This window comes from Pseudomonas sp. TH39(2020), assembly GCF_016650715.1.
Taxonomy (GTDB): Bacteria; Pseudomonadota; Gammaproteobacteria; order Pseudomonadales; family Pseudomonadaceae; genus Aquipseudomonas; species Aquipseudomonas mandelii_C.
In genome coordinates this window covers 401,013-516,355 of the sequence record NZ_JAEKFF010000002.1, presented here as the reverse complement: position 1 = coordinate 516,355, position 115,343 = coordinate 401,013, and the positions used below count along the sequence as shown (strand labels likewise).

At 59.1% G+C, this 115,343-nt stretch carries 90 protein-coding genes and 13 pseudogenes (2 of these 103 cut by a window edge); 37 read left to right on the top strand and 66 right to left on the bottom strand.

What is annotated here, in order from left to right; genetic code table 11:
* The 14 genes and pseudogenes from JFU47_RS02305 to JFU47_RS02240 form a co-directional block, all read right to left on the bottom strand.
* Positions 1 to 442: the start of an ATP-binding protein gene (locus JFU47_RS02305; RefSeq protein WP_201180550.1), read on the bottom strand. It extends 2,381 nt beyond the left edge of the window; only the first 442 of its 2,823 coding nucleotides appear in the window; the start codon lies at positions 440 to 442; the stop codon falls past the left edge of the window.
* A 325-nt stretch (positions 443 to 767) separates the two neighbouring features.
* Positions 768 to 1,907, bottom strand: coding sequence for a tyrosine-type recombinase/integrase (locus JFU47_RS02300; protein WP_342215340.1), 1,140 nt, complete (start codon positions 1,905 to 1,907; stop codon positions 768 to 770).
* 533 nt (positions 1,908 to 2,440) lie between these two features.
* Positions 2,441 to 2,756, bottom strand: a pseudogene (locus JFU47_RS02295) (DUF932 domain-containing protein); the annotation flags it as partial.
* 99 nt (positions 2,757 to 2,855) lie between these two features.
* Entirely contained in the window at positions 2,856 to 4,292 is a 1,437-nt protein-coding gene (locus JFU47_RS02290; RefSeq protein WP_201180469.1) for a hypothetical protein, read from the bottom strand.
* 80 nt (positions 4,293 to 4,372) lie between these two features.
* Positions 4,373 to 5,521, bottom strand: a complete 1,149-nt coding sequence (locus tag JFU47_RS02285; RefSeq protein ID WP_201180468.1) for an iron-containing alcohol dehydrogenase — start codon at positions 5,519 to 5,521, stop codon at positions 4,373 to 4,375.
* A gap of 171 nt (positions 5,522 to 5,692) precedes the next feature.
* Entirely contained in the window at positions 5,693 to 7,066 is a 1,374-nt protein-coding gene (locus JFU47_RS02280) for a sigma 54-interacting transcriptional regulator (RefSeq protein WP_201180467.1), read from the bottom strand.
* A 243-nt stretch (positions 7,067 to 7,309) separates the two neighbouring features.
* Positions 7,310 to 8,086, bottom strand: a pseudogene (locus JFU47_RS02275) (LysR substrate-binding domain-containing protein); the annotation flags it as partial.
* A 384-nt stretch (positions 8,087 to 8,470) separates the two neighbouring features.
* Positions 8,471 to 8,809: pseudogene (locus JFU47_RS33470) on the bottom strand (methyl-accepting chemotaxis protein); the annotation flags it as partial.
* A gap of 798 nt (positions 8,810 to 9,607) precedes the next feature.
* Positions 9,608 to 12,031 carry an efflux RND transporter permease subunit gene (locus tag JFU47_RS02265; protein ID WP_201180465.1) on the bottom strand — a complete coding sequence of 808 codons (2,424 nt, stop codon included), beginning with the start codon at positions 12,029 to 12,031 and terminating at the stop codon, positions 9,608 to 9,610.
* A gap of 52 nt (positions 12,032 to 12,083) precedes the next feature.
* Complete coding sequence (locus JFU47_RS02260; protein WP_201180464.1) at positions 12,084 to 13,187, bottom strand: WD40/YVTN/BNR-like repeat-containing protein; 1,104 nt, start codon at positions 13,185 to 13,187, stop codon at positions 12,084 to 12,086.
* A gap of 69 nt (positions 13,188 to 13,256) precedes the next feature.
* Complete coding sequence (locus JFU47_RS02255; protein ID WP_201180463.1) at positions 13,257 to 14,618, bottom strand: DUF1329 domain-containing protein; 1,362 nt, start codon at positions 14,616 to 14,618, stop codon at positions 13,257 to 13,259.
* Between the two features lie 15 nt (positions 14,619 to 14,633).
* Positions 14,634 to 16,283, bottom strand: coding sequence for a DUF1302 domain-containing protein (locus JFU47_RS02250; RefSeq protein WP_201180462.1), 1,650 nt, complete (start codon positions 16,281 to 16,283; stop codon positions 14,634 to 14,636).
* Between the two features lie 101 nt (positions 16,284 to 16,384).
* On the bottom strand, positions 16,385 to 17,152 hold the full coding sequence (locus JFU47_RS02245; RefSeq protein ID WP_201180461.1) for a coniferyl-alcohol dehydrogenase: 768 nt from the start codon (positions 17,150 to 17,152) through the stop codon (positions 16,385 to 16,387).
* A 68-nt stretch (positions 17,153 to 17,220) separates the two neighbouring features.
* Complete coding sequence (locus JFU47_RS02240) at positions 17,221 to 18,696, bottom strand: benzaldehyde dehydrogenase (protein ID WP_201180460.1); 1,476 nt, start codon at positions 18,694 to 18,696, stop codon at positions 17,221 to 17,223.
* 292 nt (positions 18,697 to 18,988) lie between these two features.
* On the opposite strand from JFU47_RS02240, the gene JFU47_RS02235 reads away from it, so the two are divergent.
* The 3 genes from JFU47_RS02235 (at position 18,989) to JFU47_RS02225 (ending at position 23,121) form a co-directional block, all read left to right on the top strand.
* The gene (locus tag JFU47_RS02235) at positions 18,989 to 20,773 is read left to right on the top strand and encodes a sigma-54-dependent Fis family transcriptional regulator (protein WP_201180459.1); all 1,785 of its coding nucleotides are present in this window, start codon (positions 18,989 to 18,991) and stop codon (positions 20,771 to 20,773) included.
* Positions 20,774 to 21,012: 239 nt separating this feature from the next.
* Positions 21,013 to 22,071, top strand: a complete 1,059-nt coding sequence (locus tag JFU47_RS02230) for an aromatic ring-hydroxylating oxygenase subunit alpha (protein ID WP_201180458.1) — start codon at positions 21,013 to 21,015, stop codon at positions 22,069 to 22,071.
* 99 nt (positions 22,072 to 22,170) lie between these two features.
* Complete coding sequence (locus JFU47_RS02225; protein WP_201180457.1) at positions 22,171 to 23,121, top strand: PDR/VanB family oxidoreductase; 951 nt, start codon at positions 22,171 to 22,173, stop codon at positions 23,119 to 23,121.
* A gap of 12 nt (positions 23,122 to 23,133) precedes the next feature.
* Here the strand turns inward: JFU47_RS02225 and JFU47_RS02220 are convergent, their stop codons facing one another.
* The 5 genes from JFU47_RS02220 to JFU47_RS02200 all read right to left on the bottom strand — a co-directional run bounded on the left by JFU47_RS02220 (position 23,134) and on the right by JFU47_RS02200 (position 29,670).
* A complete protein-coding gene (locus tag JFU47_RS02220; protein ID WP_201180456.1) occupies positions 23,134 to 23,847 on the bottom strand; it encodes a GntR family transcriptional regulator in 714 nt (237 codons plus the stop codon).
* A gap of 138 nt (positions 23,848 to 23,985) precedes the next feature.
* Entirely contained in the window at positions 23,986 to 25,227 is a 1,242-nt protein-coding gene (locus JFU47_RS02215) for a thiolase family protein (protein WP_201180455.1), read from the bottom strand.
* Positions 25,224 to 27,107 carry an AMP-binding protein gene (locus JFU47_RS02210; protein ID WP_201180454.1) on the bottom strand — a complete coding sequence of 628 codons (1,884 nt, stop codon included), beginning with the start codon at positions 27,105 to 27,107 and terminating at the stop codon, positions 25,224 to 25,226. Before JFU47_RS02210 ends, JFU47_RS02215 begins: the two co-directional genes overlap by 4 nt.
* A 154-nt stretch (positions 27,108 to 27,261) precedes the next feature.
* A complete protein-coding gene (locus JFU47_RS02205; protein ID WP_140678315.1) occupies positions 27,262 to 28,710 on the bottom strand; it encodes an aldehyde dehydrogenase in 1,449 nt (482 codons plus the stop codon).
* 129 nt (positions 28,711 to 28,839) lie between these two features.
* Positions 28,840 to 29,670 carry a p-hydroxycinnamoyl CoA hydratase/lyase gene (locus tag JFU47_RS02200; RefSeq protein WP_140678313.1) on the bottom strand — a complete coding sequence of 277 codons (831 nt, stop codon included), beginning with the start codon at positions 29,668 to 29,670 and terminating at the stop codon, positions 28,840 to 28,842.
* Positions 29,671 to 29,882: 212 nt separating this feature from the next.
* On the opposite strand from JFU47_RS02200, the gene JFU47_RS02195 reads away from it, so the two are divergent.
* The gene (locus JFU47_RS02195; RefSeq protein ID WP_140678311.1) at positions 29,883 to 30,371 is read left to right on the top strand and encodes a MarR family winged helix-turn-helix transcriptional regulator; all 489 of its coding nucleotides are present in this window, start codon (positions 29,883 to 29,885) and stop codon (positions 30,369 to 30,371) included.
* Between the two features lie 57 nt (positions 30,372 to 30,428).
* Here the strand turns inward: JFU47_RS02195 and JFU47_RS02190 are convergent, their stop codons facing one another.
* On the bottom strand, positions 30,429 to 31,739 hold the full coding sequence (locus JFU47_RS02190) for an OprD family porin (protein ID WP_201180453.1): 1,311 nt from the start codon (positions 31,737 to 31,739) through the stop codon (positions 30,429 to 30,431).
* A gap of 334 nt (positions 31,740 to 32,073) precedes the next feature.
* On the opposite strand from JFU47_RS02190, the gene mhpT reads away from it, so the two are divergent.
* Positions 32,074 to 33,309, top strand: coding sequence for a 3-(3-hydroxy-phenyl)propionate transporter MhpT (gene mhpT / locus JFU47_RS02185; RefSeq protein ID WP_201180452.1), 1,236 nt, complete (start codon positions 32,074 to 32,076; stop codon positions 33,307 to 33,309).
* A gap of 65 nt (positions 33,310 to 33,374) precedes the next feature.
* Here the strand turns inward: mhpT and JFU47_RS02180 are convergent, their stop codons facing one another.
* The 5 genes from JFU47_RS02180 to JFU47_RS02160 form a co-directional block, all read right to left on the bottom strand.
* Positions 33,375 to 34,985, bottom strand: a complete 1,611-nt coding sequence (locus JFU47_RS02180; RefSeq protein WP_201180451.1) for a gamma-glutamyltransferase family protein — start codon at positions 34,983 to 34,985, stop codon at positions 33,375 to 33,377.
* 84 nt (positions 34,986 to 35,069) lie between these two features.
* Positions 35,070 to 35,849: an amino acid ABC transporter ATP-binding protein gene (locus JFU47_RS02175; RefSeq protein WP_150632613.1), complete on the bottom strand. Its 780-nt coding sequence runs from the start codon at positions 35,847 to 35,849 to the stop codon at positions 35,070 to 35,072.
* A gap of 2 nt (positions 35,850 to 35,851) precedes the next feature.
* The gene (locus JFU47_RS02170; protein WP_201180450.1) at positions 35,852 to 36,625 is read right to left on the bottom strand and encodes an amino acid ABC transporter permease; all 774 of its coding nucleotides are present in this window, start codon (positions 36,623 to 36,625) and stop codon (positions 35,852 to 35,854) included.
* A gap of 12 nt (positions 36,626 to 36,637) precedes the next feature.
* Positions 36,638 to 37,444 (bottom strand): ABC transporter substrate-binding protein, encoded by an 807-nt coding sequence (locus JFU47_RS02165; protein ID WP_201180449.1) that lies wholly within the window; start codon positions 37,442 to 37,444, stop codon positions 36,638 to 36,640.
* 72 nt (positions 37,445 to 37,516) lie between these two features.
* Positions 37,517 to 38,185, bottom strand: coding sequence for a GntR family transcriptional regulator (locus JFU47_RS02160; RefSeq protein ID WP_201180448.1), 669 nt, complete (start codon positions 38,183 to 38,185; stop codon positions 37,517 to 37,519).
* Positions 38,186 to 38,539: 354 nt separating this feature from the next.
* Here JFU47_RS02160 and JFU47_RS02155 point away from each other — a divergent pair, with 354 nt between their 5' ends.
* The gene (locus JFU47_RS02155) at positions 38,540 to 39,151 is read left to right on the top strand and encodes a TetR/AcrR family transcriptional regulator (RefSeq protein ID WP_140678297.1); all 612 of its coding nucleotides are present in this window, start codon (positions 38,540 to 38,542) and stop codon (positions 39,149 to 39,151) included.
* A gap of 89 nt (positions 39,152 to 39,240) precedes the next feature.
* Positions 39,241 to 40,194 (top strand): aldo/keto reductase, encoded by a 954-nt coding sequence (locus JFU47_RS02150; protein WP_201180447.1) that lies wholly within the window; start codon positions 39,241 to 39,243, stop codon positions 40,192 to 40,194.
* A 62-nt stretch (positions 40,195 to 40,256) separates the two neighbouring features.
* Here JFU47_RS02150 and JFU47_RS33465 read toward each other — a convergent pair whose 3' ends face one another.
* The 6 genes and pseudogenes from JFU47_RS33465 to JFU47_RS02125 form a co-directional block, all read right to left on the bottom strand.
* The gene (locus JFU47_RS33465) at positions 40,257 to 41,012 is read right to left on the bottom strand and encodes a methyl-accepting chemotaxis protein (protein WP_430539781.1); all 756 of its coding nucleotides are present in this window, start codon (positions 41,010 to 41,012) and stop codon (positions 40,257 to 40,259) included.
* A gap of 102 nt (positions 41,013 to 41,114) precedes the next feature.
* A pseudogene (locus tag JFU47_RS33460) lies at positions 41,115 to 42,107 on the bottom strand (PDC sensor domain-containing protein); the annotation flags it as partial.
* A gap of 442 nt (positions 42,108 to 42,549) precedes the next feature.
* Positions 42,550 to 43,038, bottom strand: coding sequence for a DUF3237 domain-containing protein (locus JFU47_RS02140; protein ID WP_201180445.1), 489 nt, complete (start codon positions 43,036 to 43,038; stop codon positions 42,550 to 42,552).
* Between the two features lie 48 nt (positions 43,039 to 43,086).
* Entirely contained in the window at positions 43,087 to 44,190 is a 1,104-nt protein-coding gene (locus JFU47_RS02135) for a polyamine ABC transporter substrate-binding protein (RefSeq protein ID WP_201180444.1), read from the bottom strand.
* 38 nt (positions 44,191 to 44,228) lie between these two features.
* Positions 44,229 to 45,565, bottom strand: a pseudogene (locus JFU47_RS02130) (alginate export family protein).
* 118 nt (positions 45,566 to 45,683) lie between these two features.
* The gene (locus tag JFU47_RS02125; protein ID WP_201180443.1) at positions 45,684 to 46,946 is read right to left on the bottom strand and encodes a serine hydrolase domain-containing protein; all 1,263 of its coding nucleotides are present in this window, start codon (positions 46,944 to 46,946) and stop codon (positions 45,684 to 45,686) included.
* 284 nt (positions 46,947 to 47,230) lie between these two features.
* Here JFU47_RS02125 and JFU47_RS02120 point away from each other — a divergent pair.
* Positions 47,231 to 47,969: pseudogene (locus JFU47_RS02120) on the top strand (IS3 family transposase).
* A gap of 68 nt (positions 47,970 to 48,037) precedes the next feature.
* Here JFU47_RS02120 and JFU47_RS02115 read toward each other — a convergent pair.
* From JFU47_RS02115 to JFU47_RS02090, 7 genes and pseudogenes are all read right to left on the bottom strand, one after another.
* Entirely contained in the window at positions 48,038 to 48,292 is a 255-nt protein-coding gene (locus tag JFU47_RS02115; protein ID WP_207202841.1) for a helix-turn-helix domain-containing protein, read from the bottom strand.
* Between the two features lie 254 nt (positions 48,293 to 48,546).
* Positions 48,547 to 49,059: pseudogene (locus JFU47_RS33455) on the bottom strand (methyl-accepting chemotaxis protein); the annotation flags it as partial.
* Positions 49,060 to 49,404: 345 nt separating this feature from the next.
* A pseudogene (locus JFU47_RS33450) lies at positions 49,405 to 50,190 on the bottom strand (PDC sensor domain-containing protein); the annotation flags it as partial.
* A gap of 651 nt (positions 50,191 to 50,841) precedes the next feature.
* Positions 50,842 to 52,266, bottom strand: a complete 1,425-nt coding sequence (locus tag JFU47_RS02105) for a gamma-aminobutyraldehyde dehydrogenase (RefSeq protein ID WP_201180441.1) — start codon at positions 52,264 to 52,266, stop codon at positions 50,842 to 50,844.
* 165 nt (positions 52,267 to 52,431) lie between these two features.
* A complete protein-coding gene (locus JFU47_RS02100; RefSeq protein WP_201180440.1) occupies positions 52,432 to 53,772 on the bottom strand; it encodes an APC family permease in 1,341 nt (446 codons plus the stop codon).
* 393 nt (positions 53,773 to 54,165) lie between these two features.
* On the bottom strand, positions 54,166 to 56,481 hold the full coding sequence (locus tag JFU47_RS02095) for a N,N-dimethylformamidase beta subunit family domain-containing protein (RefSeq protein WP_201180439.1): 2,316 nt from the start codon (positions 56,479 to 56,481) through the stop codon (positions 54,166 to 54,168).
* A gap of 7 nt (positions 56,482 to 56,488) precedes the next feature.
* Entirely contained in the window at positions 56,489 to 56,872 is a 384-nt protein-coding gene (locus JFU47_RS02090) for a hypothetical protein (protein ID WP_201180438.1), read from the bottom strand.
* Positions 56,873 to 57,324: 452 nt separating this feature from the next.
* On the opposite strand from JFU47_RS02090, the gene JFU47_RS02085 reads away from it, so the two are divergent.
* On the top strand, positions 57,325 to 58,293 hold the full coding sequence (locus JFU47_RS02085) for an AraC-like ligand-binding domain-containing protein (protein WP_201180437.1): 969 nt from the start codon (positions 57,325 to 57,327) through the stop codon (positions 58,291 to 58,293).
* Between the two features lie 96 nt (positions 58,294 to 58,389).
* On the opposite strand, the pseudogene JFU47_RS02080 reads toward JFU47_RS02085, so the two are convergent.
* A pseudogene (locus JFU47_RS02080) lies at positions 58,390 to 58,592 on the bottom strand (GlxA family transcriptional regulator); the annotation flags it as partial.
* A 76-nt stretch (positions 58,593 to 58,668) separates the two neighbouring features.
* Here JFU47_RS02080 and JFU47_RS33445 point away from each other — a divergent pair.
* Positions 58,669 to 58,763: pseudogene (locus tag JFU47_RS33445) on the top strand (hypothetical protein); the annotation flags it as partial.
* Positions 58,764 to 58,829: 66 nt separating this feature from the next.
* Here JFU47_RS33445 and JFU47_RS02075 read toward each other — a convergent pair.
* From JFU47_RS02075 to JFU47_RS02060, 4 genes and pseudogenes are all read right to left on the bottom strand, one after another.
* A pseudogene (locus JFU47_RS02075) lies at positions 58,830 to 58,987 on the bottom strand (gamma-glutamyltransferase); the annotation flags it as partial.
* 290 nt (positions 58,988 to 59,277) lie between these two features.
* Positions 59,278 to 60,645: a glutamine synthetase family protein gene (locus JFU47_RS02070; RefSeq protein WP_201180436.1), complete on the bottom strand. Its 1,368-nt coding sequence runs from the start codon at positions 60,643 to 60,645 to the stop codon at positions 59,278 to 59,280.
* Positions 60,646 to 60,715: 70 nt separating this feature from the next.
* Positions 60,716 to 62,116 carry an aspartate aminotransferase family protein gene (locus JFU47_RS02065; protein ID WP_201180435.1) on the bottom strand — a complete coding sequence of 467 codons (1,401 nt, stop codon included), beginning with the start codon at positions 62,114 to 62,116 and terminating at the stop codon, positions 60,716 to 60,718.
* Positions 62,117 to 62,415: 299 nt separating this feature from the next.
* Positions 62,416 to 63,201: an SDR family NAD(P)-dependent oxidoreductase gene (locus JFU47_RS02060; protein WP_201180434.1), complete on the bottom strand. Its 786-nt coding sequence runs from the start codon at positions 63,199 to 63,201 to the stop codon at positions 62,416 to 62,418.
* A gap of 97 nt (positions 63,202 to 63,298) precedes the next feature.
* Between JFU47_RS02060 and JFU47_RS02055 the strand changes: the two genes are divergently transcribed.
* Positions 63,299 to 64,204, top strand: a complete 906-nt coding sequence (locus JFU47_RS02055) for a LysR family transcriptional regulator (protein WP_201180433.1) — start codon at positions 63,299 to 63,301, stop codon at positions 64,202 to 64,204.
* 464 nt (positions 64,205 to 64,668) lie between these two features.
* Here the strand turns inward: JFU47_RS02055 and JFU47_RS02050 are convergent, their stop codons facing one another.
* From JFU47_RS02050 to JFU47_RS02025, 6 genes are all read right to left on the bottom strand, one after another.
* Positions 64,669 to 65,583, bottom strand: coding sequence for a carbohydrate kinase family protein (locus JFU47_RS02050; RefSeq protein ID WP_201180546.1), 915 nt, complete (start codon positions 65,581 to 65,583; stop codon positions 64,669 to 64,671).
* A 95-nt stretch (positions 65,584 to 65,678) separates the two neighbouring features.
* Positions 65,679 to 66,881 carry a multidrug effflux MFS transporter gene (locus JFU47_RS02045; RefSeq protein WP_201180544.1) on the bottom strand — a complete coding sequence of 401 codons (1,203 nt, stop codon included), beginning with the start codon at positions 66,879 to 66,881 and terminating at the stop codon, positions 65,679 to 65,681.
* On the bottom strand, positions 66,878 to 67,744 hold the full coding sequence (locus tag JFU47_RS02040; protein WP_201180432.1) for an alpha/beta fold hydrolase: 867 nt from the start codon (positions 67,742 to 67,744) through the stop codon (positions 66,878 to 66,880). The genes JFU47_RS02045 and JFU47_RS02040 overlap by 4 nt, the downstream gene beginning before the upstream one ends.
* Before the next feature lie 32 nt (positions 67,745 to 67,776).
* Positions 67,777 to 69,069: an NAD(P)/FAD-dependent oxidoreductase gene (locus tag JFU47_RS02035; protein WP_201180431.1), complete on the bottom strand. Its 1,293-nt coding sequence runs from the start codon at positions 69,067 to 69,069 to the stop codon at positions 67,777 to 67,779.
* Positions 69,070 to 69,126: 57 nt separating this feature from the next.
* Positions 69,127 to 69,549 carry a RidA family protein gene (locus JFU47_RS02030; RefSeq protein ID WP_140678245.1) on the bottom strand — a complete coding sequence of 141 codons (423 nt, stop codon included), beginning with the start codon at positions 69,547 to 69,549 and terminating at the stop codon, positions 69,127 to 69,129.
* A gap of 34 nt (positions 69,550 to 69,583) precedes the next feature.
* On the bottom strand, positions 69,584 to 70,723 hold the full coding sequence (locus tag JFU47_RS02025) for a tyramine oxidase subunit B (protein WP_201180430.1): 1,140 nt from the start codon (positions 70,721 to 70,723) through the stop codon (positions 69,584 to 69,586).
* Between the two features lie 185 nt (positions 70,724 to 70,908).
* Here JFU47_RS02025 and JFU47_RS02020 point away from each other — a divergent pair, with 185 nt between their 5' ends.
* A complete protein-coding gene (locus JFU47_RS02020; RefSeq protein WP_140678241.1) occupies positions 70,909 to 71,736 on the top strand; it encodes an AraC family transcriptional regulator in 828 nt (275 codons plus the stop codon).
* A gap of 192 nt (positions 71,737 to 71,928) precedes the next feature.
* Here the strand turns inward: JFU47_RS02020 and JFU47_RS02015 are convergent, their stop codons facing one another.
* The 9 genes from JFU47_RS02015 to JFU47_RS01975 form a co-directional block, all read right to left on the bottom strand.
* Positions 71,929 to 72,870, bottom strand: a complete 942-nt coding sequence (locus tag JFU47_RS02015) for a helix-turn-helix domain-containing protein (protein ID WP_201180429.1) — start codon at positions 72,868 to 72,870, stop codon at positions 71,929 to 71,931.
* Positions 72,871 to 72,946: 76 nt separating this feature from the next.
* Positions 72,947 to 73,726, bottom strand: coding sequence for a 2-keto-4-pentenoate hydratase (locus JFU47_RS02010; protein WP_201180428.1), 780 nt, complete (start codon positions 73,724 to 73,726; stop codon positions 72,947 to 72,949).
* Entirely contained in the window at positions 73,723 to 75,330 is a 1,608-nt protein-coding gene (locus tag JFU47_RS02005; protein WP_201180427.1) for a bifunctional 3-(3-hydroxy-phenyl)propionate/3-hydroxycinnamic acid hydroxylase, read from the bottom strand. The genes JFU47_RS02010 and JFU47_RS02005 overlap by 4 nt, the downstream gene beginning before the upstream one ends.
* 62 nt (positions 75,331 to 75,392) lie before the next feature.
* A complete protein-coding gene (locus JFU47_RS02000) occupies positions 75,393 to 75,995 on the bottom strand; it encodes an amino acid synthesis family protein (RefSeq protein ID WP_201180426.1) in 603 nt (200 codons plus the stop codon).
* 10 nt (positions 75,996 to 76,005) lie between these two features.
* Positions 76,006 to 76,464 (bottom strand): VOC family protein, encoded by a 459-nt coding sequence (locus JFU47_RS01995; RefSeq protein WP_201180425.1) that lies wholly within the window; start codon positions 76,462 to 76,464, stop codon positions 76,006 to 76,008.
* A gap of 11 nt (positions 76,465 to 76,475) precedes the next feature.
* Positions 76,476 to 77,516, bottom strand: a complete 1,041-nt coding sequence (locus tag JFU47_RS01990; RefSeq protein WP_033062021.1) for a VPS10 domain-containing protein — start codon at positions 77,514 to 77,516, stop codon at positions 76,476 to 76,478.
* Positions 77,517 to 77,528: 12 nt separating this feature from the next.
* The gene (locus JFU47_RS01985; RefSeq protein WP_201180424.1) at positions 77,529 to 78,323 is read right to left on the bottom strand and encodes an SDR family NAD(P)-dependent oxidoreductase; all 795 of its coding nucleotides are present in this window, start codon (positions 78,321 to 78,323) and stop codon (positions 77,529 to 77,531) included.
* A 26-nt stretch (positions 78,324 to 78,349) separates the two neighbouring features.
* Complete coding sequence (locus tag JFU47_RS01980) at positions 78,350 to 79,840, bottom strand: aldehyde dehydrogenase family protein (RefSeq protein WP_201180423.1); 1,491 nt, start codon at positions 79,838 to 79,840, stop codon at positions 78,350 to 78,352.
* An 11-nt stretch (positions 79,841 to 79,851) separates the two neighbouring features.
* On the bottom strand, positions 79,852 to 81,393 hold the full coding sequence (locus JFU47_RS01975) for an acetolactate synthase large subunit (protein WP_201180422.1): 1,542 nt from the start codon (positions 81,391 to 81,393) through the stop codon (positions 79,852 to 79,854).
* A 248-nt stretch (positions 81,394 to 81,641) separates the two neighbouring features.
* Here JFU47_RS01975 and JFU47_RS01970 point away from each other — a divergent pair, with 248 nt between their 5' ends.
* Positions 81,642 to 82,400 carry an IclR family transcriptional regulator gene (locus JFU47_RS01970; protein WP_201180421.1) on the top strand — a complete coding sequence of 253 codons (759 nt, stop codon included), beginning with the start codon at positions 81,642 to 81,644 and terminating at the stop codon, positions 82,398 to 82,400.
* Between the two features lie 49 nt (positions 82,401 to 82,449).
* On the opposite strand, the gene JFU47_RS01965 is transcribed toward JFU47_RS01970, so the two are convergent.
* From JFU47_RS01965 to JFU47_RS01950, 4 genes are all read right to left on the bottom strand, one after another.
* A complete protein-coding gene (locus tag JFU47_RS01965) occupies positions 82,450 to 83,775 on the bottom strand; it encodes a hypothetical protein (protein ID WP_201180420.1) in 1,326 nt (441 codons plus the stop codon).
* 90 nt (positions 83,776 to 83,865) lie between these two features.
* Entirely contained in the window at positions 83,866 to 85,215 is a 1,350-nt protein-coding gene (locus tag JFU47_RS01960) for an aminotransferase class III-fold pyridoxal phosphate-dependent enzyme (protein ID WP_201180419.1), read from the bottom strand.
* Between the two features lie 11 nt (positions 85,216 to 85,226).
* Positions 85,227 to 86,648: an aldehyde dehydrogenase family protein gene (locus tag JFU47_RS01955; protein ID WP_201180418.1), complete on the bottom strand. Its 1,422-nt coding sequence runs from the start codon at positions 86,646 to 86,648 to the stop codon at positions 85,227 to 85,229.
* 89 nt (positions 86,649 to 86,737) lie between these two features.
* Complete coding sequence (locus tag JFU47_RS01950; RefSeq protein ID WP_201180417.1) at positions 86,738 to 88,186, bottom strand: APC family permease; 1,449 nt, start codon at positions 88,184 to 88,186, stop codon at positions 86,738 to 86,740.
* Between the two features lie 265 nt (positions 88,187 to 88,451).
* Between JFU47_RS01950 and JFU47_RS33440 the strand changes: the two are divergent.
* From JFU47_RS33440 to JFU47_RS01940, 3 genes and pseudogenes are all read left to right on the top strand, one after another.
* Positions 88,452 to 89,723 (top strand): annotated as a pseudogene (locus JFU47_RS33440) (PDC sensor domain-containing protein); the annotation flags it as partial.
* A gap of 102 nt (positions 89,724 to 89,825) precedes the next feature.
* Positions 89,826 to 90,581, top strand: coding sequence for a methyl-accepting chemotaxis protein (locus JFU47_RS33435; RefSeq protein ID WP_446739626.1), 756 nt, complete (start codon positions 89,826 to 89,828; stop codon positions 90,579 to 90,581).
* 98 nt (positions 90,582 to 90,679) lie between these two features.
* Entirely contained in the window at positions 90,680 to 92,188 is a 1,509-nt protein-coding gene (locus JFU47_RS01940; protein WP_201180415.1) for an MFS transporter, read from the top strand.
* Positions 92,189 to 92,214: 26 nt separating this feature from the next.
* Here JFU47_RS01940 and JFU47_RS01935 read toward each other — a convergent pair whose 3' ends face one another.
* The 3 genes from JFU47_RS01935 to JFU47_RS01925 form a co-directional block, all read right to left on the bottom strand.
* Positions 92,215 to 93,663, bottom strand: a complete 1,449-nt coding sequence (locus JFU47_RS01935) for an APC family permease (protein ID WP_201180414.1) — start codon at positions 93,661 to 93,663, stop codon at positions 92,215 to 92,217.
* 182 nt (positions 93,664 to 93,845) lie between these two features.
* Positions 93,846 to 94,586, bottom strand: a complete 741-nt coding sequence (locus JFU47_RS01930) for an IclR family transcriptional regulator (RefSeq protein WP_201180413.1) — start codon at positions 94,584 to 94,586, stop codon at positions 93,846 to 93,848.
* A gap of 61 nt (positions 94,587 to 94,647) precedes the next feature.
* A complete protein-coding gene (locus tag JFU47_RS01925) occupies positions 94,648 to 95,622 on the bottom strand; it encodes a helix-turn-helix domain-containing protein (protein WP_201180412.1) in 975 nt (324 codons plus the stop codon).
* Positions 95,623 to 95,838: 216 nt separating this feature from the next.
* Here JFU47_RS01925 and JFU47_RS01920 point away from each other — a divergent pair, with 216 nt between their 5' ends.
* From JFU47_RS01920 to JFU47_RS01910, 3 genes are all read left to right on the top strand, one after another.
* Complete coding sequence (locus tag JFU47_RS01920; protein ID WP_201180411.1) at positions 95,839 to 97,215, top strand: aspartate aminotransferase family protein; 1,377 nt, start codon at positions 95,839 to 95,841, stop codon at positions 97,213 to 97,215.
* 33 nt (positions 97,216 to 97,248) lie between these two features.
* Positions 97,249 to 98,703, top strand: coding sequence for an aldehyde dehydrogenase family protein (locus JFU47_RS01915; protein WP_201180410.1), 1,455 nt, complete (start codon positions 97,249 to 97,251; stop codon positions 98,701 to 98,703).
* Between the two features lie 105 nt (positions 98,704 to 98,808).
* Positions 98,809 to 99,372 (top strand): cytochrome b, encoded by a 564-nt coding sequence (locus tag JFU47_RS01910; RefSeq protein ID WP_201180409.1) that lies wholly within the window; start codon positions 98,809 to 98,811, stop codon positions 99,370 to 99,372.
* A gap of 115 nt (positions 99,373 to 99,487) precedes the next feature.
* On the opposite strand, the gene JFU47_RS01905 is transcribed toward JFU47_RS01910, so the two are convergent.
* Complete coding sequence (locus JFU47_RS01905; RefSeq protein WP_201180408.1) at positions 99,488 to 100,825, bottom strand: hypothetical protein; 1,338 nt, start codon at positions 100,823 to 100,825, stop codon at positions 99,488 to 99,490.
* Between the two features lie 245 nt (positions 100,826 to 101,070).
* Here JFU47_RS01905 and JFU47_RS01900 point away from each other — a divergent pair, with 245 nt between their 5' ends.
* The 18 genes and pseudogenes from JFU47_RS01900 to JFU47_RS01820 form a co-directional block, all read left to right on the top strand.
* On the top strand, positions 101,071 to 101,454 hold the full coding sequence (locus tag JFU47_RS01900) for a DUF6152 family protein (protein WP_242485035.1): 384 nt from the start codon (positions 101,071 to 101,073) through the stop codon (positions 101,452 to 101,454).
* A 66-nt stretch (positions 101,455 to 101,520) separates the two neighbouring features.
* Entirely contained in the window at positions 101,521 to 102,303 is a 783-nt protein-coding gene (locus tag JFU47_RS01895; protein WP_201180406.1) for a hypothetical protein, read from the top strand.
* Between the two features lie 131 nt (positions 102,304 to 102,434).
* Positions 102,435 to 103,844: an alpha/beta hydrolase domain-containing protein gene (locus JFU47_RS01890; protein WP_242485034.1), complete on the top strand. Its 1,410-nt coding sequence runs from the start codon at positions 102,435 to 102,437 to the stop codon at positions 103,842 to 103,844.
* Between the two features lie 20 nt (positions 103,845 to 103,864).
* On the top strand, positions 103,865 to 104,353 hold the full coding sequence (locus JFU47_RS01885; RefSeq protein WP_018927835.1) for a DUF6644 family protein: 489 nt from the start codon (positions 103,865 to 103,867) through the stop codon (positions 104,351 to 104,353).
* A 32-nt stretch (positions 104,354 to 104,385) separates the two neighbouring features.
* Positions 104,386 to 104,874, top strand: a complete 489-nt coding sequence (locus JFU47_RS01880; RefSeq protein WP_201180405.1) for a DUF6644 family protein — start codon at positions 104,386 to 104,388, stop codon at positions 104,872 to 104,874.
* Between the two features lie 38 nt (positions 104,875 to 104,912).
* The gene (locus tag JFU47_RS01875) at positions 104,913 to 105,620 is read left to right on the top strand and encodes a DUF6162 family protein (protein WP_201180404.1); all 708 of its coding nucleotides are present in this window, start codon (positions 104,913 to 104,915) and stop codon (positions 105,618 to 105,620) included.
* Positions 105,617 to 106,549 carry a metal ABC transporter solute-binding protein, Zn/Mn family gene (locus JFU47_RS01870; RefSeq protein WP_201180403.1) on the top strand — a complete coding sequence of 311 codons (933 nt, stop codon included), beginning with the start codon at positions 105,617 to 105,619 and terminating at the stop codon, positions 106,547 to 106,549. The genes JFU47_RS01875 and JFU47_RS01870 overlap by 4 nt, the downstream gene beginning before the upstream one ends.
* Entirely contained in the window at positions 106,546 to 107,253 is a 708-nt protein-coding gene (locus JFU47_RS01865; protein ID WP_111454544.1) for a metal ABC transporter ATP-binding protein, read from the top strand. Before JFU47_RS01870 ends, JFU47_RS01865 begins: the two co-directional genes overlap by 4 nt.
* Positions 107,250 to 108,155, top strand: a complete 906-nt coding sequence (locus JFU47_RS01860; RefSeq protein WP_201180402.1) for a metal ABC transporter permease — start codon at positions 107,250 to 107,252, stop codon at positions 108,153 to 108,155. The genes JFU47_RS01865 and JFU47_RS01860 overlap by 4 nt, the downstream gene beginning before the upstream one ends.
* Positions 108,156 to 108,190: 35 nt before the next feature.
* Complete coding sequence (locus JFU47_RS01855) at positions 108,191 to 109,147, top strand: metal ABC transporter solute-binding protein, Zn/Mn family (RefSeq protein ID WP_201180401.1); 957 nt, start codon at positions 108,191 to 108,193, stop codon at positions 109,145 to 109,147.
* 30 nt (positions 109,148 to 109,177) lie between these two features.
* The gene (locus JFU47_RS01850; protein WP_201180400.1) at positions 109,178 to 109,501 is read left to right on the top strand and encodes a hypothetical protein; all 324 of its coding nucleotides are present in this window, start codon (positions 109,178 to 109,180) and stop codon (positions 109,499 to 109,501) included.
* An 8-nt stretch (positions 109,502 to 109,509) separates the two neighbouring features.
* The gene (locus JFU47_RS01845; RefSeq protein WP_201180399.1) at positions 109,510 to 110,334 is read left to right on the top strand and encodes a DUF4198 domain-containing protein; all 825 of its coding nucleotides are present in this window, start codon (positions 109,510 to 109,512) and stop codon (positions 110,332 to 110,334) included.
* A gap of 803 nt (positions 110,335 to 111,137) precedes the next feature.
* Positions 111,138 to 111,887, top strand: a complete 750-nt coding sequence (locus JFU47_RS01840) for a hypothetical protein (RefSeq protein ID WP_201180398.1) — start codon at positions 111,138 to 111,140, stop codon at positions 111,885 to 111,887.
* A 115-nt stretch (positions 111,888 to 112,002) separates the two neighbouring features.
* Positions 112,003 to 112,233, top strand: a complete 231-nt coding sequence (locus JFU47_RS01835; RefSeq protein ID WP_201180397.1) for an AlpA family phage regulatory protein — start codon at positions 112,003 to 112,005, stop codon at positions 112,231 to 112,233.
* Positions 112,234 to 112,237: 4 nt separating this feature from the next.
* Positions 112,238 to 113,079, top strand: a pseudogene (locus JFU47_RS01830) (ParA family protein).
* An 85-nt stretch (positions 113,080 to 113,164) separates the two neighbouring features.
* Positions 113,165 to 113,374 (top strand): hypothetical protein, encoded by a 210-nt coding sequence (locus tag JFU47_RS33345; RefSeq protein ID WP_342215339.1) that lies wholly within the window; start codon positions 113,165 to 113,167, stop codon positions 113,372 to 113,374.
* 14 nt (positions 113,375 to 113,388) lie between these two features.
* Entirely contained in the window at positions 113,389 to 114,975 is a 1,587-nt protein-coding gene (locus tag JFU47_RS01825; RefSeq protein WP_201180396.1) for a ParB family protein, read from the top strand.
* Positions 114,972 to 115,343, top strand: the 5' portion of a protein-coding gene (locus tag JFU47_RS01820; RefSeq protein WP_201180395.1) for a DUF2857 domain-containing protein. Its footprint extends 177 nt past the window's final position; the window shows 372 of its 549 coding nt (coding positions 1-372); it begins with the start codon at positions 114,972 to 114,974; the stop codon falls past the right edge of the window. The genes JFU47_RS01825 and JFU47_RS01820 overlap by 4 nt, the downstream gene beginning before the upstream one ends.

Genomic DNA, 115,343 nt, shown 5'->3' with positions numbered 1-115,343 from the left:
TAAACAGGCGTTCCACCACAGGCTTGGCACGCTGGGCCACGTAAATCAGATTGACCTGATTGACCTCCAGGTAATCGAGCATGCGCTTGGTCAGCCACAGGCTCCAGATATTGCCCGCCTCGCCCAGGGTGATATGCACCTCCTCGGCCGGCACTTCGTTGAAATTGCCCACCGGCGCCGTGACATGACGCACCGTCGACAAGCCCAAGCTCTTCAGCAACGTCTGGCGACTGACAAAAAAACTCTGCGCATCGGAAATCGCCTCATTCATATAACTACGCCGCAGCGAAATCTCCTCATTAAACGCTGCCCGCAGGTAACTGTAGGCGCCCACGTAAACGCCAAGCACCAACGCTAGAGCGAACAGACGCAACAGTTTTCTGGCGGCCTTAGGCGTGGAGAAGGAGGAGTCGAGCGGTTGCAGGAAATGTTTGAGTTTCATCGCCGAGAAGTTAAGCGTGGCGAGGCGGTAGGTGAATAAGACGGATCTCAAAAAGGCGGGATGCCGGTGAGCCTGTGGTGAAGGCTGCTGCCAAAAGGGGCGAACCTTGAGCAGAGTTTCTGCCCCCTTTGAGCTGTTGATTCCACCGAGAGCTAGCCATTTTGTAGGGGTAAAAACGCCACAAAATAAAAAGGGGTCGCGAAATAAAATCTCGCAACCCCTTGAATTATATGGTCGGGACGGAGTGATTCGAACACTCGCCCCCTAGCACCCCATGCTAGTCACAACCGACCGACATCAGTAGGGATTAGTAAGAAGCTGTACCTCAATTGGTAGCCGTCCCACTGTCTTCTACTTCCTGTATGCCACACACGTATCGTGACCAGTGATCCATCAACATTTGCCGCTTGCCGAAAAGGTCTCCACGGCGATAAGCCGCCTCAACCGCATTCTCTACTGCATGTGCAAGTGCCTGCTCGCACACCTCCCTAGGATAGTGGGTGACCTCACTTGCCCAATCCCTAAAAGTCGAACGGAATCCGTGAGTCGTGAGATCGTTGCGCTTCATTCGACGCAACACCATCAGCATCGCCATGTTACTCAGCGGCTTCCCTTTTCGAGCACCCGGAAACAGATGATTGTTCCCCTTTACCCGTGGAAGAGCGATCAGCAGATCCAATGCCGCTTGTGACAAAGGGACCCGGTGCTCTTTCCCGGCTTTCATTCGCGACGCCGGAATGGTCCATATCCCTGCCACGAGATCAATCTCCGCCCAGGTAGAGTCAAGCACTTCACTGGTTCTGCAGGCTGTCAGGATGGTGAAGCGCAGGGCTTTGGAGCTCAGATCTTGTGCTTCTTCAAGAGTTGCCACAAACGCGGGAAGTTCGATCCATGGGATGGCTGAATGATGTTTTACGGCGCGCACCTTTAGGCGAGGGGGCAAAAGCTTGTCCAAGTGCCCCCGCCATCGAGCGGGGTTTTCACCATCGCGCAGCCCTTTGGCCTTGGCTGCATCAAGGACCAATTCGATTCGGTTTCGCAACCGGCTGGCGGTTTCAGGTTTTACTGTCCAAATCGGCTTCAGGATAGTCAGCACATGCTCAATGCCGACCTCCTGCGTAGGAAGATCACCTATGACCTTGAACGCATAAGTAGCCAGCGTGTTTTCCCACTGCTGAGCATGCTTGGCATTTTTCCAGCCCACCATGTGGGCAGCGATATAGTCGAGAGCAACGTCTTTGAAAGGGGTTGCCTTGGCTCTTGCTGTAGCCTGAGCTAAACGCTCGGCTTCTTTTTCCAGCCGTTGTCGCTCCAATTCCTCATCCCGATTGGTGAGCGGATCGACGCCTGACTTGCTCAGCTTTCTGGCCTCGGCTGCTTTCTCACGAGCTTTGGTGAGACTTACTTCGGGGCTCCCGCCCAGCCCCATGTCTCGGTTCTTGCCGGCAATCTTGTAGCGAAAGATCTAACTGGCGCCACCGGAACGGCCAACTTTCAAGTAGAGGCCGTCGCCATCATTGGTCATTCCAGCCAACCCAACCCTGATTATTTTCTCTACGGTTTTTGTCGTCAGTGATGCCATCAGTCACCTCCTATTTAAAAGATGATGACTCAATCTAGATGAGTCTCAGCTCATACCTTGGCCCCTGGCTTTCCGTGGTTGCACACGGAACACAAAAGACAAAAATCTTCATAACTGACTGTTTTTGAAGTTGTTTTACGCACCAAACAGAACTTCAATGAACATCAAAATAAAAGACATCGCCTCCGCCATATTTGTACCGACAAAGCCCTGATTAGTCAGGGCTTTGTCGTTTCTGGCTTTTGGAAAAACCTTCCAGCCCACACCCTGAATGAAGTATTGTTTTTCGACCAGCGGCCAATTTTTCGGATGCTAAATTGCTGCTGCACTCCTGCCGTACCGGTTAAGACGTAAAAGCTGCAGGAAGATCTTGGACAAAAGTAACGATCTTGATTTCGTCCTCAGCAATCCCAACTATATTCGGTCACGGCGTTGAGCAGTCCCATGCGGCCCCTTTAACAGACTGCAAGGTTGAACCTCGCCCTGTCCCTCATACAGGCTTTGTACTTCGCGCATTGCTCGCTGCTTGTTCGGTAGCACTTCTGGAATGGGGCTGTTAGTAGGGTCTAGCACAGTACGCAAGGAAGAAGTTCATCGCTTCCGGCCACTGCACCCTGCGAGCATGTACATTTTGGACATGAATTCGTCCCACTGCGAGACCGTAGTATCCAGTTGCTTCTTTACCGCTTGTGGATCAAACCGAGTGCTGTGCGGAACCTTGATGGCGCGACTACCCCACATGTTTAGCATCGATCACACATTTTGTGATCGATGCTAAACATGTGGGAGCGCGCTTGCCCGCGAGGAGCTAGTCCAGGCGCTGAAGATGAATCAATCGACTACCGCTTCTTCTTTCAACCGCTTGGTCTTAACGGCATCAGTCGAGACAGGCTTGGCGTCTGCCGCTTTCAAGTCCTTGCTAAACGTCCCGTCGTTCTCGCCCTTGAAGAAGTTCTTGCCGTAAATCAGCAGGCACAACACCACGCCAATGGCGAATGCCCAGCTCGCGCCCTTGATGGCTAACACTGCGCCGATCACACCAGCGATGCCGAGGTCCCGCTGGCTGCGGGCTTCCAGAATCCCAAGACGCACGCTCACGTAGCCCTGAATCAATAGCGTCAGCGACAACGCCACACCCAGAATCGGCTGCACCAGCGTCACCACTGGCAGTAGCAGCAAACCGGTATTGGTGCCCCAGCGGAACGACCCAACGCCGCCTATGATCGACTTCATCGCCTTTGGTCCGCCCTTGAAGCGCTCGATTACCACCACCAGCATCGCCGCCCACTTCGGCCCGCACATCGCCACGTCCGGACCAAAGATGCTCATGAAAGCGTTACGCGCGCCAAAGATCAGGTGCGCTCGATCCGGGTTGTAATCGACAATTTCGTCAGTGCGGACTTTTTCCGCTTCATCCAGCAGCGATTTCGCACTCAGCACATCGCCAAAGACGATGATGTACACCGCCAACATGGTCGGCAGCGCCGAGATGAACATCGACAACGGGGGCATGCCCAGACCAAACACCGTGTAGTTGCTCCACAACCCGGCAAAGTCAGGCTTGCTGATGCCCCACTGGATAGTCGGCCATGGCGCTTCGCCGAACAGCGGCGCAATCACTACCGCCAGCAGGATGATCGGCAGAATCCCGAGTTTGGCGAAATTCCACCAGAACCGGTTGCGCTGCTTCAGCTCGTTGAAGTGCTGGGAGAAGATCAAATAGAACGCCAGGCCGACGGCAATCGAGATGGTCCACGGCAGCACGTTGAACTTGCCGCCGACCTGAAACACTGCAATCACCGCACTCAATCCTGCGCCGACGATGATCCCTGACTTGATCGCGGGCGGCACGTATTCGACTACCTTCTTCGCCATGCCGGTGGCACCCAGCGCAATCGAGAACACCCCGAGCATCAGCTGGAAGGCAATCAAGGCGTGGACACGCTCCGGGCCCATGGGGAATTGCGCGCAGTAGGCCATCAACAATGGAACAGCCGGCGTAATCCAACCCGGTACGGTCGGATCGCCCAGCAGATGGTGCGTGAGGTACAGCAGGCCGTTGAGCATCACCACCGCCAGCGCGACCTCGAACGGCATGCCAAGCAGCTCAGTCATCAGCGGGATGGCAGCCAGATCGACGGCGCACATCAGCAAACCCTGGAGGTAGTCCGGCATCTCAAACTTGTAGTGAATGAACGGCAATCGCACCTTGAACGGGCCGAGAGGAATGTACGGGCTTTCGCGCCCCGCTTGTGGGAGATCGGACATTGAATGCACCTGTTTTATTAGTCTTGTATTGGCGAACGCCCGGCCTCAAGGGCCGAGCGTGGTAGCGTTTCTTTGATGAATCAGTAAGCGGAGCGGTAGATCTTCTCAATGTCGATGGCGGTCAACTTGCGCGGGTTGTTACGCATCAGGCGGTCGATCTTGCTGGCCTCTTCGGCCATCGCCGGAATCGCATCTTCCGGGACGTTGAAACTGCGCATGCCGGACGGAATATCGACCGCGACGCACAGATCAGTCATCGCTTGAACGGCCTGGTCGGCGGCTTCCTTGTCGCTCAAGTGAGCCACGCGTACGCCCATGGCCTCGGCGATGTCGCGGAAACGCTCGACGCAGGCCATCTTGTTCCACGCCATCACATACGGCAGCAGCAAGGCATTGCTGACGCCGTGGGCGATGTTGAAACGCCCGCCCAGCGGATACGCCAATGCGTGAACCGCGCCGACGCCCGCATTACCGAACGCCATGCCGGCCATGAGACTGGCCGTAGCCATGTCTTCGCGGGCTTGCAGGTTTGAAGGGTTGGCGTAGGCCTTGGGCAGCGCCTTGGCGATGAGCTTGATGGCGCCGAGTGCGATGGCATCAGTGATCGGCGAGGCGTTGACTGACAAGTACGACTCGATGGCATGCACCAACGCATCGACGCCACTGGCGGCCGTGACACTGCGCGGGCAAGTCAGGGTCATGATCGGGCTGACCAGCGCGACGTCCGGCAGCAGGTAATCGCTGACGATGCCCTTCTTCAATTGCGCTTCTTTGTCGGAAAAGATCGCGACGTTGGTCACCTCAGAACCGGTACCTGCGGTGGTCGGAATCGCTATCAGCGCCGGACCTTTGCGCTTGACCAGATCAACACCGAACAGTTCGGCCAATGGACCTTCGTGATTGGCAAACGCCGCAACACCTTTCGCGATGTCGATGGCGCTACCGCCACCCAAGCCGATCAGACCGTCGTGACCACCCTCGCGATAGGCGCGGGTGCAGTCCTCAACGATGGAGATTTCCGGTTCCGGCTTGACCCGATCGAAGATCCCGTAACGACGGCCACCCAACTGCGCCAGCGCAAGGTCGACAGTGCCGGACTTGACCAGAATCGCGTCAGTGACGATCAGCGGGCTGTTGACGTTGAGGCGTGTCAGTTCAGCGGCCAGTTGTTCGATAGCGGCTGAACCTGTGATCAGTTTGTTGGCGATTTTGAAGGCAGAAATGCTCATCTGGCTCGTCCTGTATGCGTTGTTTTTAAGGAAGACGTGGCAGATGAGATAGCGAAAGCTGTGCCAAGACGCGCAAAGCCCCAGCTGGCGGGGCTTTGGGTGAAATCAGGGGATTTGACTCGCGAGTATTGATCAGCTTTCTAATCGATTGAAACCGTTTTGATTTAAATCCTAATCAGAGCGTTCCCAGCGCTTCATCTTCTGCACCACCGTTGCCTGGCTGACGCCCAGGGCTTTCGCCGCCTGACGCGTGGTCTTGTGCAATTGCAACGCGGCGCGAATGGCTGAGCGCTCGGCGTTCTCCAGGACCTTGCGCAACGGCAGGCGGCTGTCATCGGTATTCTGCGGATTGAGGTTGAGGATTTCTTCCGGCATGTCGAACGCTTCGATGGTGCCGCTCTGATTGGTCACTACCAGCCGCTCGACGATGTTGATCAGCTCGCGAATGTTTCCGGGCCAGGCGTATTCGCACATCAAATCGAGGGCTTCGAGACTCCACTGCACTTGGCGCTCGTATCGGGTGTTGCAGCTGTCGAGGTAGTAATGCAGCAGCGGCGGGATTTCTTCGCTGCGTTCGCGCAAGGCCGGAATGTTGATCGGCACGACGTTGAGGCGATAGAACAGATCAGCGCGGAAGCGCCCATCTGCGACCAGTTGCTTCAGGTCGTGATGAGTGGCACTGATGATGCGCACGTCGACTTCCTTGAGTTCCAGACCGCCGACCGGGATGAAGCGATTTTCTTCGATGACCTTGAGCAACTTGACCTGCACCGCCAGCGGTAGATCGCCGATCTCGTCCAGAAACAACGTGCCGTGGTGCGCCAGCTCCAGCAGCCCGCGCTTGCCTTTCGGGCCGGCGCCGGTGAATGCACCGGGTGCGTAACCGAACAGCTCGGCTTCGATCAGGTTCTCGGGCAAGGCGCCACAGTTCAACGCAAGAAAAGGTTCTTTGGCACGAGGGCTGGCGTTGTGGATGTACTGCGCGACTAGGGTTTTGCCGACACCAGTTTCGCCTTGCAGCAGGACTTTCACTGAACTGGCTGCAACCTGGCGCGCGAGGGCGAAGACGCGGCCAGAGACTTCCTGATCGGCCATCAATGGCGAATGCAGCAGATTATCGCGCTGCCCGGCGTGGAGTTTGGCGGTGCTGTTGCGCAGTTGTTTGAGCTGTTGCAGTTCGTCGCGTTCGTGCTTCATGCGCAGCAGTTCGGTCATATCGCGTACGGTGCTGACGATGTAACGAATACGCTGCTCGTCATCAAGAATCGGCGTGGCGCTGACCAGCAGTTTCTTGCCGTGGCTGAGGCTCTGCATCACCGAAACCGGCTGACCGTCCTGCAAGACGCGCAACGAAGCCGATTGCGAAATAACGCCGGCTTTGACCATTTCCTGCATGGGTCTGCCGACCAACTCTGCGCCGCTCAAACCGGTCAACCGCTCGTAAGCACGGTTGACCTTCAGCGTCTTGCCTTCGCCATCGGTGATGTACACGCCGTCGTGCAAGGCGTTGAGCAGTTCTTCGAAACTGGCGTCGTTGACGTTCACCGGGAGGCTCCGTGCGTGAGGGAGTCGCAAAAACGTGGAGTTTAAACGGTGATCGCTAAGAATATGCAAAAGATGTGGATGTCCACGTGGGCGAGGAATCCGCAATCTACATCGGAAAGTGGTTTGCCCCGGCGCTGTACGTTTCTGCTGATCGACTATGTTTTTACACACTCTGGGCCGATTACTGCCTTTCGCCAAAGACCGTTTTGGGTCGGCTGCCGCTCACCTCATTAGCGTTCAGCCTCACAACGCTTTGGCGAATATCTCGCTCAACCAGTCCACAAACACCCTTACCCGTGGCGACATGTGGCGGTTGTGCGGATATAGCACGGAAACCGGCATCGGCGGCGGTGGCAGATCGATCAGAATCTCTTTCACCAGCCCCTGGGCAATCTGCGTTTCCATACGGTAATGCGGGCACTGGATGATGCCGAGCCCGGCAATCGCCGAGGCGGCGTAGATCTCCGCGCCGAACACTGACAACGCGCCATCGATTGCCACTTCTTTCAGCTTGCCATCGACCACAAATTCAAATGGAAACAGCTTGGCCGTGGTACGCGAAACGTAGTTCACCGCGCGGTGTTGACTCAGGTCGGCAAGGCTTTTCGGTTCGCCGTACTTGTGCAGGTACGCCGGGCTGGCGCAGGTGATCTGGCGCAAGCTGGCCACACGCTTGCCGATCAGCGCCGAGTCGCTGAGGACGCCGGCGCGCAGCGCGCAATCGACGCCTTCGGCGATCAGGTCAACAAAGCGGTCGGCCTCGCTGATGGACAGTTCGATGTCCGGGTAGCGGGCGATGAACTGCGGCAGCGCCGGGATCACGAAGTGCTTGGCCAGCGTGCCGTGCAGATCGACCCGTAACCGTCCTTTTGGCGCCACGCCGCGAAACGCGAGTTCGGCCTCTTCCAACTCTGCGAGTAATTGCACGCAGCGCAGGTAATACGCCTCGCCGTCCAGCGTAGGACGCACCTTACGGGTACTGCGCTCCAGCAAGCGCGTGCCGAGCCAGGAATCGAACCTTCCTCTTTGTCCCTGAAAATAAAGGAAAATTTTAAGTTCGAAAATTTCTCTACCTCTATGTGTACCCTCATTGGGCTTTTCCAATGGTACGACAGGAGCGCAGTGGGTCGGTTCTGCTGTCATCAGGTCTTTCGTGGGTAAAGTGCGCGAACTTTAGTCCTGATCATTAAATGCAGCGAGACTATCCCAGCAATTGGAGAAGGATCGAGATTGGCTGAGTTTTCACCCTAACATTTAGAGGTAGCAGCCAACCAATCTAACTAGTCCACCACTATCGGCCTTAGTGTGGGCATTCCTTGCAGAATGAATCTGCTCGATGCATGAGTGCCCACTTCCATGCGCACGTTATGCCGCTCTTACAAACTAAAGCGACTCAAGCTGACCTGATTCATCCAACGCCTTTTTTATAGTGACCATCGAAGCGCCAGCACTTTCCACAAGTTGAAGCCCATTGGTCACTCGCTCGCAGCCGGCGGCCATGCTTCCTTTAGCCTTGAGCATACCGTTTTGTATGGCATCGACCAGGGTAACGATCTCCTTCGTCGACTGGGCCGTGCGACTTGCCAAATTGCGTACTTCATCGGCTACGACGGCAAAGCCACGACCTTGTTCTCCCGCCCGTGCTGCATCAATGGCGGCGTTGAGTGCCAGCAGGTTGGTCTGCTCGGCGATGCCGCGAATCACACCGACAATCTGGCTGATATCGTTGGACTGAATTGCCAACTGATCAATATCGGACGAACTTTGCGTCACCAACTCGGCAATCTGACTCATTTCATGGATCGATTTGCGCATCACCCCCATGCCTTCATCGGTGATCTGCCCCGCCCTCTGCGTCGTACTCTGGGCCTGCCGAGCGTTGTCGGCGATGTGATTGATGCTCACCGAAAGCTGCTCGACCGTAGCCGCCATGGACGATGCTGTATCGCTTTGCAGGGAAGCACTGCTCAGCCCTTGTTCAGACGAGAGAGCCAATTGCCGAGTAACGTTCTCGATTTGCACCGAAGCCTGGTTGATGTTGCCGATCATAGCCCGCAGGCTTTGGCGCATGCCTTGCACCGAATGCAACACGCCGGTCGGGTGTTTACCTTGATCGAGCAGAGAGCTGGCCAGGTCGCGCACCAGTTGCATCCAGTCCGAGCGGAACTCGATCAGCTCACCCTCAAAGTGTCCCTGGGATAACTGATCGTAGTGAACTTGCCACCCCCCCATATTCCGGGCGTGCTCATCGATGTCACTCGTCAGAAAACGCTGGATGGGTAATGCCGATCGGATATCAACCGAGGCTGGCGGTATCAGCACAAAATTATTGTTCATTGACCCAACCTTTATCAGTTCCAAGGCTTGCAGGCCTGATATCAGGCAAGTTCCATTCCGACCTCAGGGTGGACCGCTCATTTGTGCCGAAAATGGATAGTTCAACGATTCATACCTTTTACCCTTTAAGCCTGGCGTCACCCAAGCGTTCACGGCCCGGATGTTCCCGGGCCGTTGTGCTGGTGTACTTCCTTGCCGAGCCCTTCAGCTCTCCTTGACTAACTGCGTAAGAAGCCTCGTTTCAGGCTTTTTTGCGAAGACCTTCTGCGGCAACAGCAGCCAGGCCAATGCCGGCAGCAAGATCAAGGCGCCGAGCATGTTCACCAGGAACATGAAGGCCAGCAGGATGCCCATGTCGGCCTGGAACTTGATCGGCGAGAAGGCCCAGGTCGACACCGCGACCGCCAGTGTCATGCCGGTCAGCAACACCACCTTGCCGGTGAACAGCAGCGCCTGATAATAGGCTTGAGCCAAGGTGTCACCGGCGCGCATTCGAGCGAGGATCACGCTCAAGACATAGAGCGCGTAGTCGATGCCGATGCCCACGCCAAGTGCGATCACCGGCAGTGTCGCCACTTTCACTCCCATGCCCAGACTCACCATCAGCGCCTCGCAAAGAATCGAGGTGAGCATCAGCGGCAGCATCGCGCAGAGGGTTGCGCGCCAGCTACGGAAGGTCAGCAGGCATAACAGGCTGACCGCACCGTAGACCCAGAACAACATCTCGTGCATGGATTTTTTCACCACGATATTGGTCGCGGCTTCGATCCCGGCACTGCCCGCGGCCAGCATGAATTTGACCTCTGGCACCTGATGCTCAGCGATAAATTTCTCGCTGGCCTCCACTACCCGGTTCAGGGTATCGGCCTTGTGATCGGCCAGGTAAACGTACAGCGACAGCATCGAACAGCCCTGATTGAAAAGCTCTCGCGGCGCGCGGGTCTGCACCGCACCCAACGCGCCGTCATTGGGGATCAGCTCATACCATTTGAAGTTACCTTCGTTGTAACCGGCCGTGGCGATCTTGCTCAGCGCCGCCATGGAGGTGGTCGACTCCACGCCTGGTAATTGCTCCAGCCGCCAGGCCAGCGCATCCACCGCGGACAGACTGGCGTAGCGCGTGCACTGATCCTCCGAGGTTTTGATCATGACCACGAAAATATCCGAGCTGGCTGCGTAGTTGCGAGTCATGAACAGCGCGTCGCGGTTGTAGCGCGAGTCGGCCCGCAACTCCGGTGCGCCGGGATCGAGATCGCCGATCTTCAGGTGCAGGCTCACGGCAAAACCGAACGCGGCCAGCAGCAGGCCGCCCAGCATGGCGCCAATGGCCCAGCGCCGCTGGGTAAACAGATCGAGAAAACGCCACAACGGATGCTTGATTTGCGCCTGCAGCTCGGCGGTTTCCGAACTCAGGCTGCGTTGTGCCGCTGCAGGACTGACACCGATATAGCTGAGCAAGATAGGCAACAGGATAAGGTTAGTGAAAATCAGCACCGCCACGCCGAGGCTGGCGGTGATCGCCAAATCCTGGATCACTCGGATATTGATCAGCAGCAACACCGCGAAGCCCACTGCATCGCAGAGCAACGCGGTCATGCCGGCGGCGAACAGTCGGCGGAAGGTATAACGCGCGGCCACCACTCGGTGGGTGCCGCGACCGACGTCCTGCATGATGCCGTTCATCTTTTGCGCGCCATGGCTCATGCCGATGGCGAACACCAGAAACGGCACCAGTGCCGAATAAGGGTCCAGCTCATAACCGAGGATGGCGAGCAGACCGAGCTGCCAGAGTACCGCCACCAGCGAGCACGTCACCACCACCAAGGTGCTGCGCGCGCAACGGGTGTAGCCATAGAGCACCACCACGGTCACCAGTACCGCCACCACGAAGAACAGCAGTACCTGGGTCAACCCCTCGATCAGATCGCCGACAATTTTGGTGAAACCGGTGATGTGAATCCGCAGATCATCGGTCTGGTACTTGTCCCGCAGGGCTTCCAGTTGCCGGGAAAACTCGCCGTAGTCCAGGGCTTTTCCGGTCTGCGGACTGATTCCGAGCAAGGGTACGAAGATCACACTGGACTTGAAGTTGCCGGCCACCAACTGACCGACCTCGCCAGAGCGGGCGACGTTGGTTCGCACCTGTTCGATACTGGCGGCAGAACCATCGTAATCGTCGGGAATCACCGTCCCCCCATCAAGGCCCTCTTCCGTCACGGCGGTCCACCGCGTGGTCGGGGTCCATAACGACTTCATGTAAGGCCGATCGACGCCCGGCAGCAGATAGAACTCGTCGTTGAGCCTGACCAGGGTGTCGAGGTAGTCCTTGGTGAAGATGTTGCCCTGCTTGACTTCCACGGCGATCCGCAACGAGTTGCCCAGGCCGCTGAGCTCGCTGCGATTTTCCAGGAAGTTGGCGACATAGGGGTGACCGGTCGGGATGGTCTTCTCATAACTGGCGTTGATGCCAATGCGCGTGGCTTGCCAGCCGAGCAGCAGAGTCACCAACAGGCACAGCAGGATCACCAGCGGTCGATGGTTGAAGATCGCCCGCTCGGCGAAGTTGCCCGAAGCCTGATCAAAGTTTTCCAGGCGGCCGATCACGGTTTGGGTTTTGTCGTCTTTCAAGTCTGACTCCTGTTGCACGGGCCTCGGCCCGATAGCGCTACACCGTGAAGTTTCAAGGTTTGCCGGATGCCCGCGTTTCCTGGTCAGCGGCCACGCCACTCAAACCGACGCTGGCCAGACTGCCGTCGGCCGCCTGTTGCAGGGCCGCGACCGTCGCGCCGCTGCGGCTCTGACGTTTGTCGAAGCTGCGGCCCTGGTCATGGCTGAACAAGAGTTCACCGCTCTGGCTGACCATCAGCAGGCTGCCGTCACGCAGTTCGATGGCGGTCGCCAGCGTTGAGTCGACGCCGGTGTCGAGGCGCCGCCAACGGTTGCCACGGTCATCGGACCACCAGGCGTTGCCGCGCAATCCATAGGCAATCAAGGCGCCGCTGCGGGTGCCAAGCAAACCGAAAAAGCTGCCTTCATAAGGTGATTTCAAGGCCTGGAACGAATGCCCGGCATCGCTCGAACGCAACAGCAAACCGCGCTCCCCCACCAGCAGCAGGTCATTGCCCGAGGCACGGATGCCATACAGGTTGAGGCCCTGCGGATTGGCCACATGCTGCATCCAGGGTTGCCAGTTTTGCCCGCCGTCGTCAGTGCGGTAGATCTGGTTGTAGGCACCCACGATGTAGCCATGCAGCCGGTCACTGAAGTACAGGTCGAGAAACGGCTTGTCCGGTCCGTCGCTCAGCAGATGCCGTGCCTGTTCCAGGTTGCTGGCGCCATCCGACTGATCGGCATCACGCTGCGCTGCCTGCACTGCCAACTTGGCAGCACCTTCGCCGTCGAGTTGCTTGTGCCAGGTTTCACCGCCGTCCTCGCTGTGCAACACCACACCCAGATGACCGACCGCCCAACCCTGCTCGGCATCGACGAATTGCACCGCCGTCAAGCTGACGCTGACCGGCACACTGGCCTGGCGCCAACTTTTCCCCGAGTCGTCCGAGAGCAGCACGATGCCCCGCTCTCCGACCGCCACCAAACGCTCCCCGGCCCGGGCCAACCCGAGCAATACCGCGCGCGGGGCCTTGGCGGTCAGCAATGCCGGCTGCTGCAGCACCGCGAACGTCGCGGCCTGCGCAGCCATGGACGTGCTCGCCAACAGACACAACGCCAGCGTGCAAACACCCCATCGCAGGCCGAAACTCGCAAATATTTTTTCAACGTTCATGTCTTTATCCCGCTTGGAAAATCGCTCGCGACCGCGACGAGCTTCTCGCCCGCCACAGCCACCCAGGGTTCAACGCATGTTTTCGTTGGCCATGGCATCCGGCGTGAAGTAGGAGGCCGAAGGTTTCGCGACTTTCTGGTACTGAACCGCCAGATCATTGCTCGAGGAGTTGAGGAAGTAGGCGCCTGTGTCGAGGTTGTAGCTGCCCCACATGACCTGTGCGGTGAGCGCCGGCAGGTCCGGTGCCAGCAGCGTCAGCGAATACATCTGGCGTCCCAGCTTGCCTTGGGCGTCATACCCGTCGGCCAACAGGATCTGCCAGGAGTCCTCGTCGATGTAGTAAGTCCGACGCGGCACCACATGGCGTTTACCGGATTTAAGCGTGGCCTCGACCACCCAGACCCTATGCTTCTCCCAACGCACCAGATCGGGATTGAGGAAGTTCTGTTTGACCAACTCGTCGCTCTTGGCCAGACCGGCGCGGTTGTTGTTGTAGGCGACGATCAGTTCTTTCTTGCCCATCAGCTTGAGGTCGTAGCGATCGGTCGGCCCGAACAGCATGAACGCTTCGTCGAACAGACCGACCCCGGAGGTGACGAAGTCCGGGGTGTCGTAGGCGATGTTCGGCGCCCGACGCACCCGACGCTGGCCGACCAGGTACTGCCAGGCCGCACGGTTGGCCGGGTCCAGGTCCCAATGGGTCATCAGGCCTTCACCTGCCTTGGACGACGGCAGTTCGGTCAACAGTTTGCCAATCAGGTATTTGCCGGAAAAATTTTCCGGGCTGCCGTTTTCGACGTAGTAGGGAAACTGGTAGGTGTACTGGGCACGGGTCGCCTGGACTTTCTTGCCGCCCGCCGTCATCAGCCAGGTGTCGAAAGGCGAGCTGATGGTATCGCCGCCCTGCCAGGACAGCCGATAGTTCCACAGGACTTGCGCGCCGTTGTCCGGAATCGGGAACGGGATGCCGCCGTAGGCGCTGGCGACTTTCTCGGTCTCAACGTCCAGCGTGGCGCGGAGGGCATTCTTGGCGGTGTTGTCATAGACCCATTGCGGGGCTGCTGCCGAGCGATGGGTCGGGTAAACGTCCAGCCGGTAGTCCGGGTATTTCTTCAACAGAACCTTGGAGCCTTCGGCCAGCTCGCTGGCGTACTGCTCCATGTTCGAGGCCTTGATCGAGTACAACGGTTTCTCGCCGGCGAATGGATCGGGACGTTTATCGCCCGCCTTGTAGCCCGGCGCGACCTTGGTGTAACCACCGTCCCAGGCCGGAATGCTGCCATCGGCGTTGCCGGCCCGCTCACCGCCAAGGGGCGTCAGCCCGGACGTCAGGCGTGCAGCCTGCTCAGGCGACACCGCTGCCTGTGTCAGGCTCATGCCGGCAAGAGCCAGGGTGAGGACACACGTGTTGAGAAATGTTTTGTTCTGCATGGCGAATCCACCTTATTAGAATGAGGTTTTCACGTAGAGCGAGACGAAGTCGCGGTCGGCCAGCGACTGCCCGTAGCTGAAATTCCCGTCCTCGCGCAGCCCGGCTTTTGGCGCACCGAAGAAGTTCACGTAGTTGAGGCCAACATCCCAGCGCTGCAGATAAGTAGCCTTGAGCCCGACACTCCAGTCGCCGGAATGGGTATTGCCGAAGCCCGATTTGTTGACGGCCGAAGAGCGCCCGTCGAGCACCACGCCCATTCCGATCGGCACGGTCAGGTCGATCCCGTCGACAATCTGGAAGTACGCCGGCTCCACCAACACGCGTAACGCCGTCGCATCGCGGGTCGTGTTGGAATCCAGAGCTGCGGCGTTCTCAGTGATGCTCAGGGTTCGGTTCCAGGCCAGTTCAGCCAGTGCCGAGCCGCCGTCCCAGAAGGCCGTTGGTGATAACAGGTAAATCGCCGACAGGTTGGCGTGCGCAGTTTTGCCCCGAGCAAACAGCGAGTTGTCGCCACCATCGGCATCCATGCCCGGTGCCACCACTTGCAGATTGCTCACCAGCGGCGCATTCCAGCGCACAGAGGTTTCACCGGCAAAGTTGAACGGGCCATAGGCGGTGGAGAAGCTAACGCCAGCCGTCTTGATATCTTCGGCGTAGACCTGACGATAAGAACTCAGGATCGGCAACCCGGTGGCCGCCGCCGCTGCGCCGTCGAGGTAGGCGTACAGCCCAATCGGGGTTTTGTCGTGATACTGCGCAGCGTAAAAACCAAGTTCCAGTTCGGTCCCGGTCGGTTTGAAGCGAATCTGCATACCGCCCTGCCCCGAATTCCTCGGTTTCAGATCGCCGCCATTCACGGTGTCGTTGCCAAACACCTCGCGCAGCGAACCGCTGCCGTAGCCGATGGCATCGACGTCGCTCAGGTAGCTGCCGGCACCGGGCAGGTTGGAACGCTCCCACTCGAACTGGTAGTAGGCACCCACCGACAACTGCGGGTTGATCTGCAACTGCCCGGAGATCTGATTGACCGGGCGAAGAATCTCCTTGAACTGGGTCCCCGGCACGCTAAGCAACTTGACCACATCGGTCGGGCCCTGGGCATTGGCAATCCCGTTGCCGCCGTAGAACAGGCTTTCACCATAGATCAGGCTGTGCCGCCCCAGACGCACCACACCCTGGGAGTCTTCACCGAGGTCACCGCGCAGGAACACAAAGGCGTCGAGGATTTCGCCGTCGCGGCCATGGAGCTTACGGGTCTCGCTGAGAAAATGCGTTTGCTCGCTGCTGTCGGTGTCCTGGTTGTAGATATCGTCGTACCAGGCAGCGCCACTCACACGTAGCCCGTAGTTTTGCCGACTGAGGTCCATTTCGGAAAACAGGTCCAGACGGTTGGAGACCAGACCACTACTGAAGTTTTTATCGCCCTGGCTCTGGATCGAGGGATACAGGCCGTTGGCGGTCGGCGCGTTGACCAAACGGCTGTCCTGACCCTGTAGACGCCAGGCCTGGCTGTATTTGATGGTGTTGTCCCAACGCAGTTTCCAGTCGGAATCACCGAGGTCCATTTGCATGGCCTCGACCCTTTCGACCATCACGCCTGCGCTGCATAACGCCAGAAACAGGGCGCAGTGCTTGAAACGAAAGCAACGTTTAACGTTGTCCATGGACGCTCCTCATTATTTTTATTTTTGGCATGGCTTTGCACGCATGGCGCCAGCCAACACGCTCGGGTAGCGGCCTGCGCCGCTGTCTACGGGTGTCCGTTTCAGATGTAGGTGGAGGCCAATCCGCCATCGACTGCCAGGTTGACGCCGTTGATCCAGCGCGACTCGTCGGCACACAGGAAACCGATCACCGCCGCCACCTCATCGGCATAACCGGGGCGTTTCATGCGATGAGCATCAGCCTGGGTCCGGGCCTCACCGAGCATGCTCACGAAGTCGCCCAGGATGGGCGTGAACACCGGGCCTGGCGCCACGCTGTTCATGCGCACCGAATGTTCCAGAAACCAGGGCTGGGCCTGCAGGTAGTTCCAGACGATCAAGGCTTCCTTGAAATACTGGTAACAGGTCTCGTCCGGTACCGGGTGTTCGGCCAGCCAGGCTTGCGCGGTGGCAAAATCTTCGATGCGCGCCAGCGCCTTGTGCAGGTCCAGGCGTTGCGGCCATTCGGCACCAAGGATCGAGGCGATATTGACGATGCTGCCGCCAGCCGTGATGCGCGGCAGTAGCGCACTGCTCAGGTGGCGCAACCCCAGGTAATTGACTTGCGCCAGCAGTTGCGGGTTTGCAGTGCCCGGGACCCCGGCGATGTTACACAGGCTGTCGATCCGTGCCGGTAACTGCGGCAACAGCCGGTCGATGCTCTCGGCACTGCTCAGATCGCCCTGGACAAAGCCGTCCAGGGTCATGTGCGGGGCCTTCAGATCCACGCCAATCACCTGGGCGCCGTGGCCGCGCAACAGGCTTGCAGTGGCTGCACCGATACCCGAGGAGACCCCGGTCACCAGCACAATCTTGTTGTCGAGTTTCATGTTGTGTCCTCTTATTGTTTTTGTGTACTCGCCCGGTGGACCGACCACCCTCGTCGGCCCTGGCCCCATCAGAATGGGTAGCGCGGCGCCTTATCCTTGACCGTCACCCATTGCCATTGGGTGTACTCGTCCCAGTCGGCCGGGCCGCCAACGCTGCCGGCATTTCCTGAACTGCCACGCCCACCGAATGGATTGACGCATTCGTCGGCCACCGTCTGATCGTTGATGTGCAGCAGACCGCAATTGAGTCGCTCGCCAATTGCCATCGCGCGCCCAACCGAAGGCGAGATGATCCCCGCGGACAGGCCATACTCGGTGCGATTGGCCAACTCGATGGCCTCCTCGTCGCTGGCAAAACTCACCACCGTGGCCACCGGACCAAAGATCTCCTCGTCGAACGCACGCATGCCCGGACGCACGCCTGAAAGAACCGTAGGTTGGTAGAAGAGCTGTTCAAACTCGCCGCCGGCTTCCAGAATTGCCCCGGCCCTTACACTCTCCGTGACGATTTCATGCACACGTTGCAACTGTCGTTTGTTGATCAAAGGCCCCAGCACCGCCTCGCCACGAGCGGCATTGCCGACGGTGATCGCCCGTGCTTTCTCTGCCAGTCGGCGGACCAGCTCTTCAGCGATCGACTCATGGGCCAGGATGCGTCCGGTGGCCATGCATATTTGCCCCTGATGCAACCAGGCCCCCCAGGCGGCGTTGCTGGCCGCCAGGTCGAGATCAGCGTCTTCGAGCACGATCAGCGAGTTCTTGCCGCCCAACTCCAGGGCCACTTTTTTCAGATGTCGCCCGGCCACCTCCGCGACTTTGCGTCCCGCTGCGGTGGAGCCAGTGAACGCAATCATCCGCACATGCGGGTCGCGGCACAGCGCCTCACCGGCCACCGCTGCGCCCGGCAAAACCTGCAGCAACCCCTTGGGCAGACCGGCTGCCTCAAATAACCGGGCGATGATGAAGCCACCACTGACCGGGGTCTGCGGATCGGGCTTGAGCACCACGGCGTTGCCGGCCGCTAGCGCGGGTGCTACCGAGCGCAGGGAGAGCACCAGAGGAAAGTTGAACGGAGAAATCACTCCGACCACGCCATGGGGCAACCGGCGTGCATAGGACAAACGCCCCGCCTCGCTCGGAAGAACCAGGCCATGGGGTTGCGACAGCAGTCCGGCCGCCTGATGCAGTAAGACGATCGCCTCACGGACCTCATGCTCGCCCTTGAACAGACTGCCGCCGCTTTCCCGAGCGATGTACAGCGCCAGCTCGGCAAAGTGTTGCTGGGCCAGTGCTGCGGCTTTGCGAAAGATCTCCGCCCTCTCACGCGGCCCCAATGCCGCCCAGCCCGGCTGGACACGGGCAGCGTTGAGACTGGCAAACGCGATGTCCGCAGCATCGGCCAGGCCGGTGACGGTCAGTACCTCGCCGGTGGCCGGCTCACGTACGGTATTGCTGCCACCCAACGGACGTATCCAGTCGCCATTGAAAACGCGTTCACACCACAACTCGTCCCGCAGAAAATCAGAGGGTTCACTTACCGACATTTCGGCCTCCCGGCTCTTGTGTTTGTCATCGCCCGACGACGCCTTGCTGAAGCGGTGAAGTCGTCTGCGTCGTGAAAGCACTAGAGCAAGGGCTGTGCCGATTTCCTGCGTGCCACCATTATTTAGATGGCGAAGGCTCTGGCCTGTGGGCTCAAGATGAGTACTCAAAGATCGGGCGATGGTCTCGACGCTCCGCCAGCACCGGGTCACTTGTTCAAATGATAAAGTTATGTTTAATAACTATTTTTGAAGTTACTCATTTCGATCAGTCATTGCGCTCAGGGGCATAACAATGAATAACCCCCACTTGCTGTTTCCCGGTCTCGCGATACGGGAGGAGCATTTCTCGCCCCGCGGGGACAGTACCCAGCTGGCCGAGGGCAACTCACCGACCCTGGCCGAGTTGACCGAATGCCTGTTCTTTTCCCCTGTCGACGGACGCATCTGGCTCAACGATCAGCGCATGCTGCTATTGCACAGTTCGTCCTTCGGCGCACTGCGGCGCGAGATCATCGATCGCCAGGGTCTGGAACAGACCCGTGGTTTGTTTACCCGCACCGGCTACCTGTCCGGCGCACGCGATGCACGGCTGATCCGTGAGCGTTGGCCGGACGCCGATGCCGCGGCGATTTTCTCCGCTGGCACTCGCCTGCACACCCTCGAGGGCATGACCAAGGTCGAACCCCTGCACTTCAAGTTCGACGCCGACTCCGGCTTCTACGAAGGTGAGTTCCTCTGGCATCACTCCTGCGAGGCCGACGAACATATCGCCGCCTACGGGATCGGCCAGGACCCGGTGTGCTGGACCGAACTGGGCTATGCCATCGGTTATGTCAGCGGGCTGTTCGGCCGCCTGGTGATCTTCCGTGAAACCGAATGCCGGGGCATGGGCCACGAGATCTGCCGAGTGGTCGGCAAGACCGCCGAACAATGGGGCGATGTCGAACAGGACCTGAGTTATCTCACCGCCTCGCCATCAAGCGTCGCTCCCAGGCAGCGTCCAGCACCCGCACCCGCCCCCGATGACGACAGCGAAATGCCTGGCAGGCCAAAACCTATCGGAGCCAGCGCCGCCTTCAATGCCGCCACCCTCGCCTTGCAACGCGTGGCTCCAACGCCGGCGACGGTGCTGTTCAGCGGCGAGTCAGGGGTCGGCAAGGAGCTGTTTGCCCGCCAGTTGCATCAGTGCAGCCCACGCCATCTGGCACCGTTCGTGGCGCTCAACTGTGCCGCGATTCCGGACAATCTGATCGAGGCGGAGCTGTTCGGTGTCGAACGCGGCGCCTATACCGGTGCCACCCATTCGCGCCCCGGGCGCTTCGAACGGGCCCACGGCGGCACCCTGTTTCTCGATGAGATCGCCAGCCTCAGCCTGCCCGGACAAGGCAAGCTACTGCGGGCCTTACAGGAACGTGAGATAGAGCGAGTCGGTGGTGGTCAGCCAATCAAGGTCGATGTACGGGTGGTGGCGGCAACCAACGTCGACTTGCGCAAAGCGGTAGCGGCTGGAGACTTTCGTGAGGACCTGTTCTACCGCTTGAACGTCTTCCCCATCACCCTGCCGCCACTGCGTGAACGACGCGACGACATCCCGTTACTGGTCAATGCGTTCCTGCGGCGCTTCTGCCAGGACTACGCGCGCAAACCCGCCGGGCTGACCATGCGCGCACTCAAAGCATTGCTACGCTACGACTTCCCCGGCAACGTGCGGGAACTGCAGAACTTGGTAGAGCGCGGTCTGATCGCCAGCGAGGATGGTCAAGCCATCGACCTGGTCCACCTGTTTCGCAACGAGCCAATACCACAGGAGCTGTACTCTCTGGACGACAAGGGCAGCCTCGCGGCCATCGACCAGAGTCCCGCCAGCGCACAGCCTCGCCCGGCCTTGCTGGAAACCTTGACCCGGCTGGAACAAGGCTTCTCCATTGAAGGACTGGAGTCGCGCTTGATCGACGAAGCGCTGCAACAGAGCGAAGGCAATCTGGCTGCGGCTGCACGACTGCTGGGGTTGAGTCGTGCGCAGTTCGCCTATCGGCTGAAGAAGTACCAACAGGCGTCGACAGAACGGCCATCCTGAAGCGCACAGCCATCCACGTCTATCAGCCACAAAAAAACCGCCACTGGCGGTTTTTTTGTACATGAACATTATTCAATGGATCCATTAGAGATAATTAAAACAGACTCAATATAAATAAAACATGCTATTAAAGCCTCATTACTAGCACTAATGGCATCGAGCAAGGTTGACTTGCGGCATTCGATTGCCTCCTAATGGATCCATCAAAACAAAAACAAGCGCTGACCTGGAGAATTTCCATGTACCCAAAAAACACGTGGTACGTCGCCTGCACCCCAGATGAAATTGCACAAGGACCACTCGGGCGGCAGATCTGCGGCGAAAAAATTGTTTTCTATCGCGGCCAGGAAAACCAGGTCGCAGCGGTCGAGGACTTTTGCCCGCACCGCGGCGCGCCGCTGTCATTGGGCTATGTAGAACATGGCAACCTGGTGTGCGGCTATCACGGGCTGGTCATGGGTTGCGACGGAAAAACTGTCGAAATGCCAGGACAACGAGTGCGCGGCTTCCCTTGCAACAAGACTTTCGCGGTGGTCGAACGTTACGGTTTTATCTGGGTCTGGCCTGGAGAACAGGACAAGGCCGACCCGACGCTGATCCACCACTTGGAGTGGGCCGTGAGCGATCAATGGGCGTACGGCGGCGGTCTGTTCCACATCGGCTGCGACTATCGCCTGATGATCGACAACCTCATGGATCTGACGCACGAGACCTACGTACATGCGTCCAGCATCGGCCAGAAAGAAATCGATGAGGTCGCCCCGACCACGACGGTCGAGGGCGATGAAGTGGTCACCGCACGGCACATGGAAAACATCATGGCGCCGCCGTTCTGGCGCATGGCCTTGCGCGGCAATAATCTGGCCGACGATGTGCCGGTGGACCGCTGGCAAATCTGCCGCTTCTCGCCACCCAGTCACGTACTGATCGAAGTGGGTGTCGCCCATGCCGGCAAAGGCGGCTACCACGCCGACGCCGAGTTCAAAGCTTCAAGCATCGTGGTCGACTTCATCACCCCGGAAACCGACACCTCCATCTGGTACTTCTGGGGCATGGCGCGCAACTTCAATCCTCAGGATGAAGCACTCACCGCGACCATTCGCGAGGGTCAGGGGAAGATTTTCAGCGAAGACCTGGAGATGCTCGAACGCCAGCAGCAAAACCTGCTGGACCACCCCCAACGCAACGTGCTCAAGCTCAACATCGATGCGGGCGGCGTGCAGTCGCGCCGAGTCCTGGAACGAATCATCGCCAGAGAGCGAACCCCCGAGCCGCAATTGATCGCCACCGATCAATAGCCTGGCCGTGGCACCCCATGCCGTACCCGCCCCTTGCGCAGCACAATTTCAAAATAACCAGAAGTGACCACTGTGGTGGCAACGCTCCGAGGATGAAACATGATCGATGTGGTCGTGGTATCTCGCAAAAACGAAGCTCAGGACATCTGCAGCTATGAATTGGCCTGCGTCGATGACAGCGCACTGCCCGGCTTCAGTGCCGGCGCGCACATCGATGTGCACCTGCCCGGTGGAGTGATCCGTCAATACTCCCTGTGTAATCACCCCGAAGAGCGCCACCGTTACCTGATCGGCGTGCTCAAGGATCCGGCCTCGCGTGGCGGCTCACAATGCCTGCACGAACAGATCAACACCGGGGATCGTCTGCGCATCAGCGAGCCACGCAATCTGTTTCCGCTGGCACATCAGGCCAGGCGCAGCCTGTTGTTTGCCGGCGGCATCGGTATCACGCCGATTCTGTGCATGGCTGAACGTCTTGCCCACAACAATGCGGACTTCGAAATGCATTACTGCGCACGCTCGAGCGAGCGTGCAGCCTTTGTCGAACGAATCAAGAACTCGTCTTTCGCCGACCGGGTATTTCTGCATTTCGATGAACAACCCGAAACAGCGCTGAACGCCGCCAGGGTATTGGCCCAGCCAGGAGAAAACGTTCATCTGTATGTTTGCGGTCCGGGTGGTTTTATGCAGCACGTGCTGGACAGCGCCAGGGCTCAAGGCTGGCAGGAAGACTCGCTGCACCGCGAATACTTTGCCGCTACGCCAACCGATACCAGTAACGATGGAAGCTTTTCGGTCAAGGTTGGTAGCACTGGCCAGGTCTTCGAAATCCCGGCCGACAAGACCGTGGTTCAAGTACTGGAAAGCCATGGCATCGATATCGCCATGTCCTGCGAACAAGGTATTTGCGGCACATGCCTGACCAGGGTGCTGGAGGGAGTGCCGGATCACCGCGACCTGTTCCTCACCGAAAATGAGCAGGCACTTAATGATCAGTTCACACCGTGCTGCTCACGCTCAAAATCACCGCTGCTGGTGCTGGACCTCTGAAAAGGCCGAGCCTCACTCAGAGCGGTGAATGACCTTCATCCGCTCATTGGCTGTCGCAGAACCAAATATCTCGGCATAGCGCAGGGTAGCGTTGGCGTGTTCGCGCATGATCGCTTCGGCGCGGGCACCCTGGCGATTGATCAAGGCATCGAAGACGGCATGATGTTGCATGTGGGCGTAGTTGAAGCGCCGATACTCGCGGGTCATGTCGTTGCGATCCACCGCCAGCGCGGTCACCGAAGCAAACGGCAGATGGTCATTGCGCGCCAGCGCATCGGCGATGGCCGGGTTGTGGCTGCCTTCGACGATCACCTGATGGAAGCGCATGTTGAGGTCATGGTAGACCTCCAGATCGTCTTCTGTGACATAGCCCTTGTCGAATAGCTCGTCACCTTGCAGCAGGCATAGTTCCAGGATCGCGCGCCCCTCTGCCGAGAGTCCGCGCTCGGCCGTCTGACGGGCCGCCAGGCCTTCGAGCACTCCACGTACTTCAACGGCACCGGCAATGTCATCGGCACTGACCGAGCGCACCTGAAACCCTCGACCGCCGAACCGCACCAGCAACCCTTCCTGTTCGAGAGTTCGAAAAGCCATACGCACCGGCATCCGGGACACCCCGAACAGCTCCGCCGTGGGGATTTCCATCAGTCGTTCGCCAGCAGCCAGCTCGCCCGAGGCGATCATCTTGCGCAGCGCTACCAGCACCAACTGACCGGGCTTACTCATCCAGGCAACTTCCAGAAAACGTGGGCGGCCATAGTAACGCAAGCCTTGCACAAGCTGGAGATCAACTCGCACAGCAGCAAATACGCAAAAAAGAAGCTCGCGGTTTCCAGTTTGCCAGCGCGCAAGAGGCTATAGGGCTCAGCCGCGGTACTGCGGGTTCTCGATCAGCACCGCCATGCCCTGCCCGCCACCGACACAGGCAGCGGCGATTCCGTAGCGCAGATTCTGCTCGCGCAGCTGTCTGGCCAGGGTCATCACCAGACGCAGGCCGGTGGCGGCCAATGGATGGCCGAGGGCGATGGAGCCGCCTCGGCGGTTGAGCTTATTGATGTCCATCTCCAGCGCCTGGACCACTGCCAGCACCTGCGCGCCCTGCGCCTCGTTGATTTCAAACAGGGCAATATCGTCCTGCACCAACCCGCTGCGTTGCAGCAGCAGCTGGATCGCCGGAACCGGGCCGATCCCCATGAACTCCGGGGCCACGCCAACCACCGCCGTCGCCAGCAGGTTTGCCAGTGCCGGTCGCGTACCCGCCGATGCGCGACCGACCAGCACCGCCGCCGCGCCATCCACCACTGCACAGCTGTTGCCGGCGGTTTGCACACCCCCCGCATGAATCGACCGCAACTTCGCCAGCGCGAGGAAATCAGTGCGCCGAACATGGCTGTCGAGGGTGGCTGCGTCTACCCGACGCGGCAGCGTAATGCCCCTTGGCTGATAGCCGTCCAGCTCGAACGACTCGTTGCGCACTGCGACGATTTCATCGGCGAACCAGTCAGAGGTCTGCGCTTGCAACGCTTGCTCATGGCTGTTGAGGGCATAGGTATCCACCGCTTCGCGACTCAGGCCATGACGCCTGGCAAGATTTTCCGCCGTGGCAATCATGTCCAGTCCCGGTGCCGGGTCGTATAGCGCTTCCCAGAGGAAATCCTTGAAATCCACCGACGCACCGAGACGAAATCCGCCTCGATGGGTGTAGGCAGCAATCGGGTTGCGCGACATGGATTCGGCGCCCACACACAGCGCCAGTTCTGCGCCGTCGCGAAGTTGCTCACCGGCCTGGCGCAGCAGCTCGAAGCCGGTGGCGCAGATGCGCTGCACCGCCAGCGCCGGCACCTGTTGCGGCACACCGCTGTAAAGACCGATGTGGCGTGGCAGCAAGTAGGCATCGAAGCTGGCCTGGGCCATGGAGCCCGCCAGCACAGTGTCGACTGTCCTTGGATCGAGCTCGGCACGGGCCAGCACTTCACGACCGACCTTGATGCCCAGGTCGATGGGCGATACCTGGGCCAGCGCGCCGCCAATGTCAATCCAGGGCGTGCGCACGGCCTCAAGAATCGCCACATCGGTGAAGGCCGAATACCGCCCTGCGTAACTCAAGACCGTGGACCGGCGCGCAGGATAGAGAGGTCTTCGTCTCGATACAGCGCCTCAACCTTGTCGGCACGCCATTGCAAGACCGCCCGCTGGTTGATCGAGCCTTTGTCGGTGATTTCACCGCGATCGATAGACGCGGCCTCGTCGAGCAGCGCAATCCATTCCAGGCGGCTGGCATTACCGGTGGCGTCGCGGTTGAGCCGTTGCAGCCAATCACCGAACCACTGACGCACCGGCACGCTGGCCAGGACCTCGGCATCGCTGGCGTCCGGACTCAAACCGGCCAGAAGTCGGCATTCGTACAGCCGAGGAAAGACCAGCGCACCCAGACATTCGCGGTCGGGCGCGGCCACCACCATATCCTGAACATAAGGCGAACCTTCGAGCACCGCGCGATTGCGCAACGGGCCAACGCTGACAAACACGCCGGAGCTCAGTTTGAAGTCCTCGGCAATGCGGCCGTCGAACATCAGCCCCAGTTGTGGATCACGGGCATCGGCCAGTTTCAGCGCGTCGCCGGAACAGTAGAAACCTTGTTCGTCGAACACTTCGGCGGTCTGCTGTGGTGCACGCCAGTAACCCGGCATGATGTGCGGCCCGCGAAAACGCCCCTCCAGCTTGCCATCCACCGGCACCAGCCGCACTTCACAACCGGGAGCCGGCAGGCCGATATAACCGGCCATGGACAGTGGCCCGGTGGTGAAGGTGCAGGACGGTGCCGCCTCGGTCATTCCGAGCCCTGCCATCATGCGAATGCGTTCGCCACAATGCTGTTCGGCGACCCGGTCCAGGCGATCCCAAATCCTCTGGGACAAGCCGGCAGCGGCGAAAAAGAACAGCTTCATGCGCGAGAAAAAACGTTCACGCAACTCGCCATCCTGCTCCAGGGCGTTGACCAGTTCTTCCCAGCCCTTGGGCACAGTCAGGTAGGCGGTGGGCGATACCTCTTTGAGGTTGCGCAGTGTTTCGGCAAAACCCTGGGCGGTCGGCTTGCCATCGTCCAGGTAAAAGGTGCCGCCGTTGTACAGTACGATGCCAACGTTGTGGCTGCCGCCGAAGGTGTGATTCCACGGCAACCAATCCACCAGCACTGGTGGTTCTTCGCCGAATACCGGGAAGGTCTGCAACAGCATCTGTTGGTTGGCGCAGAGCATGCGCTGGGTGGTGACCACCGCCTTGGGCAGCTTGGTGGAGCCGGAGGTAAACAGAAACTTGGCGATGCTGTCCGGCCCGGTCGCCGTGAAGGCGCAATCGGCCTCGGCACCGCCGGGCTGCTCCAGCAGGCCGGCAAAGCTCATCTGACTCCGGCCCGGTATTTGGCCATGCACGGTGATCAGCGGCGTGTCAGCCGGCACCACCGCATCGATTGCCCGCTGATAGGTCGAGGCGTCGCTGACAAACACCAGGCCCGGTTGTAGCAGGTCGCAGACATGCCGCAACTTGGCGAAATCCTGAGACAACAACGAATAGGCCGGTGAGACCGGGCTATAGGGAATGCCCGCGTACATGGCGCCCAGAGCAATTTGCAAATGCTCGATGTCGTTGCCCGAGAGGATCGCCAGCGGTCGTTCGGCCGAAAGCCCATAACTGAGCAGGCTTTGGGCAATGGCGCGGACGCTGGTCAGCATCTCGGCGTAACTCACCCGGCGCCAGTCGCCGCCGTTCTGGCGAGCCGCGATAAAGGTCTGTTGCGGGCGCACCTGTGCCCAGTGCACCAGGCGATCCAGCAAACGTGCGGGCAACTCAGCCAAAGGCTCCAGGGAGCGCATGTGCAAAATGCCCTGCTCTTCGCTGACCTCGACCGCTGGACGGCCGATGGATACGTGGCGATAGCGCGGCGCACTGGCTTCGTTCTGGGGTGGCGATCTGAATTCGGAACTCACGTGCTTGTTCTCCATCAAGGCACACCACGGCTCGCACAAATGCGTTCACCGGGGCATGGCAGCCTGCGACTGCAGCCTCGTTATTGTTATGTCTGGCCTGCACGCGGGCGACGATCGCTCTCAAGCGTTCGTCGCCCAAAGGTGCGACGGCTGCTCAGATCGGGTAGTGCCGCGGTCCGTTCTGCAAGGTCACCCAACGTAACTGAGTGAAGTGCTCGATGGACGCCTTGCCGCCAAAACTGCCATAGCCGCTGGACTTGACTCCGCCGAAGGGCATCTGCGCCTCGTCGTGCACGGTCGGGCCGTTGATATGGCAGATACCCGATTCGACCCGCTGAGCCAAGGCCAGAGCGCGGCTGGTGTCGCGACTGAAGATCGCCGCCGACAAGCCGAATTCGGAATCGTTGGCCAAGTGCAACAGCTCTTCGTCGCCCTCGCCTCGTAGCACCACCGCCACCGGGCCAAAGGATTCTTCGCGGTACAGACGCATGGCATCGGTGACGCCGTCGAGCAAGGTCGGCTGCAGAATGCTGCCCTCCAACTGACCACCCGCAACCAGGGTTGCGCCCTTATCGAGGGCATCGTCGATCAACAGTTTGATGCGTTCACCGGCATTGCTGTCCACCAGAGAACCGAGGACCGAACCTTCGGCATTGGGATTGCCCGCGGGCAAGGTGGCGATCTTCGCCGCCAGCCTGGCTACAAAGTCATCGGCCACTTTGGCATCGACAATCAGGCGCTCGGTGGACATGCAAATCTGGCCCTGATTAAAGAAGGCGCCAAAGGCCGCCGCCTCCACCGCTGCATCCAGGTCGGCATCCTCCAGCACCAGGAACGGCGCCTTGCCTCCCAGCTCCAGTAACGCCGGTTTGAGATGACGCGCCGACAGTTCGCCGACGATGCGCCCAACATGGGTCGAACCGGTGAAGTTGACCCGACGCACCGCCGGGTTGGCGATCAGCCGTTCAACAATCGCCGCGGCATCCTGGGGCGCGTTGCTGATGACGTTGACCACGCCATCACCGAGGCCGGCGTCTTGCAACACTTGACCAATCAGCCGGTGCACCGCCGGGCTCAGTTCCGACGCCTTGAGCACCACGGTGTTGCCGCAGGCCAACGGCATGGCGATAGCGCGAGTGGCGAGGATCACCGGCGCGTTCCAGGGCGCGATGCCCAGCACCACGCCGCAGGGTTGACGCAAGGCCATGGCGAAGCTGCCGGGCACATCGGAGGGAATGATTTCGCCGGTGATCTGGGTGGTCATGCACGCGGCTTCGCGCAGCATGTTGGACGCCAGGTGCACATTGAAACCGTACCAGTTGGCCATGGCACCGGTCTCGCCGGCCGCCGCGATGAACTCCGCGCTGCGAGCCTGCAACTGCTCAGCCGCGCGCAGCAACCGGGTACGTCGCTCGTTGGGGGCCAGGGCCGCCCAGGCGGGGAATGCCGCTTTGGCCGCAGCGACCGCAGCATCGGCATCTTCCAGGGTGGCGGCGGCAACGCGCGACACAACTTCACCGGTCACCGGATTACGCCGTTCGAAAGTTCGACCGTCTCGGGCGGGGCACGACTGGCCGCCAATCAGCAGGGGCACGTCCAGCATGGTGATTCCTCTTTATTGTCTTTATCGGGAATACGTTCGAGGGGTTCACAGTAGCGCCGAGGCGCCGAAGCGAACAGCTGGCGGACGCTCGATCGCCCGGCCAGCTCGCCTTGATCTCAACGCTGCAATTCAGCGCTTGTAAGTCTGCAAACCGGGCTTGATGCTCTTGTCGTCGAGGAACTGCTTCATGCCCTGCTCGCGGCCACCTTCGGTGTCCAGCAGGCGCGACTGATCGAGCTTGGCGTACAGGTAATCTTCGTTCTGCTCCCAGGTGAGTTCGCGGCAACGCTTGAAGCCATGCTTGGCCGCCCGCAGCACCACCGGGTTCTTCTCCAACAGATTACGCGCCAGTTCGATAGTCACGTCACGCAGTTGCGCCAGGGGCACGCTCTCGTTGACCAGGCCCATCTCGGCGGCTTTTTGCCCATCAAAGGTCTTGCCGGTCATGATGTAGTACAGCGACTGGCGATGACCCACGGTGTCGGCCATGGCCTTGCTCACCAGATTGCCCGGCGGAATGCCCCAGTTGATTTCCGACAGGCCGAAGGTGGCTTCATCGGCGCAGATCGCCAGATCACAGGCCACCAGTGGGCTGAAACCACCACCAAAGCACCAGCCGTTGACCATGGCGATGGTCGGCTTGGCGTACATGCGCAGCAGTTTCCATTGCCATTGAGAGGCTTCGCGACGGATTTTTTCCTGGAGGATTTCCGGGCCGGCGTCCACTTCACGGAAGTATTCCTTGAGGTCCATGCCTGCGGTCCAGGCTTCGCCCGCACCGGTCAGCACCAGTACGCCCGCGTCCGGATCCTGCTCCAGGGTTTCCAGAACGTCGATCATCTCGCGATTCAGAGTCGGGCTCATGGCGTTGCGTTTTTCCGGGCGGTTGAGGATGACCCACGCGATGCCTTCCTCGATTTCCACTTTGACGGTTGTCCAGCGACCTTCGTAATTGCTCATGGTGATGCTCTCTTGTTCTTGGCTTGACGATGGGTAAAAACTAAACCGACATTTTAGTTATGTCAATTAACTATTAATTGAATTAACCAAATATTTTTCGCCATCTAACTCCATTGAAAGGCGCCGTGTTAGGCTCCTGACGTAGCTATTCCTGTCCAACCTCGTCAAACTAGATACCTTTATTAACCTGAAACCCGAGGGATTTTCCCGCAATGGCCAAGTCGTCCAAAAATGTCGCTGCCCCCGAAGCCCTGGCCGACGACGTCGAAATTAAGGCGCCCATGGACTCCGCATTGGACGAACTGATCGGTTACGCCATGCGCCGAGCCCAGTTGAAACTGTTCCAGAATCTGATCAGCCGACTTGCGGCCCACGACTTGCGGCCCGCGCAGTTCTCGGCACTGGCGATCATCGAGCAGAACCCCGGGCTGATGCAGTCCGACCTGGCCAAAGCCCTGGCTATCGAACCGCCCCAAGTGGTGCCGCTGCTTAACAAACTTGAAGAGCGCGCGCTCGCGGTACGGGTACGCTGTAAACCGGACAAACGCTCCTATGGGATATTCCTGAGCAAGACCGGCGAGACGCTACTCAAGGAGTTGAAGCTGATTGCCGCCGAGAGCGACATGGATGCCACGTCCGCTCTCGACAGCCAGGAACGCGAAGAACTGCTCAGGTTGCTGAAAAAGGTCTATCAGGCCTGAAACGCGAACGCCGGCGCGCTCCTGGAGAGCGGCCGGATTCATTACAAGTGAAACGGCTTACCAGATCGGCACGGTGTAGAGCACCAGAAAGCGCGTCTGGTTTTCATCGCGAAACGCCGCGCTGGCGGGGAAGTCGTTGCGATAGATCGACTTGCGCGCCATCAGCCCGACATTCTTCAGCGGACCACTCTGGATCACATACCCCAGCTCCATCTGGAACTCCCGCTCCTTGCGGTCGTCGGCATTCAACGCCGCCAGTTCGATATGGTCACCGCGCACATAACGCAGGCGACTCTTCAGGCCGGGCACCCCGGCGGCAGCGAAGTCATAGTCGTACATCGCCTGCCAGGTTCGCTCCTTGGCATTGAGAAAATCCGAACTCATGGTCAGCTCGCTCATGCCCATCAACTCGGTGCCTGACACATAGGGCGTCGCCGTGTCGCCACTGGCGTGCATATAGCCAAGGCTCAAACGATGGCCGCCAAAGCGATAGCCGAACAGCGCCGAGAGGTTGCGGTTGTCCACTTTGCCGGCCTTGGCGCTGCCGTCTTCATCGCTGAAAAAACTGCGCAGGTCGCTGGTCAGCGTGCCCTCGCCCACCTGCAGCGTGTGCAGCAACGCCAGGGTGTTCTGCTGATACAGGTCCGCCACTTCGGCGTGATACACGCGCAGGCTGAGGTCCTTGTTCACCTGGTAATCGCCGCCGACATAAGCCATGTGCGATGAGGTGGCCGCGCCGTTGAAACGCCGGTTTGGCGAAGCGATGCTCATTGGCTGGTAGTCGGTGGAATCACGCTTGTTGATGCGGTCGATGTAGCCGGTGTTGACGGTCAGTCCGTCGATGTCCTTTGAGCTGAGCGTGGTGCCGCGAAAAGTCTGCGGCAACAGCCGCGACGGGCTGGCGAAAGCGAATGGCAGGAAGATCGACACGTCGCCGGTTTTCACCGTGGTCTGGGCAACACGCATCTTGGCGGTCATGGCCAGGCGCGAATAGTCGTCCGCCGCGCGCTTGTCGCTGCTGGACACCGGCAGCAACTCGGTGCCGCTGCGGTCCGGCGCCGAATCCAGCTTGACCCCCATCAACCCACGAACGTCCAGGCCGAAGCCGACACGCCCCGGGGTAAAGCCCGACTCCACATTCATGATGAAACCCTGAGCCCATTCCCGGGCCGCGGTTTTCGCTCCGTCGTCCTTGTAATCCCGATCCAGGTAGTAATTACGCAAGGTCAAGGTGCCGTGACTGTCATCGATGAAGCCGTCAGCCAGCGCCGATGGCGCAATCAAACTCAGGCCCAGCAGGGCCAGGTGGCGTGCGCGAACAGGTAAGGTTGAATCCGCCACAAGGGCGTCCCAAGGAAGGTTTGGCATGTTCGATGTCCACTTATTGTTGTTGTTTTTTGAACGGGATCGTTGGGGTTATCCCGGAGATCTGCGGCCAGAGAATGGAAACAGCCTGGCATGGCGTCAACCGTAAGTGACCGATAAACGAACATTAATATTATTATCTATTTTAAGAATTTATCTTTATAGAGATGTCATCTAATTGATTTAAATAGGTTTAATGCTGTTTTTCAGCAAACAATTCTTAGTATTCATTTTTTAGTTATCTTTGTTAATCTTATTTAAGACCTGTCATCGCCTCGTGAGAACAGGCTCGCGCTCATCCGTCAGCACACCAACAAAAACAATAATGAGGTTCGCCATGGACACCCCATCACGTCGCACGACGCTGACCATTGCCCTGTGTTTTATCGTTGCACTGATCGAAGGTTTCGACCTGCAAGCTGCCGGTACTGCCGCCGCGGGCCTGCGCCAGACCTTTGCCCTGGACCCGAAATCGATGGGCTGGGTATTCAGCGCCGGAATTATCGGTTTGCTGCCGGGCGCCTTTTTCGGTGGCTGGATTGCCGATCGAATCGGCCGCAAGAAAATCCTCATCGCAGCGGTGCTGCTGTTCGGTGTGTTCTCCCTCAGCACCGCCTACGTCAGCAGTTTCTCTGGCCTGCTACTGGCTCGCTTCATGACTGGCCTGGGCCTGGGCGCCGCCCTGCCCAATCTGATTGCTCTGTGTGCCGAGGCCGTGGGTGAGCAACGTCGTGGCACCGCGATCAGCATCATGTATGCCGGCGTGCCGTTGGGCGGCGCATTGGCGGCGGTGGTCGCCATGCTCTTCACCGAGCATTGGCAGACGACCTTCATCATCGGCGGGCTCGCGCCGTTGCTGGTGGTGCCGCTGATGATCCTGTTGTTGCCCGAGTCCAGCGCCTTTCGCCAGCAACAAGGCACCGTCACCATGGCCCGCACTTCAACCATCCAAGCGTTATTCGGCGAAGACCGGGCCCGCGTCACCTTGGCGTTGTGGCTTAGCTACTTTTTCACCCTGACCGTGATGTACATGTTGCTCAACTGGCTGCCATCACTGCTGCTGGAGCAAGGTTTCAGCAAAGCCGAGGCTGGCCTGGTGCAGATGCTGTTCAACATCGGCGGCACCCTCGGCTCGCTACTTGGCGGGGTGCTGCTGGATCGCTGCAACGGCGTCAAGGTGGTGCTGTTCGTATACGCCGCATTGCTGGCAGCGCTGGCCGGGGTCGGACTGTCGGTGGGTATCGTCCCCATGGCCATCGCCGGGTTTTGCGCGGGGTTGTTTGTGATGGCCGCGCAGCTGGTGCTTTACGCCTTGGCACCACCGTCGTACCCGACCTCGGTACGTGCCACCGGCGTCGGCGCCGCGGTGGCCGTCGGCCGCCTTGGGTCGGTAGCCGGTCCCTTGGCTGCGGGGCAGATACTGGCGGCCGGTGCCGGCACCACTGGGGTGTTACTGGCGACTTCACCTGGGTTGGTGATTGCAGCACTGACCATCATCAGCGTGATTGTCCGATCGGCCCCGCAGACTGTGCCCGAACTGAGGACGGCAACCCCGGTCACGGACAAACCCTGACCGCGCCGCCGGCCGCAGAAACAAAAAAAGAGACTGAGGTCTCTTTTCTTGTTTTCAGCGGCCGGCTACCACACGGCGATATGGGAATCGGCTCGCGGCTCGGTGCCGCCGCACAGCACACCGGTGTCCGGGTCACGGATAATGATCTGCCCTCGGCCGTAATTGATCAGGTCGCAATCAACCTGAATCTGGTGTCCACGCCGTGCCAGCGAAGCGGCCAAGTCCCGAGACGCCCCGTGTTCGATGCCGACCTTCATATCCCCCAGCCATTGCCAGCGAGGAGCGTCCAGTGCGGCTTGGGGGTTGAGGCCAAAATCCACCAGATTCATAACCATCTGCACATGGCCTTGGGGCTGCATGTAGCCGCCCATGACGCCGAACGGCCCCACCGGTGCGTCACCTTTACTGATGAAACCGGGAATGATGGTGTGAAAAGTTTTTTTGCCCGGTGTCAGGCAGTTGGCGTGGTCAGGATCGAGACTGAATTCCTGACCACGGTTCTGCAAGGCGATGCCGCTGTCTGGTAGTACCACACCGGAACCAAAGCCGTGGTAGTTGCTCTGGATGAAGGACACCATATTGCCCTCCGCATCCGCCGTGGCCAGGTACACCGTACCGCTGGCGTGGGGATCGCCGGGATTAGGTTCTCGTGCCCGATCAGTGATCTGTTCACGACGTCGGCGGCTATAGGCATCGCTGAGAAGGTCAGCCACAGCCACACGCATGTGCAGCGGATCAGTGATGTAATGCAGGCCGTCGCTGTAAGCCAGCTTCATGGCTTCCAACTGACGATGCCAGGTTTGCTGGCTGTCTCGGTGATCGAAGTCAAAGCCCTGAAGGATTTTCAGGGTCATCAGCGCCACCAGCCCTTGACCGCTTGGGGGGATTTCCCAAACATCGTAGCCGCGGTAGTTGATGCTGATCGGATCGACCCATTGGGCGCGATAGTCTTGCAGGTCGCTGGCTCGCAGGTAGCCGCCGGTGGCCCGGGAATGGGCATCCAGACGCTGAGCCAGGTCGCCGCGATAGATGCTTTCGCAAGAGCTGTCCGCCAGTTCCTCCAGCGTTCGGGCTTGCGCCGGGTTGCGGAATAATTCACCGGCCTTTGGCGCACGACCATCAATCAGGAACGTGTCGAACCAGGCGTCGAGTACTGGGTCTCGATGTGGGCTGAATTCATCCAGAGCAGTCTGCCATTGCTGGGCGACCACCGGGGACAGCGGAAAGCCATCCCTCGCCAGACTGATGGCGGGCTGAAGCAACTCGGCAAAGGGCAGCTTGCCGAAACGTTTGGACAGCTCCGCCCAGGCCGAAGGGCAACCCGGCACAGTGACCGGCGTCCAGCCATAAAGCGGCATCTGATCGTGACCACACGCCTTGACTGCATCGATAGTCAGCGCTGCCGGCGCCTGGCCGTTGCCGTTCAACCCGTGCAATTGGCCCTTGCTCCAGACCAGGGCAAAGGCGTCGCCGCCCAAGCCGCAGCCAGTGGGTTCAACCACAGTAAGCGCTGCTGCCGTGGCAATCGCGGCATCAATCGCATTGCCGCCATGGCGCATGATCTCGATGCCGGCCTCGGCAGCCAGTGGCTGGGAAGCCGCGACCATGCCACGGCGGGCAAACACACTCTGACGTTGCGACGCATAGGGATATTCGTGGGCAGAAAATTTCAACATAGCAAAAGTTCTTCCAAACAAAGATTCACTGGCCGGAGGTGATCCGGTTCCATTACCCGGTGATAAAAGACCTGACTGAAAAGATCACAGCACGCGACTGAGAAAGGCCTGGGTCCGCGGGTGAGTCGGTCGACTGAAGATCTGCTCCGGCGGCCCCTGTTCGATCAGTTCACCCTGATCGAGGACCACCACGCGGTCAGCGACTTCTCGCGCAAAACCCATTTCATGGGTGACCACCACCATGGTCATGCCGTCATCGGCCAACTGCTTCATCACCTGCAGGACCTCGCCCACGGTTTCGGGATCCAGGGCGCTGGTGGGCTCGTCAAACAGCATGGCCTGTGGCTTCATCGCCAGCGCCCGAGCAATCGCCACGCGCTGCTGCTGTCCACCGGACAGCATCGAGGGGTAATGCATCGCCTTGTCCGCCAGACCGACTCGGGCGAGCAACGCCCGGGCCTGTTCCAACGCTTCTGAGCGTGGCACGCCAAGCACCTGAATCGGTGCCTCCATGATGTTTTCCAGCGCGGTCATGTGGGGGAACAGATTGAAGCGCTGGAAGACCATGCCGATGTCCCGACGCTGGCGAGCGATGTTACGCTCGGAATCGCGCACCAAGCTGCCGTCGGCGCGCTCGCGGTAACCCATGGCACGGCCGTTGACGCGAATGCGCCCGCCCTGAATGTCTTCCAGCAGATTGATGCAGCGAATAAAGGTGGTCTTGCCCGAACCCGATGCACCGATCAACACCACCACTTCACCGCGCCGCACCTGCAAGGAAATCCCCTTGAGAATCTCCAGATCGCCGAAAGACTTATGAATGTCCAGAGCCTCGATGATCAGTTCTTCACTTTTGTGCGCCATGCTTAACGCCCTCTCAGCAATTTGAGCGTGCCGCGACCGAACATGCGACTACCAGCCGCTGGCGGTGCGGGTCGATCGGACTGTCCGAATCGCGCTTCCAGCCAACGCTGGAAGAAGCCCCAGAGGGTGGTCAGCAGCAGGAAATAAATCGCCACCACCAGGTACAGCTCAAATACCCGGAAGGTCGCCGACGTGACCATTTGCGTGCTCAGCAGCAACTCCTGCACGCCAATCACACTGACCAGTGTCGTATTCTTGAGCATCACGTTGAATTCATTGCCCAATGGCGGAACGATGACCCGGAACGCCTGAGGCAGAACAATTCGCCGCATCAGTTTGGCGAAGGTCATGCCCAGCGAACGCCCAGCCTCGTACTGCCCTTTGTCCACGGCGCCAATCCCCGCACGGATGATCTCGGCCATGTAAGCGCCTTCGTTCAGACCTAGGGCGATAATCGCTGCCTGGATGTTGCCCGGTACCACCAAACCAAACAGCTTCACGTCCTCGAAACGGAAGATCCCACCGGCCGCCAATGCGGTGTAGAGAAAGACGATCTGCACCAACAGTGGCGTGCCGCGCATCAGCCACACGTAAAACCGCACCGGCAGATTGAGTAACGGATTGCGCGACAGACGCAACAGCGCTGCCCCCAGTCCCAACACACAACCCAATGCCATCGCCAGCACACTGATCAGGCAAGTCAGCCAGAGTCCGGTGAGATACACCTCGCTGGGCTGCAAAAGGTATTGCCAGAACACATCCCAATTGAAATTCATCGAGCGTTCGCCTCAGTCGAGTGTGTCGCTGGAAACATGCCACTTGCTCAGTAACTGCACGTAACTGCCGTCGCTGCGCATGTCACTGATGATCTGTTGTACCGCTGCAGTGAGCTGCGGATCATCCTTGCGAACTCCCAAGCCGGTGAGAATACGGCTGAAGGCCGGAACGCCCTCCTCAAAAAGATCAGGCGCCATTGCGGCGTAGTACCCGGCGGTTTCCACTGTGGTGCCGTATGCATCTACCTGACTGATACGCAGAGCCTGAAAGGCGTCGGTGTCAGTGTTGTAAACCACCAGTTTCATCGGCGTCTTGCCAGCTTTGGTCAGCTTTTCGTTCTCGGTATCCAGCAAGGTTTTGATCGTGGAGCCATTGAGCACTGCCACCTTGTGCCCAGACAGTCCATCCAGGGTTTTGATGCCCTTGGGATTGCCTTTTGGAACAACCACTGACTGGCTGGAATACATGTAATTGACGATGTCGATCACCTCCCTGCGTTCGGGCTTGTCGAACAGCTGATCGACGATCATGTCGCACTGCTGGGCGAGCAATGCTGGCAGCAACCCGGAGAAAGGAATGACCCGCCATTGCACCGGTTTGTCTCCCAGGCGCTTGGCGATTTCCAGCCCCAGATCGACCGTCAGGCCCCTGGGTTTTTGCGCCTCATCGAAAGACACCAAGGGCGGTGAGTCCATGCCCGAACAATAAGTGAGTTTGTCGGCCTTTTGCAGTCGCTCCGGCACTTGGGGCGCGGCAACCGCCCACTGTGCACAGAGCCCGAGGGATACAGCCGCAAGTAACATATGGCGTTTATGCATGACGAGACACTCCAGTTGTTTAGTAACGGGGCAGTACTCAAAGTCAAAACACTGTCGGGTTTAAGCCCGATTCTATTTTTCCGATTGCAGAAACTGGATCAGCGCCGGCACCGTGCCCTCGATGTGCTCGCGCACTATTGCCTCCGCCCGGTCGACATCGCCTGAGCGAATGGCGTCAAGGATCACCGCGTGTTCCTGGCGAGCGCTCAAGGGTTTTTCGCTGTGTTGCAGCCACAGGCGCATTGGCGCCTCGATCAGCGAATACAGCGCCGATATCTGCTTCATCAGCCGAGGACGGCCGCTGAGGCTGCACAGGTATTCATGGAAGGCACGATGAAGCCTGACCCATTCGGCGCTTTCGTCGCGGTAGTCATCCATCTCGTCCAGCATGCGTTCCAGAGCCGCCAGCTGACGTTCACCGATCTTGGCAACGGCCACGCGGATGGCCAGCCCCTCCAGGGCACTGCGCATCTCGAAGACTTCGTGCAATTCGTCGAAATCCAGGCCACTGACTATGGCCCCGCGGTTAGGCCGCAGGGTGACCAGGCCTTGAGCATCGAGACGGCGAAAGGCTTCGCGCACTGGCATCCGGCTCATGCCGACTTCGCTGGCAATGTCCTCAGCGATCAGACGGTCGCCTTTGCGGTAACGACCGCCACAGATCGCTTCCAGCAGAAAGTTGTAAGCCTCCTCCTCGGCAGTCATGGGCTGACGTTCAACGTAGGTGGGAGCGAATTGCATAAAGTCACCTTTTGCAGTTTTGTATCCAATTATCCACGGATTCAAAAAAGCAGAAACCGTGCCAGCCTGCTAAAAACTGCCTCAAGTTCTTAATTGGAAAGGAGTTTCGACTCAAAAACTGGTGATCTTTAGATCGGCGTGACACTCGCCGTGTGCTACGAAATGGCCCAGTGCGCCCCAAAATGGGTGAATAACGGTATCCAGGTAACAGCTCATTTCACCTCCGAAGGCTTTCTTTCTCGCGAAAGAGCGCACTACAGAAATTAGCGCTTTAAAAGTTTTACTCGATTAAGTATTTTGCATGGATGATTGGGCGATATCCGCCCCCCTTTTTCATAGCGACAGGGACCTCCCGTGAGCGGACTACGTGAACGTCAGAAAGTCGAACGACGCCAAGCCATCAGCAAGGCAGCGATCGAATTGTTTGAGCGCCAGGGTTTCCAGAACACCACCATCGAACAAATCGCCAACCAGGCTGGGGTGTCGGCGCCCACCGTGTTCAAGTACTTCGGTAACAAGCAGGAAATCATTCTGGAAATCCTGCACGACGCTGACCAGCGAGCACTCAAGGACGCCCGCAGCCAGATGCCTGACATTAAGGATCCAGTCGATGCCATGTGTTACCTGGAGCGGCGGCTGACCGGTTACGCACTGGAGGTCATGCACCCCAGCCTCTGGCGTGAACTGCTGCCACTGATCCTGTTTGGCGGCGACAACGGACTGCCCGAAGGCTATCGCGCCATGAACGATGCGCTCCGGGCTGAAATCAGTGGATTGCTCAGAGAGCTGCAACAGGCTGGCAAGCTACGCGCTGACCTCAACGTCGACCTGGCCGCTTTCCTGTTGAACGACTATTCACACCTGCAGTTGTTCAGGCTGGTCAACCAGGAACCGCCGGATGTCGAGTCCCACTCCGCTCAGGTAAGGCATATCACCGAGCTGCTCTTTTACGGCATGCGGGCCTGAGAAAACACACAGATGCAACCACCTCGCAGGGTGTTTGGCTGAACGCCAAACACCAGAGGGCCGATTATTAAATCGAACGGCGGACCGGTATGAAAAAAGATAATTCGGGCAGTTCAACGATGGAGAGTTCACGCCTGGTGCTGGGCGGCAATGTCTTTGGCTGGACCGTCAACGAACAAGATTCGCTGAAGCTACTCGACGCAGCGTTTGAACTCGGCATCAACACCTTTGATACCGCAGACGCCTATTCCATCTGGGCCAGTGGTAATAGCGGCGGCGAGTCGGAAGCCATCATTGGCAAATGGCTGAGTCAGAACAGCCACCGACGCAGTGAAGTGAAGATTATCACCAAGGTCGGGGCCGAACTCTCGCCCGATCAGCACGGGCTCTCGAAAGACAGAATTCTGCAAGCCGTGGATGATTCGCTGCGTCGGCTGCGAACCGATTACATCGATTTGTACTTCTCCCACTACCCGGATGCCTCGACAGCGCACGAGGAAACCCTGGAGACTTACAGCACGTTGATCGCCTGCGGCAAGGTTCGCTCGATCGGCGCATCCAACTACACCCTCGAAGATCTACAGGCCGCTAAATCCTCTGCCGATCGCCACGCCCTGCCCCATTACGCCTGCCTTCAGGTGGAGTACAACCTCTGTGATCGCCATGACTTCGAACAGCAGTTGCGTGCTTTTGCCCTGGCCGAGGGCTGCGAGGTCCTGACTTACTTCAGCCTCGCGTCGGGTTTCCTCAGTGGCAAATACAAAGGCCTGAATGATCTGACGCATAGTGCTCGCCGCGAGGACCTGGAAAAGTACTTCGATGAGCGCGGCATGCGCATTTTGCACGCTCTGCATCAGGTGGCGCAGGAGCAGCAAGTCTCACCTGCGGAAATCGCCTTGGCCTGGGTCATGCACCAACCCGGCATTACCTCTGCCATAGCGAGTGCCACCAACCTGGAGCAACTAAACAGCCTGGCGCGTTCGACGCAGCTGAGGCTGGATGCTCAAACCCTTGAGCGACTAGACCTCGCCAGTCTCCTTTGAGACTGGCTGTACGCGATAGCCCAGGCACGTGGCTGGCATGACCGGCCACAGTGCCCCTCACCTCAGGTCTTGAAACGCTCCAGCAAACGTCCTTGCTCTGTGGCCTGTCCACTGACATCAGCGATCTCCTGCGCCGATTCACGTGCGCTGACCGTCAGGTCCTCGCTTAGCCGGCGGATGCGACCGACCGAACTGTTGATCTGCTCCGACACCGCGCTCTGTTCTTCGGCAGCGCTGGCAATCTGGACGTTCATCTGAGCCACCCGACCTATGCCTTCACCGACGCCGTACAGCGACTCGACTAACGCACCAAACAGCGCCGCCAGTTCTTGGCCCAGACTCTGGTTCAAAGTCATCGAATGCACGACGACGACGGTATCCTGCTGCAGGTCTTCGATAATCAAGCGCGTTTCCTGAATCGAGTCCTGAATGCGGCTGGACAGGTTGCGCACCTCATCGGCCACCACGGCAAACCCTCTTCCATATTCACCAGCCCGTGCAGCCTCGATCGCTGCGTTGAGCGCCAGCAGGTTGGTCTGTTCGGCGATGTCGCGGATGATGTCGAGGACGCTGCCGATCTTTTCACTCTTGACGGACAGCTGGTTGACCTGACGGTTGGCGTTGGCCAGGTCCTCGCCCTGACGGGCAACTATTTGGGTGGTTCTTTCGATCAGCCCCGTGCCGTCGTCGATGGCCTGCAAAATAGCCCCCGTCGCTTCCGACGCCGATGCGGTATTGCGAGCAATCTCCTGCGCCGAAAGGTTCATCTGGTACATAGCCGTTGCGACCTGATCGATGTCCTGGCGCTGGTGCTCCATGGTTTGCAAGTTGGCGGTGCTGCCTTGGGCAGATCTGGCCGCCGCTGCCCGCAACTCGGTCATCGAGCCCTTGAGACGGGTGACGATAGGCTGCAACACATCAAGAAAAGCGTTTAGCCCGCTGGCCACCCCGCCCAGTTCGTCGGCACGGGCGTAGTCCAGGCGCTTGACCAGATCGCCTTCGCCACGGGCCAGATCGTCGGCCATCAGTGACATTGCTCGCAGTGGTCGTACGATGCTCAGGGACGCGAGCCAGATCACCACCAGTCCAAAAACCGTCAGCGCCAAGCCCATCAGCACCTCCTTTTGCACTGCCGCTAGGAGGTGCTCATTCATCGCTTCGTGCAACTTAAGCAGCGGTGCGAACATCTGCTCTGAGGGTACCTTGACCACTATGCGCCAAGGCTCGGCCCCTGGAATGGGTGAGAACGCCTGACTGACGAGCAAATCCTGCAGCGGCCGTGATTGTCCTGACAATAATGCGGAAGACTCCACGCCAGGTTCCTTGAATTGACCGCCCAGTGCATCCTTGTCCAGCGTACTGCCAGCAACCAGTCCAGAGGCGCTGACAATCCACACATCCCCACCCTGCCCCGGCAAGCCTGCCTTGGCGGCCAGGGATAAGGCTTGAATCTGGCTTAACTGAATGTCGATACCCAGCACCGCCACCACGCGACCGTGATCGATCACTGGCAGGGTCAGCGAGGTCATGAGAATCGGACTGCCAGAGGCATCATCGAGATAGGGATTCAGCAGACAAGGCTGCATCGTTCGTAGCGGGCAGTCATACCAGGTGCGGGACACCTTGCCGTCGGCCATGGGCGTGTCGTCGACAATGCTCTTTTCTTGCACCGTGACTTGCTCCATCTTCCCGCCGCTCTGGCGAAACCAGACCGGTGCAAAACGCCCCAGCTCGTTGCTACCCAGTTCGCTCTGTCCGGCAAAGCGCGCGTCCTGCCCGTCGAAAGCGTTGGGCTCGAAGGCGACATAAGTGCTGATAAACATCGGATTGGCTTGCAAGCTGGCCTGCAACTGCCCAGTGATGTAGGCCCTGGCGTGCTCTGGTGTCAGCGCCCCACTACGGCTAAGCGACATGATTCGCATGACCTCCGCTGATGAGGCCTCACCGACGCGCAGGGCATCGCGGAAAAACACCTGGACGCCAGAGGACTGAAAACCGACGGACTCGGCCACGCGCTCCTCGATAGCCTGGGTCAGGCTGGCAGAGGTCAACCCCTCGGCGCGCTGACTCAAGCCACTCATTTCCTTGATTGCGGTGCCGATCAGGGCCAAGGCCAACAGTGTCAGGCATAGCCCGACCAGTAGAATAATTCGGGCTCGTAAAGTGACAAACATGGCGCGTCTCCTGTGCCGAGCGGCTACACAAAAAAATGGCGACATGCCTGTCGCCGATCAGAAAAAGAGCCCGTCACACCTCCCTGCACTGCCTGTCATCCACACGCGTCCAACCGGCGATGCGCGCCAGCGACAAGGGTTAACAGAGGCCGTACTCAACAGCAGAGGTGAATCTCGGGCATCAATAGAAGCGGTAGCAGCGAATCACTACCTGACTTGCATTGGGGTAATGCACCTGGCCGATAAAGCTTGCACGGGTGAGCCAGTCCAGGCGCCCCTTAGGCACTTGAAACACCGGCGTGCAGGTACAGTGGTACTCCGTTTCGGGAATCGGCCACTGGCCTTGTCGCTCCAGCTGGCGACCGTATTCGGTCATGTTCAGCAGGCCGATGTTACGGATGTTGATCAACTCCCCCTGGTCGGTACGCAAGCTGTAGCGTGCGTCCAGTTGACCGACGCCGTCAGGGCGCAGCAGGAAGATATCCTCGCCCCCGGCCAACACCTGACCTTTGAAGTCCAGCCCTTCGAAATCCCCCCCGACAATAGGATAGTTGCAACGCACTCCCTCGACGCTCTCCCCCAACATCAGCCCAGGGCCGATATCGACGCACAGGGTCAGCACCCGCTGCAGATTGGGTGCAGCGCCCATCAACTCCAATGGTTCAGCCATGGCAAACACTCCTGTGTGGCCCGGCACAAAAGCACCGGGCCACAATGATCAGAGATTGGTCTTGATGCTGGTCCAGGTGCGAGTGCGGATCCGCTCCATGGCTGGCGGCATGGGCTGTAAAGCGAACAGGGTTTTGCGCGCTTCGTCCGGCACATACATGTTGGGGTTGTTACGGATGTCGGCGTTCACCAGCGCGGTGGCATCCTTGTTCGGGTTGGGGTAACCGATCTTGTTGCTGATCCGGGCGATCACATCGGGGCGAAGGATGTAGTTGATGAACTCGTAGGCCTCCTTGGTGTGGGGTGCGTTAACCGGCACCATCATCACGTCTGACCACATCGGCGCACCTTCCTTGGGTAACGCCATTTCCACCCTCACACCCTTGCCCGCAGCATCGGCCAGGCTTTTGGCCAGCGCCACGCCGCCCGACCAGCCAACGGCGACGCAGATGTCACCGTTGGCGAGGTCCATGCCATAGCGCGACGAGTTGAAGTAGGTGACGTAAGGGCGAATCTTCATCATTGCCGCCTGAGCCTGCGGGTAGTCCTCGCGTTTCTGGCTGTTGGGATCGAGGCCCTTGTAGTGCAAGGCGATGGGCAAGATCTCGTTGGCTGCATCGAGAAAACCGACGCCACAACTGGCCAGCTTGCTGAGGTTCTCTTCCTTGAAGATCATGTCCCAGGTGTTCATCTGCACATTGGCGCCCAGAATCTGCTGAACCTTGTCGACGTTGTAGCCGATCAGCGTGGTGCCCCACAGGTAGGGCGCAGCGTAGCGGTTGCCCGTGTCACCCACCGCCTCCAGGGTTTTCATGAACTCCGGGTCCAGATGCTGCCAGTTCGGCAACTGGCTGCGGTCCAGAGGCTGGACAGCACCCGCCGCGATCAAGTGACTCAGGTTGGCGCTGCCGGGGTAGACAACATCATAGCCAGAGTTGCCGGTGAGCAGCTTGGACTCCAGGGTCTCGACGCTGTCGAACACGTCATAGATCGGACGGATCCCGGTTTCCTCCTGAAAACTCTTGAGGATCTCCGGTGGCAAGTATTCGATCCAGTTATAGATGCGCACCGTGCGCTCTTCAGCCAGGGAAACGCCCGCCGTCAGCAACGACAGCGCAACGGACAACAGGGTGTTACGTACATGCTTGTTCATAATGAAACACTCCTACGCGGCCGCGGGGCTCGCGACACTTAATAGCGGTAGGTGAAGTACAGTTCCAGCGCGCTGAACTTCTGATCATCGCCGAATACTTGCTTGGCAGCGGCCAGCGGCTTGACCCAGTTATACGACAGTGACGTATAGAACGACGGAGTCGGCGTCCAGTCGAGGAAAACCACGCTTTCATCGGCAAAGCGCCGATCGCTGACGGGGGCGCCCATGTAGTTTTTCTCGTCCAGCCAGAACTGATAGTGAATCGCACCGAGGGTCAGCGTTGGGTTCAGGTGAGTTTTGAGTGAGAACTGCTGAACATTTTCGTTGCTGTTGAACAACAGATAGTTACCAACAACATCCCCCACCAGCCAGGTGCTCCAGTCGACGAAGCCTTTGCTCAGAGGGTCCCAAGCTTTCTGGCGATTGTCGGTGAGGTTGTCATCGCCGGAAAATCTGGCATAGCGATAGCCGATGACCGGCGTCAGAGGCAAGCTATTGAACGCGTAGTCTGCCTGGCCATACCAAGCGTTGGCATCGTAATCGACGCCCTCGCCACTGCCTTTCTCCAGCGCATATTCGGCGTTGAGCGTCAGGGCGGACACGCCCGGCAACTTGGCGTTGAGTGCCCTTACGTTGTACACCAGCATCCCGTCCCGGAATCGAGGGGCGGTACTGCCCTTGGGGCCCAGCGCATGAACCTTCATCGCCATGGCACCCAGCGTCACCTGGTCGTCGAGGTTGTAGTCCAGGTTCGCGCCCGTCATGCGGAAGTCACCCAGATCGTCGTCGGTTCGCAAGGTGAAGGCCTGGCTCTTCAAGGCCCCATGATCCCAGGCCAGGATGGCCGAATCCTTGAAGGCGGTTCTGGGGCCAAGCCAGTAAGCGCCGTCCTTGAGCTGATCGAGGTTACCGTCCATGACGATGAAGCCAGTACCAATCATGTAGTTCTGGCGCCCGGCAGTCAGCGTCCATTCCCCGGCGCGGAAACCACCGTAGAGTTCTTCGGCGGCCACATCACCGTCAGAGCTGCGCGTAAAGCCGCCGGCATCGCCATCGCCCAAGGTCGTCGCCGCCACGAGCGAGCCGCCGGCCAGCAGGCTGAAGTCAGGCTGCAGCGAGTAATCCAGCTTGATACCTGGCTTGACGTAGAACTCCTGCCAGTCGATTTCCGTGCCGCCATTTTTGCCGCTGCGCACATCGACGCGGCCACTGCCAAAGTTGACGTTGCGAGTGGAAATAGTCGCCCCCCGGCGCTGAGATTGACCTCACCCTTGAGGTTGCCGTCCTCGAAGGTGTAGCCAGCCAACGCAACGTGGGTGGTCAGGGGTAAGCCGAACGCTAAGAGCGCTCGAGAGAAACGCGTCATCGAAACCATATGAAGCTCCTGCGTGATTATTATTGTTACAGGGCAGTGAAATGGCGGCGCAGTACGCCGCCAACACCTGGCCGAGCCAGGCGAATAGGACGCAAACTTCTTGTATTTATGGGGCGTTTCAGTCGCTAAGGTGCGCAGCAATGGCACGCAGCATGCGCACACTGTCAGCATCGAATTGGCTGACGGCGTCGGTCAGCGATGACTGCTTGACGATCACTACACCGGACCGCTTGTCGACAAACAGGTATTGGCCGTGAATACCACCGGCCATAATCGCCTGGCTGTGGTCGTTGAAGACGTACCACTGGCTACGGTAGGAAGCGCCGGGGGTCCAGTTGGAGAAGTCAGAGTCTTTGGCGTAGATCGCTGGATCGGCACCGGCGAAGAGACGTGCGACCGTCTCGGTCGACAGCAGTTGCAGTCCATCCTGGCGACCATCGTTGGCCAGCAGGCGACCGAAACGCGCCATGTCACGCAAAGTGGCGCTGAAACCGGCACCGGCGACGCTGCGCCCCCACGGGTCGGCCATAAAGTAGCCGTCACGCTCACACCCCAATTGGCTCCAGATTTCTTGCAGTAACTGATCGCAGGCCTTGCCCGAGGCGCGCTCCATGACCCAGGCCAAGGCTTCGGTAGTGGCGGTCACGTAATGAAAAACGCCACCGTGGGTGCCGCGTTTTTTTAGAGACGGCAGGTATTGGTACAACGACTCGAACTGGGCGTATTGCGCAGGTGCAGGCTGAAAACCGCAGGCATAGCCGTATTGCGAACTCTCCGAGTTGGGGTCGTCATAGACTTCGCTGTACTCAATGCCCACGGCCATGTCGAACAGCTGGCGTACGGTGGCATCACCAAACGCGCTGCCCACCAACTCAGGCACGTAATACGCTGCGGGCAACGTAGGGTTGAGTAAACCGTCACAGACCAGTTGCTCACCGAGAGTGCCGATCAGTGACTTGGTCACCGAGAACATGATGTGCCGGTCTCGGGGCCGCTGACCGTTGAAGTAGCGCTCGAACAGCACGGTGTCGCCCTGCATCACCAAAAAGGCATCGGTCTGACTGGCCACCAGGTGATCGATGACGCTGATTACCAGACCACACTCACTGTCGAAGTGCAGCTCATCCAACGCGTGTGCAAATTCTTGCAAAGTACTGACCGGCCCGGAACCCGCCTGCACATCAATGGAGGGACGCAGGCGCGCCAGATTACGGAAACCCCACTGGCTGAACGGCGGGCGCATCCAATTGTTCCAGGTGACGCGGCGTTGCGGCTCTGCCGGGAAGCCCTGCATAAGCAAAGGCGCCTGGCGCGCGTCGAATGACGTTCCATTAGTCTCGATGTAAAGACTGGCCAGTGAAGGCACGGTGTTCTGACTCATCGGGTTGACCCTGAAAATGACTCTGCGTGCGAGCAGATGCAGGGAAATAATTACCCGATATTATTTTTTAGTCAATAAAACATTTATCTCAATTAAATTACTTTGAGCGCTCAGCGCGGACCTACCCTCCTCTGGTGTCGCGTGTCACCGCCCGGTAAGTGCGCAACTCCTGAAAGCGGCCTCAAATCCCGCCCTCGCCAGCAAGCCATTGAGTAGCATCCTTCCAATCGCCCCGGGTTCGTAGACACCTCCAGGCCTTAATCTGAGGCCAATCAGGAGGTGCCATGAGCAACCCGCGTTTTACCAAAGAATTCAAAATCCAAGCGGTCAATCAAGTGACCGAAAAGAAACTGCCTGTCGCTGATGTAGCTGCACCGACTTGGCGTGTCGACTCATAGCCTCTATGCGTGGTAAAGCGCTACAGGAAACCTCAAGAAGTACGACAGCAAGACGATGATCAGCACGCTGAACTGCGCCATCTACGAGTGGAGCTCAAGCGGGTCACTGAAGAGCGAGACATCTTAAAAAGGCCGCCGCGTACTTTGCCAAGGAGTGCGGTTGAAGTACGCCTTTATCAAGCAGCGAGCAGACGACTATTCCATACGACGGCTTTGCCTGACGTTGAAAGTCCACCCCAGCGGTTATTACGCTTGGTTGGCCATTGATGCGCTACTGATGGCGGTTTGGAGGCGAAAACCGAAACAGGAGATGATGGTTCACTTCGACCAGGGCAGCCAGTACAGCAGCTCCGATTGGCGCAGTTTTTTGAAGGCGAACAATTTGGTTGCCAGCATGAGTCGCCGAGGCAACTGTCATGACAACGCCGTAGCCGAGAGCTTTTTCCAGCTTCTGAAGCGGGAGCGGATAATGCGGAAAATCTACGCCACGCGGCAAGATGCTCGTAGCGATGTGTTCGATTACATCGAGAGGTTCTACAACGCAAAACGCCGCCATGGTTTCAACAGTCAGTTGGCACCGGTAGAGTTTGAAAAGCGTTACACAATGAGCTTGCAAGATGTCTAGAGAATCCGGGGCGATTCAACAGATCCATGCCATCTTGGCGGGCCCACCATGTATCGACCCGCAGTGCGTTAGCGCAAAGAGGAAAAATACTGTGTAGGCGGTTTACCCATTGCTTTCTTGAACATCGTAATGAATGCATTAACGGAGTCATATCCCAGAATGCCAGCCACACGTTGCACAGAGACCCCCTCTGCCAAATGGCTCAGAGCGATGATCAGATGCAGTTGCTGGCGCCATCGTCCAAAGCTCAGCCCGGTAGTGCTTTCCACCAGTCTGGCTAGCGATCGTTCGCTGGTTGCAAGCCGAGCTGCCCACTGGCGCAGAGTGGTCCGGTCGCCAGGGTCTGCAAAGAGCGTATCGGCAATTGAATGAATGAGTCAATCAACAAGGGCGACAGGTAGCCTGACACGGAGGGCAACAGACGAAAAAAGGTCTTTCTCCATACCGGCCTGAACATTTGTACATTGTTGAAAACAATTATCGCAAGTGCCTTTTTTGTGCCCGCAACACAGCCCCAAATATAGACACTATGGCCGCGAGAAGGCTTATCAAACACAAAGGGTGCCTTAGGGGGGAACTACACCCTGAACTGTTCCATCAATCTCATCTGCTGAGTGGTCAGGCTATGCAGTTGGCTGGCAACCTGCGCCGACTCGGTGGCTTGCTCGGTCAGGGTTTCGGTCACACTGCGGATTGCCGAGATATTGCGATTGACCTCTTCGGCGACTGCACTCTGCTCTTCCGCCGCGCTGGCGATCTGCAGGTTCATGTCGCTGATGACCGTGACCGCATCACTGATCTTGCCCAGCGCCTGAAGTGCCTTTTGGACTTGTCCTACATTACTGTGAGCCTTGGTTTGGCTCACGTGCATCGCCACCACGACACCGCGAGTACCGTTCTGGATGCGCTCGATGACCTGGCGGATTTCCTCCACGGAATCCTGGGTTCGTCTGGCCAGATTGCGCACTTCGTCGGCGACCACCGCGAAACCACGCCCGCTTTCGCCCGCACGGGCGGCTTCGATAGCCGCATTGAGGGCAAGCAGATTGGTCTGTTCAGCAATGCTGCGGATGACGTCCAGGACCGTGCCGATCTGTTCGCTATCGACCGCCAGCGCTTCGACTTCGGTCACCGCCTTGCTGACGTCCGCGGCTAGGATGCCGATGTCACGGGTACTGCGCTCAATTATGCCGACCCCATCCCTGGCCGATTGGTCGGCCGCGCGGGCAGCCTGAGCGGCATTTGACGCGCTATTGGCAACATCATGGGCGGTCGCGCTCATTTCGTTTGAAGCCGTGGCCACCTGATCGATCTCACGAAACTGCACCTGCATGCTTTCGCTGGTCTGCCTAGCGATTAACGAAGACTGATCGGCGGTTCCGCGGGCATCGAGGGTGTTTTGCTTTATCAGGGTGATGGTCGGTTGCAACTTGTCGAGAAAGCGGTTGAACCAGTTGACCAGTTCGCCCAACTCGTCTTTCTTGCTGTACTGCAAACGCTGGGTCAGGTCGCCATCGCCGCTGGCAATCGCCTTGAGCATACCGGCTACGCGAGTGATCGGCTGGGTCACGCTTGAGGCGGTCATCCAGATCAGTAAGCACCCCAGCAGGCAGGCTCCAGTGGCCATCAGCAGGGCTTGGAGGGTGCCGTTGGATTGGGCTTTATCGAACACCGTTTGAAGTTTATCTGCATCGGCCAGCAGTACTTGGTGCGGTACGTCGATGGCCACGCCCCAGGCTTTTGCATCAGCAATCGGTTTGACCGGATAGACGGCCCGGATCAGCCCCTCTTGGTGAAGGATCTTCGGCGTATCACCGTCCAGTGAGGCAATGATTTGTTTACCCTCCTCGCCAAGCGCTTCCCCCATATTTGCGCCAACCTGGGTGGCGTCGAAGCTGAAGGCGGCGAGTATGCCCGTGTCGGAGACAATCAGCATACGACCCGAGCCATTAAACAAACTGCTCTGGGCGACGTTGGCAGCTGCCTGCAGTGAGTCCAGCGCGATGTCCAGGCCCACTACACCTATGACCTTGTCGCCGACGATCAAAGGCAGGGAGATGGTCGTCATCAATATCCGCTTACCGTCGACGGTGTCTGCGAAAGGCGCCATAAGACAAGGCCGCTTGCTGTCCCGAGGACACGTGTACCAGCTGTTATAGGGAGCACCACTGATGCTGAGCGCCGTGCTGCCAAGGTCGCTCTCGTTGATCTGCAGGCTCATCACCTGACCGGTGCCACGGTTCCAAGCACTGGCGAAGCGCCCCGACTCATTAGACGCACGGGCCGTGTCATGGGCGAACTCGGCGTCCTTTCCATCCAAGGCATTACGTTCATAGACCAGCCATACGCCCAGCACTCCGGGATTGCGCTCGAAAGTGGTCTTGATGCTTTGATTAAGTTCTTCACGCAGTGCTGCGGCTGTCAGTCCACGATGGTTTGCCATATTGCGCAAATAGTTCGCCTGGTCGGCCAGAGCAGTGATGACGGTCAGGCCGGTACCGAAGGTCTTCTGTAAACTCGCAGCCTGCTCGGAAGCTTTTGCCAGTAGCAGGTTCTCGCCACTGCCGGTGAGCATCTGGCTGCTGGATTGACTGATCATCTGCTTGTTCAGATTGCTTTGATAAAGATTCATGCCAACGATCAGGCCCATCACGCCGAGCAGGCAGAGCCCGGATAAAAGCACGATCTTCAAGCGAATAGACATGGCGTCGAACATGGAACTGCCTCATGGATGAACAATATGTTTTGTCAGTCAGATAAGTGCTTCCACCTACTTGGCATTGGCACTATGCGCAGCCTGCAAAAGCAAGACTGCGCGGTTGTGCGTTTCAGCATTCGTGTGGACGGCCGCAGAGACGGCGCTACAGTTCGGTCAGTGCTTGACCATCACGTGGCGAATCACGGTGTAATCCTCCAAGCCGTACATCGACATATCTTTGCCGTAGCCGGACTGCTTTACACCACCGTGCGGCATTTCGCTCATCAGCATGAAATGGGTATTGACCCAGGTGCAGCCGTACTGCAGGCGTGCCGCAAGACGGTGAGCTCGCCCTACGTCAGAGGTCCACACCGATGATGCCAGGCCATAATCAGAGTCGTTTGCCCAGGACAGTGCCTGCGCCTCGTCTTCAAATTCGGTCACGGAAACCACCGGGCCGAAAATCTCCCGACGCACCACTTCGTCGTCTTGCCGCGCGCCGGCAAGTACCGTGGGTTCGAAGAAGTAACCGGGACCTTCCACGCGCTTCCCGCCCGTCACGACTTCTATGTGTGGCAGTAACCGTGCTCGATCCACGAAGCCGACAACACGGTCCAAGTGCTGTTGGGTGATCAGCGGCCCCAGCTCAGTCTCAGGATCATCCTGAAGACCAAACTTGATACTGGATACGGCGGTGCCGAGCTTTTCAACGAGGCGAGCGTAAATGCCTTTTTGCGCATAGATCCGGCAGGCTGCGGTGCAATCCTGGCCGGCGTTATAGAAACCGAAATTACGTATGCCCTCTACAGCCGCATCGATGTCTGCGTCGTCGAAAATGATGACGGGGGCTTTGCCTCCCAATTCCATATGCATACGCTTAACGGTGTCAGCGGTGCCGGCGATGATATGACTGCCGGTGGCCACTGACCCCGTCAGTGAGACCATCCGCACTTTCTCGTGGGTAGTAAGCGGCTTGCCTACACTGGGCCCTCGTCCGAACACAACATTGACCACGCCTGCAGGGAAAACCGTGGCCATTAACGAGCCTAACTTAAGCGCCGTCAGCGGTGTCTGTTCGGAAGGCTTGAGGACAACGGTATTGCCGGCCGCCAAGGCGGGAGCCAGTTTCCACGCGGCCATCATCAGTGGATAGTTCCAAGGCGCGATCGAGGCGACGACACCCACGGGATCGCGCCGGATCATCGAAGTATGACCTGGCAAATACTCGCCCGCCGCCGAGCCTTGCAGACACCGGCTCGCACCCGCGAAAAAACGAAATACATCAGACACGCCAGGCAGTTCGTCGCCCAAGGCGGCCGCGTAAGGTTTGCCACAATTATTCGATTCCAGCCGGGCCAGTTCTACGGCATGGCTATCGATGAGGTCAGCCAGTTTGAGCAACAACAGCGAGCGATCCTTTGGCGTGGTCTGGGACCAGCTCTCGAAGGCGGCGTCAGCGGCTTGCACTGCGCTATCAACTTGCGCAGGCGTAGCCTCGGCAATGTCCACTAGCGCGATCCCCAGAGAAGGGTTCATTACCGCGAGCCGCTCGCCTTCGCCTGCGACCAATTCGCCGTTGATGAGCATTTTAATGTGCATAGGCGTCTCCAATGAGTGCAGGCGCCAGATGCCTGTACTCAGAAAGAATTTAGATTTAACGGACAATAAGTTGCTGACTAAGTCAGCCGTCCAGTTGGGGAGTCACGACAGGTTTGCGTATCGGCCACATGGTTTTTCATGCAGCCTTAAAGTCACAGTGGGGCTCTATACGGGTATATCCAACGATTGCTTGCCTTTCAGAATCCACGCGACGATGCCACCGAGTACAAGCCATGCGACACCGACGAGTTGGGCGTTCGAGTTCGCGCTGAACAGTGCGTAGCAGAGGACGGCCGCACCCAGCACAGGGGAAACGAGATGTCTGAAGAAGGAGCGATCAGTCTTACCCCTGAAGAAAGCGATGACAGAAGCATGCAACATCACATAGGCACACAATGCGCCGAACGTGACCATCGTTACGATGGTTTCAATCTGGTCTTTGCCGACAATGGCAATCACCAGCGAGAGCGCAGCGACCAGGTATAACGCGGTCGTTGGTGCTTCATTTTTATTAAGTTTGGCGAGCACACGAGGCAGCTTTTTATCGCGTGCCATGCAGTAGATGACTTTTGTCGTGGTGGCCTGGGAGATAAGTGCATTAGCCAGCAAGGCTATCAGTGCATTCGTCAACGTGATGACCGGCAGGAACCACGTCCCCACCACTTGGGTGCTGACCGTGTAAAAGGCAACATCAACGGCGCCATCCTGATATTTCGACCCCAGGGGAACGAACACAGACGCCAGGTAGACTTGCGCGACGAACAGCACGGTCACGATCACAAGCAACAACATCGTGGCCCGCGATACGGTTTTACCGCCCCCCTCGGCCTCCTCGTTCAACGTAGAAACAGCGTCAAAGCCGATAAAGCTCAGGGCGGCGATTGGTACGGCGCCAAACACGGCCGACATGCTGAATTGCGACGGGTTATAGAAAGGCGCTAACAGTTGCTCCTTGGAAACCGTTCCTCCGGCGATAAGGCCAACCGCAAACACGACGAAAATTGAGAGGACAACCAACTGGATGACCAGCAGCACCTTTCCCACATTCACATTAACGGTGATACCGAACAGATTAACGATCATGGGCACAACGACGAAAATCCCTAACCAAACCACCTTGTCGATGCTGGGAAACAAAGGTTGCAAGGCCGCCGCACCTAGAACCGCCAGCAACGCGGGAAGCAACAGATAGTCCAGCAAGATGGCCCATCCCGCCATAAAGCCGAATGTGGCATTGGTGCCCTTTGTCACATAGGAATAGACCGATCCCGAGAGAGGGATTCGTTTCGCCATTTCGCTGTAGCTGATTGCACTGAACACCATCGCGATGGCGGCCAGCGTATAGGTCAGCGCGGTCAGTCCATTGGACGTGTTATGAATCGCTCCAAAGACAGAGACAGGAGCAATCGGAACGAAGTAAAGCAACCCGTAGACAATGACGTCCGTCAGCGAAAGTTTCTTGCTGAGTTGACCATTATTACTGGGTACGACCAAGGTATCGCTCATTTTTGTTGCCCCTTGACGATTGGCCCGGATTTTCACCCGGACATTATTTAGGTACAGTTGCCGCGTGTCGCCAGCACTTGCTGTGGAACCGCGCACCGCTTTTGTTATTTGCACATCGGGACTGGACAGGACCTATTCACTCAAACACCAAGATGGGTCTTTTGACGTTCGATGAATCCAGTTTAGAAGCCCCTCTTACTGTCGACTATCGAACCAGCGAACCGCGCTTTTCGTGTGAGTGCATGGCGCCTGTATTGCTATGAACTTGTCGCGTCCAAGGAGCAGCCGGGCGTGGCTGCCCCGTGGGGCCGATCAATGTATGCACCGCTGCCTGGTCCGCTCCCCCAGGCCAAGCATCGGCCGGGCTCGGCGCTCATGCATCTGAATGGACGGTCAATTGGAATCGATGACGACGCTCAACGCTTCAGGGTGCAGGAACCGCTTGAGAACATTGCCGGTGAGTCGCGCGACATTGTTGTCGTAACGGTTGTGGGAAAGTGAACCGGTGTAGGCGATCGATCCCACTGAGAACACGCCGCCCCCTCCTGGCAATGGACACAGAACGATGTCCGCGCGCACACGGGACTGCTCGGTCCCGCCAATGCCAGGGATTGATTCGTAGACGTCCTCGGCGGCGAGAAGGTAGGCATCCGACAACGGCCCGGACGTCGCCAGGACAAGCGCACCCGGCGGGGCCCCTAATGACGGATCGTACCGGTCGATCTCCGCGCCGGCGGCACCACCGCCCATGATTCCAAAGTCGCCAATGCGCTCGTCACTGCCAATCCCTTCAAACGCAAAAGCGGCGAGTGGGTCGTAGCTGTCGGTGAGGCGTTCGTAATACGTGCAGCGGTCGAAACCTTGCGCGGCGAACCCCACGCCTAGCAGTCGCTGCGGCGCCTTACCCTTGTTGCGCCATAGACCGGCCATTTCACCGGAGGTCTGGTGGCGGCGATCGCCAAACGGCGACTCGTGGGGGCGTGTACCCGCGTCTGACCTGCGCAACTCCATGACATGCCGCTCTTCCGGATCAAATGAAACGGTCGCGAAAAAACCGTTTCCGCCCAGGTACATCAAGCGTCCGCCGTTCCCGGTGAAAGCCTCGATCGCGTTGAGCTCGTTGCGTGTCACATATTCTGGATGACTGCCCGTGATTAGAACCTTGTAGTCCTTGAGCAGGTCGACGCCTTCGCGATCCAGGTCTTCATCCGTCAGCGCGTCGAATTCGCAGCCGATTGTGTCGAGCCAATGAACGATGCAGAGATCTGCAGGAAGCCCCCATACGCCCTCTGCCTGGAACCAGGCGCGGTGTTTGGGGTTGAGCGTCATGATGGGCCGCCGAGTGCTGCCGAAGACGACGCCAGAGCCATCGTTATGGATTTCATAACAGGAACGACCGAACTCAGGATGGCTCTGAAGCGTCAGATCTTGCCGATCAATGATCGGTGTCCGACTGACGATGATTTCCGCGCCATTGGCTTCAAAGGCTATTCGGTCGTTGGCGTACGCCAGATAAGTCGCCGTAGAGAAAAGCACCGCCACTTCGCGCTTCTGACGTCCCGGCCTGACGAAAAACGGGATGTATTGTTCAACACCTGCACTGCACAGTTTCGCGGCGTATACACCACTCGCGAGATCGTCTGGGACCTGAATCTTGAACGCCGTTGGCCACTGGGCGTCGGTGATGTCATCGTCGTGAAAATGAATCGCATCAAACTCGTCAGGTGCCCGCCGAAAGTCGTCGCTCAACCCCTTAAACCTATGGCCCGCCACTCCCCGTGTCGGCGCGTTGAAGCAGCGTCCATGCAAACCGTTTCCGGACACGTCTACAACATCGCTGAGCAACAGGCCATCGTCACGAAGGCTCTTGCCAAAGTGCCAGGCGGCCAGCTCGGCAACAACCGCATCGCCGAGAGAGGGACGCAGAATGCGGACTCCACCGATTTTTCCGTTGTAGGCGGCATTCGCCAGCCATCGACCGTCTTGCTGACAGGCCAGCGCCCCGATCCTGAAGGGGGCCTGGCTTTCAGTCAGTCGCGCGCCGAACGGGACAGTACGTGATTCTGCGCGCAAGGCACTGGCGCTCGCTGAGAGACGGTTCATGATGTTGTCGATTGGTGTCTGCTCCAGGCAGACCGTCCCGGCATCCGATTTGACACGGACTACGACGCGATACCACTGGTGTGCAATAAGTGGCGTTGCCAATGAAACTTTCTTTGTCTCACCATCTGCCACCCATATAAACGTTGGCCGGCCTTCCTCCAGCACAAGGGCGTAGCCAGAACAACTGGCCACGGACCAGTTTCCCAAAATGGCCTGTAGGCCCGAATCACTCTCAAATGAGTTCTGCGTTACGTGGTAGGCCCCGAAGTTGCCCGAGCGCGTGCCTTGCGGCAGTGTCGGATAGACATGGGCTTCAATAACCAAACCGTTAGGGGATCGTAGAAGTCCTTGCGTGTCGGTGATTTCCACATAAGAGCCCGGCTGGCACACATGCTGGATACCCTCGTAGCTCCCTTCGAACGACGATTCAACAGGCGTCTCAAGGAAACCGGGGCCCGCCTCCCCCGTGAACCCGTGTCGAAGCTTCACAAGCGAGGCGTCATATCGCGCGACCCCTTCGCAACTTACCTTGAAAGAAAGACTTTCACCCGGCGACACAGAGAATCCGTCGCTATAGCCGAAAATTTGCTGACTGACCTGGTTCATTCTCATTTCATCCGTTATGCGACTGAGAATCCGTTTCGCGCGACTCGGCAGCGAAAAGGGCTCGGCATCGAAGCGAAAAAACGTGACGCAATGCGTCTTCGTAAGTCAGGAAAATGCCTGAACTTCGAACGAAGTTGCCTGGCTCTCCAATCACAATGTTCCCGACGCCCCATGGCCCGTCGGTACCCAGCGAAATGACAATCGCCTTGCCGGCGATAGACGCACCGCCCAGCCCACGCACGACCCTTCGAGTCTTGTCATCGTGTGGCCCGAGCGGAGACCGTTCGTAGGCGCCGATCACGCCAGAGTCGCAGTCGTCACGCAGGCGCTCAAAAAACCGAGACTGGAACAAAGCGGCCAATTCAGCTTCGCGATCTGAGGAGGTACGCATGGTCATTCCCTCAGTGCGGTAGTTATTGATGTGTTCATACTTTTCTCTTGCTTGTCAGTGATTGCACAGATATCCAAAAATGCGCCTGGCCGCGTTGCGGAGCGCTGGTCCGGAGGAGATACGCTGACCGCCCTAGTACCGGTAGCGATATCGTCCGATGGACCGCCCCCCGCGATCTATCGCATGAGAGAACCAAGATTTTCGTTAGCGCGCACGGTGCGCAGAGTGGGTGCACGAGTCTGGTCTTTGCTCGCAAAAGGCTCACCTACAGAGCAACGGCTCACGGCATACCTCAACTTCCGCACCATTGGTCTGCTTTAACTGGACTTAGTCATCCCCCGGTTATTATCGAAATATCACACGGGGCTGCCGACGGCTGACTAGGCTGGCCTGGAAGTCATGGCATAGGGCTTGCTTGAGCTTCTAAGGCAGTGATTTTTTTAGGAGGGCGTGTGGATTCGTTACATTTGATAACCCGGTTCTCGACGGGCGAGGTTCATCCACAAAGACGTCTTGCTGCCTGGCAGGATTTCATGAGCGATGTCTACTACCCGATAGACGTGGCGGCCTACAACCCGGCATCGTTCTGCGGAGTCATTGAATCCACCCAGATCGGCGCGGTCGGAATTACTCGCTTTGCCGCTGATGCGCAACGGGCTGTGCGCCGCAAAGTACATGCCGGACGCGATGATTCGGATTTTTTCGCGCTAGTCATGCCGACCATGCAAACTGAGCAGTTCACACACCTGGGTCGATTTGGAGACGTTGCGCCGGGCCAGGTCTCTGTCTTCAATTCCGCAGAAACCTATCAGCTGGATATCCCCAACGGCACGAGAAACGTAACAGTCAAAATACCGGCCGACCAATTCAGGGCGATGTGTCCGAAAATTGATGCGCGTTGTGGCCGCGTCGACGTCGCCAATTCGCGTTTCGTGCCGCTGCTAACGCAATTCGCGTTGCAAGCATTGGAAAACGCCTCCTGCCTTTCCCTCGAGCATGTCAGAAGCTTGGAGAGAGGATTGCTGGAATTGGCTTTCTTGATGATGGATGTACCGGAGACCGATGCAGCGGGGGATTCACGAACGGTCATCGATCACTTCTTTCACCGTGTCATGGCGTATATCGCGGCAAACTTTCACGACGCGGATCTTGCACCTGAGCGAGCAGCTCAAGCTCACCGCGTTTCCATCCGCTATGTCCACAAGGTTTTCCAGGCTCACGATACGACGTTCGGGCGAGAACTTCGTCTTGCTCGGCTCAGGCACGCTCAAAAGCTTCTGCGCGAGAATGCGCTGCACAAGGCTCGGCCCACGACCATTGCGGAAGTGGCCTACAACTGTGGTTTTTCCAGCCAGGCGCTTTTTTCCGTCCGGTTCAAGGAAGCTTTTGGATACTCACCTCGAGACGAAAAAAGCCATTAGTCCCACGCTAGCTCCCATCAAATGGAAGGCACTCATCGCGAAGTGCCTTTTTTGGTGCATTCTGCGCCATGCCCTCTATGTTTCGTCGCATGAGGGTGAGGCGATTGGCTGCGCCTTACGGGCCTGGCTTTGCAACCAGGATACTTGTTCACGGGTAACGGTGCGCTGAATGCCGACGCCACCGCAAACGATGATCGTGTCCATTGGTGGGGCTTTGTGCATGGAGGCGTCAGGGGTGATTTGCAGGCCACCACTTGCCCAGACCTGGCCGCCATCGAGGTGAGGGTGGTCCAGCGATAACCTAATCCTCCCTACGCCATGGCTGGAGGGTATTACAAGCTCCTGCGTCTGAGGCCGTAATCGACGAACTCCACCGTGTCCGACGGTACGACTCAATCCGTTGGTTTTTTGCTGTTGGATAACTAGCATCCGCAGTAGAGCCACTGCGCATGGCCAATCAGGTGTCGGGGACGACCAGAAAGCCCCGCTTAGAGTCAGAGATATCTCGACCACCCGGGTCAGGCTCCAGCTCGCGGATGGGGGCTAAATTCATCCAGAGCAGTGTGCCATTGTTGGGCGACCACCGGGGACAGTGGAAAGCCATCCCTAGCCAGACTGATGGCGGGCTGCAGCAACTCTAGTACGGGCCGCTCGCCGAAACGTCTGGACCGCTCCCCCATGCCGACGGGCACCCTATTCGATAGTGCAATTTACCTGGAGGATATTGCTCAAACATTCGCCCATGAAGAGTCTGGGGCTCACTTCGGCAAAATCTGCCTTTCGTTCTGAATATCCTCACGATATTTGAGTGCCAGAGGTTGGCATGCCGCTCCAGTTGCTGCGGACACTGGTTCGTCATGAACCATAAGAGGCCCAGTGCGCTCGCAATCGCCATCACCAATGTACCAACGATAACCAGGCTATAAGCCGCCTGAGTCGTTGCCGTCAGCGATCCATTATGAAGTCACGCTGACGGACCAACACTCATGCATGAGTGAGGTACCAGCGCCAGTCCTGCTCCCCGACTTCAGCATTGAATTTACGGAACTCGCGCCATTTGATCGCCAGGAACACCTTTAGGAATTCAGCTCCCAGCGCCTCACGTGCCCAGGTTGAACGTTGCAGTGCCTGCAGCGCTGTAAGCCAGTCGGTGGGTAGAAAATCGGTCGCCTGTTCATAGCCATTGCCCTCAATCGCCGCGCCAGGATCGCTTTGATGAGTGATGCCGTAGTGAATGCCCGCAAGTACTGCGGCGGCGGCGAGATAGGGGTTGGCATCGGCACCGCAAATGCGGTGTTCGATGTGCCGACTTATCGCGGGGCCGCCGGGCACGCGGAACGACACAGTACGATTGTTAACTCCCCAACTTTTGGCCAGCGGCGCGTAGCTACCGGTCTGGAACCGGCGATATGAGTTGGCATGCGGGCAAAATATAGCCAGCGAATCAAGCAAGGTCGCCATCATCCCGCCAATTGAGTGACGCAACAGCGGCGTACCCTGTGGGTCATCGCTCGCATACAGGTTGTGACCATGCTCGTCGGCCAGACTGACGTGCAAATGCATACCGCTACCGGCCTGATCGCTGAATGGCTTGGCCATGAAGCACGCTTGCAGCCCATGTTTGTTGGCCACACCTTTGACCAAGCGTTTGTAACGTACGCCTTCATCAATGGCCTGGAGTGCGTCGAAACGATGTTCCAGCGTCAACTCGACCTGGCCTGGAGCATACTCGGATATCGCCGTACGCACGGGCAACCCCTGTAGGGCGCAAGCCGCGTAGAGGTCATCAAGAAACGGTTGAAGCTGCTCCAGTTCGTATACGCCATAAACCTGTGGAGCAACAGGGCGTGCCCCATTGGTCTGCAACGCTGGCTGCGGCCGACCGTTGACGTCGCGTTGCTGGTCCAGCAGGTAAAATTCCAACTCAACGGCCATTACCGGATGGAATCCATCGGCTTTCAGCCGCTCGATGGTGTGCACCAGTACATGGCGTGGGTCGGCCGGTGCGGCCGGAATACCTTGGGTCGGGTGCATGCTCACCTGCACTTGGCCGGTGGGATTGGTGCGCCAAGGTTGCAGGGTCAGGCTTCCCGGTAAAGGGTAGGTCCAGCAGTCGGCGTCAGCGACATCCCAGACCAAGCCCGTCTCGTCGACGTCTTCACCCTGCACGGTCAAGGCGAGAATGGAACTTGGCAGCGGCCGACCATTTTCGTAGATCGCCAGTAGCTCGTTGCGATGCAACAGTTTGCCCCGAGGAACGCCGCTAGCATCGATAAGGAACAACTCGATGCTCAGCACTTCAGGGTGGGCGGCGAGATAATCTTCGGCCTCTTTTTTATCAGCAAATTGCATGTCAAACCTCTTAGCGCTCATTCAAGCGACTTGGCAGTATTTGTGAAATGTGGAGTCTTTAGACGTCCAGTTATGAAGGGATGACCCGAGCCCCAGGTATGGCAAGCAGCGTGGTTAGCGCGTTATCCAACTCAACGAGCAGCCTGTCGATATCCGATGAACTTGTCTGTGGACAGCACAGGGTCATGTTGTGAAAAGGCGTGATCAGGATTCCGCGATTGATTAGATACAGGTGCAGAGCCATCTGTAGGCTGTCATGAAAAGCCGCCTCGGCTTGCGCCCCGGTTCTCGGCGGGGTGGCACAGAATTGAAACTCACACCGCGCCCCCAACTCTGTTACCGACCAATTTAGTTGGTGCTGCTTAAACAAGTATCGAAATCCCTTAGCCAATCCTGATGCGAAATGCAACATGTTCTCGTAGGCAGACTCTGTCATGACCTCTTCGAGATTGGCTCGCATGCAACGCATCGCCAGCGCGTTGGCGGACAGCGTCGTTCCCATACCACTGTGGCCATGCCCCCCGCTCTCTTCGCTAACGGTCTTCTGCGCGTCGTGCATTGCCAACGCAACTTGCTCGGTCACGCCAAAGACAGCGCAGGGCACGCCACCTGCTATGGGTTTACCCACCACAAAAAAGTCAGGTTTCAAATCCCATTGGCGAGTGCATCCACCGATGCCGGTAGAAATAGTATGGGTCTCATCAATGACCAGCAGGCTGCCATATTTAAGGGTCAACTCTCGACACTTTTGCATGAATCCTGGATCGGGCAAGACCATGCCTATGTTCGTCATCGCCGGCTCGCACATCAGCGCGCACACATCGCCCAGGGCTAAAGCAGCCTCTAGTGCGGCGACATCGTTGAAGGGGATAGATCGACTGTATTGGGTCAAGTCGTAGGCTTGACCCACAAGACCTGAACGGTGCACTGTTTTGCCCTCGCGGCACCGTACCATCACGTCATCCACCGTGCCGTGATAACAGCCGTCGAACACCAGCAACACATTGCGTTTGGTGATAGCTCGCGCCCAGCGCAGCACATAACGATTGGCGTCAGTAGCATTGGCGGTGACCTGCCAATAAGGCAGCCCAAATCGCTGAGCCAGCAACTCTCCGCAGACCACCGCGTCTTCGCCAGGAAGCATCGTCGTTAAGCCGTTATTCGCCTGCTCTGCGATGGCGCGGGCAATAGGGTCCGGCGAATGGCCAAACATAGTGCCTGTGTCGCCCAGGCAAAAATCAACGTACTCATGATCGTCAACATCTGTGAAGCGTGCACCTTTGGCACACTGGACGAAGAGCGGCGAAGGCATGGACCAATCGCTCATCCAATGCATGGGAACACCGTTGAACAGATTCGCCTTGGCACGCTTGGCCAGCGCCATGGACGTTGGGTTATTTTCTATAAAACGGGCACGCTCGGAGGCGGTAAAGGCAGCAATCGCTGATTCACAAATTCCACTTTTCGACATGATCAAAACCCTATGTTAATTATCAAATTAATTAAAAGTCGTTACCGTTCAGATAGGAAACAATCCATCGCCGTATTCAGTCCCCTATCAGTTCCTGAATGACGCATGAATGCTGCTCAGTGAACTTACCTGTTCTTTGATATATCGCGCTTTTATATATCGCGGTGATAGCCGCCACCCCACCTAGGATCATTCGTTGATCGCGCTAGAAAGCATTCAAAGTTAATAGCCGGCTTGAGTAGATTAAATTCTCTGTTTTACTTTCGGCCAAAAGAGAATAAACCGTCAGTGTCCTGACCTCAGGCTTGAGGGGCTTTGTTCTCGACCAGACAGTTCCCGCCATCCACCACGATGACTTCACCCGTGATGTAACTGGATTCAGGAGACGCCAGAAATGCAACCGCCGCAGCCACTTCGCGAGGACTGCCTGCCCGCCCTATTGGGGTGAAGCGCCCCGCCTCTGCTTCAACGGGGGAGGTTGACCCCGTCGTGATCCAGCCGGGAGCAACGCTGTTTACGGTGACCCCCTGCTTAGCGACTTCAAGTGCAAGCCCCATGCTCATGCCAACCATCGCGGCCTTAGCGGCGCTATAAGCCGCTTCGCCCGGATTGCTGCACCGGGTGCCCGTAGTGGAACTGATATTGACAATGCGCCCGTAATTTCGCGCCCTCATACCGGGCAAAACGGCCCTAGTTAGAAGAAAAGCTGTCGTTAAGTTTCTTGCCAGTGACAGATTCCATTCATGCAGCTCCATCGCTGCCAACTCCGAGAAAATCTCGGGGCTTCCTTGCATGGCCATACCGGCATTATTCACCAGAATATCGACCCGCCCCCAGACTGACTCTGCCCATATGCTGAATTCACGCACCTGACTTTCATCGGTGAGGTCAGTTGGCCGGCCTTCAACTTCAAACCCTTCGAGGCGTAGCTCTTTAACCCGATCCGCGATGCGGTTGCTGCTGGCGGTGACGATCAACTTCGCCCCAGATGCACCTAGCCTGCGAGCGATCGCCATACCAATACCTGCTTCACTTCCGGCACCACTGACAAGTGCCACATGCCCCCTCAATTCCGTACCCAACATGGTGTTCCCCACGTACTTAATTTGTAATAGGAGTGGAAATTAGGCTAATAAATCTGATAAATAAAGACGATCATTATCAGAAAATTTGACAACCATAATGGCGTTTACCAGCGAGTCACTTAAAGTTTTCCTCTCGGTCGTGGACAGCGGCTCCTTTTCCGCCGCCGCACGAAAATTAGGCCGGGTTCCCTCCGCTATCAACATGGCGGTGTCACAGCTTGAAGCAGAGCTGGATCTCTTGCTTTTTGACCGATCAACCCGCAAAGCCATTCCTACAGCAGCCGCCAAAGCACTTGAGCCCCAGGCAAGACAGGTCGCGAGCCAGTTAAACCTGCTGGACGCGCATGCCCTCCAGCTTCATCAGGGGCTGGAGGGGCGCTTGATCCTTGCGATGGCGCCGGAGCTGCAAACAGGCGTATGGAATCGTCCGCTGTCAATTATCGCCAGAGAGTTTCCCACGCTTGAAATCGAGATTCGCTCCGCTTCCCATCCGGAGGCGATTCGCATGCTCCATGAAGGGCGTGTGCAATTGGCACTTGGATTTGAACGACCAGGGCTTGACGAGCGGGAGACGTTTCTTGAAGCGGGAAGCCAGTTGTTAGTAGCAGTTGCATCTCCAGATCATCCTGCGGCCGCCGGCAAGAAAAGCCCTTTAGGTGAGGAGCAACTGGTGAATGTTCGGCAGATCATCGTTGCTACTGGAGGACCTACAGATTCTGACCCACGTGTTGTGCTGTCGCGGCGGATTTGGCTCAGCGACAGTTATCTGGCAACTCTGGATCTGGTGCAGCAAGGATTGGGCTGGGCTTATCTTCCACAACCGCTGGTACAACCTCTAATCACTTCGGGCGCATTGACGGAAGTGGTATTTGACAACATGCCGAGTCAGATGCGGTTATGGGTCGATATCATCTGGGTAAAGAACCGACCTCTGGGGCTGGGAGCGAGTCGTTACCTGAGTCTGATGCGCGAAATTGTCCAGGGCGAGCCTCGTCGTGCTTGAGGAGTCAAAAATTACGGGCCATTCTTAGTGGCCGCCAACTGCTTCCTCTGGCGTGACGCGCCCCATCGCGAAGATCAAGCAGATCATCACCAATTCTTGCGGTATCGCGGTCAGTTTTCGGTCAGCGGCAACAGATTGATGGTTGGTGGTTGGTGACTCAAACTCTTCAATGACTATGACACTCTGGACTACAGCGAGTGCTGCAGTTCGCCTGACGGCCGAGTCGGGACGCTTGAAGATGCTTCTAGAAACCCAGGCTTTGGTGATCCTTGTTCGGAACATCTGCTGGGGGGCATTTGCCTTTTTGAAAAATCATTGCCAATACCCATCGGCGTGAAGTTATAGGGTTTTCCTACAAAATTGATCTCCCACAGTAAATGTGCGTATTCCTGTGGGAGCGGCTGAAGGACGACCCGACTTGCCCATGAAGACTGCCGTGCCGACGACAAAATCCTGACCAAATATCAATCCAACTGATGCCGAAAAGGTAAGTCCGGCCCGGTTCTACCGCAGGTCAGGGCAGCGGCGCTGACGGCAAAGGTGAGCATTGCGTCGATCTGTTCACGGCTCAAGCGTTGCAAGCCCTCCACCGAATCCAGTTGCTGCTCAGTCAGCCAAGCGATCAATGCCGCCTGGAAGGTGTCGCCCGCGCCCACGGTATCGACCATCACCACTACACGGGCCGGCACCGACCAAGTGCCATGGCGGCGACTGAAAACTGTCGCGCCCTGACCGCCACGGGTGAGGAATACCAGTTGGCAGCGATGTTCCAGCCACCCCTCGATCACGCTCTGCGGCTCACGCCCGGGGTAGAGTAGGTTCAGGTCTTCGTCACTGACCTTGATCAGATCGGCATGTTCGACCAGAGCGCCGATACGTTCGCGCCACAATTCGATATTCGGCTCTGGGTTGAGTCGCACATTGGGGTCAAGGCTGATCAGGCGTTTGCCACTTTCACGGCAGACCAGAGCCAGCAGTGTATCGGCAATCGGCTGTACCACCAACGAGAACGAGCCGATATGCAGCCCTCGCACCTCAGCGCCCAACTCAGGCAAATGCCCCGGCAACAGCTGACGATCAGCGCAGCCTTCACCGCGAAAGCTGTAATGCGGCGAGCCATCGGCACTAACGGCGACCATAGCAAGGGTGGTCGGCGCGTCCAAGTTCTGAAGGTAGTCCAAGCGCACGCCCTCCTCCCGCAATACTTGCTGTAAACGCCGGCCAAGGTAGTCGGTAGACAACCCGGCAAACAGCGCCGCGTCGATACCCAGGCGCCGCAGCCCGACGGCGACGTTGAACGGTGAACCGCCGGCAATGGCCTTGTAGTTTATTTTTGAAGCTTGAGCTCCGGGGTCGTTTTCACTAAAGAAATCGAACAGCGATTTCGGCTTTACTCATCTAAGGCATTTTGGCGCCTGCTACAAGGCCCAGCTCGGCGAGCAACCGTCTAAAACTGAGTGCGCGATGACCCGCGTCAGGGTTGAAACGGCACCCTCACGTCATCCTGCGCCGGAAGGGGGCTGATAGGCACACGGATGGCGATGCCGTACGCAACCAGGCAGCCAAGCCCACAGCTTCCCACCACCAGGCACATGGGCCATGGGGTGCCATCGGCCAGGCGACTGACCCACAGACTGGCCAGCGCCCCGCTGGCGAATTGCACCGAAATACCCAGGGCGACACCCGCCCCTGCCTGCCCCGGGAACATGCTCATCAGGCTTGCCGTGCAATTGGCTCCCAGCAAGCCCGTGACGCCCATGTACAGCACCATGCAAAGCACAATGCTCGTCAGCCCGCCCCACTGCGTATACCCCGCCACCATCAGCGCCAGCCCTGCGACGCCCGCCAGCACGGCGCCCACTCCCAGCATGCGCTGTGGCCCGAAGCGAGTGACCCAGCGGGCATTGATAAAGGTCACCACGATGATGCCGAGAATGTTCAGGCCGAACAGCCAACTGAAGGTGCGCGGCGAGACACCGAAGTACACGACGTACACAAAGGGTGAGGCGGTGATAAAAGCGAACATGCCGCCAAAGGCCAGTGCCATGCACAGGATCAGTGCCACCGCCCGAGGTTGTCGGACGATGCCCGGGTATGCGGCGAACGCCCCCTTGAGCGAGGTGCCGCGCGCCTGCGTTGGCAGGCTCTCCTTCAGTCCCACGCTCACCATCAGCAGGCACAGCCCGCACAGGATGAACAACGCGGCGAATATGGTGCGCCAGCCGTCGATCAGCACCAGCCAGGTACCGATCATTGGCGCGACCAACGTCGCCATCATCGTCAGCAGATGCATCCAGGACAGCACCTTGGCCGCTTGTGCCAGACCGAACAGGTCTCTGGCGACGGCCCTCGCCAGGACCAGTGCGCCGGCCCCGCCAAGGGCCTGGAGAAATCGCCATGCAGTCAGTTGTTCGATGCTGCCGGCAAACAGGCAGCCAAGGGTTGCCAGGCCATAGAGCACGAGACTGCCCAGCAACAGTGGGCGACGCCCATAGCCGTCCGACAGTGGCCCATAGAACAGCATGCCCAGGCACAACCCAGCGAGAAAGGCACTGATCGTGTGTTGCACCTGGGCTGTGCTGCTCGACAGGTCATAGGCGATCTGCGGCAGGCTGGGCAGGTAGGTATCGATGGAAAACGGCACAAAGGCCGTCAGCGATGCCAGCAGTGCGATCAGACGTGTCGTGGGTTTCCTTGGCCCGGGAGCTCAAGGCTTTTGAGAAAGCCTGCGACCAGCGCGTTGAACACCTCGCCTTGATCATCGTGTACATAGTGACTGGCACCTGCGACCTCCACCGTCCGCACGTGCGGGTTGCTGGCGCTCATCGCCTGCAGCGTCGAGGGCGGCAGAAAGTCCGAGCGGCCGCCGCGAATGAACAGGGTCGGGCAATTCAGCGCGCGCACCGCCGGCCACAGGTCTGTCGGCTCGATGCTCAGGCGTGCCTCGGCAATACCCTGTTGATCATGGCGCCAGGTGATCACGCCCTCGCTCTCTTTCATCGAATGAGCGAGCCTTGACGCCAGGCCCTGTTCCGACAAGCCCGGGCGCGAAGCCTGCCAGAATGCGCGGGCCGCCTCCCAGCTATCGAACTGCAAGGGCGTCTGGCTCATCTCGCGGCGAATGCGCGCGGCACCATCGCCCTGGCTTGAAGAGCCGGGACCGATGTCCTCAATCATCAAGCCAATCAACCGTCGCGGATTTTGCCGCGCATATTCAAGGGCGTTGGCGCCCCCTAATGAGTGCCCCAGCAATACAAAACGCGACAAGCCAACATGGGTGGCAAAGTCCTCGAGGTCCTCGACATACGACTGCGTGTGGTAGCTGCCGGGCGAGGCCCAGTCACTCAGTCCTCGGCCCCTCTGGTCCAGGGCATAGATGCAGTAGCCCGCACCCAGAGATTGCACCAGCGATTCCCAGGTTTGTGCATAGGCCCGCAAGCCATGCAACAGCACAAGGGGAACACCGGTCGATTCACCCCAGCGCAAAAAGTGCAGGCGCAAGCCAGAACGGTTGGTAAAGAAACAGCTGTCAGATGGCATCGGTTGGTTCCTTTATGCGTGGCTTGACCGACCTAGAAACGATCGAACCGATAAGGGCTTGGATCAATGATCGGCGCATGACCGCTGACGAGATCCGCCGCGAGGTGGCCTGCCGCCGGCGAGGTGCCGAAGCCATGCCCCGAGAAGCCGGTGGCCACGGTCAGCCCCGGTATCTGCGCGACCGGCCCTATGACCGGATTCGAATCCGGCGTGACGTCGATAGTGCCTGCCCAGGCCTGAGCGATCCGCGCGTGTTCAAAGACCGGCCAGGCCGCCATGAGGTTGTTCATCGCGTCGTTATTGAGCCGCGGGTTGGCGGCCGGGTCCTGAACCCTGACATGCTCGAACGGGCTGACGCTGTCGGATTTCCAACGCCGGGCAAGCGCCAGGTCATTGAAAAAAGGTTTGCCCAATGACACGTTCAGAACGCTACGTTGCGCACGGAACTGCGGCATATATTGCTTGGCGAGCAACAAGTGATCGAGTGTCAGGAAGGCATCCAGTTTGCCGCGCTGGGTAATGATGAAGCCGCCGTCCCGGTGCTTGCGAAACGAAAAGTCAGGTGCGCCGACAGCGATTTCAGTCGGCCCTTCCATTGGGTGGGTACGCAGCACCGAGCAAGTCAAGGGCAAGGTCGGCAACGACACACCGAGGTTGCCCAGAAAGCGCCGTGACCACATCCCACCTGCGAGCAGCACATGATCACAGCGAATCTCACCTCTCTCCGTGACCACGCCACTGACCACACCGGCGGACATCTGCAGCGTCCGCACCGCGCACTGCTCGATAATCACCACCCCCATGTCCAGGGCTGCCTTGGCGATAGCGCTGCTTGCCAGCGTCGGTTCGGCACGCGCATCGGATGGCGTAAAGATGCCGCCGGCCCAGTCACCCACGCCGCCTGGCACCAGCGCGCCAATTTCGCGTTTGCTGAGCAGCCGTGAATCCAGTGACAAATGCTCCACCGACTTTAGCCATCCCTCATGCATCGCCATCTGCGATGGGGTTCGGCCCACGAACATGATGCCCTCCCGGCGATACCCGACATCCGCCCCTACCCGCTCAGGCATCTTCGCCCACAAGCGGTCCGCGGCGAGGGCCAGGGGGATATCGGCCGCATGGCGGCTGGTCTTGCGTACCCAGCCCAGGTTGCGTGACGACTGCTCACCGGCGATATGGCCTTTTTCCAGCACCACCACCGAGATATTGCGTTCGGCCAATGTCATCGCAGCAGTCAGGCCGATAATCCCGCCGCCAATGATGACGACAGAGGTTGCGGAGGGAAACACGGTAGACGTTTTCACGGGCGCTATTGTGGGTGCCATAATCAAGACTCGGTAAGCGAATGAAGTAAGCCACGCCTACGCGTGGCCGCGTGACAGTTACTGCGACAGTCGAATGACTTCAACTTGCGCCTTCGACGCATTGCGATACGCCGTCACTTCCAGCTCAACCTTGTAGACCGTCGACCCCAAGGGCGGACAGGTGACGGTGCTGGCCGGGTCAACGCCGCGAAACTTTTCGCCGATCAGGGCCATCACGGCCGGGACGTCCTTGGGGTCCTGGATGAACACCCGCGAACACACCACGTCCGCCAGGCTCGCATCGACCGCCGCCAGGGCCGCCTCGATGTTGGCAAACACCTGATGCGTCTGCTCGAGGATATCTTCCGGAATCAGCTTGGTCTGCGGGTTGCGGCCTGCGGTGTTGGACACATAGATCCAGTCGTCCACGACAACCAGGCGCGAATAGCTGGCCTGATCTTCAAACGGGGAACCGGTCTTGAGCTTGATGATTTTTGTCATGTGGAATGCCTCTTCAAAATAAGTGATGGATGGCTTAACGCAGAACCGGGGTTTCCCACAGGTTCAAGGTGACGCCGATGCCTTTTTCGATGGCGTTGCGGTACACCACCGTGCCCCAGGCCACGTCTTCCACGGGCATGCCCCCCACCGACATGATGATGATTTCTTCATCGTCCCTACGGCCTGGCGCGGCGCCGGCAATGATCTTGCCGATGTCCTCAACTTCATCGAGCTGCATCTTGCCTTCGGCAATCATGTCCATGAAGCGCACGCCAATCACCGGCACGCAGTGATGCGCAGGCTTGGGCAGTTCTTCAAACCAGGCTTGGTAGAGACCGGTGTTGTCCAGCACCTTGCGTACGTCGCGCTGTTCCATCCCGTCGTCAAGGGAGCAGGAGGCAGGCATCGCCAGGAAGGCACCTGGCTTGACCCATTCGCGCTTCACAATTGGGTAGGTCGTGGGATCGCCCACCTCACCGGAGCTACAATAAGTAACAAGGTCGGAGTCACGAACCACCGCTTCAAGTGTGTCGACCACTTCGATCGTGGTTACCTGCGGATAGGTTTCCTTGACCCAGGCGATAAAGTTATCGAGGCTCTTCTGGCCACGACCTTTGATCTTCAGTGTGTCGATATGCGGGCATACCGCGATGAATGCCGCCAGCGTGGTCTTGCCCATCACACCCGGGCCGAGCAGGCCGACGACTTTCGAGTCCTTGCGTGCCAAATGGCGCGCGCCCACGCCGGGAATCGCACCGGTGCGGTACGCGGACAGCAGGTTGGCCGACATATGGGCCAGCGGTGCGCCTGTGTCGGGGTCGTTCAAGGTAAACATCAGAATCGAGCGCGGCAGGCCTTTTTCGCGGTTGGCGATATTGGAGCCGTACCATTTCACGCCTGCGGTGCAAAAGCTGCCGCCCAGGTAGGCAGGCATGGCCATCATGCGTCGGTCAGCCGTGGGTTTGGGCATGTTCGGGAAGGGTGAATCCTGCGGGAAGATCACCATCGCGCCGTGGGAGTCATTGTTCGGACCGGCCATGCGATAGTCACCGGCATAGAGCAGGCCGAACATCTCCTCCATGGTGTTAACGCACGCCAGCATGTCAGTCACGCCCGCGCGGATCATGTCCTGCTCGGAGAGGTAGATGAAGTCGATTTTTGTATTTGTAGACATAGTTGTTCTCGGGCTGAAGGTGATATCGCTGCGGTAGGCGCAGCTCCACGCTGTCGACCTCGAGTATCAGGGCGCGTTTTTCGGCGGTATTGTAAATTTCGGACATGCCCGATTGGCCGGCGCGCAATAGTTGGCGTGATTAATGCGTAAAAACTTCCGTATCGCTGCTCATCGAAGGTGCAACCATGATCAAACAGTGCGCGCCGCCTCCCAGGCACCACACTGCGAACGAACAGCCCTGGTTCGTGCTCAACTCTTCACGGTATTCGGTCATGCCCTCCGAACACCCGGCGATCTCGCATTTCTATGCCTTCGATGTGGCTCAATCAGCCAACCTGCTGGCCGTGCCGGACGGTTGCGTGGATATTGTTTTCGACTGTGATGCAACACGCCCTACCGCCCGGATCTGTGGCACGCCGCTGGCTGCCCAAGCGGTCGAGTTACACCAGAACCATCACTACTTCGGCGTGCGCTTTTCACCGGGCGTCATTCCCGGATTTATCAATGTGCTGGCCGAAGAATTGACCGAACGGGAACTCGACCTGCTGGAGGTCTCGGGGTTCGCCCAGCGCATCTTCGAAAATATCGTTCAAGCACCGCTGCTGGGCGATCAGATGCGGCTGTTCAACGACTACCTCGCCCCCCGCCTGATGGGTAGAACGTCAGCACTCACGGCCATGGTCATTCAGCAGGCAATGCGCCACCGCGGTGATATTCGTATTCAGCAACTGGAAGAACTCAGCGGGTACACCAGTCGCACGCTGCACCGACAGTTCAGCCAGGACACCGGCATGTCACCCAAGACCTTTTGCCGAATCATCCGCTGCCAGGCAGCTCTGGACACCCTCAATACCCAACACGATGTATCGTTTTCGGAGCTGGCCCTCGACCTGGGCTTTTCCGATCAATCGCACTTCCTGCGCGACTTCAAGAAACTTGTCAGTACAACGCCTTGCGACTATCAACGCAAAATGACCCAGAACGCCTACACCGACCGGATCAACTACGCCTGACCCTCCCTTTCAAAAACAAACGCGCGCCTTCATCACACCTGGGTAATTCCCTGTGTTTCGAATACGGCAAGGCATATCCAGCGAGCCGAGTTGCCAGCTTCGCGCAGCGAAACCAACAATTCACGAGCGCTTGAATATCAGCCTGGAAAAGGAAATCGGGTGGGAGGAAAGCGTCAGCCGCACATGGGGTCTTTAGCGCATTGCCCTGAGCGTTTCGGACGGTGACTCGCCAAACAATTGCCGGTAATGCGCGGCGAAGTGGCTCAGATGGAAAAAGCCCATCGCCATCGCGATCTCACTGATGTTGTGAGTGCAGGCAGAGGTTGTGATCAAGCGGCGTCGCACCGCGTTGAGACGTAGATTGCGCAGGTATTCGACCGGACGCATTCCGGTCACTGCCTGAAAACTGTTCTGCAGGGTCCGGCGACTCACCCGCAGGTGTTCGCACAGGTCGAGAATGCTCAGTGGTGTATCACCACTGGCATCGATCAGCTCTTGGCAACGCTTGACCAGGTAAGCACTCACGGCGAAATTACCGCGACGACAACGTACCTCATCGGTGGCGTGGCTGAACAAATCGAGGAACGCGCCGAGCAGTTCTTCCTCCAGCATTTTCTCGGCGGTTGAGTTGATAGCGTCCGTCTGTTCCAAGAGGTGACGAAACAGCGGGTGAATGCGCTGACGTATTCGCAACAGTAACGCGTCATCCACGCTGAGCTGGGACGTGGTCTTCAGGCGCTTGAGCTGATCGTCAGACAATTCGAAGGCCGCCAGTTTGGCGAAGCGCACCGCGTCGACATTGAGCGCGAAGAAGTGCATGCCTTCAGGGGCGTGCAACACAAACTCCTCGCCGTCGCGCAACAGTACCACGCTGTGAGTGCCCACCTGTTGCCCCTGCACCACCGGCGCGCGGCCTAACGACATGGCCGCGCACAGCCGACCTTTCGGCGCATAGCCGCGCTGCACCACGCGTTTGTCCAGCACTTCCTGGAATATTTGAAAGCGGTCGGCGGACAACTGCCGCAGCTCACTGGTCAGGCAGCCACGGCCAAGTTGGTCATACACTTGCCGCCAGCCTTGGATGGAGCCAGCGTGTTGTTGAGGGTCATTGAAGGTTCGAACTTCAGCGAGCATGGTCGTCGTTCCTCGGTGGCCCCGTTGTTTTTATCGGCCTGAAAGGGACTCAGTCATCCGTGACGGCAGCTATCGTTCACACAGGGGTGGCGTCCGCCGTGAAAACCAAAGCCAGTTCCATGCCAAGCATGTGCAGGCTGTACGTGGCGGGCTGGATATTCATCGGCGGCAACAACGCACCGGACAGCACGACTTGCCCATCCTCCACACGCTGACCGTCGGCCAACAGACGCCGAATCAGCCAGCACAGATTGGCCAGCGGACTGTCCTCCCGATCGCGTGTATCACCACTACCGCAGAGCGCGCCGTCGCACTCCAGGCGATACGCTACGCTGACGTGTTGTACAGGATCGAAAGGGATGCGCGGCCCGAGACAATAAAGCCCCGCCGCCGCGTTGTCGGCAAGAAAGGCGCCCACTCCGAAATCCCAGCCCTGCCAACGGCAGTCGGCGATCTCGAACGCGGGTGCCACGTCGCCGATGGCTGCCAGAATATCCTCGTCGCGGTAGTCCCCCGGCGCCAGGGCACGCCCCAGTACAAACGCCAATTCGATCTCCAGCTTGGGCTGGATCAACCGCGAGAACGCCACCGCCGTACCCGGCTCGACGATCATGGTATCCATCAGGCCGCCATACACCGGTTCGTCAAGGCCAAAGCGTTTTTGCGCGGCGCTGCCGGCGAAGGCGACCTTCCACCCACTCAGTCGCTCGCCTGCGGCCTCGCGGTGGTCCAGCGCTTCGCGTTGCAGCGCATAACCCGCAAGCCGATCTATCGCCTCGGGGACCAGTGGCGCAATGGCTTGCGCCGTGCGCGTCGCCTGATGTAGCCGGTTCAGTAGCGCGTTGCCGCTGTTCATGACAGTTGCTCCGCCAGTTTGCGCAGCACACCTTCAAGCCTCTCTGGTGTGGTAATGGCGGCGACAAACCGGTCCGGACGCACCACTACGATGCAGTCACGCACCTTGGAGAACCATTCACCCAGGCGATTATCCACGTCCTCCACACTGATGGCGTCCAAGGCCGTCAACGGCTGGCCGCGTCCGATGCCACTGCGCGAACGATTGACCTGAATAAAACGCGTGTCCCAGCGCGCCCAGTAAGCGGCCATTTCCTCGCTGAGTTGCTCGCGCGGGTTCACCCGATAACCCAGCACCGCATAGGAATTGCCAAGCACCTCATCCAGGCGACAACGCTGGCCCTGGGCGTCTTCGATGTACGGCTGAACAAACAGCTGGCCGACCAGATCATCTTCGCGCAACTCGGCACGCTCGTGATAGACCAGGCCCTTGGTGATGGTGGCCTTGGGTTTGAATTTGAACTCCAGCAGGTGCGAGCGCAGATTGTCGACAGTGTTCACCGCCTGGAACAACCAGTCGCGCACGCCGGCCATCAGCGGGTTGGTCATTCCCAGTACCGCGCCCATGTTGTCGGCCAGGGCTACCAGCTCGGTGGCATGCCCACGGCGCTCCTGATCGTAGCTGGCGAGGATCGAGTGCGAGGCACGGCCCTGGATGATCGCCGCCAGTTTCCAGGCCACGTTGGCCACGTCCCGCAGCCCGGAATTGAGGCCCTGCCCGGCCCAGGGTGGAGAAATATGCGCGGCATCGCCCACCAGCGCCACACGCCCTTCGACAAACCGCACCGCGACCCGCGAGTGGTGGGTATAGGCTCGGATGCGGATGACGTTCAACTGATCGACCGCGTTGCCGATATGCCCACGGATCAATTCGCGAATGGTGCTCTCGTCACACATCTTCGCCTCATCTTCGCCTTCCAGGAGCATGAACTCCCAGCGGCGTTGCTGGTACGGCAGATAGATGCACACGAAGGGCCGTTCCGGGTCGGCATGCAGTGCGGTGTAGGGTGCATCGAGGGTGTCATTGGCCGTATCGACCACCACCCATTTGCGCGCATGTGTCAGCCCCGACAGCTCGATACCGAGCTTTTTACGCACAGTGGAGCGTCCGCCATCGGCGCCGATGACATAGTCAGCCCGCAGTTGATAAATCTCGCCCTGAGCATCGCGCACCTGCAATGTCACGCCCTGCCCGTCCTGCTCGAGCTCGAGCATTTCATGGCCTTGGCGCAACACAACGCTGGCACGCTGCTCCAGGGTTTCGCGCAATGTGCCTTCCAGCAACTGCTGCATGAAAATATTGCGCATTGGCCAGCCGTAATGGGCGGTACTCGGCTTGACCTCGGCGAAACACACACCGCGAGCATTGTAATAGCGCAGCGGTACATCGCAGATCATGTCGCGCACAGCGAGTTCGGCAATGCCGATCCCCTGCAGCACGCGCAGTGCTTCATCATCCATGCCCACTGCGCGCGGGTAAGGCAGTACGCCGTCGGCAAGTTCAAGGACGACGCAGTCGATACCGTACATCCCCATATAGTGCGCGGCCGTGATCCCGTTAGGGCCGCCGCCGACAATGACAACTTGGGTCTTCTCCTGCTTCATCGCTATTCACCGCTTTCTTGTTGTGGTTTTAATCCGACGCCGCTAAAGCCATGCGCCTGAAATCAGTGCAGCCCATCAATACCTTTGACGTCCGCCGCTTGCAGACCGCCCAACCGCGCATGCAAGCGCCCGCGTGTAGCGAAGGCCCAGATCACGATCACTTCATCCGGCGCAGGGCCGTCACCGAACATCACCGACATGCTGTCGTAGTGGGAACGCACATACAGGGCATCTTTGTGGGCCAGCGGTACATCAATGGTTGAGCCTGGGCCGCCGCGCTTGCCGGTGGAGGGCACCCACGACTTGCCGCCACCCAGCGCGACGCGGATCGGATCGGCGGCCGGGTTAGTCAGGAATGCGTTGCCGTGCTCGTACTCGCCCGCGCTGCCTACCAGGATCGCCTTGCCATAGCTGACAATCTCATGCGAACCGGCCAGTTCCAGGATGCGCCGGCCAAACTCTTCACCCAACAGCGGCGAAGGTTCGACCAGTTCGGCAAGCGATTCGCTGTAGCGACCGGCATAGGGGTTGGCGATCACGGCGGCGATCGCATATTTGAACAGCGGCTCACCATCGGCCAGCTGGCCGCTTTCGTTGGCCAGGGTTTCTTCGACAAAGCTGTACCATTTGCGGATGTGATAAGTAGCGAAATTTGCGGTTTTCATCAGGGTTGCCTCAAAGTGGGTCTAGTGGGTCCAGATTGAAATGTCGGCTTGGCGCGCCAGCGGCCTTGAACCGTGCCTTGCCGAGCGCATCGTCGTGTTCGGTCTCAAGGAAAAATTCCATGCGATTACCGTCAGGATCGTTGAAATACACACCATTGCCGATTTCGTGATCGGTGATCTTCACCACCTCGACGCCCTTGCCCAGCAACATGCCGTAGAGCTGGCGCAAGGTGGTCATGTCCCCGGCGATTTCCAATCCATAGTGTTGCAACCCCAACCCGCCCTGATGGGCGCCGCGCTCTGCACGAAGCAAGGCGATGTCGTGATGTTTGGTACCAAACGCCATCATGACCCAGCTTTCGCCTCGGGCACTTTCATGCATGCCCAGGATGTCGGCGTACCAGCGTGCCGACACATCTGGATCACTTACCGAGAGCGATAAGTGAGTACGAAGGATTTCGACTTTCATCGCGTGAGACCTCAGCTTTTTTTGACCACGGATTGATGCCCTGCCTTGATCTGCGCCACTGCGGGGGTCCAGAGCACGTCAGCGATCTCACTGAATTCGCGCCACTGTTTCTGCCAGCCATCACCGCCATTCTCGGAGGTGAACAAGTGCCCATACTTGGTTCCCGCAACGATCTGTCGCGGATTCTCCGGGTTGAAGGCAATGGCCCATACGCAGGAATTGGGTTGTTGCGACAGGGGCAACACTTCCCAGCTGAGCGCAGCATCACGGGACACCAGGATCTTGCTGGTGGTACCGGGCGTGCCATCGGAAATACTCAGGTACAGGTCGCTTTGCGTGCCCAACGGCGCGTTCATGGCGCGCATGTAATACAGGCCGAACGCTTCTCGACCGATAATGCCGGTCCAGGTCAGCCCTTCATCCAGGCTGCGGTAGACGGCGTTGACGCAGACCACCACGATGACTTTCTGGCCGTGATTGGGCAGTACCAGAATGTTGTGGACATCCGAGTTGTAGTCCCACAGCAGCCGATCATCGACGCGCGTCCAGCTGTCGCCACCGTCACGGGAGTGGAATAACCCACCCTCTTCAAGGCCGAACCATAGCTGGTTGCGGTCGGTGGGGTCATAGGCGAAAGCCAGCAGCCGTGGGCGGCTGACCCCGTCGCAGAACTCTGGAATCTCCACCGGCGCACGATCCCAACTGAGACCTCCGTCCAGGGTTCGCCACAGTACGGCGCGCGAAGGTGCGCCAGTGCCGACGAAAATTCGTTTCGCATCCTGCGGATCGACGGCGACTTTCCAGACCGTCTGACCGTTGAACGGCGAATCGACACGCTGCCAATGGCCGCCAGTGTCGCGGCTGACACACAAGCCTACGTCCGTGCCGGCGTAGATCACCTCAGGCTCGTCGGGGTGCACACTCAAAGATCGAGTGATCGCGTCGAACTCCAGGTCCTGCCCCAGGCCCAGGCGATGCCAGGTACGGCCATCGTCGGCGCTGCGGATTACCGCTTGACCTACGGTGGCCACTAACAGGGTTCCATTACTCATCGTTGGTACTCCTCAGATGTAGATGCCGCGGGTCAAACCGCCATCGATGCCGATGGATTCTCCGGTCACCGCGCCAGCCTTTGGCGACGCCAGGAAACCAATCAGCCAGCCCATCTCCATCGGTGCCAGGGTGCGGCGAATCGGCGTCGCGTCAATGTAGGCCTGCTCAACCTGTTCCGCGGTCTTGCCTTGCTTGACCGCTTCGCGCTCGTACAGCTCCTGGATGTGCGGAGTGTCCACCACGCCAGGGTGGATCAGGTTGACCGTGATGCCCGAAGGGCCCAACTGGTCGGAGAGGGTTTTGGTCATGTGGGCGATCGCCAGGTTGCGCATCCCCGAGAGGACTTTGCTGCTGCGCCCGGTGAGGCCGCCGATGTTGATGATGCGACCGAAACCGCCGGCCTTCATGTGCGGGGTCACAGCCTTGGCGCAACGGAAGTAGCCGATCACCTTGGTGTTGAGATCCGACAGCAACTCGTCGTCGCCGGCATGTTCGATGTCATTGCGCACCACTCCGGACGGCGCTGCTGCACCGTTGACCAGGATGTCGATGCGGCCGAAGTGTTTGTGCGCAGCTTCGACCATGTCAGACACGGCCGACATCTGATTGGTGTCACAGTACAGCGGCAGTACTTCGTTGCCGGTCTGAGCCGTGATCTCTTCGGCAGCTTGTTGGAGAAACTCCATGCGGCGTGCGCAGATCACCACCTTGCAGCCCTCTTCGGACAGAAAACGTGCGACTTCCTTGCCGATACCCATACCGCCGCCGGTGACGATCGCCACGCGGCCTTTCAATTCCAGATCCATAGCATTTCCTCTTTTGATTATTCGATTCAGGCCAGATCGACGAAGACGCTCTTGGTCTCGGTGTAGGCATCGATCACGTTTTTACCCATTTCCCGGCCCCAGCCGGATTGCTTGTACCCGCCGAACGGCGAAGCCGCGTCGACCACGTTCCAGCAGTTGATCCAGACCGAGCCCGCCTTGAGCTGCGCCGCCACGCGGTGCGCCGAGCGCAGGTCGCGGGTCCACAGACCCGCTGCGAGGCCATAAGGCGAATCGTTGGCGCGCAGCACCAGGTCGTCGATTTCGGTCCAGCTCATGACGGTCAGCACCGGACCGAAGATCTCTTCGCGGGCGACACAGGCACGCTCGGCGCGATCAAGGAACACGCTGGGCGCAATGAAGTGGCCGCGCTCCAGGTGGTCGGGACGGCCGCCACCGCAGATCAGTTCGGCGCCCTCCTCCTGGCCTCGTTGCAGGTAGCCTTTGACCGTACTCAATTGGCGGCCCGACACGAGTGGGCCCATGCTGGTGGCCGGGTCCAAACCATTACCGAGCACGTGTGCGGTGGCATGCCGTTCAAGCTCTTCCAACACCTGATCAAGCACGCTGGCATGCACGTATAAACGCGATGCGGCCGTGCACACCTGGCCCTGGTTGTAGAAGATGCCATCGGCCGCGCCTTTGGCGGCGCGCACGATATCGGCGTCCGGCAAGATGATGTTCGGCGACTTGCCGCCCAGTTCCAGCGAGACCTTTTTCATGTTGCTGGTGGCCGCCTGAGCGATCAGCCGGCCGACATGGGTCGAGCCGGTGAAGGCGATCTTGTCCACGTCGGGATGCTGCGCCAGCGGTCCGCCCGTTTCCGCGCCAAGACCGGTGATCAGGTTGACCACCCCCGCTGGAAACCCGGCGGCCTCGATCAACTGCACCAGTCGAATCGCGACCAGCGGCGTTTGTTCGGCAGGCTTGAGCACCGCGACGCAGCCTGTCGCCAGCGCTGGGCCAAGCTTCCACACGCACATGTTCAACGGGAAGTTCCACGGCACGATCAGCGCGCACACGCCCACCGGCTCACGCAAGGTGTAGTTGAGCATCGGCGCACCGCTGGCCGGCGATACGGGCAGCGTGCTGCCTTCGATCTTGGTCGGCCAGCCGGCGAAGTAGCGAATGATGGTCGCCGCGCTGGCCGCTTCGCCTCGAGCGGCTGAGATAGGTTTGCCGTTCTCCAGCGTGATCAACTGCGCCAGCTCCTCGCGGTGCTGATCCAGCAGGTCCGCCAGTCGAAACAGCAGCAGACCGCGCTGGGCGGGTGACTGAAGTGCCCAGGCGCCGGTGAACGCTGTGCGGGCTGCCGCAACGGCCGCATCTACGTCACGCGCGTCGCCTTGGGCCACTTCCGTCAGGGTTTCTTCAGTCGCCGGGTTTTCCACGGCAAACCGCCGGCCAGCGGCGGCGTCCTGCCAACTGCCACCGATAAACAGGCGGCCAGGCTGGGACAGAAAGTGTTGCACAGCAGGTAGCACTTCAAACTCTTTCATCATCGACTCCTTCACAGCGCCATTTCGATCAGGCAAGGACCACCGTCGGCATTGGCATTGGCCAGCGCCCGTTGCAGTTCGGCATTGGTTTGCACCGTGCAGGCCGGCACGCCGTAGCCCTTGGCCAGCGCCTTCCAGTCAATCCGCGGGCTATCGAGCACCGTCAGGCGCAGCGCTTCCGGCCCCATTTCGGTCACGCCGAAGCGGCGCAGTTCGTTCTGCAAAATGGCGTAGCGATGGTTGGCGGCAATCAGGATTACGACCGGTAACTGCTCACGGGCGATGCTCCACAGGGTTTGGATGGTGTACTGGGCACTGCCGTCGGATTGCAGGCAGAACACGCGATTGCCCCGCTCCGCCAAGGCGGCGCCAAACCCCACCGGAATGCCCTGGCCGATCGCGCCACCGGTATTGGTCAACACCCGGTGCCGCGCGGCGCCAGCGGAGGCAGTGAAAAATGGATAGCCGCAGGTGCCGCCTTCCACGGAGACAATGCTGTCGTCCGGCAGCGATGCGGCTAACACCTGGCCGATGGACTGAGGTGTGAGCTCGGCATGCCCCCGCGGCAGTTCGATACCCATCGGTGTCGGCACGTAAGCCGGTGCATTGAGGGCATCGGCCAGCGCCGTCAGCGCGCCGGCTACATCGTCACCGACATCGGCCAGCGTCAGCAGACGCTCACGCTCGGCGAGGCGCGACGGGATGCCTTCGTAGCCGAAATAACTGATGGGCTCCGGCACCCCGGCACACACGACCTGGTCGTACTGCTCGAGGATTTCAATGGCCACTTCCGGAAAATACGGCAGGCGATCCAGGTTCGGCAAACCACCGCCACGGTAGCTGAGCCGTGGAAAGGTCTCGGCAAACATGCGCACGCCAGGCAGTTGGGCCAGGCGCCCCGCGGCTTCCAGACCCGCGACCGACAACCCCTCATCCCCGACAATAAACACCAGGCGCTGCCCGTCACGCAGAGCCTGCGCCACCGTCTCGACCCGGTCACCGGCAAACCGGCGAACCGGCGCTCGCATCGGGGCGAACACACCGTTGTGCGTCACCGCGCTGGCTTGCAGGTCCATGGGCAAAATCAGGCTGGCGATCTGACCTTTGGCCTGCCAGGCCGCCCGCACCGCTTCCTGCAAATCTTCGCCGATACCCGACGCCGTGCGCGAGGTGCGCACCCAACCGGAGACAGTCCCGGCCAAGGCCTGGATGTCACTGGCCAGCGGCGGATCGTAGTTGACATGCCATGACGCGTGATCGCCGATCACGTTGACGATGGGGGTATTGGCACGACGCGCGTTGTGCAGGTTGGCGATGCCATTGGCAAACCCGGGGCCCAGGTGCGTCAGGGTCATCGCCGGCTTGCCGGCAATCCGGCCATACCCATCCGCCGCCCCCGTGCACACCCCTTCGAACAACGACAACACCGGCTTCAGTGCAGGTGCGCTGGCCATGGCCGCCACCAGTGGAATTTCGGTGGTTCCAGGGTTGGCGAAGCAGTATTCGATACCGCTTGCCGCTGCCGCATTCACTATCAGTTGCGCACCATTCATTTTCAGCCCTCTTGCTTGAGCATTTGCAGTGATGAGATTTATCACACATAAACACTCACGCAACAAGCATTAAATTGTTGTATATCTCTTGATATGAGATTTACGTGATTTTATTTACGCTAGAAAGGCTGCCGAGATTGCGTTTTTCTCTCACTGAGGTAGTGTTGCGCCAGCGTTTGGCGCTCCTGCGGGATGTCTGGTCTACGCCGGAACGAAGCACGCGCCCTCCCCCCGTCTTTAGGAACGAAATGAGCAGCCTGAGCAAATTGCTGAGTGTCCTGGACCTGTTCGGTCCACAGACATTGAAGATCGACCCCGACACCATTGCCGAGCGCATGGGCCTGTCACGTGCGACCGTGTACCGCTACGTCAAGGATTTGTGCGACGCCGGCCTGCTGACCCGCGTGGACGCCGGCAGTTATGGCTTGGGGCCGCGTGTCATCGAACTGGACTGGATGATGCGTCAGTACGACCCTATCCTCCTTGCCGGACGCGAGTTGATGCACGAGCTGTCCGCGCAAACCGGTCTGGCCGTGTTTGCGAGCGTTTTTTATGACGGTCGCATCATCAACACCTACATCGCCGAACCCACCGACACCTACCTCTTTGCGTTCGGGCGCGGGCAACCGCTGCCGTTCTTTCGCGGCGCGCAATCCAAGGTGTTGATCGCCTTTCAGAAAGGTCGCCGTTTGCAACGCTTGTTCGACGAGCACATGGCCAACGACCCGGACAGCCCTTATGACTGGCCGAGCTTCTCCAAGGCCGCGAAAAAGATTCGCAAGGACGGTTACTGCCTCACCCATGATGAACTCAACCTGGGCTTGACCGGCATCGCAGCACCCATCATCCAGCCGGACATCGACGAAGTGGTTGGCAGCCTGTCCGCCGTCGGCAGCACGCAGAGCTTCAAGCTGCTGCGCCAGGAAACAGTGATCGAAATGGTCATGGACACCACTCGGCGCATCGCCGAAAACATGCGCAATCAGTCGAACACCACCGTGCCCTAGCCTATGGAAAAGCCGCCGGTCCCTTGCCTTGGACGCGGCGGATATGCGGTCAGAACGGAACAGCCACCGACAATTGGCTGTACGCGTTGGTGCCATTGCCGCCGACTTGATTGCCACCCGTGGTTGAGTCCTGATCGGGTTTGTAGAGGCCAATCAGCGGGGTAATGATCAAGTGCGGGTTGACTGCCCATTCGGCGTAGATATCCAGCTCACGGGCATTGAGGTTCAGCGCATTACTTTTACGCACCGTGTCGAAATCGAAGTACAGCGCGCCCAAGGTCAGGTTTTCCAGCGGCGTTGCCTTCAGTCCGACGTGCTGAATGCTGGTATTGCTGTTGAACGGCCCGGCGTAATTGCCGGCGACTTCGCCCTGAAACCAGGTGCCGTAGCCCATGCTCAAGCCAGTGAACAGCGGATCCCATTTCTGTGAATAGCGGGTATAGCGATAGGTCACCTTCGGCGCCCAGGCGGTATCGGCGAAGGTGTAGCCCGCTTCGCCGTACCAGGCTTTCTCCGGCCCGGCGTCCTTGTCCTGCCAGGCGTATTCGAATGCCAGGCTGACGTTCTTGATGCCCGCATCGCCTTCACCGCGAACGCTGTAGACATTCATGCCTTTGCGCTGGCGTTGAAAGTCGCTGGCCCATTGATCGCTCACGTCGATGCCGTGTACCCAGGTCAACCCGATCGTACCCGGCTGGGTGGTGTAATCCAGCGTGCCGGCGGCCAGTTCGGTTTCGGCCTGGACGCGGTTGTCGGACTTGAGCCACACCAGGCTGCCGTGCAGGCCGTCTTGCCCACCCAGGCGCAAAAGCGCGGTTTGATCGAACGCATGCCGTGCAGCCAGGTAGTAAGCGCCCCCACGGTTCATCTTGCCATCGGCCGGGCCCTTGCCCAGGTTCAGTCCGTCATCGTTGATCAGGAACCCTCGACCCAGCTTGACCACCTGGCGCCCGCCGGAAATATCAACCCCGTCCTTGCCCAACGCGGGGAACAGGTTGCCGGAGCGCCAGCCCAGGTAGGCGTCTTCGATCTTTGTTGTGCGCTCGGTCCCCAGGGAATTGCCGCCTGGGTCGCCGTCGCCCCAAGTGGCGGAGCTGACCAGGGCGAATGCCCCATACGCGGTGCCATTGCCCGCCAGGGACTGGTCGCCACTCAAGCCGTATTTGATGAAACCTTCACGCCAGGTAGATCCCCCAGGCGTGCCGTCGTAGTTCTTGCGACTGTTGAACTGGCCGAACACGGCGGTCATGTCTGCGTTGAGGTGACGGCTCTCATCACTGTACAACTCATAGGCCTGGGCCTGATTGATGGCGCATAGCACCAATGTGCACACAAGCGTGCTACCAAACACGGGATGATGTGATGGATTGCGCATGGCTCAAGCTCCTTGCGGTGCGCCTTTAAAAGGCTGTCTTAGGTATTGGCGAGAAATCGGTGCGGCAGCGCGGCACCGATTTCGCGGGGGCTAGCAGCAGGTGGCAAGCGCCGCTTCGAGCGCAGAAACGATCAGGCCAGCCTCGTCGGACGTCAGGGTCAACGGCGGCGAGAGAATGATCTTGTTGCCTATCGGACGCACCAGCACGCCGGCACGCCGCATTTCGTCAGCGATCCGCGACGGCTGGCCGTCTGCGGGGTTGAGCGGTTGGCACGTGGTTTTGTCGGCGACCAGGTCCAAGGCAATCATCAAGCCCTTGCCGCGCACTTCGCCCACGACGTCATAACGCTCGGTCAACGGTGCGAGTTGCTCGAGCAATTGCGCGCCGACCCTGGCGGCGTTGCCCGGCAGATCCTCGGCTTCGACGATATCGAGTACCGCCAGGGCGGCCGCACACGCGGTCGGGTGACCGCTGTAGGTGTAGCCATGCATGATCACGCTGCTGAAGCCCGGGCCGCTCTCGATCCCATCGACGATGCGTTGGTTGAACAGCGTGGCACCCAGCGGGATATAACCGGCAGTGATGCCTTTGGCCAGGCACAGGATGTCCGGCGCGACGCCCCAGCCGCGACTGCCGAGCATGCAGCCCGTGCGGCCGAAGCCGGTCACCACTTCGTCGGCGATCAACAGAATGCCGTGGCGATCACACACCTCACGCAGGCGCGGCCAGTAATCGGCTGGCGGTACGATCACCCCGCCTGCGCCTTGCACCGGCTCGGCGATCAATGCCGCAATGGTCTGCGCACCCAGCAATGCGATCTGATCCTCCAGCTGACGAATACAGTGCGCGGTCAGCGCTTCGGGATCGCGGCAATCCCAGGGATTGCGATACAACCAGGGCGTGTCGAGCAAATGGCAGCCGGCCAACAGTTGGCCGTGGTTGTAGTGGTAAACGCCATTGCCTCCCACCGATGTGCCGCCCATGTGCACACCGTGATAACCGTTACGCAGAGACAGGAAACGCGTACGCCCCGGATCGCCGCTGGCGATCCAGTATTGGCGCGCCATTTTCAGCGCGGTTTCCACCGCATCGGAGCCGCCGGAACTGAACAGCACCCGTGTCATGCGCTCCTGGGCAAACATGGCGGTCAACCGTTCGGCCAGATCAAATACCCGAGGGTGGGCAATACCGTCGAAGGTCTGGTAATACGCCAGCTCGTCCAGCTGCGCGGCGATGGCAGCCTTGACGCTGGCGCGGTTGTGCCCAATGTTGACGTTCCACAGACCACCCACACCATCGAGCATGCGATGGCCGTCGATGTCGGTGATGTAGTTGCCGTCACCACGGGCGATGATCAACGTTTTGGAGCGTTGCTCCGGGGCGCTGGAACTCATGGGGTGCCAGAATTTCTTCTCGGCGGTCTTGTATTTTTCGTACATGATCAAGTGCCTTATTCGGTATCACGTTTGCGGACAAACAGCAGTTGCTGGCCAGTGAACTCCAGCAGCCCCTCAAGGCCGAACTCGACGCCAAACCCGGACATCTTGCTGCCGCCAAACGGCGTGTTCGGCTGGATCTGCGCGTGGCAGTTGACCCAGGCAACGCCGCTTTCCAGGCGGCTGGCCAGTGCCTTGGCCTGCTCCACGTCCGGGCCCCAGACCGATCCGCCCAGCCCCATGTCACCGGCATTGGCGCGCCGCAGCACATCCCCGACATCCCGGTATGCGATCAAGGGCAACACGGGACCGAACTGTTCCTCGTCGACCAGACGCTGGCCATCTGTCACGTCCGCGACCAGGGTGGGTGGATAAAAGAAGCCGGGGCGATCCAGGCGCGCGCCGCCGCACAGCACGCGCGCGCCTTGTGCCCGCGCGTCGGCGACTAGCGCGTCGACATGTTCCAATTGCTCAAGGTTTTGCACCGGGCCAAAGGTGACGCCAGCTTCCAGGCCATCGCCCACCACTTGGCGCTTCGCAATCAGGGTCAGCGCATCAGCAAAGGCCTCGTACTGCGATTCGTGGATATACAGGCGCTTGAGGGCCGCGCAGGTCTGGCCCATGTTGAGAAACGCCGCCTGGAAAATATCCTCGACCACCGCCTCAATCGGCGTACCGGGCAGAATGATTGCCGCGTCGTTGCCACCCAACTCCAGGGTCAGGCGCTTGAGGTTGTTGGCGGCGCCGCGCATGACGCTTTGTCCGGTGGCGGTCGAGCCGGTGAACACAATCTTCTGAATGCCAGTGTGCGAAGTGATTGCGCTACCGAAACCTTGCTCGCCCGTCAGGCAATTGATCACGCCGTGAGGCACATGGCGGGCGATGATCTCCACCAGACGCAAGGTGCTCAGCGGGGTCAGGCTCGACGGTTTGCTGATCACACAGTTACCGGCTCGCAGCGCCGGCATGATGTGCCAGACGGCGATCATGAACGGCCAGTTCCACGGTGTAATCGACGCCACCACACCCAAAGGCTTGCGATGCAACTCGATCCGCTGAGTAGGGGTTTCTTCCACCAACTCCACGGCAATCTCCTGACCGGCCGCATAGCGGGTCCAGGCGGCGGAACCCATGACTTCGGAAAACGCCAGTTCCAGCGGTTTGCCTTGTTCCAGCACAATCAGCCGGGCCAGTGACTCGGCCTCCCGCTCGATATCCGCCGCGACCGCCAACAGGCGCTCGCAACGGTCTGCGTGGGTGCTGTGCCGCCAGCTTTTGAACGCCGCCTGCGCGGCGTAGACCGCCTGGTCGAGTTGCGCCAGCGAGCCAGCCGGGCATTGGGCGAATGCAGCACCGGTGGCCGGGTTGATCACGTCAAACTGGCCCTTATCACCGGCAACCTGAACACCATTGATGAGCATCTTGTAGTTGTGCATTTGAAACCTTCCTTTCACACACTGACGAGCCATGCCGAGCAACGGCAGGCCGGTATTGTCTGGTTAGTCGAGCCGTAACGAGTGCGGCCTTAAAGCTTGTGGCTGCCCAAGGCAAGAAACCGTTGCGGCGAGATCTTTCGCAATCTCGCGGCGAGCATGACGCCGATGATCAGGGCCACGGGAATGATGGCGCAGAGTCCGTAGGACAACAGCTGGCTGGCCCCGGTCAGCACGTCGAAATGCACCACCGCCAGTACCAGCACGAGCACTAATGCCAGGGAGGAGAAAACAGGCAGGACGCGCCCGCGCCAGATCCCGACGTTAAGCTCGGGATGACGCTGAAAGTAGACGCAGACCGCTACCGACGTCAGCGCCATCAGCAAAATGACGCAGAGGGTGGCGAGATTGGAGAACCAGGCGAACAGTTGCAGGATCGGGTCCGCATCCAATGCAGCGAAAATCAGTACCACCACCGCGGCAATCAGGCTCTGCAACACCGAACCCATATGGGGGCTCTGATGCACGCGATGAGTGGTGCCCAACAGACTGTGCAACAGGCCGTCACGGCCGATCGCGTAAAAATAACGCGCCGCGGCGTTATGAAACGCCAGGAGGCCGGCATAGATACTGACCATGAACAGCACGCGAATGACCTGGGTCAGTTGCGGCCCGACAAAGTGATCGGACATGCCGTAGATAAACGTCGTCGGATCCTGCAAGGCCTGCAGCATCGGCACGATCTTGTCCGCGCCCACGCCCACCACCATCGACCACACCGACAGTGCGTAGAACCCGCCGATCAGCAGCACCGAACTGTAGGTGGCAATCGGAATGGTACGTTGCGGGTTCTTGGCCTCTTCGCCGTAAATAGTCGTCGCCTCGAAACCGATGAATGCCGCGAAGCAAAACAGCAGGCCGATGGACGGGGTACCGCCGAGCACATGGGTGCGGTCGAACGCATCAAGGTTGATGCCGCTGTCGCCGCCGGATTTGAGGATGGCAAAATCCAGGATCAGGATCGCCAGGTACTCGGCGATCACCACCACCGACAGCACCCGCGCCGACAGGTCGATCTTGCGATAACCCAGAATCGCAATGCTCGCCATCGCCATCAGCGAGTAGGACCACCACGGCAACACCAGGCCGAAGACACTTTCCATGGTGCCACTGACGACCCCACCGAACATGCCATACAACCCGACCTGAAGGATGTTATAGGCAAACATCGCCAACACACCGGCCGCCCCGCCTGCCAGGCCACCCAAACCACGGGAGGTGAACGCATAAAAACCGCCGGCATTGGTCAGGTGCCGGGACATGGTGGTGTAACCCACCGAGAACGCCAGCAACACCAGCAACGCCAGGATCAGCAATGCCGGTGTGCCGGCGCCATTGCCCAGCATGATGCCAATCGGGAAGCCACCGGCGATCACACTTAAAGGGCTCGCCGCCGACACCACGAAGAAGATGATGAACCCGACGCCCAGGGCGCCACGCTTGAGCTCCGTGGAGCTGTTGATCGAGATAGGTACACTCATGTTGTTGACCTTATTGTATGAGGCAGTCGCTGTTGGGGTGGCCCGATTGAATTCCATCGGCACCGATTAGCGTTTTGTTTTAGTTGCGCGCTGAATTCGATCCTATGCCCGCCCCTGAACCGCTCGCTATCCCAAATCGGTAGCATCCGAGGCGCCGCCCCAAAACAGGTCGATGCGTCACCGGCAATCCGGCAGTCCTTGCCGATTCGGGATAACCGCTTGCCCGTTCCCTCCCGCATGCTAGCGTCACCCGCTCTATACCCAGATGCCGGCACCGATAATAAAAGCGAGGGCCAGGTCCACAGCCCATCGCAGCCAAAGCCCTCTGCAGGAAGCCTCAGTCATGCTTTTAGCTCATCTCACTATCCAATGGCGGATCACACTCCTGAGCGGGCTGTGCCTGCTGGCTGTCGTCGGCGCGCTGGTAGGCGCCTCGGTGTACCAGAATCAACAAAGTGCAAATTTGCTGAAGGAGCAGAGCAGTCAACTGCTCGGGCAAGCCGCCGTGGAGCGCTTGCAAGCCCAGGCCGTTGCCCATGGCCAACATGTCGAACGCTTTTTCAACGAAACGGCGCTGTATGGCGAAGGGTTCGCGCAACAGGTTCTGCAACTGCGCGATCAAACACTCAATGGACGCCTCACGGCTGCGCAATTGCGCGAAGCGCTGATCAGCGTGACCCGTCAGACACTGCTCAAACGCGAAAAAGTGCTCGGCCTGTACGTCATACTTCTGCCTGACGCGTTGGCGAGCGCAGACGCCGCTTTCGTCGGGCAACGTGCGCTGGCGAGCAACGAAAAAGGCCGCTTTGCGCTGTATTGGTCACAGAGCCAGCCGGGACAACTGGTCCAGGATGTGCTCACCGAGGCGCAAATCTTCACCGACACTGCGCCACCCGGCAGCGAACCGACAAACGTCTGGTACACCTGCCCTCAAGCTCAAAAGCGCACTTGCGTGGTGGAGCCCTACACCAGTGAGGTGGAAGGCCAGAAAGTCCTGATGAGCAGCGTTTCTATCCCTCTGATCGCCAACGGCAAGGTCCTCGGCGTGGTCGGCATGGACATTAGCCTCGATACTCTGCAAAAGCTGGCTGCCGACCTCGGCCAAGACCTGTATCAGGGCAACAGCGAAGTGTCCATTGTGTCGCCCACCGGCCAGGTGGCAGGACGCAGCGGCGAAGTCTCCGGGTCCACCCTCGATATACGCCAGGCTCTGCAAACCGTGCCAGGCAATCCACTCTGGCAACTGGAGATCAAGGTTCCCCAAGACCTGGTGCAGGCTTCCGCTCGGCAAATGCAAAGCGAACTGGACGACAAAAGCCACCAGGCCAACTGGCTCAACCTTTGCCTGGGGGTACTGGCCAGCTGCCTCGGCATGGTACTGATCTGGCTGGCCGCCTACGGGGTGACACGCCCACTGCTGAAGGTGGCGGGTTTGCTTGATGCCATCGTCGATGGCGATGGTGACCTCACCCAACGCCTGCCCACCGGGCGGCGCGACGAATTGGGCCAATTGGCCAATGGGTTCAACCGTTTTCTGGACAAGTTGCAGCCGATTATTCGTGACATTCAAACCGCCTCCCTGGATACCCGCAACAGCGCCAATACCTCGTCGGGGATTGCCCGGGAAGTCAGCGCAGGGATGCAGCGCCAGTACCGCGAAGTGGAGCTGGCCGCGACCGCCCTGCATGAAATGAGTGCCAGTGCCCAGGAAGTGGCGCGCCACTCCCACGGCGCCGCCGACGCAGCGACAGCCGCCGAAAGCGCGAGCCGATCTGGTCAAGCGGTGTTCTCCATCGCCGAGAGCAGCATCGAAAGCCTTGATCAGCGTCTGGACACCACCCTTAAGCAAGTGCATGCCCTCGCCAATAGCAGCACCCAGATCGGTCAGGTGCTGGACGTCATCAGCACCATCGCGCAGCAGACCAACTTGCTGGCGTTGAATGCGGCCATCGAAGCGGCCAGAGCGGGCGAACAGGGGCGCGGCTTCGCGGTGGTGGCTGATGAAGTCAGGCACCTGGCCAGCAACACCCAGAGCTCGGTCGAACAGGTCCGCACGGTGATAGAGATGCTGCAGCACTTGAGCCAGGAGGTGGTGCACAGCACCCAACTGAGCCGTGAGCAAGCCAGCAGCAGCGTGATCCAGGTGCAACAGACCCGTACGGCGCTGGAGAATATTTCCCAGGCAGTGGATGTGATCGAACAGATGAATCAGCAGATCGCCAGCGCAGCCCTGGAGCAAAGCACGGTCGTGGAAGATATCAGCCATCGGGTCAGTGACATTCGCAGCATCAGCGAAACACTGACCAAACGGATGAGCGATGCCTCAACGGCCAGTGACTCACTCCATGAAATGGCCAACCATCAACAGCAGCTTGTAGGCCACTTCCGTGTGTAAAGGGGCTCGGCCGGCTATCTGACAGCTGCCTGCCGGCGCTGAAATCTTGAATGGATTTCAGTTGCCGGCTTCCTACTATCCATTATTGAGCCCCACCCATGATTCCCCCGCGACGCTGGCTGATCCTGGCCGTTATTTCCAGCGCATTGCTGCTGATCGTCATTGATATGACGGTGTTGTACACCGCGCTGCCGACACTGACCCGTGAACTCGACGCCTCGGCTTCGCAAAAGCTCTGGATCATCAACATCTATGCATTGATCGCTGCCGGGATGCTGTTGGGCATGGGCACACTCGGTGACCGCCTCGGGCACAAACGCCTGTTTATCGGCGGACTGAGTGTGTTTGGCCTGTTCTCGCTGATCGCGGCCTTCTCGCCATCGGCCAGCGTATTGATCGGTGCCCGCGGCTTTCTGGCCGTCGGCGCGGCGATGATGATGCCGGCTACGCTGGCCATCGTCCGGGTGACGTTCGCCGACCCGCGCGAGCAGGCCATGGCTTTCGGCATCTGGGCATCGGTTGCTTCAGGGGGCGCCGCGTTCGGCCCGGTCGTGGGCGGCCTGCTGCTGGAGCATTTCTGGTGGGGCTCGGTGTTTCTGATCAACGTGCCTATTGTGCTGGTGGCATTGGTCCTCGGCGCAGTGTTGATCCCGAATCACCCGGGGGATGCCAAAAAACGATGGGACTGGCTGGGTTCGCTGCAGGTCATGATCGCGCTAATCAGCCTGGCGTATGCCGTCAAGGAACTCGGTAAACGGGCGCCCTCCTTCGACGGCATGCTGGTGGCGGTCGTCCTGGGTGGGTTATTCCTGACGCTGTTCATTCGACGCCAACGCCGTGCCCCACAGCCGATGCTCGATCTGGCGCTGTTCACTGCACCTGGCTTCAGAAATGCCGTCATTGCAGCAGTCGTGTCGGCCGCCGCGTTGATCGGCATGGAACTGGTGTTCAGCCAACGCCTGCAACTGGTACTCGGCATGTCGCCGCTGGAGGCGGCATTGTTCATCCTTCCTCTGCCACTGGGCTCCTTCGTCGCAGGGCCGCTTGCCGGTTACTACCTGCCGCGCCTGGGAAACCGGCGGATGCTGTTCTGGACGTTGCTGCTGTCGTCAGCCGCGATGCTGAGCTATCTCTTGCTGTACAACGCTGCGGTTTACCTGCAAATCGCCAGCCTTGCCCTGTTGGGCTTGACGATTGGCGCGGCACTGACCGTTTCGTCCAGCACCATCATGCTCAGCGTACCCGCCGATAAAGCCGGCATGGCCGCCTCCATCGAGGAAGTGTCCTTTGAACTGGGCGGTGCTGTGGGTGTGACGCTTGCGGGCAGTCTGTTATCGGCGATTTATGCGTATTCGGCGGGCCTGATGATTCCGCCATGGCTGAACCTCAACCCCGCGACATTCGAGAGTCTCGACGACGCGCTGGTCGTCGCCGAGACGTTGTCACCCGAAGGCCGCGCGATGCTGAGCGCATTCGCCCGTGCGGCGTTTGATGCAGGCTTTGTTGCCGTGCTGGCAGCGTCGGCAGTCCTGCTGTTGATCGCATCGCTGCTGGTCAAGTTGAGCAGACAGCCGCAGCCGCACGAGGTCGCAGACCATCCTTGGTAAGCGTTGAACGGTTCTGCGTGGGGACCTTAAAGCTTGTGGCTACCCAATGCCTGGTACCGCTCCGGCGACGCCTTGCGAAGTCGTGCCGCCAGGAACACACCACCCAGCAGGGCTGCGGGAATGATGGCGCAAAGACTGTATGACAAAGCCAGGCTGGCGCCCGTCAGTACATCGAAATGCACCACCGCAAGTACCAGGACCGCCAATAGGGCAACACAAGAGAACGCGGGGAAAATCTGCCCACGCCAGATCCCCACCTTGAGTTCGGGGTGACGCCGGAAAAAGAAGATTACCGCTGCGGAGGTGAGCGCCATCAACAAAATCACGCACAGCGTGGCCAGGTTGGACAGCCAGGCAAACAGCTGCAGGATCGGATCGGCATCCATGGCGGCGAAAATCAGTACCACCACCGCCGAGATAAGGCTCTGCAACGCCGACCCCATATGGGGACTTTGGTGCACGCGATGGGTAGTACCCAAGCGGTGCGGCAACAGGCCGTCACGCCCAATCGCGTAGAAGTAACGGGCCGCGGCGTTATGAAACGCCAGCAGACCGGCATAGATACTGACCATGAACAGCACCCGGATAATCTGAGTCAGCCAGGGGCCGACAAAGTGATCGGACATACCGTAAATAAAGGTCGTCGGGTCCTGCAAGGCTTGCAGCATCGGCACGATTTTGTCCGCCCCTACGCCCACCACCATCGACCATACCGACAGTGCGTAGAAACCACCGATCAGCAACACCGAGCAGTAGGTGGCTATCGGGATAGTACGTTGCGGGTTCTTGGCCTCTTCGCCGTAAATAGTCGTCGCTTCGAAGCCGATAAATGCCGCGAAGCAGAACAGCAAGCCGATTGACGGTGTGCCGCTGAACACATGACTGCGATCAAACGCATCAAGGTTGATGCCGCTGTCGCCGCCGGATTTGAGGATGGAAAAGTCCAGGATCAGGATCGCCAGGTACTCGGCGATCACCATCACCGACAGTAGCCGCGCCGACAGGTCGATCTTGCGATACCCCAGAATCGCAATGCTCGCCATCGCCATCAGTGAGTAAGACCACCACGGCAACACCAGTCCGAACATGCTTTCCATGGTGCCACTCACCACCCCGCCGAACATGCCATACAACCCGACCTGAAGAATGTTATAGGCAAACATCGCCAACACCCCGGCCGCGCCGCCTGCCAGGCCACTCAAACCACGGGAGGTGAACGCATAAAAACCGCCGGCATTGGTCAGATGCCGGGACATGGTGGTGTAGCCCACTGAAAACGCCAGCAACACCAGCAACGCCAGGATCAGCAACGCCGGAGTACCGGCACCGTTACCCAGCATGATGCCAATCGGGAAGCCACCGGCGATGACACTTAACGGACTCGCCGCCGACACCACGAAAAAGATGATGAAACCAACACCCAAGGCACCACGCTTCAACTCCGTCGAACTGTTGATCGGGATAGATACGCTCATGTTCTTGACCTTATTGTATGAGGCAGTCGCTGTAGGATCGATGCAGCAAGCCGTTCACCGTCACCGAGATAGCTTGTCGTTTTTGTCGCACGCTGGATTCGATCCTATGCCTCACCATGAACGCCCCGGTATCCCAAATCGGTAACCTGTTACGCCATCACCTGAACAGCACCATCCGCCAATCACTGCGAAGCGAGACGCGCCGTCAGTTCCGACGCCGCGCCAGTCACCAGGTCGCACAGATAGCGCTGCTGAAATGCACCGAACCGCTCACTGCGCCCCACTAGGGTCATGCTCCCGAGGACGCGCTGCTTTTCGTCGAAGATCGGCGCCGCGACGCCACTGCGCCCCGGGTGCAGCTCGCTTTCACTGATGCAGTAGCCCTGCTTGCGGATGGCGAGCAGGCTCTTGATAAACGGCTTCCACTCCAGCCCCAGATGCTGCAATTCGGATGGGTTCACGTGAGCGTCGTAAACACGTCGGATTTGGCGCGGTAGCAGATAGGCCATTACGACCCGGGAGGTCGCGCTGTGGAAAAGATCGATCGACCGCCCCCTGCCGCTACCGACCGGTCCGGCATCGGAGCCACGATGGATCAGCACGTTGACCACTGAGTCGCCATGCCACTCGCTGACCAGCGCGTCCAGTCCGGTGTCGGCGACCAGTTTGTCGACCAGGTCCCGGCTGCATGCCAACAACGGATCGTAGTTCGTCATCAGATTTTCCAGCGTGACGATTCGTGGGCCGAGCGCGTAACCGCGCGGCAATCGCTTCAAAAAGCCCCCGTCGCCGAGTTCGCGCAGATAACGATAGGCGGTGGCGGACGTGTAGCCGAGCTCCCGGCAAATGATGTCCACATCGATGACCGGTTGTTCCGGGCGAAACAGGTCGAAGACCATGAGCAGACGGCGCAGGCTATTCATCTTTTTCGACATCCTTGTGAAGCCGACAGTCACCCCGCCACTGCTTTCAGCGGGCGGGTGTTCAGGCATGAGCGCAACCGGTGATGGCAGCGCGGGCGGTATGGGATGGCAACTCTGCGAACAGCTCCTGGTACTCCGCCGCAAAATGGCTGAGGTGAAAGAAGCCCCATTGGGCAGCGGCATCGCCGATCGAGAGATGCGATGCGCGGGTGGACATCAAGGTCCGACGTACGCCGTTGAGCCTCACAGAGCGCAAGTAATTCAGCGGCGTCGTCTCGGCAACCGAGCGAAAGCTGTTCTGCACGGTACGCCGACTGACCTGGAGTCGCTGGCACAACTCGATCACGCTGGGCACGTCGATCATCTCCGCGGTCGCCAGACGGTGGCATTTCTCGACAATGAAGCTGCGCGTGGAGCTTGCGGAGCGTTGTTGCTTGTCGCAGGCCGGGTCGGTCATGAGTTGCAGCAACTCGCCGAGCATCGCCTGCTCCAGCGCCAGCTCCCGTTCCCGGTCTCGTGTGCTGTCGAGTTCTTCGTACACCAGGGCCTGGGAGAACATCGCCAGCAATCGGCGACGAGCGTCTGCAAAGCGCGGCGTGGAAACCCTGATCACCGGCTGACGCAGCAACAGGCTGACCTCCTTCGCCGAAGCCGTTTGCGCCAACGCCTGCTCGAACAATTCACGTTCGAAGGTGATCGACAGCAGCTCCATGCCCATCGGCATATGGAACATGAACTCCTCGCCACCGTGAAGAAAGAACAGGCTGCTATCGTCCGCCTCCCGCCCCTGCATCCGAATCGAACCCGGGGTGGTGATCGGCACGGCAAAGCACATCTTGCCTCGGGGAGCCACGCCGTGCTGCACGACACGCTGGTTGATCTGCTCGAGAAAGACGTGGACACCCGCCGTCGACAACTGCATCAGCGAACTCTCGGCCGAGCCTGCCGTTAGCTGACTGTAGTCCTGGCTCCACTCCTGGACGGTAGCCGCATGGACATGGACGTCTCTGAAATGGCTGATAGTCTGATTTTTCATGATGTCGAAAGCCTCTGCCAATATTCTTGTTTTTATATCGCCTTCCTATGCGATATTCGCACATAGTGAGAATTATGCATAATTCTTTATGGAATCTTGAATTCACTGCTGGAAGGTGCGCTCAGGGCGGCCACCCAAGTGCCGATTCGGGCTACCGGCCACAGACACGTCGCGGAGATGATCAGCACACTTAAATCGACATTCAGAGAGAACGTCATGAGTGAAGCCAAACTTGAATCCCTCCACTTCGCGGATGCCCCGCGGATTATCTCCAGCACACTTCCCGGCCCCAAAACCAGCGAGGCCCTGGCGTTGTCGGCACGTACTGAATCCATGGCGCGCGGCGGCGGACGCATGCCCATAGCCATGGACCGCGCCTTCGGCGCTACCTTCAAGGACCCCGATGGCAACACCTACATCGACCTGTCCGCCGGCGTGGGCGTCAGCAGCGTAGGCCGCTGCCACCCGAAGGTGGTGCAGGCGATCCGCGAACAGTCCGAAGTGCTGATGCATGCCCTGGAAATCAACAGCACCCGGCGCACCGAACTGGCGGCCAAGCTCTCCGAGATCGCGCCCGACGGCTTGCGTGGCGACTGCATCACCTTCTTCACGCAAAGCGGCAGCGATGCGCTTGAAGCCGCCATCAAGTTCGCCAAACGCATCACCGGGCGGCACCAGATCATCGCCTTTCATGGTGGCTACCACGGCGTGTGGAACGCCTCGGGTTCCCTGACGACAGGCACGGCCTACCGCAAGGGCTACGGTGCCCAGATGGGCGGGGTCATTCACGCCCCCTACCCTTATGCCTACCGTTTCCCTTTCGACACCACTCACAAAAGCGCCGAGCAGATCGCCGGCGAGTACGTGGACTATCTGTTGAACACCCCCTACACCGCCGCCGATGACGTGGCTGCCGTCATCGTGGAGCCGGTGCAGGGCGAAGGCGGCTATGTGCCCCCCTCGCCAGAATTCCTGCAGCTGTTGCGCAAGGCATGCGACCGTAGCGGTACGCTGCTGATCGTCGATGAAGTGCAATCCGGCGCAGGGCGCACCGGCAAAATGTGGGCGGTCGAGCACTCGGGCGTGAAGCCAGACATGCTCACGTTCGGCAAAGGCATCGGCAGCGACCTGCCAATGGCGGGCCTGATCATGCGTTCGGACCTGGCGGCCGCAATTCCTGACGGATCGATGCCCAACACCTTTGCCGCCAACTCGTTGTCCGCGGCAGTGGCGCTGACCAACATCAGCATCCTGCAGGACCCGGAGCTCGATCTGCTCAACCGCGCGCACACACTGGGGTTGGAGGCGCAGGAACGTATCCGTGGCTTCAACAGCCCGTTCGTCGCTGAAGTCCGAGGCCGCGGCCTGATGATCGGTATCGAACTGGTCGAGGACCAGACCACCAAAGCCCCCCTTGCGCCCGAAAAGATCGGCCAGCTCATGGGCTACCTGATGAACCACGGCGTGCTGATGATTCCCTGCGGTCGCTACAGCAACGTGATGCGAGTCATGCCCTCGCTGACGATCTCACGCTCGCTGTTCTTCAAGGCACTGGACATCTTCGGCGACGCCCTGGCCTCCCTCGAGGCGTGACCCGACCACTCCACATCACTCATGGACCCCAAAATGACTGAGCACTTGAATCACTTCATCGAAGGCGCGTCCTTCGAAGCCTCCGACGGCCGTCGCATAAACCTCGTCAATCCCGTGACAGAACAGGTGTACGGCAGCTCCGCACAGGGCACGACTGAGGACGTGGACCGCGCAGTGGCGGCCGCGCATCGCCAACTTGAGGGTGGCGCCTGGAGCCAGCTCGACGGCGCCCAGCGCGGTCAATTGCTATCGAAACTCGCTGACCTGGTTGAACGCGACACCGAATTGCTGGCCGACATGGATGCCAACGCCATCGGTCGCTCACCCATCGAACCGCGCCGAATGGACTTGCCCAACGCGATCGCCAACCTGCGTGCCGCCGCCGGCTGGGCCAACCAGCTTGAGGGGCGCACCATTCCCACCGGTGGCTACTTCGGCACCAAGACCCTTTCGTACACGGTACGCGAGCCAGTGGGTGTGGTCGGCGCCATCGTTCCCTGGAATTCGCCGTTGATGATCACAGTCTGGAAGCTCGCCGCTTTGCTGGCGGCAGGCTGCACCGTGGTCATCAAACCTTCGGAAGAGACGCCGCAGTCTGCCCTGCACCTGGCGGTGCTGGCTCAGGAAGCGGGCTTCCCTGACGGCGTGATCAACGTGGTCACCGGCTACGGCAATGAGGTGGGTCGCGCCTTGTGCGAACACCCGCTCGTTGCCAAGATCAGCTTCACCGGCAGCCCCGAGGCCGGACGCGAAATCCAGCGCACCGCCGGTGTGCTGTTCAAGCGCGTGGCATTGGAACTGGGCGGCAAGAGTCCCCAGATTGTCTTCGACAATGCCTCTTTCGAAGACGCGCTGCGCGGGTGTGCGCTCGGCCTGTTCGCCAACCAGGGCCAGGTCTGTGCAGCCGGCTCGCGCATCCTGGTCCACCGCAGCATCGCAGATCGTTTCGGCGCAGCGCTTGCAGATGCCGCACAGGCAGTCAACGTGGGCGACCCTCGCCAGCCCGGTGTACAGATGGGACCGGTGGCCAAGAAAGCGCAATTCGATCGCGTTAACCGATACATCCAACTGGGTATCGACCAAGGCGCCTCGCTGCTGGCCGGCGGTGTATCAACGCCTGAACGGGGCTGGTTTGTCCGGCCGACGATCTTCACCAACGCCAACAACGCCATGGCGATCGCCCAAGACGAAATCTTCGGGCCCGTCGGCACGCTGATCACGTTCGACAGCGAAGAGGAAGCTATCGCACTGGCCAACGACTCTTCCTACGGCCTGGCGGCCACGGTCTGGACGACCGACCTGGTGCGAGCGCACCGCGTAGCCGCTGCGGTGAAGGCCGGTGCCGTGGGTATCAACTGCTGGAGCCCGTTGGACGCCAACCTGCCCTGGGGCGGCGTAAAGACCAGCGGTATCGGCCGTGAAGGCGGGTTTGCCGGCGCGGTGGCCTACACAGAAGAGAAAGTCATCACCGTGCTGCTGCCTTCCTGAGCACGATCCCTGTCCTGACCGAATCACCCTCCGGCCCCTGTGTCGCGAGGGTGACCGTTCAAAAGTGCATCCCTGATGCCGTTGATAATCAATGGAGAGACTACGATGAACCCGATAGAACAACAAACAACCGATCGGTATCCGACGTCCCTGCGAATTTTGCACTGGGTACGCGCCGTGCTCATCGCAGGCCTCCTCTGGGCAGGCTGGCATATGACCGGTCTGAATGACGAAGTGGCGAGCAAGTACGAGCTCTATTACCCGTGGCACAAATCCTTTGGACTGTTGATGTTTCTGGTTGTCCTGACTCAGATCGCCCTGCGTTTTCGGACCCCCGTGCTTCCGCAGCCGCTGGAAACGCTGGCGAGCTATGAAAGGTTCCTGTCAAGGCTTACGCAGCGTGTCATGTATGCGCTCGTCGTGATCGTGCCGTTGATGGGGTACTCAATGTCGAGCACCTACACGATGAGTGACGGGGTTTTCTTTTTTGGGGTCAACCTGCCGGAGCTCCTTCCGAAAAATGACGATTGGTTCGCCGTCTTCCAATGGCTGCACAAAGTGCTCGCCTACACTCTGCTCGGACTGATCGTGTTGCATATCGCGGGCGCTTTGAAACACCGGTTTTTCGACCGGGACCCTCGTAACGATGTCCTGCGCCGCATGCTGTGACTGGGTGGGGCGTTGACGCAAGATGTCAACGCCTCATGGGTTGGACCGGAGGGGCCCGAAGGCCCCTGGTCAAAATACCTGCAACAGACTCAGTCATTACGGGAAGAGCGGCGGCTTAGAAAGCCACCCATACGATGAACTGGAAGTAAGTGTTCGTTGATGCGCTCCCGCTCTGCAGACCACCGTCCCCGAGCCACTTTTCGGGCTTGTAGAAGCCAACTAGCGGCGAGAGTGTGACGTTATCCGTCACCATCCAATCCAGGAAAAGGTCGACCTCACGTGCAGCGAAGTCCTGCTCATGCGTACGGGAGAGCTGGTGGTAGTTGAAGGCCATTGCGTTAAGGGTCAATGTCTCGGTCGGTTTGACTGAGAGGAGCACGTCGTTGATCGCCATGTTCGAGGTCACTGAACCTGCGTAATTGGCGGCGACTTCACCTTGGTATCGCTTGCGAAAACCTCCCTGGAACAGAAAGTCGTAACCTTCGGAATAGCGCGAATATCGATAGCTCACCGTCGGTTGCCATTTTGTATCGGCGAAGGTGTAGCCGGCGTCGAAGAACATCGCCCGCTGCGACCCTGAACGTTTTTCCTGACGCACCACTTCGAACGCAAAGTCGGCATTCTCGATCCCGGCATTGCCCTGCCCACGAATGCTGTAGACGTTCATGCCCTTGCGCTCAAGCCGATCACCAAAGGCATATCGCTCGTCAACATCCAGACCGTGCACGTAAGTCGAACCGATCGAGCCAATGGGCGTTGTGTAGTCGAGGGTGGCGGCAGCCACTTCAGTCTTCGACTGCCCGGGGTTGCCGGATTTGAGCCACATCAGGCTACTGTGAAGGCCCTCCGTCCCCCCCAGTTTCAAGACTGCCGTGTTCGCGAATGCCAACCGCGGGCCAAGGTAAAAGGCGCCGCCGCGATTGAACCGGCCATCCTGGACGCCTGGGATAGGATTGAAGCCCTTCCCGGGGGCGAACCCGTCATCGGTGATCAGGAAGCCGTCCACCGTGACGAGCTGCCGGCCGAAGGAGAAATCAACGCCGTCCTCACCCAGCGCAGGAACCAGGTCACCTGACTTCCAGCCCAGGAAAGCGTCTTCCACAGCCGTTTTTCTTTCATCCCCGACGGTGAGCCCACCCGCATCCCCATCGCCCCATGACCCCGTGCTGATCATGCTAAATCCGCCATAGATGGAGCCGGGAGTGATTTTGTCTGTCTTGCCGTTCAGGCCGTATTTGGCGAAGCCTTCCTGCCACCGCATTGTGCCGGGCTCCCTCTGCGGGTCGGCGAGGTAGTTTTTGTTGCTGCCGAACAAGCCATACCCTGCCCAAATGTCGGCGTTAAGGACAGTTCCTCCATCATTTTCGTTGTAGAGCTGATAGGCGAGTGCCTGCGGCTCAAATGTGCAGAGTGCAACCAGCGAAAGTAATGGGGCGTAGCTGAGGGTGCGCATGACGTCTCTCCTGTTTTTATATTTATGAGGCGAGCCAGGAGTGTTCCGGCTTGGGTCGCGAGAGCGGTAACCCAAATCAGCACTTTCAAGGGGCGAACCGCCCCTCCCCCTGCGCGATATCCCCCCGCTGCAAAACATCTTCGATGCCTTGAATGGTTGCCGTTTTGGGCTATGGGCTCTGAACGCTACGCCCCTATGCTGGGCCCATAAGAACCATAAGAACCGAGGCACCCGTCATGATCCCTATGTCACCACCCCCGCTGTTACGTCAGGGGCTCTGCCTTCTGACCCTCATCGCTTGCAGCGCTCTCGCGCCTGTGGCCAGTGCCCACCACTCGTTCGCACTTTTCGACCAGACCCAGACGGTCTCGATCAAGGGTGTCGTCGAGCGTTTCGCCTGGACCAACCCTCACATCACGATTTACGTCGATACACCCGGCCCCCCGGCCCAGCGATTCAAGATCGAGACAGGCAGTGTCAACGCGTTGCAGCGCACTGGCTGGAACGCCGAGTCGATCAAGGCTGGCGACAACGCCGAGGTGTCCTTCAAACCGTTGAAAAACGGTGAGCCAGGAGGACTGCTCGTGGAGATCAAGATCGGTGACGTCGTACTCACGGGCGGCGGATAAGCAGTCCCTCCCAGCTTCATGACTACCCAGCCGAACAGACCAGACCAGCAGCACGGAGGCGTTTCAATGAAACCGACACGAACCCTGAACACGGCAATGATCTTCCTGGGCATCGCCCTCGTGACTGTCGCCGGGATATGCAACGGCGCCACACCGTCGAAACCTCTGCACGACAAACACAGCGTCGGCACACGCCCCGACATCAGTGGTACTTGGGAAAGAACCCCGGACGACTGGTTCGGTGAGAACCCGGACGATCCGGTGCACCCGGGTGGACCGATGGACCTGAAGGCGCCCTACGCCGACGAATACGTCGAGTTGAAGAAGAAAGAAGCCGTGGCGAACGAGGCCGGAACGCCGTTGGCCACCACGAGCTCGAGATGCCTGCCCGAGGGAATGCCAACGTTGATGGCGGCGCTTTTCCCGATCCAGATCATTCACGACGACAAGCAAGTGATCGTCCTCGGCGAGTATCTCCAGCAGGTTCGCCGGATTCTTTTGAACGAAGCGATGCCACCAAAAGAAAAGCTGGATCCTAAATATCAAGGCCATTCACGCGGCCACTGGGAAGGCGACACGCTCGTCGTGGAGACACAGCGCGTGCGAACGGATGTGCGCTTCTACGACGTTCCGCACGGTCCGGACATGAAGATCACGGAACGCATCAGGCTGACGGCGCCGGACCATCTGGAAAACAAGGTCGTGATCGAGGACTCGCAGGTGCTCAAGGCCCCGTATCGCTTCACGTTCGAGTACAAACGGTCCAACTACGCCATTCAAGAGTATGTCTGCGAGAACAATCAGATCGTGATCGATAAAGAGGGCAAGGCATCCCTCAGTCTCGAGTGAAGTCGCCATTAATCGCCATCGGAGCTGACCAAATGGAAAGACTGACAACAATCAGCCTCCTGCGACCAACGCTGAAAAGCGTCCTGCTGTCGCTGCTTGTCACGTCGACCGCGTTCGCAGAAGTGCCTCGCATGCCCACGGTAATCGCTGTGCCATCCTCCGGACAGCTGCCGCTTTCGTCGGCGAAACGCCCGGGCACCGAATACAGCGACCTCGACAAGTACGGCTACGTCGAGGAGGAGTTTTACCTGCAAGGTGTTGCCCCGGCCATTACCGCCTCGGGCAAAACCCTGCTGGAGGCGCCTTACACCACACGTATTCTGGTACGCAAACCGGCTGACCCCGCACGCTTCAATGGCACGGTCGTGATCGAGCCGTTCAGTTGGTTCGGCGAACGCGCCGCGGGATGGATCTTGACCCGCGACTATTTACTACGTCGCGGCTACGCGTACGTCGGGTACACGCTGAATGTGAACAAGCCGACAGTCGATCCCAAGTTCATCTCGGACACCCCGGCTGCCGAGGCCGAGCAGATCGCTCAGTACGGACGGATCGTGAACTTCGAGTTCATGCGCCGCTTCGACTTTGCACGCTACGCGCCGCTGGGCACCTATTACAACCCGGAACACTTCACCCGCGGTGAAGGTCCCGATCCGTTCGCTCCACAGTCCCAGGGCATCGGGGCGCAACTGGCGTTGCTGCTGAAAACCAATGCAGCGCAAAGCCCGTTGGCAGGTCTCGACGTTCAACGCATCTACGTCAATAGCTGGGCCGTGACCGCGCAAGTCTGGATGGACTACCTCGACCAGGGCCGGCACCAGCAATGGCGTATGCCCGACGCAAGACCGCTGATCGATGCCTACATGACCGGCCGCATGGCCTACGGAGAGGTGGGCGGCGACGTCATCCGGCTGCCGCGCCAGACGCCCGACGGCGCGCCGTTCGTGACCGTCTACAGCCAGTCCGAACTGATGCACGACGTGATCGAAGGCATCAACCTGCCACCGGATACCGACAGCCCGCAGGTTCGCTACTACGAAGTGACCGGCATGCCACATCTGCGGCTGGCTGACCTCGGTACGGAGCATACCGAACTGTTCGCTGCCGACATCGGCAAGGGCGACGACCCACGGTGCCGGACGCTGTACGACGAACCGGCGGAGTTGGTCGTCTCGTCGCTTCTGGATCGCATGGACCAATGGGTACGCGAGGGCAAGCCCATGCCGACTGCTCCGCGGGTCGCCCGCGATGGCAAGACCGCCGCGCGCGACCCCGCTACCGGCAACCTGCAAGGGGGCGTACGCCCGCCGTGGATCCAGGTGCCCAGTGCGACCTACCTCACCGATCAGGAGACCGGCTGCGGCCTGATCTACGACACCAAGGTGCCTTACTCCAAGGACGTGCTTCGCCAGCGTTATGGAAGCTTCAGCAACTACGAACAGAGATTCGAAGACGCCAAGGCCCTTTCGATCAAGGAAGGCTACCTACTGCCAGAAGATGCGGCGGGCCTGCGTTCGATCGCAACGCCTCAAGACTTCTAACCCATTGGGAAGAACAGCAAATGTCATCATCACTCATCATTGCCTGGATCTATGCGTCACCTTTGAGCACAGCCATCCGGGACATTCTCTGGATCATACCCACCGTCCAGAGCATTCATATCCTCGCTATCACAGTGCTCTTCGGCTCTGCGGTCATCTCCGATCTTCGGCTGGCGGGTGTGTTCGCCACGGACGAGCCCTTGCGTGGCGTCGTTCGCCGGTACTACCCGTGGATGCGCAATGCGCTCCTCGTCCTGCTCTTCACGGGGTTGATCATGATCATCGCCGAGCCTGATCGCGTACTCGTCAACTCGACCTTCTGGCTGAAGATGGCCCTGGTCGTGAGTGCGTTCACGCTGACCTTGCTTTTACGGCGCCCCCTTCTGCGCCCTGCCGACGATGCACAACGTGATGGCAAGCCTCCTCTTGTCAAGGCGCTAGCCTGGCTGTCGATCGGCTTGTGGTGCGTCGTCATCATCTGTGGTCGCTGGATCGCCTACGCGATCTAAGCGTTTTCAACGAAAGCTCCCAGGTATTCGCCATGGACATTCAACCAACACTACAAGCCCTCCAGGACACCTCTGTCGCCACCTTCATCCGAGAGTCGGGCTCCGCCTTTCCAGCCCTTGAATCGGTACATGTGATCGGCATCGCCCTTGTGTTCGGGACCATCGCCGTCGTGGATTTGCGTCTGCTCGGCGTTGCCTCCCATCGCCGCAGCGCGCTACGGCTGATAAAAGATTTGCTGCCGTTCACCTGGGTCGCTTTCGTGGCTTGCGTGATCACCGGCCTGCTCATGTTCGCCGCCAATGCCACGACCTATGCCGAGAACACCGCATTCTTGTGCAAGATGGGCGTGTTACTGCTGGCTGGGCTCAACATGGGGATCTTCCATTTGGGCGTCTTTCGCCGCATTGCCGAATGGGACACAACGCTAACGCCTCCTAGCCAGGCGCGTGTCGCGGGGTTCAGTTCGTTGGCATTGTGGGCGGGCGTGGTGTTCCTCGGCCGCTGGATCGCGTTTCTCTGATGGCTCGTCTATCGCCGCGTCGCGCATCCGGTGCAGATATGCCCAGCGATCACGCAAACAGCGGAATCAAGGTGGTGCGCCCGGTATCCGGCCGATGGGAATCGCTGGCACTGTTGCTTGCGGCCCTGGCAGTCATCGCCAGCGTGGCAGGCTATATAACGCTGCGACCCCAGAAAGTCGGCCCACCGATAACCTTGAGCTGGCAGGTGCGTTCCTTCGATGGCCTGGGTGCGGTCGATCAGGCGATTCACAGCGCTCTGCTGCCAGCCGGTGAAGAAATCATCTGGTTCAACAACGATACCGGCGGCTGGATCACGCTGGAGCATGCCCAGAAAATCTTGCTGCCGCCCTTCTACCGTGACGCCTTCTGGAAGACCAATGGCGAGGTGCACTGGCAATTGATCCTGCCCGGCACCCACCTGCCCCATGCGCTTTCCGCCGACGCTGTCACGCCTGCAGACCAGACCGCCAGCAAGGTGTCGAAAGCCACCCAGGGCCAGGGCGCTACGGTCTACTACGGCTCCGGCGGCCGCGCGCCGGGCCAGAGCGCCTACCTGCTCGTCATCGGTCACGCACATGCCGGTGTCATGTGGGCCAACCAAGCGACGATCTGGGTCCACCGCGACCCGAACGCGCCCTACCCTGGCATCGTCAAGCCCGAATCGCTGGTCGGCGATGGCTGGCGCCAGGTCATCCCTTACAACGGTGCCAGCGAAGTCGAACGCGTAAAAGGAACTCAGCCATGACCGTTTCTACGAAACACCGCGCACTGTGGCGCCGATGCATCGCGCTATTGCTGCTGATACCCGCCATCGCACTCGCCAGCCCGGCTCCCTCTTCGGGCAAGAAGCTCAAAATCGGCGTCACACTGCATCCCTACTACAGCTTCGTGGCAAATATCGTTGGAGATCGGGCGGAGGTCGTTGCGCTCATCCCGGCGGAGGCGAATCCGCACAACTACCTGCCGCAGCCCGATGACATCACCCGCGCGATGAATATCGATGTTCTGGTCGTCAACGGCATCGGACACGATGAATGGGCCTTCCAGATCATCAAGGCCGCTGGTCGCGGGACGACCCTGCCGATCATCCAGGCCAATGCCTCGGTTGCGCTCATTCCAATCGGCGGCGGCCAGGACGGCGTCAAGGTGGTCAATCCGCATACCTTCGTATCCACCACGGCAGCGATACAACAGGTCTTCGAGATCACTCGCCGGTTGGGGGAACTGGACCCGGACAACGCTGCGGTGTATCGACAAAACGCCCTGGCGTATGCCGCGCGTATCCGGGAGCTAAGGGCCGGCTTCATGACCCGTTTCGCCGCGCTGGATTTGTCTTCGTTCCGGTGCGCGACAACGCACGCGGGCTACGACTACATGATGCAGGAGTTCGGCCTGTTCGTGAGCGCCGTGATTGAGCCGCGTCACGGCGTCGCGCCGACTGCACGCCAGTTGGCCAACACCATCGACGCTATCAAGAAGGCCAATGTACGTGTGCTTTTCGCCGAGAAAAATTTCTCCCTCGACCTGGCCAAGCCTATCGAGGCAGCCACCGGCGTGAAGGTGTTCGCGCTGTCTCACATCACCGGCAATACCTACAGCCCGGACGAATTCGAGGTAGCAATGCGCGAAAACCTAGAGACCTTGGCCGAAGCCGTTGAGTTTACGCAGCGATGAACGCGATGAAGGAGGAACAAGCGATGCGCGGCCCCGCCATAGTGTTCGATAACGTCTCCCTGCAACTGGGAGGTACGCAAGTGCTCGACAAAGTGAGCTTCCGGGTAGAAGCCGGTGCGCTGCACTGCCTGGTAGGCCCGAACGGCGGCGGCAAGACTTCACTGGTGCGTGCGCTGCTGGGCCAGATGCCGCACTCAGGGACGGTCCGGTTCGAAGGCGAGGTCACGACACCCATGGGGTATGTCCCGCAATTGCCGGACTTCGACCGCAACGTGCCGATGACGGTCAACGACATCATGGCCCTTCTCGGTCAACGCAGGCCGGCCTTCTTTGGCTCAAGCCGATCTGCCAAGGCGGCCAATGCCCAAGCGCTGGAGCGCACCGGCGTGGCCGGAATGGGCGCAAAACCTTTTGGCAGCCTGTCCGGTGGCCAGCGTCAGCGAGTGCTGCTGGCGCAGGCGATCAGCCCGGCGCCCTGGCTACTGATCCTTGACGAACCGACCGCCGGCATCGACGAACCGGGTGTGCGACTGGTGGAGGCGCTGGTGGCCGAGCTGAACGGCCGCGGCGTCACCATCCTCTGGATCAACCATGACCTGGAACAGGTCAGGCGCATCGCGCAATCGGTGACCGTTATCAACCGGCGGGTGCTGTTCCATGGTTCGCCCGACCAGGTCGCCTACCCTCTGGAGGCTACCCAATGAGCGCCCTGTACGAATTGATTCGCAACCAGCTCCAGGCGCTGGCCGCGAGTGGCATCCTGCCGCAACCGTTCGAGTACGAGTTCGTGATCAATGCGCTGCTCTGTGCAGTGCTCATCGGACCGCTACTGGGCGTGCTGGGCTCGATGGTGATGATCAAGCGCATGGCGTTCTTCAGTCAGGCCGTCGGTAATGCGGCGATGACCGGCGTTGCCATTGGCGTGCTGATCGGCGAGTCCTACACCTCCCCCTACTTCTCAATGTTCGGCTTCTGCCTGCTGTTCGCCCTGACGCTGAAGTACACGCAGCACCGCACCACGCTGGCCAATGACACGCTGATCGGCGTGTTCTTGTCCATCTCGCTGGCGGTCGGGGCCTCGTTGCTGCTGTTCGTGTCGGCGAAGATCAACACGCACGTAATGGAAAGCGTGCTGTTCGGTTCCATCCTGGCGGTCGACTACACCGACATGAACGTGCTGCTTGTGGTAACGGCGACGTGTGCTCTGCTCGGACTTCCACTGTACAACGGCATGCTGTTGGCCAGCCTCAATCCGAGCCTGGCGCATGCCCGCGGCGTGCGAGTGCGAAGCGTCGAGTACCTGTTCGTCGTACTGGTCACCCTAGTGACGGTGGCCTGCCTGAAAATCATCGGCGCAGTGCTCGTCGAAGCCCTTCTGCTCATACCGGCAGCGGCAGCACGCAACATCAGCCATTCGCTCCCTGGGCTGGTCACGCGCGCCATCCTGATTGCGACTTTTTCCTGCGTGGTCGGCATCCTGGCACCCATGCAATTCCACATACCCGTACCGACAGGTGGCGCAATCGTGATCGTCGCCGCGTTGGTGTTCGTCGTCACCACCGTCATCCGCGCTACCGCGTCCCGGTTCAGAGGTGCCAGCGTATGAAATGGCTTTGCATGTCACGTCGACCCTGGCTAGCGATGCTGGTACTGCTGCTGGGCAGCCCGCTTTTTGCCTTCGCGGATACCGGCAGGCAGCATGTGCTTGTCGCACTGCCAGCGGTGTATGCGCTCACCTCGACGCTCAGCGACGGCACGACCCTCAAGGTCGTCCGCCTTCCGGCAGACGCTGCCGTGCCCATGGAAAGCCAGGCCAACGCGCTGTCGCGCCTGGAGCCCGCCGTGTTCCAGCAAGCCACAGCCGTGGTTACCCTGGGCAGCCTCTGGCGCGCGGATCCGCTTTACACCACTGCACGTCGTCACAATCTGCGAATCGTCGAGATCGATGCCTCGGACTCATGGGACACCGTCAAGCCCGGCGTGGCCGTGGCCCGCGTGCCTTCGAACGACGTTCCCTGGGCAACTGAACGCGACGTCGATGGCGGACTGTCGCCGTACGCTTGGCTCGGCCCCGTCAACGCCATGCGCATGTCGGCGATTATCGCTACCGACCTGGCACGCCTGTCCCCCTTCGATGCGCTTCGGATAGAGCGCAACCTCGCCGCACTCGAAGGTCGATTACGCCAGCTCAAGGCCGACTACGGTGCCCGGCTGCTGGCAGTGCCGGATCTGCGCGTGCTGTCGCTGGCCAATGAGTTCACCTACCTGTTCGGCGAGTTCGGCATTTTTGTCGACGGATGGTTCGTCCGACAGGACATCGACTGGAGCGACGCCGACCGTACCGCACTGACCCGATACCTGCGCGAGCGTGACATCCACGTGGTGGTCCACAAGTGGGCACCGGACGCCAGGATCGCCAAGGCCATCGAGGACGGCGGCGCACGGCTGTTGATACTGGATGCCGGCAACCCGGGAATGCTCGCCGATGCGGCCAACGGGTACGAAGCACTCCTGAGTTCGAACCTGGATGCCTTGCTGACGGCCTTCGCACCACCTGGCGCCAATACAAGCGGCGATCACAAATCGCCGCTCCAATGATCAACCTCGACCGTAGAGATCGAAGACCTTATGAAACCGCTATGTTCAGCACATCGGATACTGATAGCAGGCGCCCTGGTGTTCTGCCAGGCAGCCTTCGCTCATGGCCCCGTCTTCGACTGCTACATCGAGAGCGATGAACTGGTGAAGTGCGAGGCGGGTTACACCGACGGCAGCTCGGCCGCTGGCAGAAAAATCCATGTCCAGGACACCAGCAACAAAGTGTTGCTCGAAGGAAGCGTCGGCAAAGACAACACCTACACATTCCAGCCCCCCGCCGAAAAATACTCCGTTGTGTTCATGGGCGGAGACAGCCATCAAGCCACGATTCAGTCCTCCGACATTTCAAGGTGAAATCGACCATGCCGATCAAACGACGACTGCTCCACGCACTTGCCGCCGTGACATTAGGCTGCCTGACAGGCGCAGCACAGGCCCATTTCCAGATGCTCTACGTCGAGGAAACGGCGCTGCCGCGCGCGGATAAACTGGAGTTCGCGCTCGTGTTCACGCATCCCTTCTCCGGCGGCCCCACCATGACCATGGATGAACCTCGCGCCTTCAGCCACATCAGCTCGCACGGAGGGGAAAAAATCGATCTGCGCCAATACTTGCGCCCTGTCCAGTGGCAGAGTCGCGATAATCAAACGACCGCCTATCGTGCGTCGATTCCACGCGAGTTGGTGCGCTCACTGGGTGACCATATCTTCGTACTCGAACCCGAGCCCTACCTGGAAACCGAGGAAGATGTCTACATCCAACAGTTCACCAAGCTGATCGTGAACGTGGGCGGAGTACCCGGCAACTGGGCAGAACCACAAGGGTTGCCGGTTGAGATCCAGCCACTGAACAAGCCTTATGCAAACTGGACGGGCGGAGTGTTCCGCGCCTTGGTGCTGGCCGACGGCAAGCCCGTTCCGTTCGCCGAAATCGAAATCGAATACATCAACCATTCCGTCGATATCGAGAAAAACGCCTTCGGCCAGCAAGACTATGTAACGGCACCTCAAGCTTCATTCAAATCCCTGAGCACCTACACGGACGCCCAGGGCGTCGTGACCATCGGCCTGCCCCGGGCCGGCTGGTGGGGCATTGCAGCGCTCGACATCGGCAAAACGAAAACCCATAAGGGCAAACCCTTGTCGCAAGATGCGGTGCTGTGGATGCAGGTGAGAGATATGAAATGACACAAGCCCACCGGGGGCAGTAGCAGAGGAAATGAGAAAGATTTAATTTGCGGGTGTTTGGATGACGCAAAATCGCTCCTGGCCATTGACGTCCTGCGACCAGATCGAAGGACTCTTCGCGGAACGGGCGCATGTTATCGAAGATTTCCGACAGCGCAGGAGCACCCATAACGATTCTGAACACTCCCCTCCGTCTGACTTCTCAGAAAAAATCATCCAGTGCATCCGAGTAAGGCAACCAAGGTCACCTGCTTTTCCTTCAACGAGTCGGGACGCCACTGAACGATCAGGAAGACCATTTAGCTCACGGTGCGTCAAATGCTGTTCAATGAGTTTGTGAAGAACGTCAAGCGGGGGCTTTATAAGGTCCGCGTCCATCACCTACGAGGTGTCTTCAGAGAGGCGTTATCCCAAAGTGGCAGCCAAACAAGACTTGCACCAATATGGTTCAAATCAATCATCGTTAGGTTTTTTAGCATGCCGATTTTGGATAACGATATTGAGAGCAGGCACCTATGATCTGAGGGCTGCCGTCTTTGAGCGAGCAACGCTAGACGCCAAAAAATGATAACACCCGTGAAGAGTTTGAGCCAAATGAGGGATTAAGACACGACACCGCTAGTCGATATCTTACAAATCGGGATAATTATAGATTTCGTCGGCTATGAAGCTATGTAAATGGAATAACCTCATCGAGTAAAAAATCCGAACTCACAGCCACTGCCAGTAATTTTCTAGCAGGTAAGCGATGTAGAGATGTTTCGCGGGAGGCCGATCCATAAGGAATGGAGGTCCGTTCGTACATGTCTTCAAACAACTTTAACCCGCAGGCTAAAACCTTTTATCGGCCCATCGACGCAGCACTGCGTTGGTGCAACCTCATTCGTTACGAACCGCAGATCGTGCAAGCGGCTTGGTCCTGCCCGGAAAAGCTCAGGACCCTATTTCCTCAATGGCCTTGCCTACAGGCCAATACCGACAGAATTTATGACGCCGTCCGTAATGGCGAATTACCGTACGGCTCCTTCGGTATTTCGGTCCCCCTGGGCACCCCCGTGGAGCTCACTTTATTGACGGTTCGACATTCGGATCTGCGTCATTGGATGAAAATCTACTACCCCGATCAGCGACCCGACTTCCTGTTCGAATCGAACGACGACACTCAAGATAAAATCAGCTTGGGTGTTTACTTTGCACTCCAGGCCGAGCGGGATGCCCTCCTACGAGAGCGGGATACGCTGCAGCATCAGCTCCGAGATATTATAGCCAATCTTCAGGAGTTGGGACTTGAACAAGAAAGCCTGAAAGCGTTGGTCAAAACACAGGGACAGCTCAGTAAACGTAGTGAACACACGTACCTGCAGACCATCGGTGCCTTGGTCAACACCGTCTTGGACGTGTCGCCCTCAGGCAAACCGCTTTCCGTGTTCAAGAGCCAATCTGCAATCGTCGATGCGATTATTGCTCGTTACGGTGAAACATCTGGTTTAAGCAAGCGAACACTGGATGAAAAGTTCGCTGCGGCCAACCGTAGCCTCAAAAAAACCACGTGAGCCATGGCAGTGCACTGCAATGCCCTCGATTGCAGTGCAATGACTCGCTCACTTTTTTGCTCTTCAATACAGGCCACTTCCCATCACAGGCCAATCGGCGCCAGGAGTGACCAGCATGTCCAGCCAACCCTCACCCATCGTTGAAGCACCTCAACCACAAGTCGAACGTCACATCATGCGGCGTGACGAGGTGGAGCGAAAAACCGGCTTCAAGCGGGCGCACATCTACAACCTGATGAAGGAAGGTAAATTCCCTCAAGCCAAACGCATTGGACTGCGCGCCGTCGGCTGGGACTCGCTGGAGATCGAGCGGTGGGTCACCGAGCGCTTGGCGCAGCAGGCCTGATGCCATGCGCGTGGTATCAGTGGTTTCCACCAAAAGTGGAGTAGGAAAAACCACAGTAGCCGTTAATCTCGGCGGTCTTTTGACGGATGCTGGCCTGCGCGTTCTGCTGCTGGATCTGGATGGCCAACCCACCCTCTCCATCTATTACGCCTTGAACCAGAAAGCTGTTGCTGGTGCGTACGAGCTCATTGCACTCAACCTAGCAACTCCTGCACAAATTGTTTCCAGGACAGTGATCACGGGACTCGACCTGATCCTCTCTAACGACGATCAAGGCCGGCTGAGCATCTTGCTGCTGCATGCCCCTGACGGGCGATTACGGCTGCGCAATCTGCTCGACAACTTCCGTCCCCATTACGATCTGCTTTTGATCGACACCCAAGGTGCGCGTAGCGTGCTGCTGGAGATGGCCATCCTGGCCTCCGATCTCGCCCTCTCGCCCATCACGCCGGAAATGCTCGCTGCCCGCGAACTGCAGCGCGGCACCTTGAAGCTACTCAGCGAACTCGAACCATTCCGCCACATGGGCATTCCACCACCACCCTTACGACTGCTACTGAACCAGGTGAATGCCATTCGGGTGGACACCCGGATGATCATCCGTGGCTTGCGCGAGACCTTTGCCGAGACTGCGAATATCTCGGTTCTAGACACCATAGTTCCAGACCGAGTGGCGTATCTCAACGCCGCCTCCCTGGCCTACCGGTCCATCGAATCGAAACGCGCCAGTCACGCGAACGACGCTCGCCTTCAGCGCTGGAAACCATGCACGCGTTGGCCATTGAGTTGTTTCCGGAATGGCGCGAGGCGATCTCTTCGGTGAGCCGATGCGCGGAGGTTCAATGAGACAAATCACCCAACTGGCATTTCTCACCCCGTCATTGTGTTTGATCGACCTTGAGGCCAACCACGTTTGGCTAGGAGTCTTCTGATGTTGGATCAACTGCCCATCATCGTTCCACCCTCCATTCAACCACACCACCCACCTTGCGAGGAGTACTGCACCGTGGTCTTTCGCCTGCAGGGTAGGCGCTCGGCTATGGGATGGTTCCTCGCAGAACTCTCCCGACATTTCGAAGGTTCGGGCCCTGCCGAGATCGTCAAGTTCGAGGTCGGTGACCATTTGCGTAACCGGCGTTAACTGAGGTTTTTCCGATGAAGAAGCTCAGTCAGGAGCAGATCACCGACAAGCTGCACCAGGACCACTTCCCCCGAGGTCCAGAACTGGAGCGGCTGTCCGATCCACTTACTGATACACCTATGCTGGTCACGCTGGAGGAGTTGCGGCCCTACGAACACAACCCGCGCTTCATCCGTAATCCGCTATACGACGATATCAAGGCTTCGATCCGTGAACGCGGGCTGGATCAACCGCCACCGATTACCCGCCGCCCGGGTGAAACCTATTTCATCATCCGCAACGGCGGTAATACGCGCTTGGCAATTCTCGGCGAGCTGTGGCAGGAAACCCGCGACGAGCGTTTCTTTCGCATTCATTGCCTGTTCCGACCTTGGAGCAATGAAATCACCGCCCTACTCGGCCATCTGGCCGAAAGCGATCTGCACGGCCAGCTCACTTTCATCGAACGGGCTCTGGCGGTAGCCAAACTCAAAACCATGCTCGAAGCAGAGGGAGCTGTGCTCTCACAACGTGAGCTCGTTCGACGTCTTGCCGCTGGAGGCTATCCGATTTCGCAGTCGCACATCAGCCGAATGCTGGACACCCTTGAACACCTACTGCCCGCCATCCCACAAACCCTGTATGCCGGATTGGGTAAGCCCCAGATCGAACGCCTAATCGGCCTACGCAGCCAGGCAGAACGAACCTGGAACCGCTATCCAACCGCCCCCATCGCGTTCGCCGATTTTTGGCTCGATACACTGGGTTACTTCGATGCCGAACCCGAGTCCTTCGATCTTGAGCAGCTCCAGGATGAACTGCTCGAACGCATGAGCCACTTGCTCGGACAGTCCTACCGTATGTTGGCCTTGGAACTGAGCGACACCCAGCGGGTCATCTCGACGCCGGGCATCGTCGTGACTACGCCCCCAGAGAACAACCATTTGCCGAGCGTTGATATCGCCGCTGCAGGAACTCCCTCCTCCGAGCCCCATTCCAAATCAACGGATGCCAGACCCCAGACCGAACCAACGCGAGAGGAATTGCTTACACCGCCTGAAACGAACGTCGTATCAGCGGTCAGTCCTCCATCACGCGTTCAACAGATTCGTGAACAAATCGATCGCGAGACCGCCACCGACGCAGCATCTTCGGTCGACACCTATGCGATCGACGACATCTGGACCATCGCACCAGCACTGGATAGCCCCGAACAACTGCGATCCGCCATTGCCACACTGGCGCGGGAAATGGCGGCATATGCCGGACATCCCGAGAGCGTCATCGATCAGCAGCTTGGCTTGGGCTTCGCCCTCAACATCGAGCGAGTTGATCTTGCAGCGCCTCGCGCGACCGGCGTTCACTTATTGCTCCTGGCCCTGCTGCGTGCTCAAGACGACGTGAACTGGGAGGATCGCAAGCAACTGCCTTCAGCCTTGTTCGGGCAGCTGCTGTTGGGGGTCTATCAACTTCCGCTCACAGATCGTCCCGCCGTGGATGTGGGACTGGAGCGATTGCCCGACAGTCTGCTCATCAAACTGTATCGCCTGATCCGCCTGGCCCGCCGCCTGATCGACTTAACGCTTAACCAGGAAGGCAACTCACCGAAGGAGCTGCTATGAATCTGTCCTTCAATGTGCTCAACCAAGCCATGCTGACCCAGGTGCTACACGAGTTGCGCCAGGGAAACCTGCAGCGCTGCAAAGCACTCGGACTGGGTGAGGATGACATCTACCTGTTGCAATCCTTACCACCCACCACCCTGTCACGCCTGGCCCATGCCACCGTCCCCTGGGTTGAGGTCAAGATCGACTCGCCGGTGCTGCATCGATTGATCGAACAAGCCGAACGTGACGAGCAGAACGAGCGATTGATCAACCGAGCGCTCAAGCTGGGCGCCAGCAGCACCATCATGTATCAGTGCTTCGGCCTGGCGCATTCGGAAACCGCCCTGCGTCGGCGTCTGCTCAAGATAGAAACCCGTAAGGGC

Bases quoted from the DNA above. Each gene is read 5' to 3' on its own strand.
- JFU47_RS02290 (WP_201180469.1), bottom strand. From the start codon at position 4,292: ATGTCCGATCTCCCACAAGCGGGGCGCGAAAGCCCGTACATTCCTCTC.
- JFU47_RS02285 (WP_201180468.1), bottom strand. From the start codon at position 5,521: ATGAGCATTTCTGCCTTCAAAATCGCCAACAAACTGATCACAGGTTCA.
- JFU47_RS02260 (WP_201180464.1), bottom strand. From the start codon at position 13,187: ATGAACGTTGAAAAAATATTTGCGAGTTTCGGCCTGCGATGGGGTGTT.
- JFU47_RS02255 (WP_201180463.1), bottom strand. From the start codon at position 14,618: ATGCAGAACAAAACATTTCTCAACACGTGTGTCCTCACCCTGGCTCTT.
- JFU47_RS02250 (WP_201180462.1), bottom strand. From the start codon at position 16,283: ATGGACAACGTTAAACGTTGCTTTCGTTTCAAGCACTGCGCCCTGTTT.
- JFU47_RS02245 (WP_201180461.1), bottom strand. From the start codon at position 17,152: ATGAAACTCGACAACAAGATTGTGCTGGTGACCGGGGTCTCCTCGGGT.
- JFU47_RS02240 (WP_201180460.1), bottom strand. From the start codon at position 18,696: ATGTCGGTAAGTGAACCCTCTGATTTTCTGCGGGACGAGTTGTGGTGT.
- JFU47_RS02235 (WP_201180459.1), top strand. From the start codon at position 18,989: ATGAATAACCCCCACTTGCTGTTTCCCGGTCTCGCGATACGGGAGGAG.
- JFU47_RS02230 (WP_201180458.1), top strand. From the start codon at position 21,013: ATGTACCCAAAAAACACGTGGTACGTCGCCTGCACCCCAGATGAAATT.
- JFU47_RS02225 (WP_201180457.1), top strand. From the start codon at position 22,171: ATGATCGATGTGGTCGTGGTATCTCGCAAAAACGAAGCTCAGGACATC.
- JFU47_RS02220 (WP_201180456.1), bottom strand. From the start codon at position 23,847: ATGAGTAAGCCCGGTCAGTTGGTGCTGGTAGCGCTGCGCAAGATGATC.
- JFU47_RS02205 (WP_140678315.1), bottom strand. From the start codon at position 28,710: ATGCTGGACGTGCCCCTGCTGATTGGCGGCCAGTCGTGCCCCGCCCGA.
- JFU47_RS02200 (WP_140678313.1), bottom strand. From the start codon at position 29,670: ATGAGCAATTACGAAGGTCGCTGGACAACCGTCAAAGTGGAAATCGAG.
- JFU47_RS02195 (WP_140678311.1), top strand. From the start codon at position 29,883: ATGGCCAAGTCGTCCAAAAATGTCGCTGCCCCCGAAGCCCTGGCCGAC.
- JFU47_RS02190 (WP_201180453.1), bottom strand. From the start codon at position 31,739: ATGCCAAACCTTCCTTGGGACGCCCTTGTGGCGGATTCAACCTTACCT.
- mhpT (WP_201180452.1), top strand. From the start codon at position 32,074: ATGGACACCCCATCACGTCGCACGACGCTGACCATTGCCCTGTGTTTT.
- JFU47_RS02180 (WP_201180451.1), bottom strand. From the start codon at position 34,985: ATGTTGAAATTTTCTGCCCACGAATATCCCTATGCGTCGCAACGTCAG.
- JFU47_RS02175 (WP_150632613.1), bottom strand. From the start codon at position 35,849: ATGGCGCACAAAAGTGAAGAACTGATCATCGAGGCTCTGGACATTCAT.
- JFU47_RS02170 (WP_201180450.1), bottom strand. From the start codon at position 36,625: ATGAATTTCAATTGGGATGTGTTCTGGCAATACCTTTTGCAGCCCAGC.
- JFU47_RS02165 (WP_201180449.1), bottom strand. From the start codon at position 37,444: ATGCATAAACGCCATATGTTACTTGCGGCTGTATCCCTCGGGCTCTGT.
- JFU47_RS02160 (WP_201180448.1), bottom strand. From the start codon at position 38,185: ATGCAATTCGCTCCCACCTACGTTGAACGTCAGCCCATGACTGCCGAG.
- JFU47_RS02150 (WP_201180447.1), top strand. From the start codon at position 39,241: ATGAAAAAAGATAATTCGGGCAGTTCAACGATGGAGAGTTCACGCCTG.
- JFU47_RS33465 (WP_430539781.1), bottom strand. From the start codon at position 41,012: ATGGAGCACCAGCGCCAGGACATCGATCAGGTCGCAACGGCTATGTAC.
- JFU47_RS02140 (WP_201180445.1), bottom strand. From the start codon at position 43,038: ATGGCTGAACCATTGGAGTTGATGGGCGCTGCACCCAATCTGCAGCGG.
- JFU47_RS02135 (WP_201180444.1), bottom strand. From the start codon at position 44,190: ATGAACAAGCATGTACGTAACACCCTGTTGTCCGTTGCGCTGTCGTTG.
- JFU47_RS02125 (WP_201180443.1), bottom strand. From the start codon at position 46,946: ATGAGTCAGAACACCGTGCCTTCACTGGCCAGTCTTTACATCGAGACT.
- JFU47_RS02105 (WP_201180441.1), bottom strand. From the start codon at position 52,266: ATGCACATTAAAATGCTCATCAACGGCGAATTGGTCGCAGGCGAAGGC.
- JFU47_RS02100 (WP_201180440.1), bottom strand. From the start codon at position 53,772: ATGAGCGATACCTTGGTCGTACCCAGTAATAATGGTCAACTCAGCAAG.
- JFU47_RS02095 (WP_201180439.1), bottom strand. From the start codon at position 56,481: ATGAACCAGGTCAGTCAGCAAATTTTCGGCTATAGCGACGGATTCTCT.
- JFU47_RS02090 (WP_201180438.1), bottom strand. From the start codon at position 56,872: ATGCGTACCTCCTCAGATCGCGAAGCTGAATTGGCCGCTTTGTTCCAG.
- JFU47_RS02070 (WP_201180436.1), bottom strand. From the start codon at position 60,645: ATGCAATTTGCTGATAAAAAAGAGGCCGAAGATTATCTCGCCGCCCAC.
- JFU47_RS02065 (WP_201180435.1), bottom strand. From the start codon at position 62,116: ATGTCGAAAAGTGGAATTTGTGAATCAGCGATTGCTGCCTTTACCGCC.
- JFU47_RS02060 (WP_201180434.1), bottom strand. From the start codon at position 63,201: ATGTTGGGTACGGAATTGAGGGGGCATGTGGCACTTGTCAGTGGTGCC.
- JFU47_RS02055 (WP_201180433.1), top strand. From the start codon at position 63,299: ATGGCGTTTACCAGCGAGTCACTTAAAGTTTTCCTCTCGGTCGTGGAC.
- JFU47_RS02040 (WP_201180432.1), bottom strand. From the start codon at position 67,744: ATGCCATCTGACAGCTGTTTCTTTACCAACCGTTCTGGCTTGCGCCTG.
- JFU47_RS02035 (WP_201180431.1), bottom strand. From the start codon at position 69,069: ATGGCACCCACAATAGCGCCCGTGAAAACGTCTACCGTGTTTCCCTCC.
- JFU47_RS02030 (WP_140678245.1), bottom strand. From the start codon at position 69,549: ATGACAAAAATCATCAAGCTCAAGACCGGTTCCCCGTTTGAAGATCAG.
- JFU47_RS02025 (WP_201180430.1), bottom strand. From the start codon at position 70,723: ATGTCTACAAATACAAAAATCGACTTCATCTACCTCTCCGAGCAGGAC.
- JFU47_RS02020 (WP_140678241.1), top strand. From the start codon at position 70,909: ATGATCAAACAGTGCGCGCCGCCTCCCAGGCACCACACTGCGAACGAA.
- JFU47_RS02015 (WP_201180429.1), bottom strand. From the start codon at position 72,870: ATGCTCGCTGAAGTTCGAACCTTCAATGACCCTCAACAACACGCTGGC.
- JFU47_RS02010 (WP_201180428.1), bottom strand. From the start codon at position 73,726: ATGAACAGCGGCAACGCGCTACTGAACCGGCTACATCAGGCGACGCGC.
- JFU47_RS02005 (WP_201180427.1), bottom strand. From the start codon at position 75,330: ATGAAGCAGGAGAAGACCCAAGTTGTCATTGTCGGCGGCGGCCCTAAC.
- JFU47_RS02000 (WP_201180426.1), bottom strand. From the start codon at position 75,995: ATGAAAACCGCAAATTTCGCTACTTATCACATCCGCAAATGGTACAGC.
- JFU47_RS01995 (WP_201180425.1), bottom strand. From the start codon at position 76,464: ATGAAAGTCGAAATCCTTCGTACTCACTTATCGCTCTCGGTAAGTGAT.
- JFU47_RS01990 (WP_033062021.1), bottom strand. From the start codon at position 77,516: ATGAGTAATGGAACCCTGTTAGTGGCCACCGTAGGTCAAGCGGTAATC.
- JFU47_RS01985 (WP_201180424.1), bottom strand. From the start codon at position 78,323: ATGGATCTGGAATTGAAAGGCCGCGTGGCGATCGTCACCGGCGGCGGT.
- JFU47_RS01980 (WP_201180423.1), bottom strand. From the start codon at position 79,840: ATGAAAGAGTTTGAAGTGCTACCTGCTGTGCAACACTTTCTGTCCCAG.
- JFU47_RS01975 (WP_201180422.1), bottom strand. From the start codon at position 81,393: ATGAATGGTGCGCAACTGATAGTGAATGCGGCAGCGGCAAGCGGTATC.
- JFU47_RS01970 (WP_201180421.1), top strand. From the start codon at position 81,642: ATGAGCAGCCTGAGCAAATTGCTGAGTGTCCTGGACCTGTTCGGTCCA.
- JFU47_RS01965 (WP_201180420.1), bottom strand. From the start codon at position 83,775: ATGCGCAATCCATCACATCATCCCGTGTTTGGTAGCACGCTTGTGTGC.
- JFU47_RS01960 (WP_201180419.1), bottom strand. From the start codon at position 85,215: ATGTACGAAAAATACAAGACCGCCGAGAAGAAATTCTGGCACCCCATG.
- JFU47_RS01955 (WP_201180418.1), bottom strand. From the start codon at position 86,648: ATGCACAACTACAAGATGCTCATCAATGGTGTTCAGGTTGCCGGTGAT.
- JFU47_RS01950 (WP_201180417.1), bottom strand. From the start codon at position 88,186: ATGAGTGTACCTATCTCGATCAACAGCTCCACGGAGCTCAAGCGTGGC.
- JFU47_RS33435 (WP_446739626.1), top strand. From the start codon at position 89,826: ATGCAGCGCCAGTACCGCGAAGTGGAGCTGGCCGCGACCGCCCTGCAT.
- JFU47_RS01940 (WP_201180415.1), top strand. From the start codon at position 90,680: ATGATTCCCCCGCGACGCTGGCTGATCCTGGCCGTTATTTCCAGCGCA.
- JFU47_RS01935 (WP_201180414.1), bottom strand. From the start codon at position 93,663: ATGAGCGTATCTATCCCGATCAACAGTTCGACGGAGTTGAAGCGTGGT.
- JFU47_RS01930 (WP_201180413.1), bottom strand. From the start codon at position 94,586: ATGAATAGCCTGCGCCGTCTGCTCATGGTCTTCGACCTGTTTCGCCCG.
- JFU47_RS01925 (WP_201180412.1), bottom strand. From the start codon at position 95,622: ATGAAAAATCAGACTATCAGCCATTTCAGAGACGTCCATGTCCATGCG.
- JFU47_RS01920 (WP_201180411.1), top strand. From the start codon at position 95,839: ATGAGTGAAGCCAAACTTGAATCCCTCCACTTCGCGGATGCCCCGCGG.
- JFU47_RS01915 (WP_201180410.1), top strand. From the start codon at position 97,249: ATGACTGAGCACTTGAATCACTTCATCGAAGGCGCGTCCTTCGAAGCC.
- JFU47_RS01910 (WP_201180409.1), top strand. From the start codon at position 98,809: ATGAACCCGATAGAACAACAAACAACCGATCGGTATCCGACGTCCCTG.
- JFU47_RS01905 (WP_201180408.1), bottom strand. From the start codon at position 100,825: ATGCGCACCCTCAGCTACGCCCCATTACTTTCGCTGGTTGCACTCTGC.
- JFU47_RS01900 (WP_242485035.1), top strand. From the start codon at position 101,071: ATGTCACCACCCCCGCTGTTACGTCAGGGGCTCTGCCTTCTGACCCTC.
- JFU47_RS01895 (WP_201180406.1), top strand. From the start codon at position 101,521: ATGAAACCGACACGAACCCTGAACACGGCAATGATCTTCCTGGGCATC.
- JFU47_RS01890 (WP_242485034.1), top strand. From the start codon at position 102,435: ATGCCCACGGTAATCGCTGTGCCATCCTCCGGACAGCTGCCGCTTTCG.
- JFU47_RS01885 (WP_018927835.1), top strand. From the start codon at position 103,865: ATGTCATCATCACTCATCATTGCCTGGATCTATGCGTCACCTTTGAGC.
- JFU47_RS01880 (WP_201180405.1), top strand. From the start codon at position 104,386: ATGGACATTCAACCAACACTACAAGCCCTCCAGGACACCTCTGTCGCC.
- JFU47_RS01875 (WP_201180404.1), top strand. From the start codon at position 104,913: ATGCCCAGCGATCACGCAAACAGCGGAATCAAGGTGGTGCGCCCGGTA.
- JFU47_RS01870 (WP_201180403.1), top strand. From the start codon at position 105,617: ATGACCGTTTCTACGAAACACCGCGCACTGTGGCGCCGATGCATCGCG.
- JFU47_RS01865 (WP_111454544.1), top strand. From the start codon at position 106,546: ATGAACGCGATGAAGGAGGAACAAGCGATGCGCGGCCCCGCCATAGTG.
- JFU47_RS01860 (WP_201180402.1), top strand. From the start codon at position 107,250: ATGAGCGCCCTGTACGAATTGATTCGCAACCAGCTCCAGGCGCTGGCC.
- JFU47_RS01855 (WP_201180401.1), top strand. From the start codon at position 108,191: ATGCTGGTACTGCTGCTGGGCAGCCCGCTTTTTGCCTTCGCGGATACC.
- JFU47_RS01850 (WP_201180400.1), top strand. From the start codon at position 109,178: ATGAAACCGCTATGTTCAGCACATCGGATACTGATAGCAGGCGCCCTG.
- JFU47_RS01845 (WP_201180399.1), top strand. From the start codon at position 109,510: ATGCCGATCAAACGACGACTGCTCCACGCACTTGCCGCCGTGACATTA.
- JFU47_RS01840 (WP_201180398.1), top strand. From the start codon at position 111,138: ATGTCTTCAAACAACTTTAACCCGCAGGCTAAAACCTTTTATCGGCCC.
- JFU47_RS01835 (WP_201180397.1), top strand. From the start codon at position 112,003: ATGTCCAGCCAACCCTCACCCATCGTTGAAGCACCTCAACCACAAGTC.
- JFU47_RS33345 (WP_342215339.1), top strand. From the start codon at position 113,165: ATGTTGGATCAACTGCCCATCATCGTTCCACCCTCCATTCAACCACAC.
- JFU47_RS01825 (WP_201180396.1), top strand. From the start codon at position 113,389: ATGAAGAAGCTCAGTCAGGAGCAGATCACCGACAAGCTGCACCAGGAC.